This is a genomic window from Rhizobium freirei PRF 81, from assembly GCF_000359745.1.
In the GTDB taxonomy this organism is placed as follows: Bacteria; Pseudomonadota; Alphaproteobacteria; order Rhizobiales; family Rhizobiaceae; genus Rhizobium; species Rhizobium freirei.
This window is the reverse complement of sequence record NZ_AQHN01000006.1, coordinates 1-110,060: the sequence shown is the minus strand read 5'-3', so window position 1 is coordinate 110,060 and position 110,060 is coordinate 1. Positions and strand designations below refer to the sequence as shown.

General features: G+C 61.3%; 116 protein-coding genes, 1 tRNA gene and 1 pseudogene (1 of these 118 running past the window's edge). 69 read left to right on the top strand and 49 right to left on the bottom strand.

Annotation, left to right across the window (positions count from 1 at the left end; genetic code table 11):
* Positions 1–1,256 carry the 5' portion of an MFS transporter gene (locus tag RHSP_RS02655; protein ID WP_037149265.1) on the bottom strand. The gene continues 28 nt to the left of window position 1, outside the view, so only the first 1,256 of its 1,284 coding nucleotides appear in the window; it begins with the start codon at positions 1,254–1,256; its stop codon lies beyond the left edge, outside the window.
* Between the two features lie 98 nt (positions 1,257–1,354).
* Between RHSP_RS02655 and RHSP_RS02650 the strand changes: the two genes are divergently transcribed.
* Positions 1,355–2,230, top strand: a complete 876-nt coding sequence (locus RHSP_RS02650; protein WP_004108335.1) for a LysR family transcriptional regulator — start codon at positions 1,355–1,357, stop codon at positions 2,228–2,230.
* 42 nt (positions 2,231–2,272) lie between these two features.
* Here RHSP_RS02650 and RHSP_RS02645 read toward each other — a convergent pair whose 3' ends face one another.
* Positions 2,273–3,184, bottom strand: a complete 912-nt coding sequence (locus RHSP_RS02645; protein ID WP_004108333.1) for a LysR family transcriptional regulator — start codon at positions 3,182–3,184, stop codon at positions 2,273–2,275.
* Positions 3,185–3,303: 119 nt separating this feature from the next.
* On the opposite strand from RHSP_RS02645, the gene RHSP_RS02640 reads away from it, so the two are divergent.
* Positions 3,304–4,068, top strand: a complete 765-nt coding sequence (locus tag RHSP_RS02640) for an SDR family oxidoreductase (protein ID WP_004108331.1) — start codon at positions 3,304–3,306, stop codon at positions 4,066–4,068.
* A 144-nt stretch (positions 4,069–4,212) separates the two neighbouring features.
* Here the strand turns inward: RHSP_RS02640 and RHSP_RS02635 are convergent, their stop codons facing one another.
* Positions 4,213–4,659, bottom strand: a complete 447-nt coding sequence (locus tag RHSP_RS02635; protein WP_200863237.1) for a nuclear transport factor 2 family protein — start codon at positions 4,657–4,659, stop codon at positions 4,213–4,215.
* 214 nt (positions 4,660–4,873) lie between these two features.
* Between RHSP_RS02635 and coaBC the strand changes: the two genes are divergently transcribed.
* Positions 4,874–6,085 (top strand): bifunctional phosphopantothenoylcysteine decarboxylase/phosphopantothenate--cysteine ligase CoaBC, encoded by a 1,212-nt coding sequence (gene coaBC / locus RHSP_RS02630; protein WP_004108327.1) that lies wholly within the window; start codon positions 4,874–4,876, stop codon positions 6,083–6,085.
* Here the strand turns inward: coaBC and RHSP_RS02625 are convergent.
* On the bottom strand, positions 6,072–6,887 hold the full coding sequence (locus tag RHSP_RS02625) for a class II glutamine amidotransferase (RefSeq protein WP_004108324.1): 816 nt from the start codon (positions 6,885–6,887) through the stop codon (positions 6,072–6,074). The two genes, coaBC and RHSP_RS02625, sit on opposite strands and share 14 nt — an antisense overlap.
* Positions 6,888–7,440: 553 nt before the next feature.
* Between RHSP_RS02625 and otsB the strand changes: the two genes are divergently transcribed.
* Both otsB and otsA read left to right on the top strand, forming a co-directional pair.
* On the top strand, positions 7,441–8,235 hold the full coding sequence (otsB, locus tag RHSP_RS02620; RefSeq protein ID WP_004108322.1) for a trehalose-phosphatase: 795 nt from the start codon (positions 7,441–7,443) through the stop codon (positions 8,233–8,235).
* 112 nt (positions 8,236–8,347) lie between these two features.
* Positions 8,348–9,724 (top strand): alpha,alpha-trehalose-phosphate synthase (UDP-forming), encoded by a 1,377-nt coding sequence (gene otsA, locus RHSP_RS02615; protein WP_037149202.1) that lies wholly within the window; start codon positions 8,348–8,350, stop codon positions 9,722–9,724.
* Here the strand turns inward: otsA and RHSP_RS02610 are convergent.
* Positions 9,711–10,634 (bottom strand): choline sulfate utilization transcriptional regulator, encoded by a 924-nt coding sequence (locus RHSP_RS02610; protein WP_004108314.1) that lies wholly within the window; start codon positions 10,632–10,634, stop codon positions 9,711–9,713. The two genes, otsA and RHSP_RS02610, sit on opposite strands and share 14 nt — an antisense overlap.
* A gap of 99 nt (positions 10,635–10,733) precedes the next feature.
* Between RHSP_RS02610 and RHSP_RS02605 the strand changes: the two genes are divergently transcribed.
* From RHSP_RS02605 to RHSP_RS02595, 3 genes are all read left to right on the top strand, one after another.
* Positions 10,734–11,681 carry a choline ABC transporter substrate-binding protein gene (locus tag RHSP_RS02605; RefSeq protein ID WP_037149200.1) on the top strand — a complete coding sequence of 316 codons (948 nt, stop codon included), beginning with the start codon at positions 10,734–10,736 and terminating at the stop codon, positions 11,679–11,681.
* A gap of 20 nt (positions 11,682–11,701) precedes the next feature.
* Positions 11,702–13,216 carry a choline-sulfatase gene (gene betC, locus RHSP_RS02600; protein WP_037149196.1) on the top strand — a complete coding sequence of 505 codons (1,515 nt, stop codon included), beginning with the start codon at positions 11,702–11,704 and terminating at the stop codon, positions 13,214–13,216.
* A 63-nt stretch (positions 13,217–13,279) separates the two neighbouring features.
* Positions 13,280–13,489, top strand: coding sequence for a TOBE domain-containing protein (locus tag RHSP_RS02595; protein ID WP_004108310.1), 210 nt, complete (start codon positions 13,280–13,282; stop codon positions 13,487–13,489).
* Positions 13,490–13,543: 54 nt separating this feature from the next.
* Here RHSP_RS02595 and tsaA read toward each other — a convergent pair whose 3' ends face one another.
* The 3 genes from tsaA to RHSP_RS02580 form a co-directional block, all read right to left on the bottom strand.
* Complete coding sequence (gene tsaA, locus RHSP_RS02590) at positions 13,544–14,074, bottom strand: tRNA (N6-threonylcarbamoyladenosine(37)-N6)-methyltransferase TrmO (RefSeq protein WP_004108308.1); 531 nt, start codon at positions 14,072–14,074, stop codon at positions 13,544–13,546.
* A gap of 25 nt (positions 14,075–14,099) precedes the next feature.
* A complete protein-coding gene (locus tag RHSP_RS02585) occupies positions 14,100–15,125 on the bottom strand; it encodes an iron ABC transporter substrate-binding protein (RefSeq protein ID WP_004108307.1) in 1,026 nt (341 codons plus the stop codon).
* 113 nt (positions 15,126–15,238) lie between these two features.
* On the bottom strand, positions 15,239–16,822 hold the full coding sequence (locus tag RHSP_RS02580; RefSeq protein ID WP_004108305.1) for a peptide chain release factor 3: 1,584 nt from the start codon (positions 16,820–16,822) through the stop codon (positions 15,239–15,241).
* 91 nt (positions 16,823–16,913) lie between these two features.
* Here RHSP_RS02580 and dut point away from each other — a divergent pair, with 91 nt between their 5' ends.
* Complete coding sequence (dut, locus tag RHSP_RS02575; RefSeq protein WP_004108302.1) at positions 16,914–17,384, top strand: dUTP diphosphatase; 471 nt, start codon at positions 16,914–16,916, stop codon at positions 17,382–17,384.
* A gap of 10 nt (positions 17,385–17,394) precedes the next feature.
* Here the strand turns inward: dut and RHSP_RS02570 are convergent, their stop codons facing one another.
* Positions 17,395–17,859 carry an Lrp/AsnC family transcriptional regulator gene (locus RHSP_RS02570; RefSeq protein WP_004108291.1) on the bottom strand — a complete coding sequence of 155 codons (465 nt, stop codon included), beginning with the start codon at positions 17,857–17,859 and terminating at the stop codon, positions 17,395–17,397.
* Positions 17,860–17,967: 108 nt separating this feature from the next.
* Between RHSP_RS02570 and RHSP_RS02565 the strand changes: the two genes are divergently transcribed.
* Positions 17,968–18,882, top strand: a complete 915-nt coding sequence (locus RHSP_RS02565; protein ID WP_037149190.1) for a DMT family transporter — start codon at positions 17,968–17,970, stop codon at positions 18,880–18,882.
* A complete protein-coding gene (locus tag RHSP_RS02560; protein ID WP_004108289.1) occupies positions 18,879–19,181 on the top strand; it encodes an NIPSNAP family protein in 303 nt (100 codons plus the stop codon). Before RHSP_RS02565 ends, RHSP_RS02560 begins: the two co-directional genes overlap by 4 nt.
* 3 nt (positions 19,182–19,184) lie before the next feature.
* Here the strand turns inward: RHSP_RS02560 and RHSP_RS02555 are convergent, their stop codons facing one another.
* From RHSP_RS02555 to RHSP_RS02545, 3 genes are read right to left on the bottom strand one after another with little or no spacing between them, the layout of a single operon-like run.
* Complete coding sequence (locus tag RHSP_RS02555) at positions 19,185–19,820, bottom strand: hypothetical protein (RefSeq protein ID WP_037149187.1); 636 nt, start codon at positions 19,818–19,820, stop codon at positions 19,185–19,187.
* Positions 19,820–20,452, bottom strand: coding sequence for a LysE family translocator (locus RHSP_RS02550; RefSeq protein WP_004108283.1), 633 nt, complete (start codon positions 20,450–20,452; stop codon positions 19,820–19,822). The genes RHSP_RS02555 and RHSP_RS02550 overlap by 1 nt, the downstream gene beginning before the upstream one ends.
* A 25-nt stretch (positions 20,453–20,477) precedes the next feature.
* On the bottom strand, positions 20,478–21,035 hold the full coding sequence (locus tag RHSP_RS02545; protein ID WP_004108280.1) for a cysteine hydrolase family protein: 558 nt from the start codon (positions 21,033–21,035) through the stop codon (positions 20,478–20,480).
* Between the two features lie 128 nt (positions 21,036–21,163).
* Here RHSP_RS02545 and RHSP_RS02540 point away from each other — a divergent pair.
* Both RHSP_RS02540 and cysK read left to right on the top strand, forming a co-directional pair.
* A pseudogene (locus RHSP_RS02540) lies at positions 21,164–21,599 on the top strand (LysE family translocator).
* A 134-nt stretch (positions 21,600–21,733) separates the two neighbouring features.
* Positions 21,734–22,702: a cysteine synthase A gene (gene cysK / locus RHSP_RS02535; RefSeq protein WP_004108276.1), complete on the top strand. Its 969-nt coding sequence runs from the start codon at positions 21,734–21,736 to the stop codon at positions 22,700–22,702.
* 98 nt (positions 22,703–22,800) lie between these two features.
* Here the strand turns inward: cysK and RHSP_RS02530 are convergent, their stop codons facing one another.
* The 6 genes from RHSP_RS02530 to rsmI form a co-directional block, all read right to left on the bottom strand.
* Complete coding sequence (locus RHSP_RS02530; RefSeq protein ID WP_004108275.1) at positions 22,801–24,333, bottom strand: YifB family Mg chelatase-like AAA ATPase; 1,533 nt, start codon at positions 24,331–24,333, stop codon at positions 22,801–22,803.
* 194 nt (positions 24,334–24,527) lie between these two features.
* Entirely contained in the window at positions 24,528–25,475 is a 948-nt protein-coding gene (gene gshB / locus RHSP_RS02525; RefSeq protein WP_004108273.1) for a glutathione synthase, read from the bottom strand.
* Between the two features lie 109 nt (positions 25,476–25,584).
* On the bottom strand, positions 25,585–26,088 hold the full coding sequence (locus RHSP_RS02520) for a cupin domain-containing protein (protein ID WP_004108270.1): 504 nt from the start codon (positions 26,086–26,088) through the stop codon (positions 25,585–25,587).
* Positions 26,089–26,186: 98 nt separating this feature from the next.
* A complete protein-coding gene (locus RHSP_RS02515) occupies positions 26,187–27,182 on the bottom strand; it encodes an exonuclease/endonuclease/phosphatase family protein (protein WP_004108267.1) in 996 nt (331 codons plus the stop codon).
* 102 nt (positions 27,183–27,284) lie between these two features.
* Positions 27,285–27,665 (bottom strand): YraN family protein, encoded by a 381-nt coding sequence (locus RHSP_RS02510; RefSeq protein ID WP_004108263.1) that lies wholly within the window; start codon positions 27,663–27,665, stop codon positions 27,285–27,287.
* Positions 27,658–28,566: a 16S rRNA (cytidine(1402)-2'-O)-methyltransferase gene (rsmI, locus tag RHSP_RS02505; protein ID WP_037149183.1), complete on the bottom strand. Its 909-nt coding sequence runs from the start codon at positions 28,564–28,566 to the stop codon at positions 27,658–27,660. Before rsmI ends, RHSP_RS02510 begins: the two co-directional genes overlap by 8 nt.
* 252 nt (positions 28,567–28,818) lie before the next feature.
* Here rsmI and dnaN point away from each other — a divergent pair, with 252 nt between their 5' ends.
* The 7 genes from dnaN to RHSP_RS35055 all read left to right on the top strand — a co-directional run bounded on the left by dnaN (position 28,819) and on the right by RHSP_RS35055 (position 33,944).
* The gene (gene dnaN / locus RHSP_RS02500; RefSeq protein ID WP_037149254.1) at positions 28,819–29,937 is read left to right on the top strand and encodes a DNA polymerase III subunit beta; all 1,119 of its coding nucleotides are present in this window, start codon (positions 28,819–28,821) and stop codon (positions 29,935–29,937) included.
* 269 nt (positions 29,938–30,206) lie between these two features.
* On the top strand, positions 30,207–30,800 hold the full coding sequence (gene pmtA / locus RHSP_RS02495; protein WP_004108253.1) for a phospholipid N-methyltransferase PmtA: 594 nt from the start codon (positions 30,207–30,209) through the stop codon (positions 30,798–30,800).
* 8 nt (positions 30,801–30,808) lie between these two features.
* The gene (locus RHSP_RS02490; RefSeq protein ID WP_037149180.1) at positions 30,809–31,396 is read left to right on the top strand and encodes a histidine phosphatase family protein; all 588 of its coding nucleotides are present in this window, start codon (positions 30,809–30,811) and stop codon (positions 31,394–31,396) included.
* Position 31,397: 1 nt separating this feature from the next.
* Entirely contained in the window at positions 31,398–32,090 is a 693-nt protein-coding gene (gene pyrF, locus RHSP_RS02485; RefSeq protein ID WP_037149177.1) for an orotidine-5'-phosphate decarboxylase, read from the top strand.
* 27 nt (positions 32,091–32,117) lie between these two features.
* Complete coding sequence (locus RHSP_RS02480) at positions 32,118–32,405, top strand: DUF1330 domain-containing protein (protein WP_037149173.1); 288 nt, start codon at positions 32,118–32,120, stop codon at positions 32,403–32,405.
* 111 nt (positions 32,406–32,516) lie between these two features.
* Positions 32,517–33,497 carry a complex I NDUFA9 subunit family protein gene (locus RHSP_RS02475; protein WP_004108248.1) on the top strand — a complete coding sequence of 327 codons (981 nt, stop codon included), beginning with the start codon at positions 32,517–32,519 and terminating at the stop codon, positions 33,495–33,497.
* 285 nt (positions 33,498–33,782) lie between these two features.
* Positions 33,783–33,944 (top strand): hypothetical protein, encoded by a 162-nt coding sequence (locus tag RHSP_RS35055; protein ID WP_037149170.1) that lies wholly within the window; start codon positions 33,783–33,785, stop codon positions 33,942–33,944.
* Between the two features lie 69 nt (positions 33,945–34,013).
* Here the strand turns inward: RHSP_RS35055 and RHSP_RS02465 are convergent, their stop codons facing one another.
* Positions 34,014–34,811: an undecaprenyl-diphosphate phosphatase gene (locus tag RHSP_RS02465; protein WP_004108247.1), complete on the bottom strand. Its 798-nt coding sequence runs from the start codon at positions 34,809–34,811 to the stop codon at positions 34,014–34,016.
* A gap of 149 nt (positions 34,812–34,960) precedes the next feature.
* Between RHSP_RS02465 and RHSP_RS02460 the strand changes: the two genes are divergently transcribed.
* The 10 genes from RHSP_RS02460 to RHSP_RS02420 all read left to right on the top strand — a co-directional run bounded on the left by RHSP_RS02460 (position 34,961) and on the right by RHSP_RS02420 (position 45,585).
* Positions 34,961–35,653: a glutathione S-transferase family protein gene (locus RHSP_RS02460; RefSeq protein ID WP_004108245.1), complete on the top strand. Its 693-nt coding sequence runs from the start codon at positions 34,961–34,963 to the stop codon at positions 35,651–35,653.
* Between the two features lie 114 nt (positions 35,654–35,767).
* Positions 35,768–36,925, top strand: coding sequence for a tRNA epoxyqueuosine(34) reductase QueG (gene queG, locus RHSP_RS02455; protein WP_004108243.1), 1,158 nt, complete (start codon positions 35,768–35,770; stop codon positions 36,923–36,925).
* On the top strand, positions 36,925–37,797 hold the full coding sequence (locus RHSP_RS02450) for an SDR family oxidoreductase (protein ID WP_004108240.1): 873 nt from the start codon (positions 36,925–36,927) through the stop codon (positions 37,795–37,797). Before queG ends, RHSP_RS02450 begins: the two co-directional genes overlap by 1 nt.
* Positions 37,798–38,192: 395 nt before the next feature.
* A complete protein-coding gene (locus RHSP_RS02445) occupies positions 38,193–38,561 on the top strand; it encodes a septal ring lytic transglycosylase RlpA family protein (protein ID WP_037149165.1) in 369 nt (122 codons plus the stop codon).
* Positions 38,562–38,768: 207 nt separating this feature from the next.
* Positions 38,769–40,058 (top strand): RsmB/NOP family class I SAM-dependent RNA methyltransferase, encoded by a 1,290-nt coding sequence (locus RHSP_RS02440; RefSeq protein ID WP_037149162.1) that lies wholly within the window; start codon positions 38,769–38,771, stop codon positions 40,056–40,058.
* Between the two features lie 66 nt (positions 40,059–40,124).
* Positions 40,125–40,268, top strand: a complete 144-nt coding sequence (locus tag RHSP_RS34480) for a hypothetical protein (RefSeq protein ID WP_157385287.1) — start codon at positions 40,125–40,127, stop codon at positions 40,266–40,268.
* Positions 40,269–40,380: 112 nt separating this feature from the next.
* Entirely contained in the window at positions 40,381–41,667 is a 1,287-nt protein-coding gene (locus RHSP_RS02435) for an imelysin family protein (protein WP_037149158.1), read from the top strand.
* Between the two features lie 43 nt (positions 41,668–41,710).
* A complete protein-coding gene (locus tag RHSP_RS02430; RefSeq protein WP_004108232.1) occupies positions 41,711–43,270 on the top strand; it encodes a di-heme oxidoreductase family protein in 1,560 nt (519 codons plus the stop codon).
* Complete coding sequence (locus RHSP_RS02425; protein ID WP_004108230.1) at positions 43,270–44,379, top strand: imelysin family protein; 1,110 nt, start codon at positions 43,270–43,272, stop codon at positions 44,377–44,379. Before RHSP_RS02430 ends, RHSP_RS02425 begins: the two co-directional genes overlap by 1 nt.
* A gap of 114 nt (positions 44,380–44,493) precedes the next feature.
* On the top strand, positions 44,494–45,585 hold the full coding sequence (locus tag RHSP_RS02420; protein ID WP_037149155.1) for a DUF1513 domain-containing protein: 1,092 nt from the start codon (positions 44,494–44,496) through the stop codon (positions 45,583–45,585).
* Between the two features lie 100 nt (positions 45,586–45,685).
* Here RHSP_RS02420 and RHSP_RS02415 read toward each other — a convergent pair whose 3' ends face one another.
* Positions 45,686–46,759 carry a DUF2252 family protein gene (locus tag RHSP_RS02415; protein ID WP_004108226.1) on the bottom strand — a complete coding sequence of 358 codons (1,074 nt, stop codon included), beginning with the start codon at positions 46,757–46,759 and terminating at the stop codon, positions 45,686–45,688.
* Between the two features lie 124 nt (positions 46,760–46,883).
* Here RHSP_RS02415 and RHSP_RS02410 point away from each other — a divergent pair, with 124 nt between their 5' ends.
* The 4 genes from RHSP_RS02410 (at position 46,884) to guaA (ending at position 50,175) form a co-directional block, all read left to right on the top strand.
* Positions 46,884–47,252 (top strand): nuclear transport factor 2 family protein, encoded by a 369-nt coding sequence (locus RHSP_RS02410; RefSeq protein WP_037149250.1) that lies wholly within the window; start codon positions 46,884–46,886, stop codon positions 47,250–47,252.
* A 111-nt stretch (positions 47,253–47,363) separates the two neighbouring features.
* Positions 47,364–47,813: a PaaI family thioesterase gene (locus tag RHSP_RS02405; RefSeq protein ID WP_037149247.1), complete on the top strand. Its 450-nt coding sequence runs from the start codon at positions 47,364–47,366 to the stop codon at positions 47,811–47,813.
* Positions 47,810–48,451, top strand: a complete 642-nt coding sequence (locus RHSP_RS02400) for a 5'-methylthioadenosine/S-adenosylhomocysteine nucleosidase (RefSeq protein WP_004108216.1) — start codon at positions 47,810–47,812, stop codon at positions 48,449–48,451. Before RHSP_RS02405 ends, RHSP_RS02400 begins: the two co-directional genes overlap by 4 nt.
* A 161-nt stretch (positions 48,452–48,612) precedes the next feature.
* A complete protein-coding gene (guaA, locus tag RHSP_RS02395; RefSeq protein WP_037149152.1) occupies positions 48,613–50,175 on the top strand; it encodes a glutamine-hydrolyzing GMP synthase in 1,563 nt (520 codons plus the stop codon).
* Positions 50,176–50,349: 174 nt separating this feature from the next.
* Here guaA and RHSP_RS02390 read toward each other — a convergent pair whose 3' ends face one another.
* A complete protein-coding gene (locus RHSP_RS02390) occupies positions 50,350–51,288 on the bottom strand; it encodes a LysR family transcriptional regulator (protein WP_004108202.1) in 939 nt (312 codons plus the stop codon).
* A gap of 138 nt (positions 51,289–51,426) precedes the next feature.
* On the opposite strand from RHSP_RS02390, the gene RHSP_RS02385 reads away from it, so the two are divergent.
* The 3 genes from RHSP_RS02385 to RHSP_RS02375 all read left to right on the top strand — a co-directional run bounded on the left by RHSP_RS02385 (position 51,427) and on the right by RHSP_RS02375 (position 53,007).
* A complete protein-coding gene (locus RHSP_RS02385) occupies positions 51,427–51,768 on the top strand; it encodes a P-loop NTPase family protein (RefSeq protein ID WP_004108187.1) in 342 nt (113 codons plus the stop codon).
* 48 nt (positions 51,769–51,816) lie between these two features.
* The gene (locus tag RHSP_RS02380) at positions 51,817–52,320 is read left to right on the top strand and encodes a hypothetical protein (RefSeq protein ID WP_004108184.1); all 504 of its coding nucleotides are present in this window, start codon (positions 51,817–51,819) and stop codon (positions 52,318–52,320) included.
* Between the two features lie 135 nt (positions 52,321–52,455).
* Positions 52,456–53,007 carry a GNAT family N-acetyltransferase gene (locus RHSP_RS02375; RefSeq protein WP_004108182.1) on the top strand — a complete coding sequence of 184 codons (552 nt, stop codon included), beginning with the start codon at positions 52,456–52,458 and terminating at the stop codon, positions 53,005–53,007.
* A gap of 35 nt (positions 53,008–53,042) precedes the next feature.
* Here RHSP_RS02375 and RHSP_RS02370 read toward each other — a convergent pair whose 3' ends face one another.
* Complete coding sequence (locus RHSP_RS02370; RefSeq protein WP_004108179.1) at positions 53,043–53,606, bottom strand: methylated-DNA--[protein]-cysteine S-methyltransferase; 564 nt, start codon at positions 53,604–53,606, stop codon at positions 53,043–53,045.
* 139 nt (positions 53,607–53,745) lie between these two features.
* A complete protein-coding gene (locus RHSP_RS34475) occupies positions 53,746–53,883 on the bottom strand; it encodes a hypothetical protein (RefSeq protein ID WP_157385286.1) in 138 nt (45 codons plus the stop codon).
* Positions 53,884–54,106: 223 nt separating this feature from the next.
* On the opposite strand from RHSP_RS34475, the gene RHSP_RS02365 reads away from it, so the two are divergent.
* Positions 54,107–54,730 carry a 2'-5' RNA ligase family protein gene (locus RHSP_RS02365; protein WP_037149149.1) on the top strand — a complete coding sequence of 208 codons (624 nt, stop codon included), beginning with the start codon at positions 54,107–54,109 and terminating at the stop codon, positions 54,728–54,730.
* A gap of 9 nt (positions 54,731–54,739) precedes the next feature.
* On the opposite strand, the gene RHSP_RS02360 is transcribed toward RHSP_RS02365, so the two are convergent.
* Positions 54,740–56,380 carry a SulP family inorganic anion transporter gene (locus RHSP_RS02360; protein WP_004108173.1) on the bottom strand — a complete coding sequence of 547 codons (1,641 nt, stop codon included), beginning with the start codon at positions 56,378–56,380 and terminating at the stop codon, positions 54,740–54,742.
* Between the two features lie 90 nt (positions 56,381–56,470).
* A complete protein-coding gene (locus tag RHSP_RS02355) occupies positions 56,471–57,352 on the bottom strand; it encodes a LysR family transcriptional regulator (protein WP_037149238.1) in 882 nt (293 codons plus the stop codon).
* 91 nt (positions 57,353–57,443) lie between these two features.
* On the opposite strand from RHSP_RS02355, the gene RHSP_RS02350 reads away from it, so the two are divergent.
* The 3 genes from RHSP_RS02350 (at position 57,444) to RHSP_RS02340 (ending at position 61,021) form a co-directional block, all read left to right on the top strand.
* Positions 57,444–58,418 (top strand): quinone oxidoreductase family protein, encoded by a 975-nt coding sequence (locus RHSP_RS02350; RefSeq protein WP_037149146.1) that lies wholly within the window; start codon positions 57,444–57,446, stop codon positions 58,416–58,418.
* 264 nt (positions 58,419–58,682) lie between these two features.
* Positions 58,683–59,864 carry an MFS transporter gene (locus RHSP_RS02345; protein ID WP_004108166.1) on the top strand — a complete coding sequence of 394 codons (1,182 nt, stop codon included), beginning with the start codon at positions 58,683–58,685 and terminating at the stop codon, positions 59,862–59,864.
* Positions 59,865–59,959: 95 nt separating this feature from the next.
* Positions 59,960–61,021, top strand: a complete 1,062-nt coding sequence (locus RHSP_RS02340; RefSeq protein ID WP_004108163.1) for a M14 family metallopeptidase — start codon at positions 59,960–59,962, stop codon at positions 61,019–61,021.
* 5 nt (positions 61,022–61,026) lie between these two features.
* Here RHSP_RS02340 and RHSP_RS34470 read toward each other — a convergent pair whose 3' ends face one another.
* Together RHSP_RS34470 and RHSP_RS02335 are read right to left on the bottom strand one after the other, a co-directional pair.
* Positions 61,027–61,188 carry a hypothetical protein gene (locus tag RHSP_RS34470; RefSeq protein ID WP_167332640.1) on the bottom strand — a complete coding sequence of 54 codons (162 nt, stop codon included), beginning with the start codon at positions 61,186–61,188 and terminating at the stop codon, positions 61,027–61,029.
* 122 nt (positions 61,189–61,310) lie between these two features.
* Positions 61,311–61,832 (bottom strand): MarR family winged helix-turn-helix transcriptional regulator, encoded by a 522-nt coding sequence (locus RHSP_RS02335; RefSeq protein ID WP_037149144.1) that lies wholly within the window; start codon positions 61,830–61,832, stop codon positions 61,311–61,313.
* A gap of 154 nt (positions 61,833–61,986) precedes the next feature.
* Here RHSP_RS02335 and RHSP_RS02330 point away from each other — a divergent pair, with 154 nt between their 5' ends.
* The 5 genes from RHSP_RS02330 (at position 61,987) to RHSP_RS02310 (ending at position 64,889) form a co-directional block, all read left to right on the top strand.
* Positions 61,987–62,337 (top strand): ArsC family reductase, encoded by a 351-nt coding sequence (locus tag RHSP_RS02330; RefSeq protein WP_004108158.1) that lies wholly within the window; start codon positions 61,987–61,989, stop codon positions 62,335–62,337.
* A 49-nt stretch (positions 62,338–62,386) separates the two neighbouring features.
* Positions 62,387–62,812 carry a putative toxin-antitoxin system toxin component, PIN family gene (locus tag RHSP_RS02325; RefSeq protein ID WP_037149140.1) on the top strand — a complete coding sequence of 142 codons (426 nt, stop codon included), beginning with the start codon at positions 62,387–62,389 and terminating at the stop codon, positions 62,810–62,812.
* A 1-nt stretch (position 62,813) separates the two neighbouring features.
* Entirely contained in the window at positions 62,814–63,041 is a 228-nt protein-coding gene (locus RHSP_RS02320; RefSeq protein WP_004108155.1) for a toxin-antitoxin system HicB family antitoxin, read from the top strand.
* Between the two features lie 27 nt (positions 63,042–63,068).
* Entirely contained in the window at positions 63,069–63,542 is a 474-nt protein-coding gene (gene ybaK, locus RHSP_RS02315) for a Cys-tRNA(Pro) deacylase (protein WP_004108153.1), read from the top strand.
* Between the two features lie 93 nt (positions 63,543–63,635).
* The gene (locus tag RHSP_RS02310; protein WP_004108150.1) at positions 63,636–64,889 is read left to right on the top strand and encodes an aminopeptidase; all 1,254 of its coding nucleotides are present in this window, start codon (positions 63,636–63,638) and stop codon (positions 64,887–64,889) included.
* 61 nt (positions 64,890–64,950) lie between these two features.
* Here RHSP_RS02310 and RHSP_RS02305 read toward each other — a convergent pair whose 3' ends face one another.
* The 3 genes from RHSP_RS02305 to xseA all read right to left on the bottom strand — a co-directional run bounded on the left by RHSP_RS02305 (position 64,951) and on the right by xseA (position 67,799).
* Positions 64,951–65,373 carry a VOC family protein gene (locus tag RHSP_RS02305; protein WP_004108148.1) on the bottom strand — a complete coding sequence of 141 codons (423 nt, stop codon included), beginning with the start codon at positions 65,371–65,373 and terminating at the stop codon, positions 64,951–64,953.
* Between the two features lie 216 nt (positions 65,374–65,589).
* Entirely contained in the window at positions 65,590–66,183 is a 594-nt protein-coding gene (locus RHSP_RS02300; RefSeq protein ID WP_004108146.1) for an NAD(P)H-dependent oxidoreductase, read from the bottom strand.
* Entirely contained in the window at positions 66,183–67,799 is a 1,617-nt protein-coding gene (gene xseA, locus RHSP_RS02295) for an exodeoxyribonuclease VII large subunit (RefSeq protein WP_004108144.1), read from the bottom strand. The genes RHSP_RS02300 and xseA overlap by 1 nt, the downstream gene beginning before the upstream one ends.
* A 238-nt stretch (positions 67,800–68,037) precedes the next feature.
* Between xseA and RHSP_RS02290 the strand changes: the two genes are divergently transcribed.
* A complete protein-coding gene (locus RHSP_RS02290) occupies positions 68,038–68,268 on the top strand; it encodes a hypothetical protein (protein WP_004108141.1) in 231 nt (76 codons plus the stop codon).
* A gap of 103 nt (positions 68,269–68,371) precedes the next feature.
* Here RHSP_RS02290 and RHSP_RS02285 read toward each other — a convergent pair whose 3' ends face one another.
* Complete coding sequence (locus RHSP_RS02285; RefSeq protein ID WP_004108139.1) at positions 68,372–70,195, bottom strand: hypothetical protein; 1,824 nt, start codon at positions 70,193–70,195, stop codon at positions 68,372–68,374.
* Positions 70,196–70,433: 238 nt separating this feature from the next.
* Here RHSP_RS02285 and RHSP_RS02280 point away from each other — a divergent pair, with 238 nt between their 5' ends.
* Together RHSP_RS02280 and RHSP_RS02275 are read left to right on the top strand one after the other, a co-directional pair.
* Positions 70,434–71,447 carry a glycosyltransferase gene (locus tag RHSP_RS02280; protein ID WP_037149135.1) on the top strand — a complete coding sequence of 338 codons (1,014 nt, stop codon included), beginning with the start codon at positions 70,434–70,436 and terminating at the stop codon, positions 71,445–71,447.
* Positions 71,444–71,830 carry a GtrA family protein gene (locus tag RHSP_RS02275; protein ID WP_004108135.1) on the top strand — a complete coding sequence of 129 codons (387 nt, stop codon included), beginning with the start codon at positions 71,444–71,446 and terminating at the stop codon, positions 71,828–71,830. The genes RHSP_RS02280 and RHSP_RS02275 overlap by 4 nt, the downstream gene beginning before the upstream one ends.
* 66 nt (positions 71,831–71,896) lie before the next feature.
* Here the strand turns inward: RHSP_RS02275 and RHSP_RS02270 are convergent, their stop codons facing one another.
* Complete coding sequence (locus RHSP_RS02270; RefSeq protein WP_037149132.1) at positions 71,897–72,883, bottom strand: Gfo/Idh/MocA family protein; 987 nt, start codon at positions 72,881–72,883, stop codon at positions 71,897–71,899.
* 317 nt (positions 72,884–73,200) lie between these two features.
* Here RHSP_RS02270 and RHSP_RS02265 point away from each other — a divergent pair, with 317 nt between their 5' ends.
* The 4 genes from RHSP_RS02265 to RHSP_RS02250 all read left to right on the top strand — a co-directional run bounded on the left by RHSP_RS02265 (position 73,201) and on the right by RHSP_RS02250 (position 76,281).
* Positions 73,201–73,770: an isochorismatase family protein gene (locus RHSP_RS02265; protein WP_004108131.1), complete on the top strand. Its 570-nt coding sequence runs from the start codon at positions 73,201–73,203 to the stop codon at positions 73,768–73,770.
* On the top strand, positions 73,767–74,765 hold the full coding sequence (locus tag RHSP_RS02260; protein ID WP_004108105.1) for a GlxA family transcriptional regulator: 999 nt from the start codon (positions 73,767–73,769) through the stop codon (positions 74,763–74,765). Before RHSP_RS02265 ends, RHSP_RS02260 begins: the two co-directional genes overlap by 4 nt.
* A 106-nt stretch (positions 74,766–74,871) precedes the next feature.
* Complete coding sequence (locus RHSP_RS02255; RefSeq protein WP_004108102.1) at positions 74,872–75,822, top strand: aldo/keto reductase; 951 nt, start codon at positions 74,872–74,874, stop codon at positions 75,820–75,822.
* A 15-nt stretch (positions 75,823–75,837) separates the two neighbouring features.
* Positions 75,838–76,281, top strand: coding sequence for a GNAT family N-acetyltransferase (locus RHSP_RS02250; RefSeq protein WP_004108100.1), 444 nt, complete (start codon positions 75,838–75,840; stop codon positions 76,279–76,281).
* On the opposite strand, the gene RHSP_RS02245 is transcribed toward RHSP_RS02250, so the two are convergent.
* Both RHSP_RS02245 and RHSP_RS02240 read right to left on the bottom strand, forming a co-directional pair.
* Positions 76,271–76,888, bottom strand: a complete 618-nt coding sequence (locus tag RHSP_RS02245) for a hypothetical protein (protein ID WP_037149128.1) — start codon at positions 76,886–76,888, stop codon at positions 76,271–76,273. The two genes, RHSP_RS02250 and RHSP_RS02245, sit on opposite strands and share 11 nt — an antisense overlap.
* Before the next feature lie 143 nt (positions 76,889–77,031).
* Positions 77,032–77,925, bottom strand: a complete 894-nt coding sequence (locus RHSP_RS02240; protein ID WP_004108096.1) for a LysR family transcriptional regulator — start codon at positions 77,923–77,925, stop codon at positions 77,032–77,034.
* Positions 77,926–78,055: 130 nt separating this feature from the next.
* On the opposite strand from RHSP_RS02240, the gene RHSP_RS02235 reads away from it, so the two are divergent.
* From RHSP_RS02235 to RHSP_RS02220, 4 genes are all read left to right on the top strand, one after another.
* Positions 78,056–79,051 (top strand): aldo/keto reductase, encoded by a 996-nt coding sequence (locus tag RHSP_RS02235; protein WP_004108094.1) that lies wholly within the window; start codon positions 78,056–78,058, stop codon positions 79,049–79,051.
* Positions 79,052–79,304: 253 nt separating this feature from the next.
* Positions 79,305–84,821: an alpha-2-macroglobulin family protein gene (locus RHSP_RS02230; protein ID WP_004108092.1), complete on the top strand. Its 5,517-nt coding sequence runs from the start codon at positions 79,305–79,307 to the stop codon at positions 84,819–84,821.
* 8 nt (positions 84,822–84,829) lie between these two features.
* Entirely contained in the window at positions 84,830–86,917 is a 2,088-nt protein-coding gene (pbpC, locus tag RHSP_RS02225; RefSeq protein ID WP_004108090.1) for a penicillin-binding protein 1C, read from the top strand.
* A 93-nt stretch (positions 86,918–87,010) separates the two neighbouring features.
* Complete coding sequence (locus tag RHSP_RS02220; protein WP_004108088.1) at positions 87,011–87,370, top strand: nuclear transport factor 2 family protein; 360 nt, start codon at positions 87,011–87,013, stop codon at positions 87,368–87,370.
* A gap of 278 nt (positions 87,371–87,648) precedes the next feature.
* On the opposite strand, the gene pheT is transcribed toward RHSP_RS02220, so the two are convergent.
* From pheT to infC, 5 genes are all read right to left on the bottom strand, one after another.
* Positions 87,649–90,072: a phenylalanine--tRNA ligase subunit beta gene (pheT, locus tag RHSP_RS02215; protein ID WP_004108085.1), complete on the bottom strand. Its 2,424-nt coding sequence runs from the start codon at positions 90,070–90,072 to the stop codon at positions 87,649–87,651.
* 16 nt (positions 90,073–90,088) lie between these two features.
* On the bottom strand, positions 90,089–91,171 hold the full coding sequence (pheS, locus tag RHSP_RS02210) for a phenylalanine--tRNA ligase subunit alpha (protein ID WP_004108082.1): 1,083 nt from the start codon (positions 91,169–91,171) through the stop codon (positions 90,089–90,091).
* 439 nt (positions 91,172–91,610) lie between these two features.
* The gene (gene rplT, locus RHSP_RS02205; RefSeq protein ID WP_004108079.1) at positions 91,611–92,015 is read right to left on the bottom strand and encodes a 50S ribosomal protein L20; all 405 of its coding nucleotides are present in this window, start codon (positions 92,013–92,015) and stop codon (positions 91,611–91,613) included.
* A 37-nt stretch (positions 92,016–92,052) separates the two neighbouring features.
* Positions 92,053–92,256, bottom strand: a complete 204-nt coding sequence (gene rpmI / locus RHSP_RS02200) for a 50S ribosomal protein L35 (RefSeq protein WP_004108077.1) — start codon at positions 92,254–92,256, stop codon at positions 92,053–92,055.
* A gap of 321 nt (positions 92,257–92,577) precedes the next feature.
* Positions 92,578–93,114, bottom strand: a complete 537-nt coding sequence (infC, locus tag RHSP_RS02195) for a translation initiation factor IF-3 (protein WP_037149235.1) — start codon at positions 93,112–93,114, stop codon at positions 92,578–92,580.
* Positions 93,115–93,392: 278 nt separating this feature from the next.
* On the opposite strand from infC, the gene RHSP_RS02190 reads away from it, so the two are divergent.
* Both RHSP_RS02190 and RHSP_RS02185 read left to right on the top strand, forming a co-directional pair.
* Positions 93,393–94,205, top strand: coding sequence for an alpha/beta hydrolase (locus RHSP_RS02190; protein WP_004108071.1), 813 nt, complete (start codon positions 93,393–93,395; stop codon positions 94,203–94,205).
* A 237-nt stretch (positions 94,206–94,442) separates the two neighbouring features.
* The gene (locus RHSP_RS02185; protein ID WP_004108070.1) at positions 94,443–95,042 is read left to right on the top strand and encodes a transglutaminase-like cysteine peptidase; all 600 of its coding nucleotides are present in this window, start codon (positions 94,443–94,445) and stop codon (positions 95,040–95,042) included.
* 231 nt (positions 95,043–95,273) lie between these two features.
* Here the strand turns inward: RHSP_RS02185 and mbfA are convergent, their stop codons facing one another.
* Positions 95,274–96,257: an iron exporter MbfA gene (gene mbfA, locus RHSP_RS02180; protein ID WP_037149121.1), complete on the bottom strand. Its 984-nt coding sequence runs from the start codon at positions 96,255–96,257 to the stop codon at positions 95,274–95,276.
* Positions 96,258–96,515: 258 nt separating this feature from the next.
* Here mbfA and RHSP_RS02175 point away from each other — a divergent pair, with 258 nt between their 5' ends.
* Together RHSP_RS02175 and RHSP_RS02170 are read left to right on the top strand one after the other, a co-directional pair.
* Positions 96,516–96,983 (top strand): group III truncated hemoglobin, encoded by a 468-nt coding sequence (locus tag RHSP_RS02175; protein ID WP_004108068.1) that lies wholly within the window; start codon positions 96,516–96,518, stop codon positions 96,981–96,983.
* Between the two features lie 364 nt (positions 96,984–97,347).
* A complete protein-coding gene (locus RHSP_RS02170) occupies positions 97,348–98,049 on the top strand; it encodes a CDP-diacylglycerol diphosphatase (RefSeq protein WP_240535345.1) in 702 nt (233 codons plus the stop codon).
* Positions 98,050–98,148: 99 nt separating this feature from the next.
* Here RHSP_RS02170 and RHSP_RS02165 read toward each other — a convergent pair whose 3' ends face one another.
* Positions 98,149–99,063 carry an EamA family transporter gene (locus RHSP_RS02165; protein ID WP_004108064.1) on the bottom strand — a complete coding sequence of 305 codons (915 nt, stop codon included), beginning with the start codon at positions 99,061–99,063 and terminating at the stop codon, positions 98,149–98,151.
* A gap of 97 nt (positions 99,064–99,160) precedes the next feature.
* Positions 99,161–100,186, bottom strand: coding sequence for a histone deacetylase family protein (locus RHSP_RS02160; RefSeq protein ID WP_004108057.1), 1,026 nt, complete (start codon positions 100,184–100,186; stop codon positions 99,161–99,163).
* A 256-nt stretch (positions 100,187–100,442) separates the two neighbouring features.
* On the opposite strand from RHSP_RS02160, the gene RHSP_RS02155 reads away from it, so the two are divergent.
* Positions 100,443–100,718 carry an HAD-IA family hydrolase gene (locus RHSP_RS02155; protein ID WP_004108055.1) on the top strand — a complete coding sequence of 92 codons (276 nt, stop codon included), beginning with the start codon at positions 100,443–100,445 and terminating at the stop codon, positions 100,716–100,718.
* Here RHSP_RS02155 and RHSP_RS02150 read toward each other — a convergent pair.
* From RHSP_RS02150 to RHSP_RS02140, 3 genes are all read right to left on the bottom strand, one after another.
* Positions 100,706–101,221, bottom strand: coding sequence for a hypothetical protein (locus RHSP_RS02150; protein WP_037149117.1), 516 nt, complete (start codon positions 101,219–101,221; stop codon positions 100,706–100,708). The two genes, RHSP_RS02155 and RHSP_RS02150, sit on opposite strands and share 13 nt — an antisense overlap.
* A 132-nt stretch (positions 101,222–101,353) precedes the next feature.
* Positions 101,354–101,875, bottom strand: coding sequence for a GNAT family N-acetyltransferase (locus RHSP_RS02145; protein WP_004108051.1), 522 nt, complete (start codon positions 101,873–101,875; stop codon positions 101,354–101,356).
* Between the two features lie 19 nt (positions 101,876–101,894).
* Complete coding sequence (locus RHSP_RS02140) at positions 101,895–102,467, bottom strand: helix-turn-helix domain-containing protein (RefSeq protein WP_004108049.1); 573 nt, start codon at positions 102,465–102,467, stop codon at positions 101,895–101,897.
* Between the two features lie 171 nt (positions 102,468–102,638).
* Here RHSP_RS02140 and lepA point away from each other — a divergent pair, with 171 nt between their 5' ends.
* The 3 genes from lepA to RHSP_RS02125 are packed head-to-tail and all read left to right on the top strand — an operon-like array spanning position 102,639 to position 105,060.
* Positions 102,639–104,471 (top strand): translation elongation factor 4, encoded by a 1,833-nt coding sequence (gene lepA / locus RHSP_RS02135; protein WP_004108046.1) that lies wholly within the window; start codon positions 102,639–102,641, stop codon positions 104,469–104,471.
* Positions 104,472–104,530: 59 nt separating this feature from the next.
* Positions 104,531–104,761, top strand: coding sequence for a type II toxin-antitoxin system CcdA family antitoxin (locus RHSP_RS02130; protein ID WP_004108044.1), 231 nt, complete (start codon positions 104,531–104,533; stop codon positions 104,759–104,761).
* Positions 104,761–105,060 (top strand): CcdB family protein, encoded by a 300-nt coding sequence (locus RHSP_RS02125; RefSeq protein WP_004108042.1) that lies wholly within the window; start codon positions 104,761–104,763, stop codon positions 105,058–105,060. Before RHSP_RS02130 ends, RHSP_RS02125 begins: the two co-directional genes overlap by 1 nt.
* Positions 105,061–105,062: 2 nt before the next feature.
* On the opposite strand, the gene RHSP_RS02120 is transcribed toward RHSP_RS02125, so the two are convergent.
* A complete protein-coding gene (locus RHSP_RS02120) occupies positions 105,063–105,518 on the bottom strand; it encodes a GFA family protein (protein ID WP_004108040.1) in 456 nt (151 codons plus the stop codon).
* A gap of 95 nt (positions 105,519–105,613) precedes the next feature.
* The gene (locus RHSP_RS02115; RefSeq protein WP_004108038.1) at positions 105,614–106,348 is read right to left on the bottom strand and encodes a type 1 glutamine amidotransferase; all 735 of its coding nucleotides are present in this window, start codon (positions 106,346–106,348) and stop codon (positions 105,614–105,616) included.
* 223 nt (positions 106,349–106,571) lie between these two features.
* On the opposite strand from RHSP_RS02115, the gene RHSP_RS02110 reads away from it, so the two are divergent.
* On the top strand, positions 106,572–106,865 hold the full coding sequence (locus RHSP_RS02110; RefSeq protein WP_004108029.1) for an Rdx family protein: 294 nt from the start codon (positions 106,572–106,574) through the stop codon (positions 106,863–106,865).
* A 27-nt stretch (positions 106,866–106,892) separates the two neighbouring features.
* On the opposite strand, the gene RHSP_RS02105 is transcribed toward RHSP_RS02110, so the two are convergent.
* A complete protein-coding gene (locus RHSP_RS02105; protein ID WP_004108027.1) occupies positions 106,893–107,321 on the bottom strand; it encodes a BA14K family protein in 429 nt (142 codons plus the stop codon).
* A gap of 190 nt (positions 107,322–107,511) precedes the next feature.
* Here RHSP_RS02105 and RHSP_RS02100 point away from each other — a divergent pair, with 190 nt between their 5' ends.
* From RHSP_RS02100 to RHSP_RS35820, 3 genes are all read left to right on the top strand, one after another.
* Positions 107,512–108,933: a phosphomannomutase gene (locus RHSP_RS02100; RefSeq protein ID WP_200863236.1), complete on the top strand. Its 1,422-nt coding sequence runs from the start codon at positions 107,512–107,514 to the stop codon at positions 108,931–108,933.
* 92 nt (positions 108,934–109,025) lie between these two features.
* Positions 109,026–109,110: transfer RNA gene (locus tag RHSP_RS02095), tRNA-Leu, on the top strand.
* A gap of 273 nt (positions 109,111–109,383) precedes the next feature.
* On the top strand, positions 109,384–109,512 hold the full coding sequence (locus tag RHSP_RS35820; protein WP_276307794.1) for a hypothetical protein: 129 nt from the start codon (positions 109,384–109,386) through the stop codon (positions 109,510–109,512).
* 265 nt (positions 109,513–109,777) lie between these two features.
* Here the strand turns inward: RHSP_RS35820 and RHSP_RS35370 are convergent.
* Positions 109,778–110,060, bottom strand: a 283-nt coding sequence (locus tag RHSP_RS35370) for a hypothetical protein (RefSeq protein ID WP_210161677.1), incomplete at its 5' end; no start/stop codon positions are given.

Sequence of the window (110,060 nt, the reverse complement as noted above, 5' to 3'; positions counted from 1 at the left end):
AGAGCGCTGACGAGACATAGTGCCAGCATGACGAGGATGAAGGCAATGACGGCATTCCAGCCATCGGCGAGCCAGAAATAGCCGCCCACAGAACCCGCAATGCTGGAGCCCAGATAATAGGCGAGCAGATAGAGCGAGGAGGCGTGCCCCTTGAAGCTGCGGGCAAGCCGTCCGACCAGCGCACTGGCGGCGGAGTGGGTCACGAAGAAGCCGATCGTCACCAGCACGATGCCAAGAATGATCAGCGGCAGGGAGCTGGAAAGCGTCACCGCAGCACCGAGCGCTGCGATCAGCACGCCAATCGGCAGCACGATGAAATGGCCGATGCGATCACCAAGGAGACCCGCGGCCCAGGAGGCGACGATGCCGAAGAGATAGGCGGTGAAGATCAGGCCAAGCTCAGACTGGCTGATGTCATAAGGCGCGGCAACGAGGCGGAAGCCGGCATAGTTATAGACCGTGACGAAGGAGCCCATGGCGAGGAAGCCGATGGCAAAGAGCAGAGGCAAGGCCGCATTGCCGAAATGGCCGCCCCAGGCCTTTATATGAAAGGCGGCGTCGAAGCCCTTGCGCGGGGTAAAGTTGCGCGACGGCGGCAGCAGATAGAGAAAGCCGATGGCGGCGATCAGGCCAAGAATGCCGACGGCGGCGAGCGCCGGCCGCCAGCTCAGGAATTCGGCGATCGTTCCCGTCACCACGCGTCCGGCCATGCCGCCGAAGGCGTTGCCGGCGATGTAGAGGCCCATAGCGCCGCCAAGACCACGCGGCTCGATCTCTTCGGCCAGATAGGTCATGGCGACCGCTGGTACGCCGCCCAGGAGGAAACCTTCAAGGGCGCGAACGGCGAGCAGCATATGCCAGCTCGGCGATGCCGCGCAGACGAGCGTACAGATGGCGGCACCCAGCAGCGAGATGAACATCAGGCTGCGGCGGCCGAGGCTTTCGGAAACGGCAGCAGCGCCGAAGATCGCAAAGGCCAGGAAGCCGGTCGAAAGCGACAGCGATAGCGAGCTTGCAGCCGGCGTAACACCGAAATCCTCGGAGAAGATCGGCATCAGCGGCTGCACGCAATAGAGCAGCGAAAAGGTGGCGAAACCGGAGAGAAAGAGCGCGATGGTCGCGCGGCGGAAGACGGGCGTGCCCCGCGTCAGGAATTGGCGGGACTCGGTCGGTGGTTCGCTCTTGACGAGCGTCAGTTCGGGGCGGGAGGGGATTTCGGAAGCTGTGGTTTGCTGCTTGCTGGCGGCGCGAAACATGATGGGCACCTGATCTTTCTTGCTCACAAATCTAGTCAGGTCAGCCTCATTAGTCCAATATATGACACAGGCGATCTCAATATGTTTTGGAGATAGCGATGGAACTGCGTCATATCCGCTATTTTCTGGCGCTCGCGGAAGCGGGAAATTTCACGCGCGCCGCCGCCACTCTCGGCATCGGCCAGCCGCCGCTCAGCCAGCAGATCCGGGATCTGGAGAACGAGGTGGGAGCGCAACTGTTCCACCGTGTACCCCACGGCGCGGAGTTGACGGCAGCAGGCGAGGCCTTTCTGGCCGAAGCGAAAATGGCCGTCGATGCGGCGGAAAAGGCAAGGCTCGCCGCCCAACGCGCCAATCGCGGCGAAATCGGCCGCCTGTCGCTCGGCTTCACCGCCTCCTCCGCCTTCAACACCATAGTCACGTCAACCATCCGCGAGTTTCGCGGTCACTGGCCGGACGTGCGGCTGTCACTGACGGAGATGAATAGCAAGGCACTGATGGAACGGCTGATGCGCGGCGAGATCGACGCAGCCTTCATTCGTCCTGGCCTGGAAGACCCGCGGGATGTGCGACTGAAACGCTTTGCCGACGAGCCTATGCTGATCGCGCTGCCGGCGCATCACCCGCTGGCGAAGAAGGAGCGCTTGCCGATCGCCGCACTGGCCGGCGAGCCTTTCATTCTCTTTCCGCGCACCGTGGGGCTCAGCCTCTATGACGATATCGTTGGGGCTTGCCGCGAAGCGGGCTTCGAGCTCGTAGTGATGCAGGAGGCCCCGCAGATCCCCTCCGTCGTCAATCTCGTTGCCGCCAACCTCGGTGTTTCCATCGTTCCGGCTTCGATCGCACAAATCAAGCTCGACGGCGTCGCCTATCGGCCGATCGATGGGCCGCCGGTCGTGGCGCGGCTCGGCCTTGCCAGCCTCAAGGCGCAGCGATCGCCTGTCATTGCCAATCTGATGAGCCTGATTGCTTGATCAGGCGTTTTGAGAATCCGGACGCAAAACCGCTTCGCACTTTTATTGGAATTGCTCCAGCTCCCAATAGGGAGGATCGCCGAACGCCTTCTTCAGATGGTCGGCGATCGCCCGGAGCTTTGCCGAGGGATTGCGTCCTTCGGGATGGGCCAGGAAGATGAATTCCGGCTCTGGCCGGTAGCCGACATCGATCTCGACGAGCCGCCCTTCTCGAACCGAGGGTCCCGCGATGAAGGCTGGCAGCAGAGCAATTCCCAGCCCGGCAATGGCTGCATCGTGAAGGACATCGCCATTGTTGACGCCCAATGCCAGCTTCCCGCGGATGGCGACAGCACCATCCGGCCCCTGGAAACGCCAGTCGGCCACACCACGATTGGTGTAGAAAATACCGCGATGATCCTCGAGATCGGCGAGCGAGGCAGGCGTGCCGTGGCGGCCGAGATAATCCGGTGACGCCACAAGAAGACGGCGGCTGCGGGCGAGCTTCCATGCAACGAGGCGCGAGTCGGCAATCAAGCCATGGCGAATGATCGCGTCATAGCCATCCGATGCGGCATCGACCCGGCGGTCGTCGAGATCGAGCGTCAGCTCGATTTCCGGATGCTCTGCCAGAAACGGATAGAGAGCCGGGCCAAGATGCATGCGGCCGAAGGTGACGGGTGCTGCGATGCGCAGCGGTCCCATCAGCGTGCCGCGCCGCTCGGCGAGATCAGCCGCAGCCTCGCGGACCTCCTGTGCAATGCGGGTAGCGCGTTGCAGAAAGGCGGCGCCATCCTCCGTCAGGGTCAGCTTACGGGTCGTGCGGTGAAGCAACGTCGCCCCCAATGCCTTCTCCATTTCCGACAGGCGCTCGCTGACCACGGATTTCGACAGGCGCAGGCGTCGCGCCGCCTCGCTGATCGAGCCAGCCTCGGCTACAGTCACGAACGTCACGATCCCGTCGATCTTCAGCATCGTTCGGAAACTCCGAATTCGAATTCCTCTTTCTGCAGACTAATCCGAACGATCGGAAAATGCCATCTTCCTCGTATCGGACAAACCGAAAGACACATCCTCACACAGGAGATGGAACAATGAACCGCTTGAATGGAAAAGTCGCAATCGTAACCGGCGCGAGCTCCGGCATCGGCCGCGTCACGGCAAAGCTCTTCGCCGCCGAAGGCGCCAAGGTTGTCGTCGGCGCTCGCCGGATCGCAGAACTGGAAAGCCTCGCCGCTGAGATCAAAGCCGCCGGCGGAGAAGCAGCCGTATTGGCCGGCGACGTACGCTCGGAAGACTACCACAAGGCGCTGGTCGCGCTTGCGGTCGAGCGCTACGGCAAGCTCGATATCGCCTTCAACAATGCCGGCACGCTCGGCGAAGCCGGTCCCAGCACCGAGGTTTCAGAGGCAGGCTTTACCGAAGCGCTGGCGATCAACCTCACCGCGTCGTTCCTGGCCGCCAAGCATCAGATAGGCGAAATGATCAAGCACGGCGGCGGCTCCGTGATTTTCACGTCGACCTTTGTCGGCCATACCGTCAGCTTCCCGGGCGTTGCCGCCTATGCCGCCAGCAAGTCCGGCCTGATCGGCTTGACGCAGACGCTGGCCGCTGAATTTGGCCCGCAGAATGTGCGCGTCAATGCCGTACTGCCGGGCGCTGTCGATACCGATATGTATCGGGACATGAACGATACGGCCGAAAAGCAGACTTTCATCACCAATCTGCATGCGCTGAAGCGCGTCGCCGGCCCCGAAGAGATTGCTCGCTCGGTCCTCTACCTCGCCTCCGATGACGCAAGCTTCGTCAGCGGTACGGCTTCGCTGGTCGACGGCGGCCTTTCGATCACGCGTACCTGACCGAGCATTTTTTGCCGACGCAATTATCGAGCCGGCAGCTTCGGAACATGGATATGATCTCGCAACATAGGAAATTGTTGCGGGATCATGTCGCTTGAATGCTTTGAATGAGCCGCGGATTCTATTCCCTTGCGGCCCTTCCACTCAGAACATCGTATTATTGTTCTTCGACGTCTCGGGGATCGGCTGCACCGAGTCCCAATGTTCCTGGATCTTATTGTCCTCGACACGGAAGATATCGACGATGGCGCTGCCGCGATCGCCCGGGTGGCGTACGGCGTGAACGCGCAGAATCACATAATCGCCATCGACCAGCACGCGCTTGATCTCGCTCTTCGACTGCGGCTCATTCTTCTTCAGATAGTCCAAGAAACCGCGCAGGCCTTCGGGACCGTCGGCGGCCATCGGATTGTGTTGGATATATTTGCCAAGATATTTGGAAGCCGCGTCGAAGTCTTTGTCGTTCAGCGCCTTCTGGTAGAAATCCAGAACGATCTCCTTGTTCTTCTGCTCTTGCGGTGAATAGGCGCGTTCGGCAAAAGCAGGCATGGCGGCGGCCATGAGTGGCAGGGCGATGACAGCGACTTTCATGAGTTTCAAGGCGTTGCTCCTTCGATCGTTAACATATTCAATGTTGTCGAGACGGAGCGCTCTCGCAAATGACAAGGGTGTGATCCCGACGTGATCATCTGCCGGAAATGGCGAGAAAGAATGGCCTACAACCGCGATGAGAGAATGCCGCGATTGCCTATGACACACCAAAGGCTTAGGCTTACGAGCAAAAGAACAGGCGACGGGTTCAGGCATGGTTCTCGCAGGAAAGCGCATCCTTCTTATCATCTCCGGCGGGATCGCGGCCTATAAGAGCCTCGATCTTATTCGCCGGCTGCGCGAGCGCGGCGCGAGCGTCCGGCCCGTCATGACCGCAGGCGCGCAGCAGTTCATCACGCCGCTTGCCGTCGGCGCTTTGGCTGCCGACCACGTCTTCACCGATCTGTTTTCACGAGAGGATGAACAGGATGTCGGCCATATCAGGCTGGCGCGCGACTGCGACCTCGTGCTGATCGCCCCGGCAACCGCCGACCTGCTTGCCAAGATGGCGAATGGGCTGGCGGACGATCTCGCCTCGACCATAATGCTTGCCACGGACCGGCCGGTTCTGGCGGCACCTGCCATGAACCCGAAGATGTGGGCGCATCCGGCAACCAGGCGCAATGTCGAAACGCTGCGTGGTGATGGCATCGCCTTCGTCGGCCCGATGACGGGAGAAATGGCCGAAAGCGGCGAGGCCGGCGCTGGCCGGATGGCGGAACCGCTCGATATCGTCGCGGCGGTCGAGAGACGGCTGGATAACGGCGCCAAGCCGCTTGCGGGCAAAAAGGCGATCGTCACCTCCGGGCCGACGCATGAGCCGATCGACCCCGTGCGCTACATCGCCAACCGCTCGTCCGGCCGGCAGGGCCATGCGATCGCGGCAGCCCTCGCAGCGCTCGGTGCCGATGTCACCCTCGTTTCCGGCCCGGTCTCGATACCCGATCCGGCCGGCCTCAATGTCATCCATGTCGAGCGGGCGGAAGAAATGCGTGATGCCGTGCTCGCAGCCCTTCCCGCCGATATTGCCGTGATGGTGGCGGCTGTCGCGGACTGGAGGGTCGCTTCGGCCTCCGACCAGAAGATCAAGAAGCATCCGGGCGAATCGATCCCGACGCTGGCGCTTACGGAAAATCCCGACATATTGAAAACGGTCGGCCACCATACGCAGCGGCCAAAACTCGTCATCGGCTTTGCCGCCGAAACTCAGGATGTCGAGAGCAATGCCCGCGCGAAGCTGGAGCGCAAGGGCGCGGACTTCATCGTCGCCAACGACGTCTCACCCTCCACCGGCATCATGGGCGGCACGCGAAATCGCGTAAAGATCATCAGCCATGACGGCGTCGAGCAATGGCCAGATCTCGACAAGGATGAGGTGGCGACACGGCTTGCGGCCCTGATCGCCGGGACGATCATGCAGAGATAGCGGCTGGCGTCAGTGTTTCGTCAGTGGCGCGCTGTTGCGGCTGAAAGGGCGTCACATGGACCCCTGTATCGTCGATAAGCACGGCACTGCCATCGGGAATTTCGCGCCAAGCGTCGATGTCGTCGTTCAGCGGTTCCGACACGAGGCAGTATCCTGAGCCGACAGGCGACGCATAAAGCGTCGGCGCCTTGCGGTCGGTCGCATAGCGTATGGCATAGAGCGACTTGCCATCGGAAAATGCGGCGGTGAACCGCACCAGCACCGAGCCGGTCAGATGCAGCGAAAGCCCCTCGACGAAGCCTATGGTTTCGGCCACCGCCGCAATCGGATTGGCAGCCATGCCGAATTGCATCGCGAGCAGGAAGAGCAGCTCGGAATCGGTCGTGCCGCTGCGGGCATGGAACAGCCGGTCGTCGAGCATGGCTTCCATCGAACGCCGCAGGCGGTCGAAATTGGAAATCTGGCCATTGTGCTGGAACGACCAGTTCTCGAAGACGAAGGGATGACAATTGTCTCGGCGCGTGCCGCCGCCGGTGGCCGCGCGGACGTGGGCGAGGAAGAGCGGCGAACGGATCTGCCGCGCCAGGCTCTTGAGATTGCAATCGGACCATGCGGGCAGGATATCGCGGTAGCGCCCAGGCTCCGGCCGATCGCCGTACCAGGCGATGCCGAAGCCGTCACCGTTGGTGGCCGTCTTGGCGCGTGTGGCGCAATGGGATTGTTCGATCAGGGAGTGGGCAGGCGAAGACACCAGCTCCTCCAGATAGAGGTGGTCTCCACGATAGGCTGCCCAGCGACACATGCGTCTTTCACTCCAATTCCCGCTGCATTCCTAGTCTCGCGGGAGAATGGCAAATCTTGGACGATTGTTTATGCGGAATGGGTAATAAAGTCTTAATTTTCCATACCGTGATTTCCAAGATGACAGATATTTGACGCTTCGTCCGATCACATTTCGCATCGCAACATTTTCTTCGTGAAGCCCGCTGCAACAGGGCTTTTGCCGCGGATGCGGCGACGGGCGATATTTCGATGCGACAAGACGCGTGAAGCTCCAGGACATTGCCCCCCTTGCATCGGCTCGAATTTGAGCTACGTTTAGCGGGTCTGAAACGTAACGAAAGGAAGGTGATCCAATGTCTAGTGGGATTTCGGTCTTGGTATCTGGCATGGAAATGGTCGTGAACGTTGCGAGGCAGCCCTCGCTCTGATCAACACCTTCCCGAAGCGTTCGCCGCTTCAGGCCAGTTAAGGGCCAAAGCTCATGGGGGGTCGCTTAAGGCGGCCCCTTTTGATTTTCTACCCTTCGTTTTTTTTGCCTTGCCAAATGGGAAGAGCGCCTTAGCTAATCCCGCATGTCTTCTCAGGAACAGCCCGGACGGGGCGAAGCCGAACAGAGGCCGCTGAAAGAGCCGGCCCTTACCGCACTCTCATTGCATCCGCAGGATTGGGCACTGTTCCTCGATATCGACGGAACCCTGCTCGACCTCGCCGAAAGACCGGAAGAGATCATCGTTCCGGACTATCTGCCCGGCACGCTCCATGCACTCTCCCGCCAGCTCGGCGGCGCTCTGGCACTGGTGACGGGCCGCGCCATCGAATTCGTCGATCCGCTCTTTGCCCCTTTCCGCTTTCCCGTTGCTGGCCTGCACGGCGCGGAGAGGCGCGACGCGGGTGGAAGGCTGCGGCGCGCGCATATTCCGCCCGCCTTCCAGGAAATGAAGCAGATCATCCAGCGCCAAGCCATGGCCTGGCCCGGCGCCATCGTCGAGGACAAGGGGGCAGCTGTCGCGGTTCATTTTCGGCATGCGCCCGGAAGCGAAGCCGAGATCGGCGAAGCCATGCAGCGCCATCTGGAGGAAGCCGGTCCCGACTGGAACCTGCAGCGCGGCAAGATGGTGATCGAAATCTGCCCTGCTCACGCAAGCAAAGGGCATGCCGTCGAGGCGTTTCTGGCCGAAGCGCCCTTCGAGGGACGCCGCCCGATCACGATCGGCGACGACGTGACCGACGAAACGATGTTTGCCGCCGCAAACCGTCTCGGCGGCCAGTCCGTGCGCATCGGCGAAGCCGATGAAAAAACGCTGGCCCGCGCATCCATTGGCTCGCCTGCGCGTTTAAGAGATGTGCTGGGAACGCTCGTCAAGTAGCCCGTCGATCACTTCGGCAGCCTCCAGCTTGATATTTTCTCGCAACTCCGAACGGAAAACCGCTGCGCACTTTTCCTGGACTTGCTTCAGCCATCTCGAAAGGAAGAATTCGTTGAGTCGTCTCATTGTCGTTTCCAATCGTGTTTCCGTGCCTGATCACAAGGGCGCCGCAGCCGCCGGCGGCCTTGCCGTAGCGCTGCAAGCTGCCCTTGCCGAGCGCGGCGGCATCTGGATGGGCTGGTCGGGCAAATCGAGCGGCGACGCCGAACCCGAGCCGCTGCAAATAACGCAGGACGGCAATATCACCTATGCGCTCACCGATCTGACCCAGACCGATGTCGAGGAATATTATCAGGGCTTTGCCAATCGCGTGCTCTGGCCGATCTGCCACTACAGGCTCGATCTTGCCGAATATGCCCGCAAGGAAATGACGGGCTATTTCCGCGTCAACCGCTTTTTCGCCCACCGGCTTGCACCATTGATCGAGCCCGACGACATCATCTGGGTGCACGACTATCATCTCATTCCGCTCGCAGCGGAACTGCGGCAGATGGGATTGAAGAACCGCATCGGCTTCTTCCTGCACATTCCCTGGCCGCCGGCAGATGTGGCGCTGGCCATGCCGGTGCATGAGGAGATCATGCGGGGCCTTTCCTCCTACGACCTGCTCGGCTTTCAGACGGCCTACGATCTCGAGAATTTCGCGGGCTGCCTGAAGCGCGAAGGCATGGGCATCGAGAAAAGCCCCGGCCATTTCAGCGCGCATGGCCATGATTTTCGCGGCGGCGCCTATTCGATCGGTATCGAGACGGCAGGCTTTGCCGCCTTCGCCCGCAAAGCCGCGTCGCACAGCATGGTACAGAAGGTACGGAAAAGCATCGAAGGCCGCGATCTGATCCTCGGCGTCGACCGGCTCGATTACTCCAAGGGCATCACGCAGCGCATCGACGCCTTCGAGCGTTTCATTACCAACAATCCCGCGCACCAGCGCAGCGTCACCTATCTGCAGATCACCCCGAAGTCGCGCTCCGAAGTGCCGGAATATGAGGCAATGCAGCATGCCGTTGCCGAGCAGGCCGGGCGGGTGAACGGCGCGATCGGCACGGTGGACTGGGTTCCCATCCGCTATATCAACCGCTCGATCAGCCGCCCGATCCTGGCTGGCCTCTACCGGCTCGCGAAAATCGGGCTCGTGACGCCATTACGCGATGGCATGAATCTCGTCGCCAAGGAATATGTCGCGGCACAGGATCCGGAAAATCCCGGCGTGCTGGTGCTCTCCCGATTTGCGGGTGCTGCGCGCGAGCTCAAAAGCGCCCTGCTGGTCAACCCCTATGATGTCGACGGCACGGCAAATGCGATGGCGCGCGGCATCAACATGCCGCTGGAAGAACGGCAGGAGCGATGGCGCGGCATGATGGACCACCTGCTCAAGAATGACGTATCGCACTGGTGCGAGACGTTTCTGGCCGATCTCACATCGGAATAGCTCGCGATTGCCCAGCGGCGGCTTCGGCGAGCAGCCATTGCGCCAGTTGCTCGGCATGCGGGTTCGGCTCCAATGGCGGCAGCAGCCAATAGCCACGCTCCGGCGCTTCCAGCATCGGGCCTGCCGTTACCAGCGTCCGGGCTGTCAGCAGGGAATCGACGAGCCCCATCCAGCCAATCGCCACACCCTGCTCGCTGAGTGCTGCCTGCACGACCAGCGAATAGGTATTGAAGCGCAGGTCGCCGCGACCGGCGTAAGCGTCCCGGGCGATGCCGAAGGCGGAAAGATAGCTTTCCCAGTCGAACCACAGAGACGGCATCTCCGAATCGAGATGGACCAGCGTGGTGCCGGCGAGTTGCGAGGGATCGGTGAACGGGCCATGGCGCTCCTCAAAACCCCTGGTGCAGATCGGAACGACCTTCTCCGGCAGGAGCAGCGTCGCTGCCGGGCCGAACTCGCTGCGCGTGCCGAAGAACACGGAGATATCGCCGCTCTCCGGCGCGCCGCGATCCAGCCGCTGAGTGGCGACGATCTGGATATCCACCTCCGGGTGAAGAAGCCGGAATGCATGCATGCGGGGGATCAGCCAGAGGGCAGAAAAGGCATAGTCCGTCCGCAGACGAACGGATGGACGCTCCGCCTCGACGCGGAAGCTGCGCACGAGATTGTCTACGCCGCCGACCGCCTTCTCCACGATCTCGAACAGGCGCTGGCCCTCTGGTGAGAGCTCGACGCCGCGATGCTGGCGGCGAAACAGCGCAACGCCCATCTGCTCCTCGATGCGGCGGATCTGATAGCTGACGGCGGGCTGTGTCAGACCGAGAGCAGCGGCGGCGGCAGAGAGGCTGCCGGAGCGCCCCACCTCCAGAAAGATCCGCAGCCAGCCAAGATCGACAAGACGTTCAGCCATAAAATTTCCTTTTGGCACCTATTGAAAAATGCCTGCTTCACAGCGGGAACTCTAGTGATGTTCAATAAAATAATCCAATAACAAGAGGGAACCATCGTCATGCGCATGTCTGCAACGGGTCGGCTGGCCGCCGGCGCTCTTCTTTCCGTCCTCTCTTTTGCCGGCATCGCCCGGGCCGATGGCGACAGCTGCAAGACAATCTACCTGTCGGACCCCGGCTGGACGGATATCACCTCGACCAACGGCGTGACCGGCGTGCTGTTGACCGCCCTCGGCTACGAGCCTGACATCAAGACGCTTTCCGTGCCGATCGGCTATCAGGCGATGAAGACAGGCGAAATCGATGTCTTTCTCGGCAACTGGATGCCGGCGCAAAAGGCCTTCGTCGACGATCTCAACAAGGCGAAGGCTGCGGAAGTGCTGAACCGCAATCTCCAGGGCGCGAAGTTCACGCTGGCCGTCCCGACCTATGCCGCCGACAAGGGCATCAAGGATTTTTCCGATCTTCAGAAGCACGCCGACGATTTCGGCCGCAAGATCTACGGCATCGAGCCGGGTGCCCCTGCAAACGCCAATATCCAGAAGATGATCGATGCCAACGACTTTGGCCTCAAGGGCTGGGAACTCGTCGAATCGAGCGAGCAGGCCATGCTGTCGCAGGTGGAGCGCGCCTCCAAGGACAAGCAGGCGATCGTCTTCCTCGCCTGGGCGCCGCATCCGATGAATGAGCGCTTCAAGCTCGCCTATCTCTCCGGCGGCGATGCCTATTTCGGCGCGAATTTCGGCGGGGCCGAAGTCTATACGCTGGCGCGCACCGGCTGGTCGGCGCAATGCCCGAACGCCGCCAAGCTCTTCCATAACCTGACCTTCGACATCGGCATGGAAAACTCGCTGATGGGCTCGATCCTCGGTGGCGAGAGCTCCAAGGAGGCGGCGACCGCTTGGCTGAAGGCGCATCCGGATGCCTTGACGCCCTGGCTTGCCGGCGTCACCACTATCGATGGCAAGTCCGGCCTCGATGCCGTCAAAGCCGCCATCGGCCTCTAATTTCCTGGAAAGATGCGAACATGTCCCGTCCGAATATCCTCATCCTCATGGTCGATCAGTTCAACGGGACATTCTTTCCCGACGGTCCGGCCGAGTTCCTGCATGCGCCGGTCCTGAAGGCTCTCGCGAGGCGCTCCGTGCGCTTTGCCAACAGCTACACCGCAAGCCCGCTCTGCGCGCCGGCGCGGGCCTCCTTCATGTCCGGGCAGCTGCCGAGCCGCACTCGCGTCTACGACAATGCCGCCGAATTCTGTTCGGATATTCCGACCTTCGCCCATCACCTGCGCGCCGCCGGCTATCAGACGGCGCTCTCGGGCAAGATGCATTTCGTCGGTCCGGACCAGATGCACGGCTTCGAGGAGCGGCTGACGACAGATATCTATCCCGCCGATTTCGGCTGGACACCGGACTACACCAAGCCCGGCGAGCGCATCGACTGGTGGTATCACAATCTCGGCTCGGTGACCGGCGCGGGCACAGCCGAGATCACCAATCAGATGGAATACGACGACGAGGTCGCATATCACGCGACCCGCAAACTCTACGATCTCTCGCGCGGTCATGACGAGCGGCCCTGGTGCCTGACCGTCAGCTTCACGCATCCGCATGACCCTTACGTCGCGCGCCGCCGCTTCTGGGACCTCTATGAAGATTGCCCGGCGCTCGACCCTGAAGTCGGCGAAATTCCCTTCGATGAGCAGGATCAGCACTCGCAGCGGCTGATGAAAGCGTGCGATCACGCCGCCTTCGACATCACGCCGGAGCAGATTCGCCGGGCGCGGCGCGGCTATTTCGCCAATATCTCCTATGTCGACGAGAAGATCGGCGAGATTTTGGAGACGCTCGAGCGCGGCCGCATGGCCGACAACACCATCATCCTTTTCGTCTCCGACCATGGCGACATGCTCGGCGAGCGTGGCCTATGGTTCAAGATGAACTTTTTCGAAGGCTCCGCCCGCGTGCCGCTGATGATCGCAGCCCCCGGCTGGCAGCCGAAGCGGATCGACCAGCCGGTTTCGACGCTGGACGTGACGCCGACGCTGGCAGCGCTTGCCGGCATCGATATCGCATCACTGCGTCGCTGGACCGATGGCGAGGACCTGACACCGCTGGCTCTCAACACCGGAAGCCGCAGCCCGGTGCCGATGGAATATGCCGCGGAAGGCTCCGAAGCGCCGCTCGTGGCCTTACGCGACGGCCGCTACAAGCTGACCCTTTGCGAGAAGGATCCCCCGATGCTCTTCGACATCGAGGCCGACCCGAAGGAGTTGACCAATCTGGCCGATGACCCGACCCATGCCGAAACGCTGAAGCGGCTGACGGCACGGGCGATGGCGCGCTGGAACCTTGAGAGCTTCGACGCCGCAGTGCGTGAGAGCCAGGCGCGGCGATGGGTGGTCTACACCGCCCTGCGCAATGGCGCCTATTATCCGTGGGACTATCAGCCGCTGCAGAAGGCCTCGGAGCGCTACATGCGCAACCACATGGATCTCAACGTGCTTGAGGAAAACCAGCGCTTTCCGCGCGGCGAATAGGAATTCGGTGGCTCGTCGCCAGGGAGGACGATATGGTCGCGCCGGTCATAAGGGAGAATATCCATGAAAATCAGTGCGAGAAACCGCCTCAAGGGCAAAGTCGTCGAAATCACCAAGGGTGCGACCACGGCGCATGTCCGCATCGATATCGGCAACGGCTCGATCGTCACCTCCTCGATCACCAACGAGGCAGTGGACGAGCTGGGCCTGACGGTCGGCGCCTCGGCCTACGCCGTCATCAAGGCATCCGACGTCATGGTCGCCGTCGACTGAAGCAATTCCAGGAAAAATGCGTAGCGGTTTTCCACCCGGGACTGCGTGAACAGTCTAGGCGTCCCGCTTCTGGCAGTAATGCGCCGTCTCGCTGTCGCCGGTCTGGAAATCTCCGGGCTGCGGCGGCGCGATCGGCTTGAACAGCGTGCGATCCGGCTTCAGATCGAGCAAGGGCGTACCATCAAGGCAATCGAGGCCACGCACCAGCAGGACGGCGCCCTTGACCGCTTCCAGCTTGACGATGGATGTGCCGATGGGATTGGGCCGAACGGGGGAGCGCAGCGAGAAGGTGCCGTGCACCTTGCCGCTATTGGCCGGGCTCTGCAGTACGAGGTCCCGCCGGGACCGATCCAGCCAATAGAGAATTTCCAGCCGCTCGAAGGCTTCCACGCCCTGCAGCGCCGGCACCCAGGGTTCGAAGATGACGATCCGGCAAATCGGCCCGTCATGCCGCCCCTGACGCGGCGTTTCCATGCGCGATGTCCAGGGCGTGGAGATGCGGCCGATGAAGGTGAGACCGGCATCCAAGGCTGCGGGCGGCTCGACGGCCACTTCGTTTTCGCGAATCTCGTTCTCACGAACCATAAGCCGCCTCCCTCTTCGGTGCCGGTTACTTCACGCCCTTCAGCAGCGTCGCCACCTGATCAGCCGTCAGATCGACCTGATAGAACAGCTTGTAGAATTCCTTCACGTCGCCGGCAAAATCGCTGCGGAAGAGCTTCGGATAAAGCAGCTTCTCCAGCCAGCGCACGCCGATGAGCCGGTTGACGCCGGGCGGTGAGTCGAACCAGCCGAAAGGCAGTGACGGCGGCACGAAGATCTTACCGTCCTTGACGGCCTTGATCGCAGCCCATTGCGGATCGCTCTTTGCCGTGGCGGCGAAATTCGCGTCATCCGCGATGATAATATCCGGATTCCAGCCGACGACCTGCTGCGACGTCACCTTGGTCAGGCCGCCTTTGCCAGCGGCGGCGGCAACGTTCATCGTGCCGACGACGTCGAGGATCTCAAGATTGATCGAGCCGGAAAGCCCCGTCTCCAGACCATCCGCACCGCGGCCATAATAGACGCGCGGTCGCGGATCATTCGGCAGCGTCGCCAGCTTGTCGTTCAGATCCTTGATCTCGGAATCGGCATAATCGGCAAGCTTGTTGCCACGATCCTCGACGCCGATCAGCGCGCCGACGTCGCGCAGCGTGTCAGCGGTACGGGCAAAGCTGCCGTCGATGAGAACATAGGGAATGCCCGTCTCGAGCTGCACCTTGTCGGCCAGAGCCTTATAGGTGGGATCGACCGTGCCCGCATCGAGAATGATATCCGGCTTGGCATCCTTTACAGCCTGCGCGTCGATCGTGCCGCTCTTGCCCGTCACAGGCCCAATGGTGGGCAGAGTGCGCACCGACTGCACCAGATAGGTTTTCGCGGCCTCGTCGGGCGCATGAACCCAGCCCGCCAGCTTTTCCGGCGCCAGCACGTAGACCAGCACTGCTGCCGGAGGCCCGGCGACGACAATGCGGTTGATCTTGTCCGGCACCGACACCGTGCGTCCGGCCGCATCGGTGATGATTCGCGCTTCGGCTGCGACCGGCAACAAGCCGGCGAGCGCCAGAGCAAGAACCGCAAGAATTTTCATCATGAAAGCTGCCCGTTCTGATCGATAGGATCCTCCGGGCCGGCACTATGGCATAGCGCTATAGGGGATGGAACATCGCCAAGGCACTATTCCAAAATGAAACGCATCCCAACCGATCACGCCGCCTTGACGGCGTGATATTCCTTGATTGCGGCCATTTTGATAGCCGGATAACGTTCCGCCTCGTAGCGCAGCGAGAAGCCGTCCTGGGCAAGGAAGACCGGATCGCCATCGAGGTCGCGGGCAATATCGCCGCGGCGTGCCGTGACGAACTTTTCGAGATCGGCGGACTGATCGGCCGAGATCCAGCGGCAGACGGAGAAGCGCGACATTTCGAAGGAAACCGGCAGGCCGTATTCGGCCATCAACCGCTCCTTCAAGACGTCGAGCTGCAGGGCGCCGACAACGCCGACGATGGCCGGAGAACCGTCTTCCGGCGAGAAGAGCTGCACGACGCCTTCTTCCGCCATCTGCTGCAGCGCTTCCTTGAGCTTCTTCGCTTTCATCGCGTCTTCGAGACGCACGCGACGCAGGATTTCCGGCGAGAAGTTCGGCACGCCCTGGAAGACGAGGGATTCGCCCTCCGTCAGCGTATCGCCGATGCGAAGCGTGCCGTGGTTCGGAATACCGACGACGTCGCCGGCATAGGCGGTGTCGGCAAGCTGGCGCTGCGAGGCGAAAAAAAATTGCGGCGCGGTGAGGCCAAGCTGCTTGCCGGTGCGCGACAGCCGCGCCTTCATGCCCCGTTCCAGTCTGCCCGAGCAAATGCGCGCAAACGCGATGCGGTCGCGATGGTTCGGATCCATGTTGGCCTGGATCTTGAAGACAAAGGCCGTCATCTTGTCGTCGGTCGCCTGCACTGTCCTGATGTCGGCGACCTGGTCGCGCGGGGGTGGCGCGAAATCGCCGAGCGCGTTGATGAGATCGCGGACGCCGAAATTGCGCAGCGCCGAGCCGAAGAAGACCGGCGTCATATGGCCTTCCAGGAAGGATTCCCGGTCGAAGGGGCGGCAGGCTTCGATCGCGAGCTCCGTCTCGTCGATAAAGGCCTGGCGCTCGTTTTCCGGCAGCCTGCCGGCAACCGCTTGCGGACCGTTCACGCGCGTCGCCTCAACCTCGGTGTCGGAGCCGCGCACGGTGTTGGCGGCCAGATGATAGGAGCCGCAGAAGGTCTTGGAGCGGCCGATCGGCCAGGTGACCGGGGCAGTGTCCAGCGCCAGCTTCTCTTCCACTTCATCGAGGATTTCGAAGGGATCGCGGCTTTCGCGGTCCATCTTGTTGATGAAGGTGATGATCGGGATATCGCGCATGCGGCAGACTTCGAACAGCTTCAGCGTCCGCGGCTCGATACCCTTGGCGGCGTCGATGACCATGACGGCGGCGTCGACGGCCGTCAGCGTGCGATAGGTATCGTCGGCGAAGTCTTCGTGGCCGGGCGTATCGAGAATGTTGAAGACATTGCCTTCATATTCGAAGGTCATGACCGAGGTGACGACCGAGATGCCGCGTTCGCGCTCGATCTTCATCCAGTCGGAGCGCGTCTGCATGCGATCCTTCTTCGCCTTGACTTCGCCGGCAAGCTGAATAGCGCCGCCGAACAGCAGCAATTTTTCGGTGAGCGTCGTCTTGCCCGCGTCCGGGTGGGCGATAATAGCAAATGTACGGCGGCGGGAAACCGCCTCGGCGAGACTTTCGGCCATGCTTGTGAATCCTGTGAATTGCGGCCGTATCTAGCGACTCAAAGCCCTAAATGCAATTGACCTCAGGCGTTCGAGCGCAAACTAATACGCCATGACCATTCACACCGACACCCGACCCGCCCTGAACCTCATCCGCCTGCCGCATGGCGAAGGCCTTGAGCTGCCAACTTACGAGACCAGGGGTGCTGCCGGCATGGACCTGCGCGCTGCGGTCGACGATGGCGCAACGCTAACGATCCTTCCCGGCAAACGGGACCTCGTTCCCACCGGCTTAATCTTCGAGGTTCCCGATGGCTACGAGGCGCAGATCCGTCCGCGTTCCGGCCTTGCCCTCAAGCACGGCATCACCTGCCTGAACACGCCCGGCACGATCGACAGCGACTATCGCGGCGAAGTGAAGGTGCTGCTGATCAACCTCGGCGAGGAGCCGTTCGAGATCACCCGCGGCATGCGTATCGCGCAGATGGTCATTGCCCCTTCGATCCAGGCTCGTATCTTCGAGACCGCGGAAGCAAGCGAGACCAGGCGCGGCGCCGGCGGCTTCGGCTCGACCGGCGTGTGACTGCAAAGCTCTAACGCGAAAGCGGCGGCAACCGGCGCTTGACGGGTGTCGCCTTGATCATTGACGTATTCGTCTCCGCCCTCTCGGTGATCTTATCCAATATACCATCGAGCTCGCCCATGGAGCGCACCACCAGCCGCCCGATGAAGCAATCGTCGCCGGTGACCTTGTCGCATTCGATGAATTCCGGCGTCTCCTGGATGATCCGCTCGACGACGTGAAGCTGACCAGGCAGCGGCCTGATACGAACGATCGCTTGCAGCGGATAGCCGATCGCCTCGGGCGCGATATCGACCGTAAAGCCTGAGATGACGCCGCGCTCTTCCAGCCGGCGCAGCCGCTCTGCCGCGCTTGGCGACGACAGGCCGGCCACTTCCGCCAGTTCCTTCAGCGATATCCTGGCATTGCGCGCCAGCGCCTCGAGCATTCGCTGATCGATCTCATCGAGACCCAAAGAGGCGTTAGGTATAGCCATGTCAAAACCTCATTTAATTAGGTTATGAATTCGCGCTGCCTCATTTAATCTATATTACCGACACTCGCACGGCAATATGATTGGCTTTGTCAGATGGGAGATAAGGCCATGAACGAGATAAGACACGGCACGATAGAAATGACGGCGGCAATGCTGATTTCGGGCACGATCGGCTGGTTCGTGCTGATGTCCGGCCAGGCGGTGACCGACGTCGTCTTCTGGCGCTGCTCCTTCGGTGCGCTGACGCTGCTCGCCATCTGCGCTGCCATGGGCCTGCTACGCCCCGGCATCCTGAATTTCAAGATTTTTGCGATCGCAGTGGGCGGCGGCATCGCCATCGTCCTCAACTGGCTGCTGCTATTCGCCGCCTATTCGCACGCCTCCATTTCCATCGCCACGACCGTCTACAACACGCAGCCCTTCATGCTGCTAGGGCTCGGCGCGCTGTTCCTCGGTGAGCGGATCACCTTCACCAAGCTCTTCTGGCTCGCCCTCGCCTTTGCCGGCATGGCTATTATCGTCGAAGGCAAGCCGACAGAAACCGCGGGCTCGGGCGGCTATGCGATCGGCATCCTGCTTTCGCTGGGTGCGGCTTTCTTCTACGCGCTGGCGGCGATCGCCGCCAAATGGCTGAAGGGCACGCCGCCGCACCTGATTGCGCTGATCCAGGTTTCGACGGGCATCCTGATGCTTGCGCCCTTCACCAATTTTTCCGCCGCTCCGCAGAATGCCGGCGGATGGTCGATCCTCGTCACCATGGGTATCGTGCATACCGGCGTGATGTATGTGCTGCTCTATGGCGCCATCCAGAAGCTGCCGACGCATCTGACCGGCGCGCTGTCCTTCATCTATCCGATCGCCGCCATCGTGGTTGATCGCCTCGCCTTCGGCCATGTGCTCGGCCTCGGACAGATCGCCGGCGCGATCATCATTCTCGGCGCTGCGGCGGGCATGAATCTCGGCTGGACGATCCCCCTGCCCTGGCATAGAAACGGCCATCTTTCCAAGAGGACAGCCGAATGATCACCTGTTACCTGCGCTATGTCATCGACCCTTACAAGCTTGCCGAGTTCGAGCATTATGCGAAGCTCTGGATCCCGCTGGTCAATCGGCTCGGCGGCACGCATCACGGCTACTTCCTGCCGCATGAAGGCGCCAACAACATCGCATTGGCGCTTTTCAGCTTTCCGAGCCTTGCTGCCTATGAAGACTATCGGAAGCAGATGGCCGAAGATGCGGAATGCCGCGCTGCCTTCGCCTATGGCGAGGAAACGCGCTGCATCGTCAGCTACGAGCGCAGCTTCATGCGGCCTGTTTTCTGAGACCTATTTAGCCGGAGTCGGACAGGTTTCGGGGCGGCCATTGAGGCCTTCCGCCATCTTATCGAAGGTCGCGCCCAGCCCGGCCTTGCCACCGCCGATGCGCAGCACATAAAGGCTGTCGAAATCCTCTCCCGGCCATTTCGGCACCGCGTCGTCATCGCCGCCATTATCGCTCAGAAGCTGCCGGGCGAGCTTGACGATCTGCTTGTGCTCCCAGGCAACGAAGACCAGCTTGCCGGCGTAGGCAGGCTTTTCCAGCTCGGTTTTCAGATCATCGATATCGTCATAGCCGAAGCTGGTATCGACAGGCATGCCGAGCGCAATTGCGGTCGGCTCGATGGTCGCGAGCGGGCGGATGTAATCGTAGGAAATCCCGACATCCCTCTTCCGCTTGGACGGGTTCGGCGCGAAGATGGCCGCAGGCTTGCCGAAGAGCTTCGTCAGCACCGATGGCAGCGCCAGCGCCCGGTTGAGTCCCTGGCAGCTGAGCTGGCCAAGACCCGCTTCCGGCTTTTCGCCATGGCGCATAAGGACGATTGTCCTGGTGCCAGTCTCCGCAGCCGAAACAATTGGCGAGGAACTCAAAACCGATGCGAGCGTCAGAAGGCCGGCGGCGAGTGGTAGCGAAAGTTTCCGCATCAGCGCTGCGCCTCGAGAGCCATGCGGAGGGCGAGCCCGGCCAGCACGGTGCCCATCAGCCAGCGCTGAACCAGCGCGAAGGACGGGCGGCGCACGAAGAACTGCGCGACGGAGCCCGCCGTCAGCGCGAAGATGGCGTTGAAGGTCAGACTGACGGCGATATGGATGAAGCCGAAAATGACGGATTGCGCAAAGACGCTGCCGGCGGCCGGATCGATGAACTGCGGCAGCAGCGAAAGATAGAGCACAGCAACCTTCGGATTGAGCAGGCTGGTGACCAGCCCCATGGAGAAGAGCCGGCGCTTGCTATCCTTTGGCAGCTCACGCACCTGAAAGGCGGAACGGCCACCGGGCTTCAGTGCATTCCAGGCCAGCCAGGCAAGATAGGCGGCACCCGCCAGCCGCAACGCGTCATAGGCGAAGGGTACTGCGAGGACAAAGGCGGTGATGCCGAGGGCAGCGGAGAGCATGTAGAAGACGAAGCCGCAGGCGACGCCGCCGAGCGAGATCAGCCCGGCCGCAGGACCCTGTGAGATCGATCGCGATACCAGATAGATCATGTTCGGCCCGGGTGTCAGTACCATGCCCAGAGCGATCAGGGCAAAGGCGATCATGCTGGTGAGATGCGGCATAGAACCTCCAAGCCGGAAAGGGGTGTCAAAAGAGAATTTCGGCAGATGCGATCGGCTTGATTTCATGCGGCCCGGCATCGAAACCGTCAAGCACCATGTTGTGATGCTCGATGATCGTTTCGAAGTTCAGCTTGCCCATATCGGCCGTGGTATGGCCATCGGAGATCAGCGAAACGTCGAACCCGAGCGAGACGGCGCGGCGCGCTGTCGTGTCGACACAGAATTGCGTCATGCAGCCGCCGATGAAAAGGCGGGTGATACCGCGGGCGCGCAGCTTCGCCTCGAGATCGGTTTCGAAGAAGGAATCGCAGCTCGCTTTGTGCACGACGACATCGCCGGCCTCGGGCGCGATTTCCCGGCGCAGCTGCCAGCCTTCGCTGCGCTTTGCCAGGCGGTGCCCCGCCGTGCCGTCATGCTGGACGATGAAAGCAGGAATGCCGGCGGCGCGTGCGTTGCGTTTCAGCGTCGCAAGCTTGGTGACGACCGTCTCCAGCGCGGCATCAATGACCGACTGACGATCCGGCGTGCCAAGGCCGGTCAGGATGGAATTCTGTAGATCGATCAGGAGCAATGCAGAAGACATGATATCCTTGGGCAAAGCGGTTTCGACGCACCTTAACCCCTTGGTAATATGTTCGCAGCGCCGGCGCAATCGCCTGAAAACGCAAAGGTGGTGCGGAAGAGACACCACCATCTGTGGGGGAAATCCTCATGACGCTCGCGGCTCTGCCCGCCTATTGCGACGCGCTCTTCATCACAGCCGCATTCCGGTCCGGGCGTTACGGCGATCGTGGCACGTGCGCTGGGCTCCGGCTTCTGCGAGACCTTCTTCATCGGCCTCGTGCTCGGCGAGGTCACGTCCTTTCTCTCGGGCCTGCCGGTGACGCTCGGCAATCCGAAGGCCATGCTCTTCCACATTGCGCTGGCGCCGACACTGATCGACATCAACCATATCGGCCCGCGCGAGTATGCCATATTGCTGGCAGCAACCTTCGTCGTACGGCTGATCGTTCTCGTGCCCTATATGTTGCTTGCCTCGCGAGCCCGCACCTTTCTCAAGAAGCCGAGAGCTCTGCGGATCTTGAACAGGGTCGCCGCCAGCATTCTTACCGGCACGGCTGCATTCATTGCCGCCCGCGCCGCCTGAAAAAACATTCTCTGAAAGAGACAGCGAAGAGACTCTTTTCTCATGGGCAACAGGCGGCGAGCGCGTGCGCACTCTGGTTTCCGCTAGCGTTTGATCCTATTGTCACCCCATAATTCACACAGAGGGAGATACCCATGTCCGACACCCGCAAACCAGGCCGCGGCCGCGTTTATGCCTCGATCACCGAGACCATCGGCGATACCCCGATCATTCGTCTCGACAAACTGGCAAAGGAAAAGGGCGTCAAGGCCAACCTCCTGGCAAAGCTTGAATTTTTCAATCCCATCGCTTCCGTGAAGGACCGTATCGGCGTCGCGATGATCGAAAGCCTGGAAGCCCAGGGCAAGATCGCCCCCGGCAGGACCGTGCTGATCGAGCCGACTTCGGGCAATACCGGTATCGCGCTTGCCTTCGCCGCCGCTGCCAAAGGCTACAAGCTCATCCTGACCATGCCGGAAACCATGTCGGTCGAGCGCCGCAAAATGCTGGCGCTGCTCGGCGCCGAGCTGGTGCTGACCGAAGGCCCGAAGGGCATGAAGGGCGCGATCGCCAAGGCCGAAGAACTGGCCTCGACCCTGCCGGATGCCATCATCCCGCAGCAGTTCGAAAATCCGGCCAATCCGGAAATCCATCGCAAGACGACGGCCGAAGAAATCTGGAACGACACCGAGGGCAAGGTCGATATTTTCGTCTCCGGTATCGGCACCGGCGGCACGATCACCGGCGTCGGCCAGGTGCTGAAGGCCCGCAAATCCGACGTCAAGGTCATTGCGGTCGAGCCGGCTGATTCGCCCGTTCTTTCCGGCGGCAATCCCGGCCCGCACAAGATCCAGGGCATCGGCGCCGGTTTCGCGCCGAAGATCCTCGACACGCATGTCTACGACGAGGTGGTCACCGTCACCAACGACGAGGCGTTCCAGCAGGCGCGGCTGGTCGCAAAGCTCGAAGGCGTGCCGGTCGGCATTTCCTCGGGTGCTGCGCTGACGGCGGCCATCAAGGTCGGCCAGCGCCCCGAAAACGAAGGCAAGACCATCGTCGTCATCATTCCCTCCTTCGCCGAACGCTATCTGTCGACGGCGCTGTTCGAAGGGCTTGGCGGCTGAGAGCTGGCCCCATCGGTTTGATTGGAAAGGGGTGCTGCGGCGCCCCTTTTTATTCAGGGGAGGTGGAGACGACCAGACGCTACCTGAGCCCCGAATTTTCAGGCATGCGCAGCCAACCTCTCCCCGGCAATGCGATAGGAAATGGCCTCCGCCAGATGGATGCGCCCCACCGTCGGCTTATCGTCGAGGTCGGCAAGAGTGCGTGCGACCTTGAGGATGCGATGATAGCCGCGTGCAGAGAATTTCATCTTCTCGGCAGCGTCGCGCAGCAATTGCAGGCCTGCGGCATCGGGCTCGGCGATGGTTTCTATCATGGCGGTCGAACAGCGGGCATTCGTGGTAATCTCCTTCGCGCCCGCCCTTTCGAAACGTTCCTGCTGCCGCTCGCGAGCGCGGGCGACGCGAAGCGCGACATCGGCGCTCTTTTCCGCTGTCGTCGGCCGGATCAGGTCGGCGGCGGATACGGCGGGTACGTCAATGCGGATGTCGATGCGATCCAGCAGCGGACCGGAAATGCGGCCCTGATAATCGGAAGCGCAGCGTGGTCCCCGTGCGCAGGTGTGCCCCGGTTCCCCGGCCATGCCGCAGCGGCACGGATTCATTGCCGCCACGAGCTGGATACCGGCCGGATAGGCGACACGGTGGTTTGCTCTCGCAATAACGCACTCGCCAGTTTCCAGCGGCTGGCGCAGCGCATCGAGCGCCTGCGGCGAAAACTCCGGCAACTCATCGAGGAAAAGAATGCCGTGATGGGCGAGCGACGCCTCACCCGGTCTGGCACGCAGCCCGCCGCCGACAAGGGCTGCCATGGTGGCGGAGTGATGCGGCGCGCGATAGGGCCGTCGATCGGAGAGCTTGCCACCGGAAAGTTGGCCGGCGATCGAATGGATCATCGACACCTCCAGCAGCTCATTCGTCGACAGTGGCGGCAGGATCGACGGCAGACGCGAGGCGAGCATCGACTTGCCGGAGCCGGGAGGTCCGACGAAAAGCAGGTTATGCCCGCCGGCCGCCGCCACCTCCAAGGCGCGCTTGGCGCTTTCCTGCCCCTTGATATCAGCGAGATCGGGCAGATTGGCAGCGCTGGCACGGACTGATGGTTCCGGTCGCGTCAGCACCTGCGTGCCGCGGAAATGATTGGCGAGCGCAATCAGGCTGCGCGGCGCCAGAATGTCGACCTCCTTGCCGGCCCAGGCGGCTTCAGGCCCGCTTTCGGCAGGGCATATCAGCCCCTTGCCCATGGCGTTGGCGGCGATTGCCGCCGGTAGCGCGCCGGCAACGGGCGCTATCGTGCCGTCGAGGTTGAGTTCGCCGATGACCGTGTAAGAAGACAGGGCATCGGCGGGGATCGCGCCGAGCGCCGCCATCAGACCGAGCGCGATGGCCAGATCGAAGTGGCTGCCCTCCTTGGGCAGATCCGCCGGCGCGAGATTGACCGTGACCTTCTTCGGCGGCAGTGCCAAGCCGGAGGCGTGGAGCGCAGCCTGGACCCGTTCACGGCTTTCCGCCACGGCTTTGTCGGGCAGGCCAACGATATGCATCAGCACCTTGCCGGGCGCGATCATCACCTGCACTTCGACGGGTACGCCTTCAATGCCCTGAAACGCCACCGTACTGACGCGCGCCACCATGCCCTATCCCCTGTCACAGAACGCGTTTGCCGCTACCTGCCTCGATCAACAAACTTCGGGTTGCAATCTGGCACAAGACGAGGAATGAAACAAGAACAATAAACGAACAAAAGCCTCTCTCAGTCATGCCGAAATCATCGACATGGCTGAGTGCACATTATTGTCTAGCTGGAAAGCATGGTAGGAACTGCCGATCAGGCCCGCTTGGCTTCGATCGCATCCCAAAGCAGGCTGGCGATATCGGCGCCGCCGAAGCGCTTCACTTCCCGCAGACCCGTCGGCGACGTGACGTTGATCTCGGTCATGTAGTCGCCGATGACGTCGATGCCGACGAGCAGGAAGCCGCGTTCCCTCAGGGCCGGTCCGATGCGGGCGCAGATTTCCTGTTCGCGCGCCGTGAGTTCCGTGGCTTCGGCACGGCCGCCGACATGCATGTTGGAGCGGGCATCATGCTCGGCCGGCACGCGATTGATCGCGCCGACGGCCTCGCCATCGACGAGCAGGATGCGCTTGTCGCCCTTGCGCACGTCGGGCAGATATTGCTGGGCAATGAAGGGTTCGCGGAAAAGCTGACCGAACATTTCAAGTAGGGACGAGAGATTGCGGTCGTCGCGCGTCGAATGGAAGACGCCGGCGCCGCCATTGCCGTAGAGCGGCTTCAGGATGATATCGCCCATCTCCTCACGGAAGCGGCGGATTTCGCTGGGATCGCGGGTGATCAGCGTCTTCGGCATGAGATCGGCAAATTCGGTGACGAAGATCTTTTCCGGCGAGTTGCGCACCCAGGCCGGATCGTTGACGACAAGCGTCTTCGGGTGGATACGCTCGAGCAGATGCGTCGAGGTGATATAGGCCATGTCGAATGGCGGGTCCTGGCGCAGCAGCACGACGTCCATGGTCGAAAGATCGACGCGCTCAGGCTCGCCGAGCTCGAAGTGATCGCCCTTGACGTCGCGCAGGATCATCGGCTCGACGGAGGCATAGACCTTGCCGTCGCGCATGCTCAGCCGCTCGGGCGTGTAATGGAAGAGCTTGTAGCCGCGGTTCTGCGCCTCGAGGCTCATGGCGAAGGTCGAGTCGCCCGCAATGTTGATGCCCCGGACATGGTCCATCTGGACCGCAACATTCTTGATACCAGCCATAATCAGCCCTCGCTCGAATTTGCGGACAGATGTAGGTCGGCCCGCCTCCAAACGCAACGGCTATTCAAGGGCTTCCGGCAAGGACATCTTCAGTCAAGGCTGGCCGCATTCAGGCGGCAAGGCCCTGAGCGCCGCCCTGCCGGACAAGATTGCGCAGGCGATAAGCCATGGTCAAAGGCTTCGGGAACGGCTTGCGGCAGAAGGCGACCTTGCGCAGGTAGCGGTCGATGCGCCATGTCGCCCAGGTGCCGCCGGCGAAATAGGCGACATCGCCGGCACTCAGCGTGCGCTCGACGCCGTCTTCCGTGGTAACGTGCACCTCGCCCTCAAGGATCATCACCGTTTCGTCCCAGCCGAAATACCAGCGAAATTCGCCGGCGGTGCAATCCCACAGCGCCGTGACGGCAGCGTCGTCCTGCCCGCGCGAATGCTCGGCGATGCGGGCCACGGGATCGCCCGACAGAATCCACGATCGTTCGATCGGCGACGGTTTCATTTCCATTTCGCTGCTGGCGCCGGCCACGAAGTTTTTCGACTGCGGCAAGGCAACGACGACAGGAACGGCACGCGCGGCAAAGGCCGCCATGCTCGCCAACACCATTTTCAAGACCATACAAACCCCCAAATTTCCATGCGCGTCTACCATCTCATCGCATGAAAGGGGTAACGGCGCGGTTCATGAAACCGAGAGCATTTTAACGATTGCAAATATCAGGCAGAAAAACCTTCGATTGTGCAAACGATCATGTCATGATCGGAAAGCGGCTTGCCCTCGGCGTTGAGCGAAGAGACAAGATGGCTTTCGCCGATCTTCAGGCCGCGGGTGATGAACCAGTCGAGCTTCATGGCTCGATCGGGAAAGCGGGTGATGAGGCTCGGGCGCGTGCTCGTTTGATCCAGCGGTCCGCCATGGCATTCGAAGCCGCGGCTCTCGGCCATGGCGAAAAGCGTATCGGTCGAGAAATCGCCGCCGGTGTGGTTGCCGGTGTTGAGATCGCCGCCGATCAGGATCGGCAGGCCCGGCGCGAAGGCCTCGACCGCATCGATCAGCGCCGCCAGCTGCCGCTCGCGATAGGCAGCGGTTGCGACACTTTCCAGATGGACCGAAACGGCGACGAAGGGACCGGCCTCGGTCTCGACGACGGCGCCGACGGCGCAGCGATCGCCGATGCGCGGCTGCTCATTGCTGTTGTTGAACCAGACGGCCTCGCCCGGCAGGCGGATCATGAAGGCATCCTTCAGGGCAACGGAGGCCATCAGCGCATTGCCGTGGAAGCCCTTTTCGTTGAAATCGTCCCGGCAGTAGGCGCGCTCGATCTCCGAACCGAGGCTGAGCTCCAGGAACTCGACGCCATAGGCATAGTTCATGCCGAGCTCGGCGGCGATAACGGCTGTGGGGTCGCGCTGTTCGGTGCGGGCCATGCCCTCGTCCATTTCCGACAGCAGGATAAGCGGCGCCCCGGTTGCCCGCAGCTTGGCCGCGCTTTCCTCGGGAAACAGGCAGCGCTCCATATTCCAGGCAGCGACCGTAAACGGGAAAGATAACGCCTCGATCGTCGCTTCAGCCCCGCCGACACGCACCGTATTCAGGCAGGCGAGCGATGAGAGCTTCTCGGCATGGATGGCCGGGGTCTTTTCGAGCGAAATGAAGCTCCTGCGCTCTTCCTGCGAGGGAATGGTAAAGGCGGAAACGGTGTTGCGGATCATAATTGGGCCTGTCGAAACGAGAATATGAGCGCCGGCGGAAAAATCGCGAGTGCTGGTCGCCCGGCAATAGGCTGATTTTGTGACGGTCCTGTAACGCCTTGCTCAAAACGCATCGGGAAAATGCTGCGGCCAGCGGCCGGGCAGCATGGCGACGATGTCATAGCGCTGCGAAAGACGGGCGAAATCCGGCTGCCGGGCAAGCCATAGATCGCTCGCGGCACGGATGCGCCTCTGCGAGGAGAAGGAAACGGCGTCGACCGCCTCCTGCGCATCCCGTCGCGATTTGACTTCCACGAAGACGGCGAGATCACCCTTGCGGGCGACGATATCGATTTCGCCGAGCTTGGTACGGTGGCGAATGGCGAGAATGCGATAGCCCTTGAGCATCAGGAAAACGGCGGCGAGATATTCGGCGACATGGCCGCGCCGCCAGGCCTTTTGCCGTTTCAGCCTTTCACCCGGCTCAGCCCCCTTGTCAGGCATGGCGCTCCTTCATGTCGAGCAGGCGCTGGTAGAGCTCCTTGCGCGGCAGGCCGGTGAGGCGTGCAGCTTCGGCCGCTGCCTTTGCCGTCGGCATCGTTCCTGCAAGATCGGCCAGAATGGCATCAACGTCGGCTTCGGCGGTCACGCTTTCCGCCGGCGGACCGACGAGCAGCACGATCTCGCCTTTCACATTATCCACTGCCTCATAGTGAGCGGCGAGTTCTGAAAGCGTGCCGCGACGAAACTCCTCGAAGGTCTTCGTCAGCTCGCGGCAGACGGCGCCTGTGCGCTCGCCGCCCAGCACGTCGGCCGCCGCGGCAAGCGTGGCGGCGATGCGATGCGGCGATTCAAAGAAGATGAGGGTTGCGGGTATACCGGCAAGCTCGGCCAGCCTGTCACGCCGGCCCTTATCCTTGGCCGGCAGGAAACCGGCAAAAAAGAAGGCATCGTTGGGCAGGCCGGAGCCGACGAGGGCTGCGAGCGGCGCCGAGGCGCCGGGAATGGGGACGACCTTGTAACCCGCCTCGATCGCCTGCGTTGCCAGCCGGTAGCCGGGATCGGAGACGAGCGGCGTGCCGGCATCCGACACCAGTGCAACAGAGCGGCCGGCCGCCAGCGCTTGCAGCAGCCGCGGGCCTGCCTCATCGGCATTGTGCTCGTGATAGGCATAGGGCTTGTTCTGGATGCCATAGCGATCGAGAAGGACACGGGTGACGCGGGTATCCTCACACGCCAGCACATCCGCACCGGCCAGCGTCTCCAGCGCCCGCAGCGTGATGTCGCCGAGATTGCCGATCGGCGTCGCGACGAGATAGAGCGCCGGTTCCAGGGGACGGGCCGGAATCTGGTTATTGTGCAGGCGGAAACTGCGCGCTCCGCCGCTTGCTTGGTCTTCGTTCATGCCGGTCCTGAATTCGCCTCGGATTTATCGTCTTTATGGGCGAGGCGCAGGCGGACGGCAAGAGCAGTGCAATTCCTGTGGAGCATTGTCGACGAAATGTCGAATTGGCGCTTGGCAATTGATCCATGCCTCTTGCATTCGGATGGAGAAGTCTGCCAAGTTGCCTGTCCAATCTTTCGGGCCTCGTCCGAAAACATGTCGCTCGGGCGCCTCGGGCTGCCCGGCAAGTCACGGTCGAAAGCGGTAGCATCCATGCGTATTACAATTGAGCGGTCGAACCTCCTGAAGTCGCTGAACCACGTGCATCGCGTGGTCGAGCGTCGCAATACGATCCCGATCCTGTCCAACGTGCTGCTGAAGGCCGAAGGCACGAGCCTCGACATGAAGGCGACCGACCTCGACCTCGAAATCACCGAGGCAACGCCAGCCAATGTCGAGCAGCCCGGCGCCACCACGGTTCCCGCGCATCTGCTCTACGACATCGTGCGCAAGCTGTCCGACGGATCGGAAGTCCTTCTTGCGACCAATGCCGACGGCAGCTCGATGACGGTTGCCTCCGGCCGTTCGAAATTCTCGCTGCAATGCCTGCCGGAATCCGATTTCCCGGATCTCACGGCCGGCAGCTTCAGCCACTCCTTCAAGCTGAAGGCCGCCGATCTGAAGATGCTGATCGACCGGACGCAGTTTGCGATCTCCACTGAAGAGACCCGTTATTACCTCAACGGCATCTTCTTCCACACGATCGAAAGCGGCGGCGACCTGAAGCTCCGCGCCGTTGCGACGGACGGCCATCGCCTGGCCCGCGCCGATGTCAGCGCCCCTTCGGGCTCCGAAGGCATGCCCGGCATCATCATCCCGCGCAAGACGGTCGGCGAACTGCAGAAGCTGGTGGACACGCCGGATACGATCGTGACCGTCGAAGTGTCCGACGCCAAAATCCGCCTGACGATCGGCTCGATCGTCATGACGTCGAAGCTGATCGACGGCACCTTCCCGGACTATCAGCGCGTCATCCCAGCCAACAACGACAAGGAAATGCGGGTCGATTGCCAGACCTTCGCCCAGGCCGTCGACCGCGTATCGACAATTTCGTCGGAGCGCGGCCGCGCCGTGAAGCTGGCTCTGTCGGACGGCCAGCTGCTGCTGACGGTCAACAATCCGGATTCGGGAAGTGCGACCGAAGAAGTCGCCGTCGGCTATGAGATGGATCCGATGGAAATCGGCTTCAACGCCAAGTACCTGCTCGACATCACCGCGCAGCTTTCCGGCGATGCGGCGGTGTTCCTGCTTGCCGATGCCGGCTCGCCGACGCTCATTCGCGACACCGCCGGCGACGACGCGCTCTATGTGCTGATGCCGATGCGCGTCTAGAGCCTGATACCGAAAAGTGTGAGCGGTTTTCGGACGACATCATGCTCTACTTTTTTGATTCAAGAGCCGGATGATTTTGGGTCGAACAGACCTAAAATCATCCGGCTCTGGCGAAACCAAAGCGCCCTTTCATGCGTTTCTACAACGTGAGGGCGCTTTTATTTGGTCCTTTTCGGATTGCGACATTTTCTCTTGTTATTGCGTCATCGCATTGCAAGATTTTAGAGAAACGGTATGTAAGTCGCGACCGTAACATCTAGGGGGGAAGCATGACGCTGCGTCTTAAGGAACGGCTTGGCAAGAAATTCGACGAGGAGATCCGTTTCTTCAAAGGCATGATGCAGGGGCCGAAGACGGTCGGTTCGATCGCTCCGACCTCGTCGATAACGGCCCGCAAGATGGCGAGCATCATCAACACGGAATCCGGCCTGCCCGTACTGGAGCTCGGGCCGGGAACGGGCGCCATCACCAAGGCTATCCTGGCGCGTGGCGTCGAACCGGAAAACCTCGTCGCCATCGAATACTCGACCGATTTCTACAATCACCTCGTCAAGCTTTATCCCAGCGTCCACTTCATTAATGGCGACGCCTTCGATCTCGACAAGACGCTCGGCGTGCTGCGTGGCCAGACCTTCGATTCCGTCGTGTCGGGCATTCCTCTCCTTAATTTCCCGATGAAGGCGCGTGTGGCGCTGCTGGAAAGCCTGCTGGACCGCATGCCGCCCGGCCGGCCGGTCGTTCAGATTTCCTACGGGCCGGTTTCGCCGATCATCGCGCGGCCGGATCGCTACCACATCCGCCATTTCGATTTCATCGTCCGCAACATTCCGCCGGCCCAGCTCTGGGTCTACAGCCGCGGCTGAGGCGATCCATGTACGCACTTTATATTACGCATCCGCAGGTGCGGATCGACGCTGACATTCCTGTGCCGGAATGGGGGCTTTCCGAGGTTGGTGCGGCGAGAGCACGGGTGGCGGCAACCCGTTCGTGGGCGCATCAGCTTGGCCTGATCGTCTCGAGCGGCGAACGCAAGGCGATAGAAACGGCCGAAATCCTGGCTGCGACAAGCGGCGCCCCGATCGAAATCATCGAGGCCACGCATGAAAACGATCGCAGCGCCACGGGTTTTCTGCCACCGCCGGAGTTTGAGAAAGCCGCCGACTGGTTCTTCGCCAATCCGTACGAGAGCTTCAAAGGCTGGGAACGTGCGATCGACGCGCAGACAAGGATCGTCTCCAATGTCGAGGCCGTTCTTGCCCGACATGATCCGCGGGTGCCGATCGCCTTCGTCGGCCATGGCGGTGTCGGCACACTGTTGAAATGCCATCTCGAGGGAAAGCCGATCGCGCGGCAAGGCGACCAGCCGCCAGGCGGCGGCAATCTTTTCTGTTTCGATCTTGCGAAGCGCACGATCTCGTGCGACTGGACACCCATGGAAGACTGGATGGGATGGGCTTGAGATGACCGCACGCGACCGCTTGATCGTTGGACTGGATGTTCCAAACCTTCAGGAGGCCGAAAAAGTGGTCGGCGCGCTCGGCGACGATATCCTCTACTACAAGATCGGCTATCAGCTCGCCTTTGCCGGCGGCCTTGAGTTTGCACGCGACCTTGCCGCCGACGGCAAGAAGATCTTCCTCGACATGAAGCTGCTCGACATCGACAACACGGTGGCCTCCGGGGTGGAGAACATCGTCAAGATGGGCATGTCGATGCTGACGCTGCACGCCTATCCGAAAGCGATGAAGGCGGCCGTCGAGGCCGCCAAGGGGTCTGACCTGTGCCTGCTCGGCGTCACCGTTCTGACATCGATGGACGAGGAAGACCTGATCGCCGCCGGCTATGAATATGATCCGCATACGCTGGTGCTGCGCCGTGCCGAACAGGCGCATCTCGCCGGCATGGGCGGTATCGTCTGTTCGGCGGAAGAGTCTGCCGCGGTCCGCAAGATCATTGGACCCGATATGGCGCTGGTCACCCCCGGCATCCGTCCGGCCGGCAGCGACAAGGGCGACCAGAAGCGGGTGATGACCCCGGCCGCCGCCATCAAGGCCGGATCGAGCCATCTGGTCGTCGCCCGGCCGATCGTCAAGGCAGCCGATCCGAAGGAGGCCGCCCGCGCCATCCTCGCCGAGATGGACGCCGCGCTCTGAGATACCGAAACAAGCAGGGAGGAAGATATGGCAAAGGGATATTGGATCGCGCGCGTGGATGTCCGCGACGTCGAGCGCTACAAGGACTATGTCGCCGCCGCCAAGCCGGCCTTCGAAAAGTACGGCGCGAATTTCCTTGCCCGCGGCGGTGCGTTCACGCCGCTTGAGGGACAGGCACGCGGCCGCAACGTGGTGATCGAGTTTCCGTCGCTGCAACACGCCGTCGATTGCTACAACTCGCCGGAATACCAGATCGCCGCCAAAATCCGTCAGCAGGTGGCGGACGCTGAAATGGTCGTCGTCGAGGGGGTCTAAACCCTTCGAAACGCGACGCTGCAATGCAGCGCGATAGCACTTCACCTCAGCGCTCGGATCGGCTAAGACGAAACCAGATAAGCCCAATCAAAGCCTTTCGAGGAGCCTGCCATGACCCTGTCCAACCTCCCGCCGCTCGTGACCGTGTTCGGAGGATCAGGCTTCATCGGGCGGCATGTCGTGCGTGCGCTTGCAAAGCGCGGATATCGCATCCGTGTCGCCGTGCGCCGCCCCGACCTTGCCGGTTTTTTGCAGCCGCTCGGCAATCTCGGCCAGATTTCGATCGTTCAGGCTAACGTGCGCTATCGCAATTCCATCGACCGTGCCGTCGAAGGCGCGCAGCATGTCGTCAACTGCGTCGGCATCCTCGCCGCAAGCGGCCGCAACACCTTCGAAGCCGTACAGGAATTCGGTGCCAAGGCCATCGCGGAAGCAGCGCGCGGCGTCGGCGCTTCGCTGACGCATATTTCGGCGCTCGGTGCCGACGCCAGCTCGGCTTCGGCCTATGCACGCACCAAGGCTCGCGCCGAAGCAGCCGTTCTGTCGATCAAGCCGGACGCTGTCATCCTGCGCCCCTCGATCGTCTTCGGACCGGAAGACGAGTTCTTCAACAAGTTCGCCGACATGTCCCGCACGGCGCCGTTCCTGCCGCTGATCGGCGGCGGCAAGACGAAGTTCCAGCCCGTTTACGTCGAGGATATCGCCGAAACCGTTGCCCGCAGCGTCGACGGCAAGCTGAAGGCCGGCACGACCTATGAGCTCGGCGGCCCGGAAGTGCTGTCCTTCCGCGACTGTCTCGAGACCACGCTTTCGGTCATCAGCCGCAAGAAGACGCTCGTCTCCATCCCCTTCGGCCTGGCTTCGCTGATCGGCTCGATCGCTTCGCTGGTGCCGCTCATCAAGCCGCCGATCACCGCCGATCAGGTGACGCTGCTGAAGAGCGACAACGTCGTTTCCAAGCAGGCGGAAGCGGAAGGACGCACGCTGACAGGAATCGGCCTGCTGCCGACGCTTCTCGTCTCGGTGCTGCCGTCCTATCTCGTGCGTTATCGCCCGCAGGGTCAGTTCACCGGCTCGGGCAAAGCGGCCTGACGATTCGGAAATTCATGAAATTCAAGCGCCCCGCGGTCTCCCCGGGCGGCGTTTTTATTGCCTGAAAAAGCAGAAATCGGGCGGTTCAGGCTTGCTGGAGCCCCGTGATGCACAGCTTAGCGTTGCCTAAAAGACGCAGTGCGGAAATAGTCGCATTAACGTCAAATTTAATATGAAGATTTATTGCTATTGCTCACTTCACTGACTAACACAGCCGCGCGTCGCGAGCTTGCATAACGAACCGTTCGTGGCGCGCTTCACACTTCTGCGGAAAGGCATTTTTCGATGGGCAAGTCTATCGCGCTTTTGTTTGCGTGCGCGGCACTGGTGATTCTCGCAGGCTCTTTCGTCGCCCGCGGCAGCATCGCTTCGGTGAAGGGCGAATGTGCGCCGGCCTACGGCGTCGACCCCTGTACGACGGGCTCAATCAACGCCTCCTCGAATTGACAGGCATGAAAAAGGCCGGTTCCCACCGGCCTTATCTGTCTCCGGGATTGCGGTAGCGGACGGGCTGCATCAGCCGAAATAGAGTCCGATCAATCCGACCGTGCCGACGGCGATACGCCACCATGCGAAAGGAGCGTAGCCGCGGCGGGAGACAAAATCGAGCAACGCCCGGACGACGAATAGCGCCGATATGAAGGCGGTGACGAAACCGATGACGATCAGCAGGCCTTGGTCCGTGCTCAGATCGTGACGGCTCTTCCAGAGATCCAGTGCAAAAGCGCCCGCCATGGTGGGCATGGCGAGGAAGAAGGAAAACTCGGCGGCCGAACGCTTGTCGGCACCGAGCAACAGCGCTCCGACGATGGTGGAGCCCGAACGCGACGTTCCCGGAATCATGGCCAGGCACTGAAAAAAGCCGATCTTGATCGCCATCGGCCAGGAGAACTCGTAGGCGCTGTTATATTTGGGCTTGAACTTGATCCTGTCGACAACGAGCAGGACGATGCCGCCGAGGATTAGTGAAATACAGACGACCTTCGGCGAGTCGAACAGCACGGTCTTGATGAAATCATGGGCAAGCGCGCCGATGACGGCGGCCGGCAGAAAGCTGAAGAGGACGGCCAAGACGAAATGGCGGGCCTTGACGCTGACGGGCAGCGCCTTGGCGATCTGGACGAGCCGGTTGAAATAGACGAGCAGGATCGCGAGGATTGCACCGAGCTGGATGAGAACGTCGAAAGTAGCGGCTTCCTTGAAGCCGAGGAAATGTCCGAGCAATATCAAATGTCCGGTGGAGGAGACCGGAATGAACTCCGTAAGCCCCTCCACAAGGCCTAAAACCAGCGCGATAATAATTTGTTCAGCCATATCGTGTCCTTTGTCAAACGGCAGGGCGGCCCGATTCGCTTGTGCAAACTAGGCCAAGATCCTATAGCTTCAACCGATGACAAATGACTAGGGCCGCAGAATCGCGACCTAAAAACTCCGTAGCACCAATCAGAAACACCCGAGTAGCAATGCCGACGCTTTATCATCACCCCATGTCATCTTCATCACGGTTCGTCCGGCTGATCCTGACCGAATACGGCTATCAGACGGAATTGATCGACGAGCAGACATGGGAAAAGCGCCGCGATTTCCTGGCGCTCAACCCGGCCGGAACCCTGCCCGTCTATGTCGATGACAGTATGCGGGCACTCTGTGGCGCAACCGTCATTTCCGAATATCTCGACGAGACGCACGGCGTCTTGAAGCGGGATCGCCGGCTTCTGGCCGAAGACCCGTTCCAGCGCGCCGAAATTCGCCGGCTGACGGAATGGTTCATGCAGAAGATGGAGCAGGACGTTACGCGGCCGCTGACGCGCGAACGCGTCTTCAAGCTGCAGATGACCGCCGAACAGGGCGGCGGCGCGCCTGATTCCAAGGTGATGCGGATGGCGCGCGGCAATATCCGCCAGCATATGAAGTATCTGTCCTGGCTGGCCGGCTCCCGGCAGTGGCTCGCGGGCGACCGGCTGAGCTATGCCGATCTTGCGGCGGCGGCCTCGATTTCCGTGCTAGACTATCTCGGAGAGATCGACTGGACGGAGTCCCCGATCGCCAAGGAATGGTATCAGCGCCTGAAGTCGCGCCCGTCCTTCCGGCCGATCCTGGCGGAACGCGTGCGCGGTGTCACTCCGGTTTCGCACTACGCCGATCTGGATTTCTAGAGTATTTTCGTTTTGAGCGGAGTTGCGGAAATGCTTCGTCTTTTTGTTTTCTCGCAAATCCGGACGCAAAACCGCTGCGCACTTTTGCTGGAATTGCTCTAACGAGGGCTCGTCATGCCCGAGGATCGTGAAACGGAAAGAGCCAACAAGCGACGAAGCGCGCTGACCGCCTTCCTGCGCGAAGAGGCACGCGCTCAGGGCTTCGATCTCTGCCGCATCACCCGCCCGGACGCCATTCCCGAGGCTGCCGTCAGGCTCGGCCAGTTTCTTGACAAGGGCCACCACGGCACCATGGGCTGGATGGAAGAAACGCGTGACCGGCGGGCCGATCCGCGCGTGCTCTGGAGCGAGACGCGTTCCATTGCCGTTTTCGGCCTCAATTACGGCCCCGACGAAGATCCGCGCGGCATTCTGGACAAGAGAGACAAGGCGGCGATCTCCGTCTATGCGCAGAACCGCGATTATCACGATATCATCAAGGGACGGCTGAAAGAGATCGCCACACGCTTTGCGGCACGCTCGAAAGAGGACGTCAAGGTCTTCGTCGATACCGCGCCGGTCATGGAGAAACCGCTCGCCGGTGCCGCCGGCCTCGGCTGGCAGGGCAAGCATACCAATCTCGTCAGCCGCGCCTTCGGATCCTGGCTGTTCCTCGGCTCGATGTTCACCACGGCCGATCTCGAGCCGGACCAGCCTGAAGTCGACCATTGCGGTTCCTGCCGGGCCTGTCTCGACATCTGCCCGACATCAGCCTTTCCGGCCCCCTATCAGCTCGATGCCCGCCGCTGCATCTCCTATCTGACCATCGAGCACAAGGGGCCGATCGATCCGGAGCTCAGGCCGATGATCGGCAATCGCATCTACGGCTGCGACGACTGTCTTGCCGTCTGCCCCTGGAACAAGTTCGCCAGCGCCGCCTCGGAAATGAAGCTGGTTGCGCGGGACGATCTCAAGGAGCCATCTATCGCCTTTCTGCTCGATCTCGACGATCCGACCTTCCGCACTTTCTTCAGCGGCTCACCGGTGAAGCGTATCGGCCGGGACCGGTTTATCCGCAATGTCCTCATCGCCGCCGGCAACTCCCGCGAACGCTCTCTTACAGAGAAGTGTCGCGAATTGGCTGAAGATCCATCGCCTGTCGTGCGGGGAATGGCCGTCTGGGCACTATCGCAGCTGATGACGGCTGGCGAGTTCCGAGCATTTGCGGCACAAAGGCATGGCGAAGCGGACGAAGAGGTTCGCGCGGAATGGAAACTGGCAGGGGTGTTGTGATGCATGTGATGATTTTCGGTTGCGGCTATTCGGGAACGGCCATCGCCAAGGCTTTCGCCGGATCCGGCATTCGCGTCACCGGCACGACCCGTTCCGCCGAGAAGGCTGCATTGCTGGCGGAGGAAGGCGTCGAAGCCTTCGTCTTCGACGGCAAGACGCTCGATCCCGCTCTGGCCGAGGCAATTCAGTCCGCGACGCATCTGGTGCAATCGATCGCACCGGGAAAAGCGGGCGATCCGCTGCTGCGGCTGGCGCAGCTCAATCTCAAGGCGCTGATGCCGAAGCTGCAATGGATCTGCTACCTTTCGACCGTCGGCGTCTATGGCGACCACAAGGGCGCCTGGGTCAGCGAGCAGACCGCGCTGCATCCGGTCGCGGATCGCTCCGTCGAGCGGGTCGAGGCGGAAGACGGCTGGCTGCGCGCCGGCATCAGGCTCGATCTTCCTGTCGCCGTCCTCAGGCTTGCCGGCATTTACGGTCCGGGGCGAAACGCGTTCTGCAATCTGGAAAAAGGCACAGCGCGGCGGCTCATCAAGGCAAACCAGGTTTTCAACCGCATCCGCGTCGAAGACATCGGCGCCTGCGCCCGCTTCCTGTCCGACCGCGGCCTTGGCGGTATATATAATGTGACCGATGACGAGCCCGCACCGCCGCAGGACGTGATCGTGGAAGCGGCCCGCCTCATGGGCGTCGAGCCGCCGCCCGAACAGCCCTTCGAAACGGCGGAACTGACGCCGATGGCGCGCTCCTTCTATGGCGAGAACAAGCGTGTTTCGAACGCGAAGTTGCGCGCGCTCGGCTTTGCCTTCCACTACCCAGAGTATCGCATGTCACTCGCGGAACTATGGTCTTCAGGGCGGTGGCGCGGCTGAAAAGGGGTTTCGCCACCAAGCGAAATCGCATGAAAATTCCTACTTGGCCGCCCAGCCTAGTTCAATTTTCCCCGCAATTATGGTTAATGGCCTCTAAAATTGCACAAATGCGGCAACGATTATGGCAAAGCCGCAAAATTATTTTTCCAAAATTCGTGATCTCCGGCATTGTGGCATGGCCTCCGGAAAAATCGTTCCACTTTTAACTGATTTTGTTGGGTTTTTTCCATAACCGAGCAAATCCATTGAATAGTCACAGTATTTGTCATGATTCACAATTGTTACAGTCTGTAACATTCCGTGATCAGTAGTGGCACTTTTTCGCCATTTTTGGCCGGATTTAAGCCCCGCCGCCTACGCAAGGCGCAAGTTCAATAACTTGAGGGAAAAACGGTTTGAAGAAAATCGCACGTTCTTTGGCGATCGCCGCAACTATATCCGCCTCCTTTTCTGTCGTTTCGACACCGGCATTTGCATCCGCTGGCTGCGGAGGCGCTTCATGGTACGGAGGAAGCTCCAAGACTGCTTCCGGGGAACGTATGAGTTCCAGAAATCTTACTGCCGCCCATCGCTCGCTTGCTTTCGGCACGCGTCTGAGGGTCACCAACAAGCATAATGGTCGCAGCGTCGTCGTTCGCATCAACGACCGCGGACCCTTCATTCACGGGCGCGTTCTCGATCTCTCCCGTGCCGCCGCTCAGAACATCGGCATGGTCGCCTCCGGAACGGCCAAGGTCTGCTACGAAGTCGTCGCATCGAAGTAATCGCCGATCGCCGCAAAGGCCCGGCAAATCGGCATGACGCTTGCTCTCTCGGTCAATCGCGGCTACCACGCGATTGAGACATCTCAACAATCTGCCGCCATGTGCAATATTCGAGCGGATTGGTGAGGTGTCCGCAGTTTTGACAGGGCGCAGATCTCCCGATGAGCCGACCAGGCTCCGGGCCATGCGCAAGCAGGAGAGCAGTGAATGCGTCTGGGCGGCCGATTGCAGGGGGCCATCGAAGTTCTTGCCGATATAGAAACGCGCAAGCGACCGGTGGCTGACGCCCTGAAGGATTGGGGCCTTGCCCATCGCTTCGCCGGTTCCGGCGACAGGGCCGCGATCGGCAATATCGTCTACGACGCACTGCGCATGCGACTTTCCCATGCCTGGCTGATGGAAGACGACAGCCCCTCGGCATTGGCCCATGCCGTACTCTTTCGCCAGTGGGGCCTTACGCCCGAGGCTCTCGCCGCAGAACTCGACGGCGACAAATTCGCGCCCGAGGCACCGGGCGCCGAGACGCTGGCTGCCTTTACGTCCCGCAAGCTCGAAAACGCGCCCCTTCATATCCAGGGCGACATCCCGGAATGGGTCGAACCCTCCTTCCAGCGCGCATTCGGTGACAGCTGGCTTTCCGAAGCGCAGGCTCTTTCCGAACGTCCGACGCTCGACCTTCGCGCAAACTCGCTGAAGGCCGACCGCGCCAAGGTCGTGAAGGCGCTGGAGCGTGCAGGCGCGCAGGCATCGAAGATTGCCCGTTGCGGCATCCGCATTCCAGCCGGCGAAGGCGCATCCCGCCTGCCGAACGTCACCGCAGAACTTTCCTTCCAGAAGGGCTGGTTCGAGGTTCAGGACGAAGGCTCGCAGATCGTCGCCGATCTCGTCCTGCCCGAAGAGGGCGATCAGGTGCTCGACTATTGCGCCGGCGGCGGCGGCAAGACGCTTGCCATGTCGGCCGCCATGCATAACAAGGGTCAGGTTCACGCCTATGACAGCGACCGGCGGCGGCTGGCGCCGATCATCGAGCGGCTGAAGCGGGCTGGAACCCGTAATGTCCAGGTCCATGATGAGCGCAGCGGTCTGCTTTCCCTGCGCGGCAAGTTCGACAAGGTTCTGGTCGATGCGCCATGCACCGGCACGGGCACCTGGCGGCGGCGACCCGATACGAAGTGGCGGCTGACGCAGAAGAATCTCGACGAGCGCACCAGCCAGCAGCAGGAAGCCCTGGCGCAGGCTGGCGAGTTCGTCCGCCCAGGCGGCTCGCTGCTCTATGTGACCTGCTCGGTCCTGCCGGACGAGAACGAAGCGCAGGTGAACCGCTTTGCCGCGCAAAATCCTGACTTCGAGGTGGTGGAAACCCTGAGCTCTTGGGAAAAGCTGTTCGGCAAGGAAGCGCCGCAGCCGCTCTCCTCGGACGGCAAGACCATCACGCTGACGCCTGCCTCCACGGATACCGACGGCTTCTTTTTCTGCCGCTTGCAGCGCAAGGGATGAATTGAAATCCATCCGCGCTCGATGAATTGCAGCCGAGGCGGAATGAGATGAGACGGCGCGGCGGCGATGACCTTTGCGCTGTCGAGCACGACCATCGTGGCCAGCGTTCACGCCTATGGATGCTATCCCAATGTTGCAGGCGGCATGGCTGGCCGGCATCGCCGCTTTTTTCCCTGCAAATCCATTCTTTGGCAGCGCCTGAACCAATGAAGACCCGCCTTAAAACAATTCCAAACTAGAGTGTTTGACACAAGTTTATTTTTCATACATGACACAAATTACCAGGTTTTGACGGCGTCCCCCGCCGTCACAGGAGAGGAATATGAAACTGAAGATCAATATTGGCGCCGCGCTTGCGGCGGTCCTCGCCACGACTGCCGTATCCGACTTGCCGGCCTTCGCAGCCGCTCCGGAGCCCGCTGCCGTCCTCAAGCATTATACGGAACTGGCGCATGCCAAATATCAGGACGCGCTGACCACGGCGCAGGCGCTCGACAAGGCGATCGACGCCTTGCTTGCCAACCCCAGCGACAAGACGCTGAAGGCAGCGCGTGCCGCCTGGATCAAGGCTCGCGTTCCCTATGCGCAGACGGAAGTCTATCGTTTTGGTAATCCGATCGTTGATGATTGGGAAGGCCAAGTGAATTCCTGGCCGCTGGACGAAGGCCTGATCGACTATGTCGATGCTTCCTACGGCACCGAGAGCGACGAAAACTCGCTTTACGTCGCCAATGTCATCGCCAACAAGACGATCAAGATCAACGGCAAGGATGTCGACGCTTCGCATCTGACGCCGGAATTCCTGTCGGGCACGCTGCACAAGGCCGGCGGCGTCGAGGCCAATGTCGCGGTCGGCTATCACGCCATCGAATTCCTGCTCTGGGGCCAGGACCTGCACGGCACCGGACCGGGTGCCGGCGAACGCCCGGCCACCGACTATGATCTGAAGAATTGCACGCATGGCAATTGCGATCGTCGTGCCGAGTATCTGCGCTCCGCTTCGACGCTGCTCGTCGCCAACTTCAAGGACATGGCGGAGAAGTGGGCGCCGGACGGCGAAGCCACCAAGAACGTCCAGGCCGATCCGAAGGCTGGCCTCACCACCATCCTGACCGGCATGGGCTCGCTCTCCTACGGCGAACTTGCGGGCGAGCGCATGAAGCTCGGCCTGCTGCTGCACGATCCGGAAGAAGAGCAGGATTGCTTCTCCGACAATACCTACAACGAGCACAATGGCGACGCCATCGGCATCGCGTCTGCCTATAACGGCAATTACACGCGCGTCGACGGCACCAAGATGGAGGGCCCGTCGCTGCACGATCTGGTCAAGGCCAAGGATCCGGCGCTCGACAAGGAAATGGAAGCCAAGCTCGACGCCACCCTCGAAGCCATGAAGGCGCTGGTGCATCGCGGCGAGACGGTCGAGAAATACGACCAGATGATCGGCGAAGGCAACAAGGAAGGCAACGCCACCGTGCAGAAGGCGATCGACGGCCTGCTCGACCAGACGAAGAGCATCCAGCGGGTCATCGCCGCTCTCGATCTCGGCACCATCAAGCTTGAAGGTTCGGCGAGCCTGGACAATCCTAACACCGTCTTCAAGAAGTAATGAGGGAGGTGGCAGCGCGGCTAGCGCTGCCACCTCGACGCCCATGACAAGCATCCAGGCCAACCGCGCCCTCCTGCCCGCCCTCGCTGCGGGTTTTCTGGTTTTCTCCATCACCCTGGCTGCGGCCGGCATTCTGGACTTTCCGGCCACGCGGACCGACCTCTCAGCCGAGCAGCTGAAAAGAGTACGCGACGTGACCCGCGCGACCGAGGATTTCTCCAAAGCCGAGCCCTATGAGGCGATGCAGGGCGGCGCGCTGACCTCGATCGATCTTGTCACCCGCGATATCTTCTCCAAGCCTTCGGCCAATCTCAGTCTGGAGCGCGGACAGGATTTCCATCTCGGCAATGCCCTCTTCCGCAAGCTGTGGGTTTCCGCGCCCTCCTCCACGCAGGCCTCCGACGGGCTCGGACCGCTGTTCAACGCCCGCTCCTGCCAGAGCTGCCACCTCCGCGACGGCCGCGGACACGGGCTCGAGGCGATGGGAACCGATGCCACATCCCTGGTGTTGAGGCTGGCACGACCGGCGGCAACTCCAGAAGAAGAACAGGCAGCCAAGGATTTCCGCGCGCTCAACTTTCCGGATTCGACCTATGGCGCGCAGTTGCAGGATCTGGCCGTGCCCGGCCTAGCAGCTGAAGGCAAGGTGACGGTCGCCTACACCGAGGAGGCCGTGATACTTGCCGGTGGCGAGACCGTGACGTTGCGCAAGCCGCATTATGGCATGACCGATCTAGCCTATGGGCCGATGGATCCCACCACCACGCTTTCGCCGCGCATCGCGCCGCCGATGATCGGTCTCGGCCTGATCGAGGCCATTCCGGAAGCCGATATTCTTGCCAATGCCGACCCGGACGGCAAGAACGGCGACGGTGTTCATGGCAAGGCCGCGATCGTCCGCGATCATCGTACCGGGCAACTCGCGCTCGGCCGTTTCGGCTGGAAGGCGCAGAATGCGACGGTGCGTGATCAGGCGGCCGACGCCTTTTCCGTCGATATCGGCATTTCGACGCCGGACCGCCCGAACCCCTATGGCGACTGCACGGTGAAGGAGTCGCGCTGCCTGGCCATGCCGAACGGCGTGCAGAAGCGCCTCGGCGATACCGAGGCGCCCGATCCGGTCCTTCCGCTCGTCACCTTCTACTCCGAAAATCTCGCCGTGCCCGCCCGCCGCAAGGCCAGCTTCCCCGACGTGCTGCATGGCAAGGAAATGTTCTATCGCTCCGGCTGCGCTGCCTGCCACACGCCGAAATTCGTGACGCGCGACGGCATCAAGGGCAGCGACGGCAAGGGTTCTCCGCAGGCCTTCCAGCTGATCTGGCCCTATTCCGATTTCCTGCTGCACGATATGGGCGACGGCCTTTCCGACGGGCAGCAGGTTGGCGTGGCATCGGGTCGCGATTGGCGCACGCCGCCGCTCTGGGGTATAGGCCTCACGCAAACGGTGAGCGGACAGCAGGCCTATCTGCATGACGGCCGCGCCCGCACATTGACCGAAGCCATCCTCTGGCACGGAGGGGAGGCTGAAAAAGCCCGCAATGCATTCGCCGAGCTTTCAAAGGACGATCGGCAAGCCCTCATCAACTTTCTGGAGTCTCTCTGATGCGCCCCTGGAAACGTCTCGCCGCCAGCCTTCTCCTCACCGTTGCGGCTTTGCCTGTCCATGCAGAGGATAAGACGGCCACTGGCGCCGGCCTGAACGAGGCGGCAGTGCCGGCCACCTTGCAGAAGGCGGTGGACGACGTCATTCGGCCTGGCTACCGCGCCATGCATGACTCCGCCTCGAAATTGACTGCCGCGATGAAGGCACTTTGCGCCGATCCCTCCACTGCCAGGCTGGCAAGCGCCAAGTCGGCCTTCGGCGACACAGTGAAGAGCTGGTCGCGCATCGAGATCGTCGACACGGGACCTATCATCGAGAAGAACCGTTTCGAGCACATCCTGTTTTATCCCGACCGCAAGGGCGTCGGCCTCAAGCAGGTGCAGGCATTGATCGCCAAGGCGGATGAGCAGGACACGACCGTCGAGGGCGTTGCCGGCAAGAGCGTGGCGCTGATGAGCATGACGGCGCTGGAATACGTGCTCGACGGCAACGGCTCGGAGGTGCTCGCCACCGAAAAGCAGAACTTCCGTTGCCGCTATGGTGCAGCCGTCGCCGGCAATATCGAAAGCACCACCAAGGAGATCGCCGACGAATGGGACGCCCCGGAGGGAGTGCAGAAATCTTGGAAATTCCCCAGCAAGGATAGCAGTGATTTCACGGACAACAAGGAAGCGGTCACGGCACTGCTCGGCGTCCTCGTGCATGGCGCGGTCAAAATCCGCGACCAGCGACTGGAAAGCTTCTACAAGGGCGATCCGGCATCAGCGCGGCCGAAAATGGCGGTCTACTGGCGCTCCGGCAATACCTGGACCTCTTTCACCGGCAATATCGAGGGTCTCAAGACGCTCTGGGAAAAGGCCGACATGGCGAGCTTGCTGCCATCAGACAAGCGTGATGTCGCCGCCAAGATCGACAGGCTGCTGAACGAACTTGCGACAACGGCGCCAACGATCAATCCGGATATCGAAGCGGCCGTCGGCAAGGACACGGACCGCGCCAAGATCGACAGGCTGCTTTCCGTCAGCCGCGATCTCGCCAAGGGCTTCAGCGACGAGTATGGCGGCGCCATCGGGCTCTCGGCAGGCTTCTCCTTCGCGGACGGAGACTAGTACATGATGCCGAAAAGTGTTTGCCGTTTTCGGGCGACATCATGTTCTACTTCCTCGATTTTAGAGCGGATGATTTTAGGTCGAACAGACCTAAAATCATCCGACTCCGGGCGCATGCGCAGCGGCCTCATCGATCGGAGAGCCTTCGTCAAGGCAGCGGGGCTGACCTTCCTCGCGGCGCTCAAGCCCGGTGCCTTGATGGCGCTGGAGCGTGCCGACGCGGTCTACGCCTCCGGCATCCGCGCCGCCGACGGCTCCTTTGCCGTGGCGACGGTAACCGAACAGGGCCGCATCGTCGATCAGGTCGCGCTGCCCGCCCGCGCTCATGGCATGGCCTTTTCGAAGGCGACCGGCAAGACCGTCGCCTTCGCCCGCCGGCCGGGCACCTATGCGATGGTCTTCGACCCTTGGAACAAGGCCGAGCCGATCGTCATATCAGCCAAAGAGGGCCGGCATTTCTATGGTCACGGCACGTTTTCGCCTGACGGTAGGCTGCTCTACGCCAGCGAGAACGACTTCGACAACAATCGCGGCATTATCGGGCTCTATGACGGCGGCAACCGCTTTGCCCGCATCGGCGAATACGAGACCTATGGCGTCGGCCCGCACGACATGACCGTCTCGGACGACGGCAGGCTCCTCATCGTCGCCAATGGCGGCATCGAGACGCATCCGGATTTCGGCCGCACCAAGCTCAATCGCGACCATATGGAACCGTCGCTGACGTTGATCGACGCTGCGAGCGGCCGGCTGATCGAGAAACATACGCTTCCGCCGCAATATGCCCAGGTCTCGACCCGTCACGTCGATATCGATGCCAGCGGCCGGGTCTGGTTTGCCTGCCAGTATGAAGGTCATCGCAACGACCTGCCGCCGCTGGTCGGCCACTTCGCGCGGGGCGAGGATCTGACCTTCGTCACGCTGCCCAACGACACGACCCGCGCACTCGGCAACTATGTCGGCGCCATCGCCGTCAATCGCGCCGAAAACCTCGTCGGTGTCACATCGCCGATCAAGGGTACATCGGTGATGCTGGATGCGAAGACCGGTAGGGTGCTGAAGGTAGAAAGCATCGCCGATGCGGCCGGCATCGCGCCGGCCAGTCATGGGTTTGCCGTATCGTCCTATGATGGGAATTTTCTGGGCGAGCACAGCGATGTCGCCTGGGACCAGCATATCGTGCGGATCAAGCGGCCTGCGGCTTGATGGGCGTGGGAATTCCACCAAGCACGGAAGTGAACTACGTTTGCTCTACTTCCGTCACCCCTCCGCGAACTCGCAACTTAGATTTTGTCTGAACACCTCATCACTGCCTGGCAAATTCCGCCCGCTCCGCCGTGACCGCTACAGCCGCCGCCTTGGCGGCCGTGCGCAGCCAATCCGTACCGCGTTCATCGAGATCGGCAAGAATGCCTGGAACGAGCGAAGCATCGTTGGCATGGCAATTGGCGATTTCGAAGCCCATCAGATCCAGCATATCCGGCGACAGCAACACCTGCGCATCGCCGTCGACCTCGATCTTGCGGCTGTTGGGTGACAGGCGGCGCACCAGCAAGCCTCCGTCCACTTGATAACGCGGGTCGGGCGAACGTGCCCGTCCGCCGGCGATGATCCCGGTGCGGATCACCTTGTCCGAAGGATCGTGCCTGAGCGACCAGCCGGATTGCAGCAAGGCCTTGACCTCGCGCAGTACAGGCCCGCCGCGCCATTCGGCATAGGCAACGAAGCGCGGCCGTCCGAGGCTGCCGGTGCCGGCGAGGCGCGGCTTGGGTTCGAATACGGTCGCAGGACCAGGCAAAGCCTTGCTCAGCGCTTCGAGATAGCGATTTGCAATCGGGCCGTTTGCCGGCGGCAGGCTGCGATATTTTTCCCAGAAAGCCTTGCGCTCGGCATTGGGCAGCAGCACAGCCTTGCGCAGCCATTTGTAATCGCGTTCGAGAATGACAGGAGACGGCGCGCGCAAGCCGCGGCGATAGCCTGCGACGATGCTATCGGCAACAGTGCGTGGCGTCGGGCCATCCTCGCTGCGCGCCAGGATGGCGCTCACTGCAAGACGCACGAGATCGAGCGCATAGGGCATGACGGCCGCCTCGTCGAAGTCGTTCGCGCCCCAGACGAGTCGCCCCTCCTCGTCACGCCATGTGCCGAAATTCTCCAGATGCGTATCACCGATAGACAGTAGCTGCGGCGCGCCCTTGAGGTCGGGACAGATGTCGAGGATCGTTTCGGCCCAGCGCCAATAGGTTCCGCGCAGGAAGGAGAAGCCGTCGACCCTCATCAGCTTGTGCTTCTTCTCCAGACCAGCCTCTACCAGATCGGCGCCGAGCTGTGCCCGCAGCCATGTCTCGTAGGCGATCACCGATTGCCGGATCGTCGTCATTCGCGCACCTCGTCATGAATTCCCTCACTCGAATAGCATGGCGCGGCCGTTGAGAAAATTCGAGGCGAGCGATAGACGCTTGATAGGCTTATTTTCCACCGCCAATCCGGACCTCGCAAACGATATGAATCAACCGAACTCCGACGTGACATTGCCCGTGCAAATGCAACTGGAGGCCTATAATGCCAAGGATATCGACGCCTTCATGCAATGGTGGGCGGACGACTGCGAATATTATCAGTTCCCATCCACTCTGCTCGCCAAGGGAGCCCTGGAAATCCGGGATCGTCATGTCGCCCGCTTCCGCGAACCCAATCTCTTCGGCAAGCTGATCTCGCGCATGGCGGTCGGAAATCTGGTCATCGATCAGGAAATCGTCATTCGCAATTTTCCCGAGGGACGCGGCGAGGTGGACGTGATCTGCATTTACGAGATCGAAAACGGCAAGATCGCTAAAGCCTGGTTCAAGATCGGGACGCCGCGTCTGGATTAGCCGAGAGAGAAACGGATTGCAAAGCCCGCCGCGGCACCGTCGATTCCCTCCGGATAACCCTTGTCCAAACGGCCGCTCCATGCCAATTTCGCACCCGCGAAAGGGGACGGTATGACAGGGGCAGACAGCAGCGACTTTCGGACGCGTATCAGAACGAGCTTCGACCGGCAGGCAGCAATGGCGACGATCGGCGCGGAACTGACACGCGTGGAGCACGGCACGGTCGAGATCGAGCTGCCGTTCGACATGAAGCTGACGCAGCAACATGGCATCCTGCACGCCGGCATCATCGCTGCCGCTCTGGATTCGGCCTGCGGCTTTGCCGCCTACAGCGTCATCGATCCCTCCGCATCGATCCTCACGATCGAATTCAAGATCAATCTGATGTCGCCGGGGCGCGGCGAGCGCTTCCTGTTTCGGGGCGATGTCACCAAGCCGGGCACGACGATCATCGTCGCCGACGGCCGTGCCTATGCGATCGGCGACGGGCCGGCCAAGCTGATTGCCTCGATGACGGGAACCATGATGGTCATCCGGGGCAGAGAGGGAATTAGCGGATGAAATTCGAATTGAAGCGCGTCTCAGGCAAATCGATCCTGTTCGTCATGGCGGCCGAGGCCGAATACGGGCCTTTCCTGCGCTCGCGCATCGATCCGCTGATGACGGGCGTCGGCCCCGTCGAGGCGGCGATCGCGCTCACTCGCGCTTTCGCCCAGCTCGAAGCTGAGGACGACCTCCCCGATCTTGTGGTTTCGCTCGGCTCGGCCGGCTCAGCCAGACTGGAGCAGACGGAAGTCTATCAGGTCACCTCCGTCTCCTATCGCGACATGGATGCCTCGCCGCTAGGCTTCGAGAGAGGCCGTACGCCTTTCCTCGATCTGCCGGCCACCATCGAACTGCCGCTGCGCATTCCCACTATTGCCGAAGCCAGCCTTTCCACCGGCGGCAATATCGTCTCCGGCACGGAGGCCTATGAGCGCATCGGTACGGACATGGTCGACATGGAAACCTTCGCGGTGCTGCGCGCCTGCCAGATCTACAGCCTGCCGCTGATCGGCCTGCGCGGCATTTCCGACGGCAAGGTCGAGCTACAGCGCATTTCCGACTGGACGGAGTATCTGCATGTGATCGACCGCAAACTCTCCTATGCCGTCGACGGACTGTTTACGGCGCTGGAAGACGGGGTATTCTGGTTCTGACAGACCGGAAACCACCGGGGCAATTCCAGGAAAAGCGTGCAGCGGTTTTCCGTCCGGAGTTGCCTACAGAGAAAGAGAGTAAGGACAATCGGGACAATAAAATCGGCCCTCGCGTGATTTGCCCGATTGCCAGGGAAAGCGCTTTTCATTAAAGGCTCGCCATGACCCAGACAGCACATCCAGACACCGTTCTCATCGTCGATTTTGGCAGCCAGGTGACGCAGCTCATCGCAAGGCGTGTGCGCGAAGCAGGCGTCTACTGCGAAATCGTTCCCTTCCAATCCGCCGAAGCCGGCTTCAAGCGGCTGCAGCCGAAGGCCGTGATCCTCTCCGGCAGCCCGGCCTCGACCGTGGACGAAGGCTCGCCGCGGGCGCCGCAGATCATCTTCGACAGCGGTATCCCTGTCTTCGGCATCTGCTACGGCCAGCAGACCATGTGCATGCAGCTCGGCGGCAAGGTCGAGAGCGGCCACCATCGCGAATTCGGCCGCGCCTTCCTGGAAGTCGACAAGGATTGCCCCCTCTTCGAAGGCCTCTGGTCGAACGGTTCGCGCCATCAGGTGTGGATGAGCCATGGCGACCGCGTGACCGCGCTGCCGGAAGGCTTCGAAGTGGTTGCCACATCCTCGAACGCGCCCTACGCCTTCATCGCCGACGAGAAGCGCAAATATTACGGCGTACAGTTCCATCCGGAGGTCGTGCATACGCCCGACGGCGCCAAGCTGATCGGCAACTTCATTCACAACATCGCCGGGATCAAGGGCGACTGGTCGATGTCAGCCTATCGCGCCAAGGCGGTGCAGGCGATCCGCGATCAGGTCGGCGACAAGCGCGTCATCTGCGCGCTTTCCGGCGGCGTCGATTCCTCCGTTGCAGCCCTTCTGATCCACGAGGCGGTCGGCGACCAGCTGACCTGCATCCTCGTCGACCACGGTCTGATGCGAAAGGACGAGGCGGCAAACGTCGTCGCCATGTTCCGCGAACACTACAATCTGCATCTCCTGCATGTCGACGCTTCCGACCGCTTCATCGGCGAGCTGGAGGGTGTCAGCGACCCCGAGACCAAGCGCAAGATCATCGGCCGGCTCTTCATCGAGACTTTCGAAGAGGAAGCCAAGAAGCTTGGCGGCGCCGATTTCCTCGGCCAGGGCACGCTCTATCCCGACGTCATCGAGAGCGTTTCCTTCACCGGTGGCCCCTCGGTCACCATCAAGTCGCATCACAATGTCGGCGGCCTGCCGGAGCGCATGAAGATGCAGCTCGTCGAGCCGCTGCGCGAACTCTTCAAGGACGAGGTGCGCGCGCTCGGCAAGGAACTCGGCCTGCCCGACAGCTTCATCGGCCGTCACCCCTTCCCCGGCCCCGGCCTTGCTATTCGCTGCCCGGGCGGCATCACCCGCGAGAAGCTGGAGATACTGCGCGAAGCCGACGCCATCTACCTCGACGAAATCCGCAAAGCCGGCCTCTACGACGCCATCTGGCAGGCCTTCGCCGTGCTGCTGCCGGTCCAGACTGTCGGCGTCATGGGCGATGGCCGCACCTACGAATTCGTCTGTGCGCTGCGCGCCGTCACCTCAGTCGACGGCATGACCGCGGATTTCTATCACTACGACATGGAATTCCTCGGCCGCGCTGCGACCCGCATCATCAACGAAGTCCGCGGCATCAACCGCGTGGTCTACGACGTCACGTCGAAGCCGCCCGGCACGATCGAGTGGGAGTGATCGGACGTACCGCGGAGTAAAATGAGGATACAACAGCTTATGATAGGCGATGTTGTATCCTCGATAGCAGTCGGCCGGTTTCACTTCGGGATTTGCCTACCGGAGCGATTTCAAATTATTGAAGTCTGTGCGGCCCTAGATCAGCGCGTCTTCGCGCCGCAAAAGCGTTCATCATCACTGTGAATTTGGGCCTTGTCGGCCGTGCCCGAGGCGGCTCTTGGCGTGATCGATGAAAGCGCGCAGTTTGGGCATCATCTGCCGGTAGCCGGGATAGTAGAGAAATACGCCGGGAGCCACGGGCGCAAACGGTTCCAGCATTCGTATGAGTTTCCCCGCCTTCACCGCATCGGCGGCGATCGGCTCGGGCACTTGCGCAAGACCCACTCCCTCGACGGCCGCCCTCAGCACCGTGGGAATGTCGTTGGCGATAAGGGGTCCGGAAACGACGACTTCGACTGCCTCCCTGCCGTTGACGAAGGACCATGGCGCGATCGACCCGTTCGAGCGGCGCAGGCGCAGGCAGGCATGCCCGCGCAGATCGTCGATGGCTTCCGGCCGCTGTCGCCGTCGCAGATATTCGGGGCTGCCGACGACGGCCAACGGCAACGACGGCGTTAAACGTACCGCAATCATATCGGCTTCGATGAACTGGCCGAGCCGAATGCCGGCATCAAATCCTTCGGCGGCGATATCGACCAGATCCGCGTTTGCCGCAATCTCCACCTCCACATCGGGATAAGCTTGGCAGAAGGATGCGATCAGCGGCTCGAGCAGGATCGGCACGACGGATGGGGGGACCGTGAGACGCAGCAGCCCGGCAGGCCGCTGCCCGAGATCACGCGCGACCTCGCTTGCGGCGACAAGCTCCTCGAAAGCGGGTTTTGCGCGCGCGTAAAATCGTTCGCCGGCTTCGCTGAGGCCGACGCTGCGTGTGGTGCGAATGAAAAGCGCGGAGCCGACCCGCGCCTCGAGTGCGCGTACGGCTTGGCTGATCGCCGATGGCGTCACCCCGAGTTCCGCGGCCGCTTTGCGAAAGCTGCGATGCTGAGCAACGCTCAGGAACGCCTCCACGCCGTCCAGCGCACCTTGCCTGATTGTGAAGTTCCGCTTCATAGCTCGGCAACATTATAGCGAATAGTCCATCGCGGGAAGCAGCCATATATTTGAGTTGTAAATCAGGACGTCGCCGAAACGAGACCGTGAAGACGATCTGCAGCCTCTTCCTGGCCCACTCTCACAGGAGCTGCTTCCATGACCCATCCAACCCCTGCCCAGGCACAGGCCGTCTCGCCCGCAACCACCGGGGTAATGATCATCCTTACCGTGAAGGCGGGCGTCACACGCGAACAAGTCATGACCGTCATGCCCGCTGAAATCCAGCAGACGGTACTGCTCTATCTCAGCGGGAAGATTCGAGAATGGTATTCGCGAGGCGACGGGCGCGGAGCCATCTTCATACTGGATTCCAGGGATGTCGCCGAGGCGCAGGCAATCATGGAGGATCTGCCCTTAGCCAGGCAAAATCTCATGGACCACGAATACATCACAATCGGCCCACTTTTGCCGCTCCGCCTGCTCATGGCCAATCCCTGAGCACCCGCAGATATCGAAACATATCCACAAACATAGAGGAATCCGAGCATGCCACAGGACTTCAATCTGCCATTCGTTCTCAGCGTTGCCGGCGCCTTCCTGACAAGTTCGGTGGTGGCTTACGTCTATGTCTGGCCAGCGGTTCGTGAAATGCCGCGTTATGAGGCGCTGAGACTTCTCGCGGCTTTCCACGCGTTCAGGTTCCTGGGGATGAACTTTCTGGTATCCGGATTCGTATCTTCGGAGTTGAGTTCAGATTTCGCCTATCAGGTCGGATGGGGTGATCTCATCGCAGCTGTCCTCGCGCTGGTTTCAATGGCCGCACTTTCTTGGCGGTGGCCGATCGCGGTTCCGATTGTCTGGATATTCAATATCTGGGGAACAATGGATCTTCTGAACGCCTATTACATGGGCGTAACGAGGATCGGAAATCCCGGCCTCTTTGGCGCCGGCGTTTATATACCTGCGCTTTACGTGCCATTGCTGCTCGTCAACCATGGTCTCGCCTTCAGAATTCTGTGGCGGAAGAGAGCATTGGAACAACCGGCATAACGCGGCGGTAGGACCGCGATCCGGCCACCACGCCTTGCGGGATTTCGTGTATGAATAAAAATAACCCGAAGGGCGCAAGGTCTAGCGGGACGCCTGCAGCAGATTTCCCGACGCCAGACCCAAAAAGTGACCTTCATGGAACCGACACTCTCGCCGCCGCGACTGGAAACCGAACGGCTTATCTTGACGGGGCATACGGTCGATGACTTCGAGCCGCTTGCCGGCATGTGGAGCGACCCCCTGGTCGTGAAGCATATTCTCGGCAATGTCGTCTCTACCTCCAGGGAGTCATGGATGCGGATGCTGTCCTATCATGGCCTCTGGCCGCTTCTCGGGCATGGCTACTGGGCAGTCCGCGAGAAGTCTTCCGGTCGCTATGTCGGCGATCTCGGCTTTGCCGATTTTCATCGTGTGATGGAGCCACCGATCAAGGGCATTCCGGAGGCCGGATGGGCATTGGCGGCTTGGGCGCACGGCAAGGGTTTTGCTACGGAAGCTCTGGCCGCGGCCACTTCCTGGCTCGACGAACGGCCGCAATATGACCGGAGCGTCTGCCTGATCTCACCCGATAATGCGGCATCGATCCGCGTTGCCGAAAAGGCGGGCTATCGCGATCCGAAGCCGATCCGCTTGAACGACAAGGATACGCTGTTGTTTTCGCGCGCGCGCCGGGCAACGGAAAAATAGGGCGAGCGGACGCCCCCCCTTGCCCGCTCGATCGCCTAGAACGCCAGCGACTGCTGGACAGGCTTCGGTGGCGCCAGTTGGACGCCTTCCAGCTCGAGCATGTGCGCCTTGGCATTGGAGCCGCCGGGCGCGGAAAAGCCGCCGATCTTGCCGCCGGCTGCCAGAACGCGATGGCAGGGAATGATCAGCGCCACCGGGTTCTTCGCCATGGCCTGCCCGACATCGCGCGCTGCTTCCGGCCCCGCGCCAAGCTGCTTGGCCAGGGTTCCATAGGTCGTGGTGTGACCCCATCCGACCTGCCGGGCGGCATCGTAGATCTGCTTGAAGAATGCATCCTGTTCGCCAAGATCGAGCGTGACGCCCGAGAAGTCGATTTCCTCGCCAGCGAAATAGCGCTTCACCTTGGCAACGACATCCGCGACGTCAGGCGTCGGCGTGCCGGCTTGCGGGTTCGACAGGCGGCGCAGAAGCAGGCGCTCGGTCGCCGCCGCATCCTTCGTCGGCAATTGAAAGCGAATGACGCCGATATCGCTCCACGCGATGCCGCAGAAGCCGCCGGCGGTTTCGAAGATCAGGTAATTCTGCCTTGTCGCATTCATGACGAAAGCTCCTGTGTTTCCACTTGTCCTGAAAATCGTCCTCGAGACGGTCGAATTCAACCCGTTTCTTGCGACGAACGAGAATTCTCACCGTTTTGACGACGGTGGAGCGACGCTGAGATAACCGTCGGCGCAGATATCAATATCCGCCGCCGGTCGGAGGAGCGTTCAGCGTCATGCCACCGCCGGAATTGCGCTCGCCGGAAGTGGTGCAAGACGCAAGAGCAAAGCCGATGAGAGCGAGAAAAAGAACCGCAAAGACAGATCTGGTGAACATGGCCGTCATTCCTTGTTGGTGAGAATGGGCATGAAAGCCCGGGTTTGGAATGAACAGGCTAAGCCGGCGTTTTATTCGATCGCTTTTTGGCGGCACAGATGAGACGAGAGGCACAGCTATATCCAATGTTCTTGTTTTGTTCTTGATTTAGCAATTGCTTTATTCTATCATCCAGCGATCTAAAAACAGGAGGAGGCAAGGCGACAAGGCTTTGAGCTATCCTATGAAGAACAATGGGCAACTCTCGCTCAATCTGGGAGGCGGATCGCGCAGCCGAACACCACCCTCACTTGATCAAGAACCTTTCAACGGACTCTATTTTGCTATTCTGCCAGACCCGGAGATCGCAGCGCGCAGTTTTGAACTAGCTGGGATCTTTCGCCGCCAATACGGCTTTTCAACAAAGCCGCGGCGCAAGGATCTTTTCCATATCACTCTCTATCAAATGAAGATCGATCCGGCCCGCGAGTTGCCCGAGGACGTGGCGTTTGCGGCGATGGAGGCCGCGTCGATGATTAGACGACAGTCGTTTCAGGTCTCGTTCGATCAGGCTGTGAGCTTTGGCAATACCGACAATCGGCCCCTCGTCCTATGGAATAAAAATGGAAACATGGAGCTGAAAGCGCTCCATCGCGAACTGGATGAAGCCGTCGAGCTTACGGGCTTCAAGAGAGGCCGTGAAAAGCAGGTCGAGCCGCATATGACGTTGCTTTATCGAGGGCACCTCATTCCGGATATCTTGCTCGATGAACCCGTTTCGTGGACCGCGCGCGATTTCGTGCTGATCAATAGTCTGTACGGCAAGGCGACACATGATCACCTTTGCTATTGGACGCTTCGCGACTGAACCCCACGCTCAAGCCTTCGGCTGATTGCCATCTGCCATCACCGCCGTCACGGCGTCATCAACGCTGAAGCTGCAGCGGTTGCCGACGTCCGGAACGCCAGCGAGGACCATGAGATCGCGCACGCGGTCATGCGCGCGGGCGAACTGGACGCGCAGACCGGTGCGCTGCATGGCTTTGTCGAATTCCATCAGTGCGTCCATGGCCGTGCTGTCGATATCGGAACTCTCTTCCAGGCTGAGAATGATAGCCCGCAAGCCTGCCTCGCGTCGGCTGCCCGACATTATCGCGCCGAAGATCGTATCGGCATTGCCGAAAAACAGGGTTTCGCCTGGGCGCCAGATGACAATGCCCGGCATTTCGGACGCATCGCCATGGCGACTGACATCAACAAAATTGTGGCTGCCGCCAAGCCGCCCAAGACGGGCGACATAGGGCGATGCCAGGCGATGCATCATGGCGGCCAGCGAGAGCGCGATCGCCAGCAGCATGCCGTTGAGCACGCCGAACGCCAGCACGCCAACAGCGGCGCCCAGCGCCACGTAGAAATCGCGATGCAGGCGGCGCAGGCGCAGGATAGGGCTCGGATCGAGTGCATGGGTCAGGGCGGCGATCACTACCGCGGCCAGCACCGGCTCCGGCAGAAGCGCCACCAGCGGCCCGGCGCAGGCAATCAGGATAGCAAGACCGATAGCGGCGAAAACGGTGGTTGCCCGCGTCTTCGCACCGGCCGCCTCGCTGGCGAATCCGGCGGAAAAGCCCGCGCCGACCGGCATGCCCTGGACAAGGGCGCTCGCGATATTCGCCGCGCCGAGCGCACCGAGTTCGCGATTGACCTCCAGCGTCTCGCCGTAGCGCAACGCCAAGGCCCGCATCGTGCCCCAGGATTCGGCAAAGAGGATAAGCACGAGCGGCACGGTAAACTGCGCCAACCGTGAATAGGCCGTCCAGTCGGCATCCGGCAGCGACGGCCATTGCGGCAGGATCTCGATGGTGCCGACCAGCTTGACGCCGTGCGCCTCAAGGCCGAACAGGTAGGAAGCGAGGATGCCCGCGACCAGCACGAGGAAGGCACCGGGAATGCCCGGCATACGTTTGAGCAGCAACAATGCCGCCAGCGCCGCGATGCCGACGGCGACGCTGATCGGATTCCATTGCAGGACAGCGCCGAACAGGGCGGCCGCGTAGGTCAGAATGTTGGAGCCCTGCACCGGCACGCCGACCAGGATCGGCAGCTGATGCAGAATGATGGTAATCGCCAGCCCCAGCGCGAAACCGCGCAGCACGGGCCGCGAGATGAAGCCGGTGATGCCGCCGAGGCGCAGCGCACCGGCAACAACGAAAAGAATGCCGGCCAGCGCCACCGCGACCGTCGCCAGCCCGGCCTTGATCGTGGCATCGCCCGGCACCACTGCCAATGTTGCGGCGAGAATAGCGGCGGATGAGGATGTCGGTGAGATGATGGCGAAGCGGCTGCGGCCGAATATGGCATAGATGAGACAACCGGCAATGCCCGCGAGAATGGCCCGATGCGGCGGCAGCCCGGCAATGCCTGCGTAAGCCACCGCTTCCGGCAGCATCAGCCCGGCAACCGATATGCCGGCAACCAGATCTGCCTTGTCCACCACGACCCAACTGCCCAGTTTCGTCATCGATCACCGACCGTAAGTATGGCCCATCCACCTATGGATAGAGATTCGCCGTCACGCTGCAACAAGAAAATAAGCCCTGAAAACCGCACCTTAGGAAGCTGCATCGGCAACGTCGCGCAAGGGGCAGCTTCGACCGATGATGTCGGTGACAAAATCCATCACTGCGCGGATGGCTGGCGAGCGCCGGAGATCCGGATAGGTGACGAGCCAGAGATCACGCGTGGGCGATGGGATCGCCACCGGCAGGCGCACCAACCCCGCCTCGCCATCACCCAGAAAGGCCGGAAGCGCCACGACGCCGAGCCCGGCGCGAGCAGCCTCGAGCTGACCGAAGACATCGGTGGCGCGAAAGACGATTGGGCGGCCTTCCAGCAGACTGCGCAGCCAGGTCTGCTGCGTCAGATATTCCAGCCCGATATCGTAACCGATGAAGGCCCAATCCTTCTCCGGCATCTGCGCGACCGCCGGAATGGCGTAAAGGCCGAAGCGCATGACGCCGATGCGCCGCACCAATAGATCGCTCTCCTCCGGCCGCGTCATGCGCACGGCGATATCCGCCTCGCCCTGATTGAGCGCGGCGCGGCGGGTGACGCCTGCTATCGTGAGGGTGATATCCGGGTGCTTGCTGCGGAACAGTGCCGCTTTCGGAGCGAGAAGATGGGCGGCGACCGACGGCGGCGCACTGATCTTGACGGCAGCGGAAAGGCCGGCGACAGCGCTCTTCGAGTAGCGTCTGATCGCCTCGACATTTTCCTCCATGCCGGCCACCAGCTCGGCGATGGCGCGGCCGTCGGCCGTCAAAGGCGAAGTCCGCGGCCGTCGGTCTATGAGGCGCAAATCCAGCGACCGCTCCAGTGAAGCAATGCGCCGGCCGACCGTTGCGTGGTCGACGCCGAGCTCCCGGGCTGCCGCCGAGAGCGAGCCCGCTCGCGCCAGGGCGGCAAAATGAAGAAGATCCTGCCAATCGATCATCAGTGCATTATTGCACAGATATGGTGAGTTCATACCGAATTTATTCAAGTCGGGGTTTATGGTCAAAGATCTCCCGAAAGGAGACTTCTGCATGCCCCTAGCGATTGCCATTACCGGCCCCGGCGGACCCGAGGCCATGAAAGCCGTCGATCTCCCCGCCACCGAACCAGGCCCCGGCCAAGCCCGGATCCGCCAAAGCATCTCTGGCGTCAATTTCGTCGACATCTATTTTCGTTCCGGCCTCTACCCGCTGCCGCCGGGTCAGAGCGTCCTCGGCTTCGAGGGTGCCGGCGTCGTCGAGGCGCTCGGCTCCGACGTTAGCGAGCTGGAGGTCGGCGACCGTGTCGCCTATGTCGGCCATCCGCTCGGCAGCTATGCCGAGGTGCGCACGCTGTCTGCCAGCCGGCTGGTGAAACTGCCCGACGGCGTCAGCGAGCGGGTCGCCGGCAGCACGATGCTGCGCGGGCTTACCGCCCATATGGTGCTGCAAAAGGTCTATCCGCTGAAATCGGGTGAATGGGTTCTGGTACATGCGGCAGCCGGCGGTGTCGGCCAGCTCGTCACGCGCCTTGCCAAACGCCTCGGCGCCAACGTCATCGCCACGGTCGGCTCCGAAACCAAGGCCGGCTTCGCCTACGAGGCCGGCGCGGACGTGGTTCTGCTGCACACGTCGGACGACTGGGTAGAGGAAACCCGCCGCGTCGCCGATGGTCGCGGCGTGCATCTGGCCGTCGACGGGATCGGCGGAACGATGCTGTCGCGGACGCTCGCCACCGTACGCCCCTTCGGCATGGTCGCGAGCCTCGGCCAGGCGGCCGGTCCTATACCCCCGGTCGAAATCGGGGAATTGACCGCACCCCGCGCTATCGGCCTGTCGCGCCCAAGCGTGTTGACCTATGCAAACGATCCGGAGCTATACCGCCGGGGCACCGCGGCCCTGATGGAGCACCTGCAGGCCGGGTTGATCAATCCGATCGGCGCCGAATATGAGCTGAAGGATGCAGCGCGGGCTCATGCGGATCTCGAAGCCGGTCGCACGACGGCCAGCGTCGTCTTGACGATGTAGAGTTCATGCGGGCGGGGGCTGCCCATTGGCCCCGCCCGCATCACAGATTTTTTGGGGCTCGACGCACATTATCGGCATGCCGTCAACGGATTTTGCTGCAAGGCAGCAATTCGTTGACCTCAGCTGCATTTGCCTGATACGCGTTGTTCATGGCGACGCGCGGCCATTCGGTTATCGCCGCCATATCTACGCGATACGAAATCTCGACCTTTCGTGGCAAACAGTTTGGGCATCGCTCCTGCCGGTGCCTGCAGGCGATATCCCGTGAACACAGCCTCCCAGACCATCAGGTTCAACTCGACCCTGGCTCTCGTTTCCATCGTTGCACTGACATTCTTCGGCTACATAGCCATCGGCCTTCCGCTCGCCGTGCTGCCGACCTATGTCGACAGCGGCCTCGGCTTCGGCGTCATCTGGGCAGGCATCGCCGTCAGCACGCAATACGTGGCAACCATCATCAGCCGCGCCCATGTGGGCCGCCTCTGCGATCAATACGGGCCGCGCCGCTCGGTGCTTCTCGGCTTCCTCGCCTACGGGCTTTCGGGCATGCTGACGATCGCCTCCACCTTTACGGTTCACGTCCCGACGGCAAGCCTAGCTTTCCTCCTTGCAGGGCGACTGGCGCTTGGGATCGGCGAAAGCTGGGTCAGTACCGCGGCGATCACCTGGGCGATCGGCCTGATGGGATCGCGCGAGACCGTTCGCATCATCTCCTGGAACGGCATCGCCACTTACGGCGGCATCGCGCTGGCCGCTCCCTTCGGCGCCTGGCTGCAGGGGCAATATGGCTTCGCTTCCATAGGTGTGGTCACGATCCTCCTCGCCATCGCCGGGCTGATGCTGGCGCAAACCCGGCCGCCCGTGCCAGGCGTGAAGGAAAAGGGTATCGGCACTGGCCAGGTGCTAAGCCGCGTCGCGCCTTTCGGCGTAGCGCTAGCCCTCGCCTCCAGCGGTTTCGGCGTGGTCATGGCCTTTGTCGCCCTGTTCTTCCATAGCCGCGGCTGGGAGGGCGCTTCCTTCGCGCTCAGCGTCTTCGGTCTCGCCTTCATGGGCGTTCGCCTTGGCCTTGCGCAAGCCGTTGCCCGGTTCGGCGGTCTGCCGCTGGTGCGCATTTCACTCGTCGTCGAGGTGATCGGCCTAGCATTGTTGGCACTTGCGCCCTCGCCGACAGTCGCCATCATCGGCGCAGCCCTTGCCGGCGCCGGTTTCGCACCGGTGTTCCCGGCGCTTGGCAATGAGGCGATGGTGCGCATCCCGCCGCAGAACCGCGGCGTCGCACTTGGGCTCTATTCGATCTTTCTCGACGTCTCGCTCGGCGCAACCGGTCCTATCGCCGGCATCGCCGCCGATCATCTCGGCTATGCCGCCCCCTTCTCGCTCGGCGTCGGCGCCGTGCTGCTCAGCCTTCTCCTAAGCCTCGGTCTGCGAAGACATCGCGGCCCCTGACCGGCTGCTCCATGCGGTCAAACGGCTGCAATTGTTGCGGAAGACAGCGATGGCTTGATATGGGTCTCCGATCATCATCATGAGGAGGCCCTTACGTGGATATCACCGAAATCGTCATCGAGGGCGATACTCCAGGCATTGCGTGGCGGCTGCCGGTTCTGCATTTCGCCGGCAAGGATGCCAGTGCGCCGAAGATCTACATCCAGGCTGCACTTCATGCCGGCGAGCTGCCGGGGACGGCGCTCGTCCACTTCCTCTGCGAGAGACTGCGGCAGGCGGAGACCGAAGGCGCCATCCTGAGCGATATCGTCGTGGTGCCGCATGCCAATCCGATCGGGGCGGCGCAATCGCATTTCGGCGAGATGCAAGGCCGCTTCGATCTGGGATCGCGCACCAATTTCAACCGCGATTTTCCGCTGATTTCGCTCCGCGACCGCTCTCTCCTGACCGAAAATCTCGAGCGCTATTCCGCCGTCGACCGGCTGAAGCGTCAGCTGATCCATATGGCGCTCGGTGCCGATCTGGTCATCGATCTCCATTGCGACGACGAATCCCTGCAATATGCCTATATCGACGAGGCCTTCTGGCCTGAGGCCTCCGATCTTGCGGCCGCCTTGAAAATGGATGCCGTGCTGCTTTCGGATGGAGAAAGCTCGGCTTTCGAGGAAGCCGTGAGCTTCGCCTGGAAATACGAAGTGCCAGGCGAGAAGAAGGTAAAGTTGCCGGGCAAGCTGTCGGTGACGGTCGAATTGCGCGGCACGCGCGACGTCTATGCCGAGATGGCGAAGCAAGACGCGGAGGGGCTTTGGCGGTTTCTCGCGGCGCGCGGCGCCGTGCGCGGCGACAGCGTTCATCTCCCAGCTTTTGCCGGGCCGGCAGTTCCACTCGACAACGTCGAGATAATCCGCGCTCCCCAGGCCGGCGCGGTGCTTTTCCATCGCAATATCGGCGAACGCGTTGCACAAGGCGATATGCTAGCGACGATCATCACCGCACCCGGCATGCCGGATGGAACCATCGAGGTCCGTGCGCCGCAGGCCGGCCTCATCGTGACCCGCGTTTCGGACCGGCTCGTGCGCAGGCGCGGCGATCTGATGAAGATCGGCTCCGACAAGCCAAGCTCTGTCGCCCGTAAGCCCGGCACGCTGGAAGACTGACGTGGTTAGCGGCGGTCGATCACCTTGCAGCGCAAGGTAAAGGCGATCGCCGCCGCTTCCCGAAGAAGAGTGCCGAGGCGGCGGGTATGATCCAGTGCGCCGACAAATGCGGCGCGCACCCCGCCCGGTAGCCGGGCAAGAATCCAACGATTTTCCACTAAGGTCATGCCTCCGATCGAAGCGATGCAGGCGGTGTTCAGACCATCAAGAGGCGCAAGTTATGCGCCTTAAAATACATGTATGCATAATGCACATATATTCAAAGCCTGTCAAGGCTGCCCCTTTGAGGTTAGGACATGAAGGCGATGGGGCAGCGATCCTGATCGCAGACACCCTGATCGCAAACGCGGCAGACCACATCCTGATCGTCGCCGAGGTCGACCAAAGCCGGCAGCAACTTCTCCACCAGACGGCCGAGTTGCTCGGTCTCTTCCGGTTTCAGCACTTTGAAGGCTCGGTCGATGACGGCACGGCGAGCGGCAAGGCTCTTGCCAAACAGTGTCCGCCCGGCCTCGGTCAGCTGCAGCGAGCGGGCGCGCTTGTCCCCCTCGACGCCGCCGGCGCGCAGCACGAGATCGGACGCCGCCAGCTGATCGACGAGGCGTACGGTGGCCGAATGGGAGAGCGAGATCATTCGGCGCAAGGTCTCTATCGTCAACCCAGGCTCGGTGCCAATCTGAACGATCGCCGCAATCGCACTCGGGCCAAGGCCGGTTTCATCAACAAAGGCCTTCTCCATCTTGTCGACCAGAGCAAGGCTCATGGCGCCAAAAAGGTTCTCCAGCCGCAATATTTCCTGGTCTCTCGCCATGCTCCAACCCGCGCGATAAATATGCACGCCGCATATTTACAGGGTTATTGGCGGCAACTGCAACGGATGAGAGAACCGCTTCGCCGTCTGGCCGCCTTTTACCCGGCTTTACTCGCATGCTATGCGCTATCGAACAGCAAGAGACGGATTCGCCATGACGATCACCATTTACGGCATCAAGAACTGCGACACGATGAAGAAGGCCCGGACCTGGCTCGAGGACCACGGCATCGCCTATGATTTCCACGATTACAAGGCGGTTGGCATCGACCGGGATCATCTGGAGCGCTGGACCCAGGAAGCCGGTTGGGAAGTCGTGCTCAACCGCGCCGGCACGACTTTCAAGGCCCTGCCGGAAGCGGATCGCACCGACCTTTCGAAGGACAAGGCCATTCAGCTGATGCTGTCGCAGCCTTCGATGATCAAGCGTCCGGTCCTGGAGGCAGGCGACAAGTTGCTCATTGGTTTCAAGCCCGATATTTATACGAGCTTCTTCGAGGCTTAATCGGCCGCCACATCTTTGAAAGTGACAGCATATATGCTATCATTTTCTCATGAAGGTTGTCATTGACGCGAACGTTTTCGTTTCTGCGATCATGAACGCCGATGGGGCGCCACGACGGGTCATCCGCCTTTGTCTAGAAGAGCGCCTAGTTCCATTGATCAGCAACGCCTTGTTTGCCGAATACGAGGATGTTTGCGGAAGAGATGCCCTTTTCGATAATCGATTCATCTCAAAAGAAGAGCGCACCGCGCTCCTCGATGCGTTTCTTTCAAGCTGCCTGTGGATTCCCATATATTACTTGTGGCGCCCAAACTTGCGCGACGAAGGAGACAATCATTTGATCGAACTCGCGGTCGGTGGCGGCGCTTCGGCGCTGATAACGGCAAACAAGAAAGATTTCGCCCAAGCTGAATTGCTATTTCGGCAACTGGAAATTCATGCAGCAGGTGAGTTCCTTATTCGGAGGAAGCTTTGACATGAGCACGCTGACAATTCGCCTTCCAAACGATCAGCACGAACGGCTGAAGGCTCTTGCCGCCGCTCGCGGGACAAGTCTCAACAAGCTTTTCGAAGAACTGACCACAAAAGCACTTACCGAGTTCGACGCCGAGACAAGGTTTCGGCTCAGGGCGGCCAGGGGCGACAAAGATCGTGCTCTGGACATTCTCGAAAAGCTCGATCGCGTTCATTCCCAACGCGGATAAAGCCGCACGCCTGGAAATATTGCTCCCATGTCAAAGACTACCCGCGCGACGCAAGTGCTGAGCCAGGCGAAAGTTGCCTTCACCGTGCATGCCTATGACTACGACCCGAATGCGGAACGCGTCGGCCTGCAGGCGGCGGAGGCGCTCGGCGAAGAGCCGCATCGCGTCCTGAAGACGCTGATGGCCGAGGTGGATGGCAAGCCGGTCTGCGCTGTCGTGCCCTCCGACCACGAAGTCAGCATGAAGAAGCTCGCCGCGGCCTTCGGCGGCAAATCCGCCAGCATGATGAAGCCTGCCGATGCCGAGCGCCTGACGGGCTATCATGTCGGCGGCATCAGCCCCTTCGGCCAGAAGAAGCTCGTGCCGACTGCGATCGAGGCTCAGGCGATGACCGAGACCTATGTCTATATCAATGGCGGCCAGCGCGGGCTGCAGGTGAAGCTCAGCCCGCAGGACGCCTTGACCGCTCTCCGGGCCAAAGCGGCGCCGCTGATCGCCTGACGATCTTCAGGATCGGACAAAGCGTCTTCAATTTCGCCGCAAACCGGTCTAAGTCTTCAGACCATCTTCGATATCAGCCAAGCAGGTTTTGCCATGACATCAGCCTCCCCCAACCATCATCCCGTCGATCACGCCAAGCTGGAAAAGCTCGCGGAAGTGGCCGTAAAGGTTGGGTTGCAGCTGCAGGCAGGTCAGGATCTGCTGATGACGGCGCCGGTTGCCGCGATGCCGCTGGTGCGGCTGATCACGCGCGAAGCCTACAAGGCCGGCGCCGGGCTCGTCTCCACCTTCTATTCCGACGAAGAGACCACGCTCGCCCGCTACGAATACGGCCATGATGCCAGCTTCGACCGCGCCGCAAACTGGCTCTATGAGGGCATGGCGAAGGCCTTCTCCAGCAACACGGCGCGGCTCGCGATTTCCGGCGACAATCCGATGCTGCTGTCCAGCCAGGACCCGAACAAGGTGGCGCGCGCCAATCGCGCCAACTCGGCCGCCTACAAGCCGGCTCTGGAAAAGATCTCGAATTTCGACACCAACTGGAACATCGTCTCCTATCCGAACCCGTCATGGGCGAAGCTGGTCTTCCCGAACGATCCGGAAGCGATCGCGGTCGCCAAGCTGGCAAAGGCAATCTTCTCGGCTTCGCGCGTCGATGTCGAAGACCCGATCGCGGCATGGGCGGAACACAACGCCAATCTGCACCAGCGCTCGGCCTGGATGAACGGCAAGCGCTTCGCCGCCCTGCATTTCCAGGGACCGGGCACCAACCTGACGGTCGGGCTTGCGGACGGCCATGAATGGCATGGCGGCTCTTCCACCGCCAAAAACGGCATCACCTGCAACCCGAATATCCCGACGGAAGAGGTCTTCACCACGCCGCATGCGCTACGCGTCGAAGGCCATGTTTCCTCCACGAAGCCGCTCTCGCATCAGGGCACGCTGATCGACAATATCCAGGTGCGCTTCGAGGATGGCCGCATCGTCGAGGCCAAGGCGACGCGTGGCGAGGAAGTGCTGAACAAGGTGCTCGACACCGATGAGGGCGCGCGCCGGCTCGGCGAAGTGGCGCTGGTGCCGCATTCCTCGCCGATTTCGGCGAGCGGCATCCTGTTCTACAACACGCTATTCGACGAAAATGCCTCCTGCCACATCGCGCTCGGCCAATGCTATTCCAAGTGCTTCATCGACGGAGCGTCGCTTAGCCAGGAGCAGATCAAAGCGCAGGGCGGCAATTCCAGCCTGATTCACATCGACTGGATGATCGGCTCCGACAAGGTCGACATCGACGGCATCAATGCCGATGGCTCGCGCGTGCCGGTCATGCGCAAGGGCGAATGGGCCTAAGCCGTAACTGGTGGCAATCTCGGAGAAGGGAAAGCGGGCTATGAGCCCGCTTTTTTTGCTTTTAGATGCCGAACGTCACCAGGCCGTTTTCATCGATCGGCCAGAAGGGATTCCAGGCGATTTCCCAGGCATGATCGTCGGGATCGGCGACATAGCCGCGGAAACCGCCATGCGGAGGCGCATCAACCTTGCGAAGCACGCTCCCGCCCGCCAGCACCAGCTGATCCATGACGGTGTCGACATCCTCACGCGTCGCAACATTATGCGCCAACGAAAAGGCGCCGGGCGTTTTCAGGCCTGATCGGCACATATCCTGCTCCAGCGACGGGAGCTTGAAGGTGCCGAGGACGAAGCCGTTCATCTGGTAGAAGACGATCTCCTCATTCTCGAAGACAGGCGTCCAGCCGAACCCTTCCACATAGAAGCGTTTGGACCGATCGAGATCGAGAACACCGATGGTGATAACGGAAATCTGCTGCTGCATAACCAAGTCCTTTCGTTCGCCCGCGGGATTGCGACACGTTGAAGGTCTTGGGCCGCTACCGAAGTAGTGGAAGGACCCGCACAAAGCGGGGGTTGGGCCAACCGCACCAACCTAACCTGTTTCAGACGATGCAAGCTTCTCAGATCTGGAAAGCGGAATCAAGATGGCCGCCATGACGCTCATCCACTGGGCATCACAATGGTGCGTCTCGAGTCCCTATCGGATATTGGCCAGCACATTCCTGATGCGGGCAAGATGCGCCTTGCGCCCGGCATCGGTAACGCGGTCCATGTCATGGAGCGCCAGCATACGGAAATTCAACCGCTTGGCGCAGAAGGCGGCGATGCCGCGCTTCAGGAGGCGCCGCACCGGATTGCCCATGTAGAGATGCACGATCCACCAGGGCGAACCGGTGGTCGTCAGAGCCCAGAACAGGCGGATATTGGTGAGCTTGGGCACGATGCGACCGCCGGCCGGATCATGGGTGAAGGCAACGCCCGGCGCAAAGGCGCGATCGAAGAAGCCCTTGAGGATGGCGGGAAAATTGAACCACCACTGCGGAAAGACCAGGATCAACCCTTCGGCCGCGCGTAACCGCGCGACGATATCGTCGACGCCTGACGTATCATAGGGATGATTGAAATAGCCGCCTCGCTCGGCCTGCGACAGGCGAGGATCGAAGCCCTCGCGATAGAGATCAAGCAGATCGACCTCGTGGCCGCCGGCGGCAAGCGTGTCCTGGGCAGCCTTTGCCATAGCCGCAGCGAAGCTATCTTCCAAAGGATGGGCCAGGACCAGCAGAATGCGCATCAGAAAAGGCTTCCCTGTTTGGGCGGAGCGGCGGGCTCTACCGGCTTGGCAGCGCGCCTCTTCGAAGGCGATGCGCCTGATGACGGCGTGGACGAAGACGGCGGAGTGGCATCGTCGCCCGTGACAGCACCGATGCGACCGTCAGCAAATTCGATCGAGATGGCAGTGCCCGTCGAAAGTGCTGCTGCCAGCGAAACCGGGCGGTCGTTCTCGTCACGTACGACGGCATAACCGCGCTTCAGCACGTTCTTGTAGGAGAGCGACTGCAGGATACGCTCCTGCGCCGTAAGCTCGCTACGCGCTCGGGTCAGCTGATGGCGGATGGCCGTATCGGCGTGACGGACGAGATTGCCGAGACGATCGCGCGCGCGGCCGGTCTGTGCTTCGAGGCGCGAGGGCAGCGTGGCGAAGACGGCATCGGCACGTTCGATGCGGGCACGCGAACGGTCGAGCATGCGCTCGATGGTGCGCTCGGCACGGATCATCCGCTCATTGAGCTGCTGGCGGCGCTCGGCGATCCGGTTCGACAGGATATCCGGCCGCAGCTGCGAGGCGGTGCGCTCGAAGGAGCGGCGCTTGTTCAGCGTGTTCAACTCAAGTCCGCGGCCAAGACCGGCGGCCGCCTCATCGAAACGACGGCGCGGCAAAGCAAGGATCTGATCGAGCGAAGGCAGGGCCCGCAGCAACGCGCGCACCGCCTGCCGCCGCTGATCCATCTGTCTGCCCACTCCGCCCTGCAAGCGAGCGGCAAGGCTTGCAAGCTGTGCCTCAAGCTCCGCTTTGACGGGCACGGCCATTTCAGCGGCGCCCGTCGGCGTCGGAGCTCGCACATCGGCGGCATAGTCGATCAAGGTCCAGTCGGTCTCATGGCCGACGGCAGAGATCAGCGGGATCTCGCTCGCGGCAGCAGCACGGACGACAGCCTCGTCGTTGAAACTCCAGAGGTCCTCGAGGCTGCCGCCGCCGCGGGCGACGATCAGCACGTCCGGACGCGGGATCGGGCCGCCGGGCGCGAATTCGTTGAAGCCGCGGATGGCGTTGGCCACCTCGTCGCCGGAGCCCTCCCCCTGCACCTTGACCGGCCAGACCAGCACATGCACAGGGAAGCGATCGGAGATGCGGTGCAGGATATCGCGGATAACGGCACCGGTCGGCGAGGTAACCACGCCGATCACCTTTGGCATGAAAGGGAGCCTGCGCTTGCGCTCGGCATCGAACAGGCCTTCGGCACCGAGCTTGCGCTTGCGCTCCTCCAGGAGTGCCATCAAGGCGCCCGCGCCGGCCGGCTCCAGGCTCTCGATGACGATCTGGTATTTTGACGAGCCGGGAAAGGTCGTCACCTTGCCGGTCGCGATGACTTCCATCCCCTCTTCGGGGCGGAATTTAAGCTTGGAAAACGTGCCTTTCCAAATCACCGCATCGATGCGGGAGCGGTCGTCCTTCAGCGAGAAATAGGCATGGCCCGAGGAATGCGGCCCGCGATAGCCGGAGATTTCGCCGCGCACGCGCACCTGATCGAACGCATTCTCGACGGTGCGCTTGATCGATCCGGACAATTCCGAAACGGAATATTCCGTCAGGTTCGAAGGCGAATCATTCTCAAAAAAGCTGCTCATATCCTCCTTCTACCCGATGTCGCGGTAAATGCGGAGCCTGGTGCATACCCCTTAAGTCTGAATCGATCCAAGGAACGGATTGTGTGCATATTTAAGGTACTGCCACCTCGTTTGCATGTCCCATAAAGGGCGCGGAGCTTATCGTTTCATCAAGCGTTAACCCTACGGACAAAGCCTTTCTTAGCCATCCGCGCGTAAAACTGTGCAAACTGGTTCTTGGTAAAGAGGATATGGAGCGATGATATTCGCGACCGCCACGATCATCGGAATTGCCGCCGGCTTGCAGCGCTCGACGATCGGCGCGCTGCTCGGCGTGGCTCTGGTGAGCATCGCCTTCATGGCGGCGGTCGTCCTGTCCGCCGCTCCGCCATCGCTGACGACGCTGTTCATCGCGCTTGGCGGCTACAACCTCGGCTTCATCGGCTATCTCGTGACTGTCGATATGATGGAACACGGCCGCCGCGCCTAGAGCAAATCCAGGAAAAATGCGGAGCGGTTTTCCGTCCGGAATTGCGTGAAAACAAACAGATAGAGCGGCTCAAAGATTCCATGAAAAGCTGAACCGCTCCAGATTATTCCTGCGGCTTGAAACGGAAGAATTGAACTTCAGGCTTGGTCGATGCGGCAATGGGCTCCAGATAGGTGGGCACACGGCCGGCGCTGAGCTGGGCGTAGAATCCCTGCGGGCTCCGCTCGGACAGGAGCTCCACCTGGGGATCGCCCTTGCAGAAGGCGACCAGCGTCACATGCGAATCCCGCAGAAGCGTTTCCGCCTGCTGCGGCTGGGCAAGGCCGATATTCAATTCGGCCAGCATCCCGCCCGGGTCGCGATGATAAGGTCCGGAGAGGACCCGGTGCGGTGTGAAGCGCAGAATCGGCGCTCCCATGTTGGATGCAGCCGCCACGACGCCGGGCTCCAGGCCGGCGATCGGCGCCAGCGCCTCCTTCGATATGCAATCTGTCGTTTCCTCTGCCTTGGCAGGCGAGGCCATGGAGCGATTGGCGATAACCCCGCCGCCGACGGCCCATACCGCCGGTACAGAGACCAATGCCGTGACCACATAGAAGAAGGCCGCCTTGATATTCTTCGTGTCAGCTGCCGAAACCCGGCGCAGCTCGGCGATCAGAAGCGCCAGCGGCGGGATCGCCAACAAAGTGGCGAATTCCGCGCCGCGCACCTGCACGAGCGTGATGATCCAATTGACGGCAATCAAGGCCATAAGGACCGCATGGAGGCGGGTCCGATCACCCCGCAGCATACGAAACGAGCAGACGACCATCGCTATGAAGCTCGTCGCGTAGAATGCGCCAAGCATATCCGGCTGCGTGCGCGCGATCGAGAAGATCGACTGCGCCTCCGTCACTCTACTGAGCCAAAGATCGACCAGCATGGGGTCCAGATCGGCAAGCGGATTGCGCAGGCATTGCGGTGCGATCGCGACTGTCGTCGCGAAGACGAGCGCACCATTGGCGGCCAACACGAGCATACGCCAGGGTCGAGGCAAGTGGCTGGCAAAGACTGCAGACAGCAGCAATCCGACGCAGCCGGCACTGGTGATGGCGTAGAAGCCGAGCGAAAGATTGTCGCAGGTGACCATCGAATAGAAGCGCGGCGGCACCAGCGAAAAGAATGCGGCACTGACGGCAACCGCAAGCGTCAGGGCGAAGGCCTTTGCAGCCGGGGCGAACGGCGTGCCGTCCCAAGCCCATAGACAGGCGACGGCCACGCAAACGACAGCTACGAATGGCGTCGTTTCCGCGCCGATTCCGAGCTGGATGGCAAGCGCGACCGCGGCGATGGCGAAATTGCGGGGCTTGTGGCTTTCATCGACCAGCATGGCGACGGTCAAAGCCACAAGGCAGAGCTGGACGTTGTCATGATCGATGGATCCCGGCACGAAACGCGGCGAGAGCAATACGAAAAACGCCGTCAGGATCAGCGAGAAATGCATGCCTTCGACACCGGCCATGCGGCGACCTGCTAGGCCCATGAAAAACATCAGCGGCAGGATGAGCATGAGCGGCCAGACGGTCAGCGCCGCCGCCTCCGCGCCCTCTGGCGCGAAAAACATTCGGAAAAAGAGAATGAGGCTCGCAATCGGCAGATCAATAAAGCGCGACCAGTGCATCAGCGTCCCGCCATCGAGGCCGAGGCGGTATTGCATCATGTCGAACCAGCCCTGACCGGCGAGGAGGTCACGCACCTCCACAAGACGGAGAACGTCGTCATTGTCGGGGCCGACATAGTCTGTGACGTGGCGATGAAAGACAAGCTGCGCGACAATGATGACGGCAGTATAGATGAGTGCGACGAAGACGGGGAGCGACCGGCGCAATGGTGCCTTCTTCTCTGTCGTTCCGACTGCCTCGGACGACAGTGCCAGCGTCTGCGTCATACAGATAAACCCCGTATTTGAAAGATATTCGGGAGAACAAGGTAACGCCTGCCCATCAAAAAAAAGTAAAGCGCGCGTCGACGGCGGTATTCATCACGATAATGTTTTCTCAGGCGCGATTTCCGGCCATTTTTCCCTCGCAACCATAGGGTCTTATTAACAGCCGGCGCGATAAGCTCTCGTCCGGATCGTCCATCGGGCCTCCACTTGATTTCATGCGTAGGAACCGGCCAAGACCATGTGGAATGAGAAGCTGAACATCGCCGTCCTGCTGCCCTGCTACAACGAAGCTGCAACGATCGGCGAGGTCGTGCGCGGTTTCCGCAAGGCTCTGCCGCAAGCCAGCATCTATGTCTATGACAACAATTCCACCGACGGCACGGCGCTGCACGCCATGCTCGCCGGCGCGACCGTCGTGCGCGAACGCCGGCAGGGCAAGGGGCATGTGGTACGACGCATGTTCGCCGACATCGAAGCCGATATCTATCTTATGGCCGATGGCGACGGCACCTATGCGCCCGAGGATGGAGAAGAGCTGATCCGCACGCTTTTGACCGAAGGCTCCGACATGGTCGTCGGCACCCGCCGCAACGTGCACAACGATGCCGGCCGCCAGGGCCACGCCTTCGGCAACCGTATCTTCAACTGGCTCTATCGCAGTATCTTCAGTGCGGATTTCACCGACATCTTCTCCGGCTACCGCGCCTTTTCGCGCCGTTTCGTCAAGAGCTTCCCGGCCGTTTCGGGCGGCTTCGAGATCGAGACGGAAATGTCGGTTCACGCCTCGCGGCTGAAACTGCCCGTCAGCGAACTGGAACTCGACTATGGCCGGCGGCCGGAAGGCTCGCATTCGAAGCTTTCCACCTTCCGTGACGGCTGGAAGATCCTCCGGATGTTCGCGATGCTGATGAAAGAAACGCGGCCTTTCGCCTTCTTCGGCATCCTGGGCGTCATTGCCATGGAAATGAGCATCGGCTTCTCGATCCCAGTCTTTGTGGAATATTTCGAAACCGGGCTGGTGACGCGCCTGCCGAGCTGGATCCTCTCCGTGGCCCTGACCATGATTGCCTGCATGCTGTTCACGGCCGGCTTGATCCTCGACTCGGTCGCACGCGCCCGCGCCGAACAGCTGCGTATCCATTATATGAGCCTGGCCAAGCCGTCGTCGCGCGAGGTTGGCGATGACCGTACGGTCTACATGGCCGAGCTCGAAAAGCCCGCAAGCCGGAAGAAAAGGGCGAAGGCTGCATGAAGAAGCTCTTTCGCTTCCTGATCGCCGGCGGCGTCGGCTTCGCGGTCGATGCCGGCGTGTTGCATCTCCTGCTTTGGTTCACGCCCTTTGGCCCCTTCGTCGGCCGGGCCATCTCGATCCCGAGCGCGCTGCTCGCCACCTGGGTGCTCAACCGCAACTTCACCTTCGGCCGCTCCGACCGGTCGCTGGCCGCGGAAGGTTTCCGCTATGGTTCGGTCGGGTTGACTTCGGCGCTGCTGAACTATGCGCTCTTCAGCTCGCTTTTGATGACCGAACCGTCGCTGCGGCCGATCATCGCCCTGACGCTGGCTTCGGCGGCGGCAACTGCGTTCAGCTTCTTCGGCTATTCACGCTTCGTCTTCCGCCACCGGCAAAATCCCTAAAGTAAACCCGGGAAATGTGCACAGCGGCTTTCCGTTTGGAGCTGCCTAATGAGATGGGGAAGCCGGTCAGACCGGCTCCCAGCCATCCTTTTCGCTGGCGCGGTAGATGGCGTCGATGACCTTCTGGTTGAGCTTCGAGCTTTCGAGCGGCACGATTTCCGCGCCCTTGCCGAGGGCGGCGGATGCGAAGGCTTCCGCCTCGCGTCTGTACTGGCGGCTGTCAGGGAAGCGGAAGATCTGCGATTCCGAGTGGTTGCGATTGGTCAGTTCCAATTCTTCCGCGCCATAGCGATCGGCATTGAAGGGCGACTTCACCTCGACGAAGCCTTCCGTGCCGTGGAAGACCATGACCTGACGATTGGCCATCTGCGTCGAGATGTAGAAGCTAAGCTCGAAGTCGCCGAAATCGGCCTTGATGCTGGAATAGATGTCGGTGCCGAATTCCGGATCGCGCTCCGTTACCGCCTGAATGCGCAGGGGTTCGCGGCCGGTGACGAAACGGGTGCTGATTGTCGGATAGATGCCGATATCGGGCAGGCCGCCGCCGCCAAGAGCGGGGATATTGCGCATATTGCCAGCATCGCGGTTGAAATAGGTGAAGGCGCCCTGGATATGGCGCAGGCGGCCGATGGCGCCATCGGCGAGCAACGAGCGGACTTTCCGCCAGACCGGCGCATAGGCGACCATATAGGCTTCCATCACCAGCACCTTGTTGCGATCACGGGCGGCAATCAGGCTGTCGATTTCATCCGCCTTGAGCGCGATCGGCTTTTCGCAAAGCACATGCTTGCCGGCGTCCGCCGCCTTGATGGTCCATTCGACATGCTGAGAGGTCGGCAGGGGAATATAGACGGCGTCGATGGTGTCGGAGGCGAGCATCTCCTCATAGGAGCCGAAGGCATGCGGCACGGAAAAGCGGTCCGCCATCTGCCGGGCGCGATCAAAATCGCGGCTGGCGATTGCGGTGACGACGCAATTTTCCGCATCCTGAATGGCGGGGACGACCAGATCGCGGCCGATCTTCGCCGTCGACAGAATTCCGAAACGCAGCATGCTCTCTCTCCTGAAGCATCATCCCGAACAGACGGCAGCATGGCGACGATCGCGACATGGCCCTTGCGGCGGGATCCTTTGTGAACGCGGTGGACAAAGCGAAACAACGGTCATTCCGCTCCGGACGAAACCGGCGCCAACCTTATTCGGCCATTTCTGAAGGCGCAACGCCCGAGAGGAGCCTGCGCGCGTGAAGGCGGCGCACATGGCTCGTCGCGCTATGTCCGTATTTGTCCCCTTTCTGTCTGCCAGATGGCTTTCGAAGCTTTCCTACGTTGCCTAGTCTCGGCTATCCTTCAAGCACAGGAGATACGAAAATGTCCCATGCCGATACCGCACTGCTCGTCATCGATGTTCAGGAATCCTTTCGCCAGCGCCCTTATTGGCGTGCCGACGACCTGCCTGCCTTCACGAGCCGCCTGCAGGCGCTGATCGACGGAGCCAAGGCGAAAGGCATTCCCGTCGTCCAGATTTTCCATGTTGCGGACGAAGACGCGCATTTCAGCCTGAAGAGCGGCTATGTGCGCAAGCTCGACGAAATCTCGCTGGAGGCCGATGCGGTGTTTCACAAGCGCCGTCATTCGGCGCTCGTCGGCTCCGGCCTCGATGTCTGGCTGGTAGCAAACGGCATTCGCAAGGTGATCGTCTCCGGCATCCGCACCGAGCAGTGCTGCGAAACGACCACCCGGCACGCGTCCGACCTCGGCTATGAGGTCGACTACGTCACGGAGGCGACGCTGACCTTCCCGATGACGCATGCGTCGGGCACGGTCTTCAGCGCCGACGATATCAAGAAGCGCAGCGAGCTGGTGCTGTCGGGCCGTTTCGCCCGCATCGCAACGGTCGAGGAAGCGCTTGCCGATACATCGATCCGGAGTGCCGCATGACCCAAAGCGGCCGGCGCCTCCATCGGCGGATCATTCCCGTTTACGTGCTTCTGCCGCCCTATACGCTGCTGATGGACGTGGCCGGGCCGGTGGAGGTGCTGCGCCGCGCCAATATCGAACAGGAGGACGTCCTGTTCGATTATCGCTTCGTCGCCGCCCAACCATCGCAGACGACCTCGGTCGGGCTGATGTTGGCCGAACTCAAGCCCTTGCCGGATCACATTCCCGATGGCGCCTATGTCATTCTGTCCGGCAGCGTCACGCCGCCTGACGATACCGAAGATATCGAACCGGAACTAGCCACGCTTGCCGCCTGGCTGAAACGCGCGATCCGTCCGGGCATCACCCTCGTCACCATCTGTTCCGGAGCGGTGCTTGCGGCCCGGGCCGGCCTGATGGACGGCTATGCCTGCACCACGCATGCCGCCTGCCTCGACGAGGTCCGGGAACATGCGCCGACTGCAAGGGTTCTCGACAACCGGCTCTATGTCGAGGATCGGGATCGCTATTCGAGCGCCGGCATCACGACGGGCACCGATCTGATGCTGCACCTCGCCTCCAAGCTGACCTCGCCGATGACGGCGCTGACCATTGCCCGGCACATGGTCGTTTACATGCGACGGACCGGCGCCGAGCCGCAGCTTTCGCCCTGGCTTAGCGGCCGCAACCATGTGCACCCCGCCATCCATCGCGTTCAGGATGCGATCATGGCCGATCCGGCCCACAGCTGGTCGCTTTCCGAGCTTGCCGGCATCGGCGCGATGAGCGCACGCCACATTTCGCGGCTGTTTCAGGAGCATGCCGGCCTGTCGGTGACGGCCTATGTCAATCTGATGCGGGTCACCCTGGCCCGCGACGTGCTCGCCAATTCCAGGCTGGACATGGAGAGCGTGGCGGAAAAATCCGGCTTCGCCTCGCCGCGGCACATGCGGCGCGTCTGGTCGAAATACAACGCGCTGCCGCCCAGCCACTATCGGCGCTCGACGGTCGAATAAAGAAATCGTTAGTAGAATTTCGCCGCTTGCGGCGTTAGCCTTGCCTTGTCCCTCCCTTCCGGCGCCTGTTCGCCGGTACGCCCCTCAAGTGATCTGGAGAAACATCATGGACATGCGCAAGCTTGGACGAACCGATCTGTTTGTCGCCCCCATTGTTTTCGGCGGCAACGTCTTCGGCTGGACGGCCGACGAGAAAACCTCCTACGCACTGCTCGACGCCTTCTTCGACGCGGGCTTCAACACCATCGACACGGCCGATGTCTATTCCAGCTGGGTTCCCGGCAACAAGGGCGGCGATTCCGAGGAGATCATCGGCAAATGGCTGAAGCAGGGCCGCGTTTCGCGCGACAAGGCCATCATCATCACCAAGGTCGGATCGGAGATGGGTCCGGGCAAGAAGGGGCTCAAGGCCGATTATATCATCGAGGCGGCGGAAGCCTCGCTGAAGCGGCTGCAGACCGATCACATCGACCTTTATCTGTCGCACTGGCCGGACCCGGAAACGCCACACGAGGAATCGCTTGCCGCTTATGCCAAGCTGAAGGAGCAGGGCAAGATCCGCCATGTCGGCTGCTCGAACCTCGATGCGACGCAGCTCCAGGCTTCGCTCGATGCCGCCGCCAAGGCCGGCCTGCCACGCTACGACGTGCTGCAGCCGGAATATAACCTTTATGCCCGCGACAGCTTCGAGGGAGCGCTGGCAGACCTCTGCGTCAGCCAAGAGATCGGCGTCATCACCTATTTCAGCCTCGCCGCCGGCTTCCTGACCGGCAAGTACCGCAGCAAGGCAGATACCGAGGGACGGGCGCGCGAGGGCCGGGTTTCAGCCTATCTCGACGACAAGGGCCTGCGCATCCTTGCCGCACTCGACAAGGTCTCGGCCGAAACCGGCGCGAAGCCCGCCGAGATCGCGCTTGCATGGCTGCTGCGCAAGCGCGGCGTCACGGCTCCGATCGCCAGCGCAACTAGCCTCAGCCAGCTCGACGCGCTAATCAATTCGGCGAAGCTTTCGCTTTCCGACGATGCCATGCGCCTGCTCGATGCAGCCGGCGAATAAGAGAGACAGCCCCCGATGACCGTCACGATCCGAGACGCCAGACCTGAAGACGAAGTCCGCTGGCGTACTCTGTGGGAGGGCTACCTCGCCTTCTACCGCGTCACCATCGCGCCCGAGATCACCGATGCGACCTGGCGCCGGGTCTTCGATCCGGCGTCGGCTATCTTCATGCGCGTGGCCGAGGCCGACGGCGAGGTGAAGGGTTTTACCCTTTGCATTACACATGAGGGCACATGGACGCTCGCTCCCGACTGTTATCTGGAAGACCTGTTCGTCGATGAAAGCGCCAGGGGCCACGGCGTCGGCCGGGCGCTTCTGGACGATCTCGTCACGCTCTGCAAGAAGAACGGCTGGGGCCGCCTCTACTGGCATACGGAAGAAACCAACGCGACGGCCCGCGAGCTCTACGACACCTATGTCGAGAGCGACGGGCATATCCGCTACCGCATCAATTTCTGAGTTTGGGAAAGCCCTCGTAGTAAGCGGAATGATCGCCTTCCCAATTAGCCATGCCCGGTTTGGTCAGCATACCGCGCGGGTTGACGTAACTCTGGATAGTCCGCATCGGCCGCTCGTGCCACTGGATGTTGAAAGCCCATAGCTTCGGGAAGAAGCAGAGCGATGCATAGGGCAGATGATCGTGAATCCACCAGGCGAGCTTCTGCCAATCGCCCTCATGGCTATTGTGGTCAATCAGCCAGGGTACGACGATGCAGACGGCCGCGCCCATGCAGCCATCGAGATCGCGCATATCCCAGATGTGGTGCGCGGCAGTGTGAGGATTGGTCGAGCAGTTCAGCCCATTCTTGTTGCCGAAAGCGTTGACCTCGGGCGAGCGGTAGCCAGAGCGGATATGTAGCCGGCCAAAGGTCGCCTCCAGCGGCTCCAGCAATTCCTCGCAAAGCCTGCGGCCCGTTTCGATCGCCAGATCGGGATCCTCCGGAATATTGGGGATGCGATGGAAATCTGATATTTCCGAATGCAGGAAATCGCGGAAGAAGAAATTCTTTGAAAGTCTGACACGGCCGAGATCCTCAAGCCCCTTCATCGACCCCGGTTTTTTCATTGCTGCAATCCCCTTCCTGAAACTATCCGACAGTCGAGACGAGTTATGGCATCGCCACAACCCGATTTCTGTCAGCAGTCGCAAATTGCTTTGTTTACGCGATTTCGGACGGAAAACCGCTGCACACTTTTCCTGAAATCGCTCTAAAGCCCTGTATATTTGAAGAAATCGATGAAGGCTCTGAGCGCCGGGCGCATCTGGCGGCGGCTCGGATAGTAGATGCAGAAGCCCGGATAGGGTGGACACCAATCCTCGAGCACGCGGATGAGCTTGCCCTCGGCCAGCTCCTGCTGCACGCGAATATCGAACAGATAGGCAAGGCCGGCGCCATTGACGGCGGCCAGAACCCCAAGCCGATCCTCGATGACGATCAGAGGCCCATCGATGGCAACGACCAGCTCGCGGCCATCCTTCTCGAACTCCCAGCGATAGAGCGAGCCATCGGTGAACCGCCGCTTGATGCAGCGATGATGGACGAGATCGCGGGGATGCAGCGGCTTCGGATGCTTCTCGAAATAGGCCGGGGAGCCGGCAATGACGGTGCGGATGTCAGGCGAGATTTTCACCGCGATCATGTCGCCTTCGATGCTCTCCGCCAGCCGGATGCCGGCATCGTAGCCTTCCTTGACGATATTGCTGAAGCCATCCTCGTTGGCGATCTCCAGCGTGATGTCCGGGTAGGTATTGAGGAAATCGCCAAGCCGCGGCGCCATCAGGAGATCCGAAGCAAAGCGCGGGGCGGTGATGCGCAGCGTACCGGCGGGGCGGCCACGGGTCGCGAGCGTATCCTCCAGTGCGATATCGATTTCCTCCAGAGCCGGCGCAAGCCGCTGGAGCAGCGCCTGCCCTTCCTCGGTCGGGAGCACGCTGCGCGTCGTGCGGGCAAGCAGCCGCACGCCAAGGCTTTCTTCAAGGCTGGAAACGGCATGGCTCACTGCAGACGGGGCGATCGCCAGTTCCTTACCGGCAGCGCGGAAGCTGCGATGGGCGGCGACGGCGGCAAAAACGGCGAGTTGGGAGAGCTGTGTCCTGTTCATTGATCTATATTATAGAACAGCCTGTAAGGATTTGCATGGATTTTCATTCATTATGCGGAACCCTAACTTGAGCTCGTAGGCAGCGGACATAAGCCCCCGCCGCTCCCATAAGGCTCAAGAGGAATAGACCATGAAAACCCGCAGGCTTGGTAAGGATCTCACCGTTTCCGCCGTTGGACTCGGCTGCATGGGCATGAGCTTCGCTTATGGCTCGGCCGACGAGGCCGAATCCGTCGAGACGCTCCGTCGCGCCGTCGATCTCGGCGTCACCTTCTTCGACACCGCTGAAGTCTATGGCCCTTTCACCAACGAGGAGCTGCTCGGCCGCACGCTGAAGCCGGTTCGTGACCGCGTGGTCATCGCCACCAAATTCGGCTTCAAGCTCGATCACACGAAAAGCGGGCCGGCCGCCATGGTCGGCGTCGATAGCCGGCCCGAACATGTCAGGCAAGTCGCCGAAGCCTCCCTGAAACGGCTCGGCACCAATGTCATCGACCTCTTCTACCAGCATCGCGTCGATCCGAACGTGCCGATCGAAGACACGGTCGGCGCCATGGCGGAGCTGGTGAGAGAGGGAAAGGTGCGGGCGCTCGGCCTCTCCGAAGCCGGCTCCTCAACCATCCGCCGTGCCCACGCGGTGCATCCGATCGCTGCCGTGCAGAGCGAATATTCGCTCTGGAGCCGCGATCCGGAGGAGGACGTGCTTGCCACGTGTCGCGAACTCGGCATCGGTTTCGTGCCCTATAGCCCGCTCGGCCGCGGCTTCCTGACGGGTGCGATCCAAAAGACCGACGATCTTGCCACCGACGATTTCCGCCGGTCGCTGCCACGCTTCCAGAGCGAGAACTTCGATGCCAACGCGGCTCTGGTCGCCAGGTTGCAATCACTTGCCGAGGAAAAGTGCGTCACGGCGGCACAACTGGCGCTCGCATGGGTGCTGCATCAGGGAGACGACATCGTGCCCATCCCCGGCGCCCGCAAGCTGCATCATCTCGAGCAGAATGCGGCAGCTGCCGCTATCGTGCTTTCGCCGCAGGAAGTGAAGGAACTTAGCGACATCATCACGCCCGAGAACGTCGCCGGCAAGCGGTATAGCGATACCTCCCTCGCCATGACGAATATATGACAATTGCGGCACTGCCATCGGCTGAACGAAGACACCGACCATCAAGGCCGGTGTCATTTTGGGACTGAAAAGAAAAGTGAAGTGCTCCCAAGGGGTAGCGGAATATGCGGATCGTTGATTTGCAGGTTCTTTCAAGCTCCTAGAAAGATCGTCATAGGCGTAAATCTTTACCATCTCTCCACGCTCGGTTGACAAACGATCCCGAAATTTGAAGATTGCCGCCATCAAAAACGGGGCAGCGTTGGGAGGACTTATGTCTAAGCGCGCGTTTATCGGCTTCTCTGCTTTTCTTCTCGCCACTTTCGCATCTCTGAGCCCTTCGGCCGCGGCTGACGTCAAGCGCCAGGTGGTCACCACGAAGGATGGCGATTACTTCGGCTTCGATCTGCGCACCGAGCAGAATGTGACACTGGACCAATGCTCCGCGTCCTGCATCGGCGACAAGTCCTGCAAGGCCTTCACCTACAATCCCAAGGTGAAATGGTGCTTCATGAAGTCCGATTTCAACCAGCTCAACAACTTCCCTGGCGCGATCGCCGGCAAGATCGTCGAGACGGCTGCGGTCACGGAACCGGATATCGGCGCTGCCCCCGCCCTTCCCTTCCTGTCGGACGATTTCGTCAAAAGCGCGCGCGATGCCAAAAGCACGCTGACGCTCGGCAGCGAGTTGAAAGGTCAAGGCGTCGAAAGCCTGATCGCGCTCGGCCGCATCGAGCTGACCTCCGGCAACGTCAACAATGCCCTCAACGCATTCCAGGGCGCACTTTCGCTCAGCCCCGACAACGGCGACCTGTGGGTCGAAATGGCGCGCGCCGCCAATACCGTTACGAATGACACGTCCCTCGCCACCAGGGCGGCTTATGCGGCGCTCAACGGCTACCAGCTCACCCGCATGACGAGCAGCCGCGCCGATGCCCTCGCCGTTCTCGCCGAGGCGCTCAAGAACGCGCAGAACTATCGTCCGGCGCTCAGCGCCTACAAGGCGAGCCTCAATCTCGTCAGCTCCGCCGCTGTCCAGGCAGCCTACAACGATCTCCTGGCTCGCCAGGGCTTCCGCGTCACCGGCAACACGCTCGACAACGACAACGCTTCGCCACGCGCCTGCGTGCAGTTCTCCGAAAAGCTGGTGAAGAGCGGCGTCGACTACACGCCTTTCGTCACCCTCAACGGCGCCGCACCCAAGGGCGTCGACGCCAAGGGCAACCAGATCTGCGTCGAGGGCCTGGAATTCGGCCAGCACTACCGCATTTCGCTGCGCGCCGGCCTGCCCTCCTCCGTGGATGAAAACCTTGCCTCCCAGGTTAATGTCGACGTCTACGTCAAGGATCGCACGGCTTCGCTGCGCTTCACCGGCGACAATTTCGTACTGCCTTCGACGGCACGGCGCGGCATTCCGATCGTTTCCGTCAATGCCACGACGGCCAATCTCAAGCTCTATCGCGTCGGCGACCGCAACATCGCGCAGCTGCTCAACGGCTCGCAGTTCCTGACGCAGATGGACAACTACAGCGCCCAGACCATCCAGGACACCAATGGCGAACTGGTCTGGCAGGGCTCCATCGAAATCAAGCAGGAGCTCAACAAGGATGTCGCGACCAGCTTCCCGGTCGACGAGGCGCTGCCGAAGCGCAAGCCCGGCGTCTATGTGCTGACGGCGGTTGCGCCCAACAGCGGCCACGAATGGGATCCGCAGGCAACGCAATGGTTCGTGGTTTCCGACATCGGCGTCACCACCTATGCCGGCACCGACGGGCTGAATGTCTTCGCCCGCTCGCTCGGCAGCGCCAAGCCGCTTGCAGGCGTGCAGCTGCAGCTGCTTGCCAAGAACAATGAAATCCTCGGCACCGCAAAGACCGATGACAAGGGCCGCGCCACCTTCAGCGCTGGCCTGATGCGCGGCACGGCGGGCATGACGCCGGCCGTCATCACCGCCCAGAACGGCGATCAGGATTACGTCTTCCTCGACATGACCCGCGCCGGCTTCGATCTTTCCGACCGCGGCGTTGCCGGCAGAACCGCGCCCGGCGCCATCGACCTTCTGACCTGGACGGAACGCGGCATCTACCGCGCCGGCGAAACGGTGCATGCCTCGGCTCTTGCCCGCGACGTCAGCTCGACGGCGGTCGAAAAGCTGCCGCTCACCTTCGTCTTCCTGCGCCCCGATGGCGTCGAGGACCGCCGCATCGTCACCGACGGCGGCAAGCTCGGCGGCTATAATGTCGACCTGCCGCTGCAGCAGACTTCGATGCGCGGCACCTGGACGATGAATATCTATACCGATCCGAAGGGCTCCTCCATCGGCTCGCAGACCTTCATCGTCGACGACTTCGTGCCGGATCGCATCGAATTCGACATGAAGAGCGATGCCAAGGAAATCGAAGTCGGCCAGCCGACGCCTGTCAATGTCGATGGGCGCTATCTCTATGGCGCTCCGGCGGCCGGCCTCAACCTCGAAGGCGAAGTGACGCTGAAGCCGACGCGCCAGAGCGACACCTACAAGGGCTATCTGTTCGGTCTCGCCGACGAAGGCGCCGGCAAGGCAAATGCAAACAATGACGACGACGACAGCAGCGGCGACAGCAAGGCCGAGAGCACGCAGGTGCCGCTCGAAGACCTGCAGGCGCTGGACGAAAACGGCAAGACCACCTTCAACGTCACCATCAACGATACGCCTTCGACCACGCAGCTCCTGAACGCCAACATCACCGTGCGCATGCAGGAAGCCGGCGGCCGCGCCGTCGAGCGTTCACTGACGCTGCCCGTCAAGGCGGATGGGCCGCGCATCGGCATCAAACCGGAATTCGACGGCGATCTCGGCGAGAATGCCATCGGCAACTTCCACGTCATCGCTGTCGATGCCAACGGTCAGAAGCAGGCCATGCAGGGCCTGACCTGGAAGCTGCTGAGCGTCGAGCGCAATTATCAATGGTATCGCGACGGCAATAGCTGGAAATACGAGCCGATCATGTCCACCAAGCAGGTGGCGGTCGGCACGGTGAACGCCACGACGGACGGCGCGGCAATTTCCATGCCCGTCACCTGGGGTCGCTACCGGCTGGAAGTTTCCACCGCCGATGCCAACGGTCCGGAATCGAGCATCGAATTCAATGCCGGCTGGTATGTCGCCTCCACGTCGACGGAAACGCCGGATGCGCTGGAGATCGCGCTCGACAAGGCAAGCTACCATGTCGGCGACACCGCCAAGCTGAAAGTGACCTCGCGCTATGCCGGCCAGCTGATGGTGACGGCAGGCTCCGAGACACTGATTTCGGTCACCAGTGCCGATATCGGCGCCACGGGCGGCGAGGTCGATATCCCGGTCACAGCCGATTGGGGCGCCGGCACCTATCTGACCGCCACCCTCTTCCGCCCCGGCGAAGCGCAGGAAAGCCGCATGCCGATGCGCGCCATCGGCATCAAATGGGCGCTGGTCGATCCGGGCGAGCGCAAGCTGCAGATCAAGCTCGACGCGCCGCAGAAGACCTTGCCGCGTCAACCGTTGACCATCGGCGTGCAGGTATCGGGCGCCGGCACCAATGAAGACGCTTACGTCACGGTTGCCGCCGTCGATGTCGGCATCCTCAACCTGACGCGCTACCAGCCGCCGGCTCCGGACGAGTGGTATTACGGCCAGCGCCAGCTCGGCCTTGAAATCCGCGATATCTACGGTCGCCTCATCGACGGCTCGCTCGGCGCGACCGGCAAGCTGCGCACCGGCGGCGACGGCGGACAGGCGGCATTGCAGGCAAGCCCGCCGAAGGAAAAGCTCGTCGCCTTCTTCTCCGGCCCGATCAAGCTGGATGCCAGCGGCAAGGCGAGTGTCAGCTTCGATATCCCGCAGTTCAACGGCACGGCGCGGCTGATGGCCGTGGCCTGGTCGAAAGCCGGCGTCGGACATGCGACGCAGGACGCGATTATCCGCGATCCGGTCGTCGTCACCGCCAGCCTGCCGAAATTCCTCGCACCTGGAGACAAGGCCAACCTGCGGCTCGATGTCGCCAACACCGACTCACCCGCCGGCGAGTACACGCTCGCGGTCACGGGCAACAGTGCCGTGAGCGTGGATGCCAATGCCGCGCAGCAGAAGATCAACCTGCAGGCCGGCGGCAAATACAACATCACCCTGCCGCTCACCGGCGGTCAGCCCGGCGACGGCACGGTTTCGATCAAGCTGTCGAATGCTTCAGGCATGTCGCTCGATCAGTCGGTCGACCTCCCCGTCCGTCCGGCGCAGCTGCCGCTCACCGAACGGCGTCTCATCGCGCTGGCGCCCGGCAAGAGCCTGACCGTCAATTCAGAACTTCTCGCCGACAGCGTGCTGCCCGGCGCTTCGGTCAGCGTCAATGTCAGCCGCTCCAGCGCCTTCGACGTGCCGGCGCTGCTGATGAGCCTCAGCCGCTATCCCTATGGCTGCGCCGAACAGACGGCGAGCAGCGCGCTGCCGCTGCTCTATTTCAGCGACATGGCGATCAAGAACGGCCTTGCGGACGATACCGAAATCCGCAAGCGCGTGCAGGACGCCATCTATCGCGAAATGTCCTACCAATCCTCGACCGGCAGCTTCGGTCTCTGGGGCCCGGGCTCGGGCGATCTCTGGCTCGACGCCTATGTGACCGACTTCCTGACCCGTGCACGCGAGCAGAAGTACAATGTGCCGGATCAGGCCATGGTGCAGGCGCTGGAAAACCTCCAGAACGCGCTGAGCGCCAATACCAACGTCAAGGACAATGGCAACGAGATCGCCTATGCGCTCTACGTGCTGGCACGCAACAAGAAGGCGTCGATCAGCGACCTGCGCTACTATGCCGACACGATGCTGGACGACTTCCCGACACCGCTGTCCAAGGCGCATCTGGCCGCGGCTCTGGCGCTCTACGGGGATGCACAGCGCTCGCGCAACATCTTCGTCGATGCCCTGCAGATGTCGCAGAAGGCGGCTGTCACCAAGGTCAGCTTCGCCCGCTCGGACTACGGTTCGTCGCTGCGCGACGGCGCCGCCGTGCTGGCGCTTGCCGCCGAAAGCCGTCCCGTGCCGCCGATCATTCCTGATCTCGCCAGCGTCGTCGCCAAGGATTGGCAGAGCCGGAAATATACCAGCACCCAGGAACAGACCTGGATGCTGCTTGCCGCCCGCGCCCTGCAGAACGGCGATGACGGCCTGACGCTCGACGTCAACGGTGCTGCCCATACCGGCACCTACATGGCACAAATGTCGGGCGATGCCCTGATGGGCCATCCGTTGACCATCACCAACACGACGCGCCAGCCGCTGTCTGCGGCCGTCACCACGGTCGCCGCTCCGGCTGCGCCACTGCCGGCCGGCGGCAACGGCTTCAAGATCGAGCGCAAGTACTACACGCTCGATGGCGAAGAGGCGAATGTCAGCCAGGCGCAGCAGAACGAGCGCTATGTCGTCGTGCTGCACGTCATCGGCAACAATGACTGGCAGCAGCGCCTTCTGGTGACCGATCTGCTGCCGGCCGGCTTCGAAATCGACAATCCGAGCATCGTCAGCAGCGCCCAGCTGTCGAATTTCGACTGGCTGAGCGACGTGCAGCCCGCCCATGTCGAATTCCGCTACGATCGCTTCGTCGCCGCCTTCGACCAGACCGACGGCGCGAACCGCGACCTGAGCTTCGCCTATGTCGTGCGCGCCGTGACACCGGGCGTCTACGACCATCCGGCCGCAAGCGTCGAGGACATGTATCGTCCGCAGTTCTCGGCCCGCACGGCGATGGGCCGCATGGAGGTGCTGGCCGCCCAGCAGTAAGTGCAGCGATGAAGGCACGATGGAAGATTGCGATTGGTGTTGGAGCCACTGCCTTGACGGCGGTGGCTCTGGTCTTCGGCCTGATGGCTGCGGACCGAGCCTTTCCGCCGCCACTGGACAATGCCCGCATCGTCTCGGCCGAGGTGCTCGATGCCAATGGCGATCTCTTGCGCGCCTTCGCCACGCCGGAGGGGCGCTGGCGGCTGAAGACAGACGTTGCCGATGTCGATCCGCAATATCTGCGCATGCTGGTCGCCTATGAGGACCGGCGCTTCTACGATCACCACGGCGTCGATCCGATAGCGATCGGCCGCGCCTTCGTGCAGCTCGTGACGCATGGCCGCATCGTCTCGGGCGGTTCGACGCTCTCCATGCAGGTGGCGCGCCTGATCGAGCCGCGCAGCGAGCGGTCGGTAACGGCAAAGCTCTTGCAGATTGTCCGTGCTATCCAGATCGAGCGCCGGCTCAGCAAGGAACAGATCCTAGATCTCTACCTGACACACGCGCCCTATGGCGGCAATCTGGAGGGCGTGCGCGCGGCAAGCCTTGCTTACTTCGGCAAGGAGCCACGCCATCTGAGTGTGGCGCAATCGGCCCTTCTCGTCGCTCTACCGCAGTTGCCGGAAAAACGCCGGCCGGACAGAAACCTTGCAACCGCGCAGGCTGCCCGCCATCGCGTGCTCGAGCGCGCCGCCGTGGCCACCATCATTGGCGAGGGGGAAGCGGAGCGGGCCGCCCTGACGCCCATCCCGGCCGACCGGCGGCAACTGCCGGCTTTTGCAGCGCATCTTGCCGAACTGGCTCTCAAGAAACAGCCCGGCGTCATCCAGCATCGAACCACTCTGCGGCGCAATGTGCAGCAGGGGCTGGAAGCAGTCGCCGATGCGGCTGCAAAGCGGCTCGGGCCGAAAGTGTCGGTGGCCATGATCATGGCCGATGCCAGGACCGGCGAGATCATCGGCGAGGTCGGCTCGGCCAATTATTTCGATTCCAGCCGCTCGGGCTGGGTCGACATGACTCGTGTGCTGCGCTCGCCCGGCTCGACGCTGAAGCCTTTCATCTATGGGCTGGCTTTCGAGCAGGGCTATGTCGCGCAGGAAACGATCATCGAGGATCGCCCCGCCGATTTCTACGGCTATCGTCCGCGCAATTTCGATATGAGCTACCAGGGCGATGTGACCGTGCGCCAGGCACTGCAGCTGTCGCTCAACGTACCGGCCGTGCGCCTGCTGGACGCTGTCGGGCCGACGAGGCTGCTGGTGCGCTTCCGCCGCGCCGAGGTGAAGCCGAAGCTGCCGCCGAACGAAGCGCCGGGCCTCGCCATCGGCCTTGGTGGCGTCGGCGTCACCCTCAAGGACCTCGTGCAGCTCTATGCCGGGCTTGCCAATCGCGGCAAGGCGATGCGGATCGGCGACGGCGTTCAGGACGAGCCGGGGCCGATCGAAGGCGAGCCGCTGATGGAGCCGGTCGCGGTCTGGAACATCACCGACATTCTCTCCGACATCATCGCGCCGCGCGGCAGCAAGCAGCTCGGCATCGCCTACAAGACCGGCACCAGCTACGGCAATCGCGACGCGTGGTCGATCGGCTATGACGGCGCGCATGTGCTTGGCGTCTGGGTCGGTCGGCCGGATAACGGCGCCGTGCCGGGGCTGGCGGGCTATATTTCGGCGGCACCCATCCTGTTCGAAGCCTTCGCCAAATCGGGCGTCGCCATTACCTCCTTCCCTCCGCCTCCCATGGGCGCGGTGCGCATCGCCGCAACCGAGCTGCCCATCAGCCAGCGCCGCTTCTCCGTGACCGCCGCCGGGCTGCTGGCCGCGTCGAGCCGCGAGCCGGCGCCGCAGATCGTCTATCCGCCCGAAGGCGCGCGCGTCGATCTCGGGGCAGGCAGCGGCGCCGATCAGATCGCGCCGCTGGCGCTGAAGCTGCAGGGCGGGCGGGCGCCATTCCGATGGCTGGCCAATGGCAAGCCGCTGCCGGAACTTTCGCGCCGCCGCACCAACCAGTGGACGCCCGATGGCGCCGGCTATTCCACGCTGACCGTCATCGATGCGGCCGGCCGCGCCGCCAGCGTGCGGGTTTTCGTCGAGTAAGAGCCGTCACATCATTGCGATCACGCCGTCGCATTTTTGTCAGCCGGTATCGTCTATGTTATCTTAGACATAACTCAAACGAGGAATGGCGAGATGTCGGAAGAGCAGGCAATCCGCGCGGTTGTTCACCTCTATGTCGATGGTATGGCATTCGCGAATGAGCCGGCATTGCGCAAGGCACTGCATCCGCGAGCTGATATCATCGGTAATTATCAGGGCGCGGTCGAATGGATGACGCGGGATGAATTCATCACCGCGATCGTGGAGGAAGGCAGCGCCCCGCCCGGCACAATACCCTTCATGGAGATCGAACTGATCGACATCGAAGGCGATGCCGCCTGCGTCAAGGTCGTCGACGAATTCGCCGGCATGAAGTTTTCAGATTATCTGTCATTGGTGAAGATCGGAGGACGATGGAGCATCGTCAACAAGGTCTATCATCTGCATCGGTAGATGATGCCTATCACGAAACCGACAATTGTGCGTGCCGAGGGTCTGATACCCCCCTCTGTCCCTATCGGGACATCTCCCCCACAAGGGGGGAGATTGGTAACTCGTGGAACCCGCTCGCCCCAAGCAAATATCGAGTCCGCAGAGACTGCAGCTTATTGTTTCGCCCCAGATAAGCGGCGAACTCCCAACGATCTCCCCCCTTATGGGGGAGATGTCCCGATAGTGACAGAGGGGGGTCTCGCAACATCGGCAAGCGCAAATGCCGCCGATAAGACGACTTACCCTCTCAACATCCCGCCCGTCGACTTCGTGACGTTGGCGACGATCTTCTGCGTCAGCGCCTCGAAATCCTCGTCGGTGAGCGTGCGATCGGCCGGCTGGATCTGTACCTCGATCGCAATCGACTTCTTGCCTTCGCCGAGCGATGCGCCCTCGAAAATGTCGAAGACGTTGACGCCGGTTACCAGCTTGCGGTCGGCACCGGCGGCGGCGCGGACGATGGCGCCGGCTTCCACCGACTTGTCGACCACGAAGGCGAAGTCGCGCTTGACGGCCTGGAAGGGAGAAAGTTCCAGCGCCGGCTTGGTGCGGGTCGCCTTCTTCTTCGGTTCGGGCATGGCATCGACATAGACTTCGAAGCCGGCGAGCGCGCCTGACACGTCGAGCGCTTCCAGCGTCTTCGGATGGAATTCGCCGAAATAGCCGAGCACGACCTTCGGACCCATCTTGATGGTGCCGGAACGACCGGGATGATACCAGGCGGGACCGCCCTGCTCGATCTGGATATTGCCCATCGGCAGGCCGCAGGCTTCGAGCACCGCCAACGCATCGGCCTTGGCGTCAAAGACGTCGACCGGCTTGCCGCCACCCTTGGCGGCGTTCGACCACATGCGGCCGGCGCCGGTGAGCGTTGCCGTGCCACGGCGGATGCCGCCGGCTACGCGACGCTGGCCTTCGGGCGTGTCGTTTTCATAGGTGCCGGAGACTTCGAAGATCGCCACATCGCCATAGCCCTTGTCAGCATTGCGTTGCACGGCCGACAGCAGGCCCGGCAGCAACGAGGGACGCATGTCGGACATGTCGGCGGCGATCGGATTGGCGAGCTTCAGCGCGTTGGAGCCGCCGCCGAAGAGCTTGGCCTGATCTTCGGAGATGAAGGACCAGGTGACGGCTTCCAGCATGCCGCGCGAGGCAAGCGCACGCTTGGCAGTGCGCGTGCGGATCTGCAGCGTCGTCAGGATCTTGCCGTTGACGGCGCCATGGCTGGTAAGCGGCTGCGGCTTGATGTTGTCGACGCCGTGGATGCGCATGATCTCTTCGACGAGATCGGCCTTGCCGTCGACATCCGGACGCCAGGAGGGAACGGCGACCGAGATACGCTCGCCCGAACCGGAAACCGAGAAGCCGAGCTTCGTCAGGATGGATTTGCTTTCGTCAGCCGAGACTTCGAGGCCGGTCAGGCGCTTGACTTCCGACAGCGGGAAATCGACGACCTTGGCGTCATAGCCCTTGTAGCCTTCGACGCGGGCCTTGGCAGCCGTGCCACCGCAGCAAGCCAGCACCAGTTCCGTGGTGCGCTCGAGGCCGGGCACCATATATTCCGGATCGGCGCCGCGCTCGAAACGATAGCGCGCATCGGTGATGATGCCGAGGCTGCGGCCGCTCTTGGCGATGTTCATCGGATCCCAGAGTGCGGACTCGATCAGCACATCCGTGGTGTTCTCGTCGCAGCCTGAGTGTTCGCCGCCCATGATGCCGCCGATCGACTCGACGCCATCGTCATCGGAAATGACGACATTGCTCGGGTTGAGCTTGTACTCGCGCTCGTCCAGCGCCAGCACGATTTCGCCGTCCTTGGCGCGACGCACGACCAGATTGCCCTTGACCTTGGCGGCGTCGAAGACGTGCATCGGCCGACCCTGGTCGAAGGTCATGTAGTTGGTGATGTCGACCAGCGCGCTGATCGGGCGCAGACCGATGGCGAGCAGACGCTGCTGCATCCACTTCGGGCTCGGGCCGTTCTTGACGCCGCGCACGAGGCGAAGCGCAAAGCCGGGGCAGAGCCGCTCGTCATCCAGCTCGATCTTCAGCCCGGTCGGCGTATCACCGTCGACAGCGAAGGTTGGCGTCAGGCGCGGCTTCAACGTGCCGAGGCCGGATGCGGCAAGATCGCGGGCGATGCCGTAGACGCCGGTGCAGTCCGGGCGGTTCGGCGTCAGGTTGATCTCGATCATCGGATCGTCGAGGCCGGCATAGGCGGCAAAGCTCGTGCCGACAGGCGCATCTTCAGGCAAGTCGATGATGCCGTCATGGCTGTCGGAGATTTCCAGCTCCTTTTCCGAGCACATCATGCCGCGGCTCTCGACGCCGCGGATGTTGCCGATGGCAAGCGTCACGTCGATGCCGGGAACATAGGTGCCGGGCGCCGCGAAGGCGCCGACGAGGCCGGCGCGGGCATTCGGCGCGCCGCAGACGACCTGAACGGGCGCGCCGCTGCCGGTGTCGACCATCAGCACCTTCAGGCGATCGGCCTGCGGATGCTTTTCGGCCGAGAGAACCTTGGCGATGACGAAGGGCTTGAACGCGGCCTTGTCGTCGACCTCTTCCACTTCCAGCCCGATCATCGTCAGGCGTGCGCAGATCTCGTCGAGCGTGGCGTCGGTTTGCAGGTGCTCTTTCAGCCAGGAGAGTGTGAATTTCATGTGCTTTATCCCTTCCTTACGCGCTCAGACCGCCGAACAGGGTCGGCATATCGAGCGGGCGGAAGCCATAGTGGTTCATCCAGCGGACATCGGCGTTGAAGAAGTCGCGCAGGTCGGGCATGCCGTATTTCAGCATGGCAATGCGGTCGAGGCCCATGCCCCAGGCAAAGCCCTGATATTCGTCCGGATCGAGGCCGCCGTGGCGCAGCACATTCGGATGCACCATGCCGCAGCCGAGGATTTCCATCCAGTCGGTGCCCTCGCCGAACTTGACGATCGGGCCGGAGCGGTCGCACTGGATATCGACCTCGAAGGACGGTTCCGTGAACGGGAAGAACGACGGGCGGAAGCGCATCGTCACATTGTCGACCTCGAAGAAGGTCTTGCAGAATTCTTCCAGCACCCAGCGGATGTTGCCGACATTGGCCGTCTTGTCGATGACGAGGCCTTCGACCTGATGGAACATCGGCGAATGCGTGGCGTCGCTATCCTGACGGTAGGTCTTGCCGGGAATGATGATGCGGATCGGCGGCTTTTGCGCTTCCATGGTGCGCACCTGCACCGGCGAGGTGTGCGTGCGCAGCACCTTGCGCTCACCCTTTTCGTCCGGCTGGAAGAAGAAGGTGTCGTGCATCTCGCGCGCCGGGTGCCCTTCCGGGAAGTTCAGCGCCGTGAAGTTATAATAGTCGGTCTCGACATCGGGACCTTCGGCGATCGAGAAGCCCATGTCGCCGAAGATGGCGGTGATTTCGTCGACGATCTGGCTAATGGGATGGATGCGGCCGCGTTCGGCCGGCGAAGAGCGGACCGGCAGGCTGACATCAACGGTCTCTGCCTTCAGCTTCGCATCGATCGCGGCATCGCGCAGCGCGCCCTTACGGGCATTGATCGCGTCGGTGACGGAATTCTTGAGAGCGTTGATCGCCGCGCCGCGTGTCTGCCGCTCTTCCGGCGACATCGCGCCCAGCGTCTTCAGCAGTTCCGAAACCGAGCCCTTCTTGCCGAGCGCGGCGACCCTTACGGCTTCGATCGACTGCTCGTCGGTTGCCGCGGCCACCTCGGCCATGAGTTGGGTTTCGAGTGTTACGAGTTCCGTCATCTGATCCTGCCTTGCGGGCGGCGGGCATGGAACGCCGCTCATTCCGCGGAATAATGGATGAACGCCCACATCAGACAGCTTGTGGCAACGATGAGGCGCTGCAGATCACTATCCATGTGCAAGCGGCCAATCAACCTGGCAAATGACAAAAACACGCCGAGAATGCGGTCCCTAGAGGCGGATGATTTTAGATCTGTTCGATCTAAAATCTGAATCCGCTCTAGAATCAAAGAAGTAGAGCGTGATGTCGTCCGAAAACCGACTACACTTTTCGGCATCACGCTCTAGCATCTTTCGCCCGATGCGCGACTGTTTTTCGAGTTTCGCCCGACAAGACAGCCTGACACGATGGAATGCATATGCTGCAAAACACAAAACCCGCGCCGGTTTCGCCAGCGCGGGTTTCATAATGAATTTACGAAAGACGTGCGAGGCAGCGTTAGTTAACGGCTGCTTCGAACTCGTTCTTCGTGCCGGCTTCCTTGAGGTACTCAAGTGCCTTCTTCGAAGCAGCAACGAGCGCACCGAAAGCTTCCGACTCATGGATCGCCATGTCGGAAAGAACCTTGCGGTCAACTTCGATGCCAGCCTTGGTCAGGCCGTCGATGAAGCGGCCGTAGGTCAGGCCGTGTTCGCGGACGGCAGCGTTGATACGCTGGATCCAGAGGGCGCGGAAGTTGCGCTTGTTAACCTTGCGGTCGCGATAAGCGTACTGCTTGGAACGATCGACAGCGGCCTTGGCTGTGCGGATGGTGTTCTTGCGGCGGCCATAGAAGCCCTTGGCTGCCTTCAGAACCTTCTTGTGCTTGGCGTGGGCGGTAACGCCTCTTTTTACGCGTGCCATTTCATGATCTCCTTAGTCTATAGCGTTACGAATAGTCTTAGAGACCGTTCGGCAAGTAGTTCTTGACAACCTTACGGCCATCCGGTTCTGCGAGAACCATGGTGCCGCGGGCGTCGCGAATGAACTTGTTGGTACGCTTGATCATGCCGTGGCGCTTGCCAGCAGCGGCGGCCTTGACCTTGCCGGTCGCGGTGATCTTGAACCGCTTCTTGGCAGAGGACTTCGTCTTCATCTTGGGCATTTTGCTACTCCTTCGATGCTTCCTGGCGTGCTTTTCTAAAAAGCCCTTCCTACAGGTCCGGACAGGCCGGGCTGCAAAAGGTGCCGGAGCGTTTGTTGTTGAACGGCGGATCCGGTGACGAACCGCCCCGCCAGCATTCTGAACTGCCACGGCATGCCCTGCCGGTCAGTTCGGACGCGCGCTTATAACCGCAGTTGCCTGGAAGTGCAACGGGCCGGGCGCACGATTCTTTGCAGATCGATGACAGGCGGCGGCAGGGCAGCCGAAAAGGAAAAAGCCGCCCATGGGACGGCTCCGGCCTCTCTTACATCGACCTGCGCCTCACTTCGGCGCAAGCACCATCATCATCTGGCGGCCTTCGAGCTTGGGCTCGGCTTCCACTTTGGCGATCTCGAGCGTGTCTTCCTTGACCTGCTGGAGAAGCTTCATGCCGAGTTCCTGGTGGGCCATTTCGCGGCCACGGAACTTCAAGGTCACCTTCACCTTGTCGCCTTCTTCGAAGAAACGGCCGATCGCCTTCATCTTCACCTCATAGTCATGGGTGTCGATGTTCGGGCGCATCTTGATTTCTTTGACTTCGACAATCTTCTGCTTCTTGCGCGCCTCGGCGGCCTTCTTCTGGTTGGCGTATTTCAGCTTGCCCAGATCGAGGATCTTGCACACAGGCGGTTCAGCATTAGGGGAAATCTCTACCAGATCGAGACCGGCCTCCTCTGCCATTCTCAATGCCTGGTCGGTTGGGACGATGCCCATATTCTGGCCGTCAGCTGCGATCAGCTGAACTTTGGGAATGCGAATTTCCCTGTTGGAACGTGGCCCGTCCTTTACGGGCGCATCGGTTTTAAAGGGTCTGCGAATGGTCGTATTCTCCACGAATTGTTTCGGATTGCTGCAGCCTCTCGCTCCCCGTCGGCGCAACTGACGGAAATGTCGTAAAAGCTGTGTTGAAGTCAATAGCATGACATCAGGAAAAAAGCACCTCCCGCATGTCAACTAGCTGTCATAGAGACGCGAGATGCGCGAAGGACACAGTATCATTGCCAAATAACGCCAAAGCTCTCCGCGGGGAATCGAGGATTTTTCGGGCCAGCGCCACGCGAATCTGCTCTATAGAGCAAAAATCCGGGAGTTTCTTGATGTCCGAAGCAGCTACAGCCACCCAGCCGACCTTCATTTCCGTTGGCACGGGCGACGGCGAGCGCCAGATTGCCATCCTCGAGCGCGCCGCCGGCAAGGGCGCGAAAAATGTCAGCTTCGTATGGCTATCCGGCTATCGATCGGACATGAGCGGCACCAAGGCGGCGGAATTGGATGCGCTGGCGGAACGGCTTGGCCTCGGCTGCGTCCGCTTCGACTATTCCGGCCACGGACAATCCGGCGGCAAGTTCACCAACGGCACGATCTCGCGCTGGCTGGACGAGGCGCTCGCCGTCATCGACCATACCAACCCGAAGAAGATCGTCCTCGTCGGCTCCTCGATGGGCGGCTGGATTGCGCTCAGGGTCATTCAGGAGCTGCGCAAGCGCAAGAAGGTCCCGGCAATCGCCGGTCTCGTCCTGATCGCGCCCGCACCCGATTTCACCGTCGATCTCATCGAGCCAAACCTCTCCGACGTCGAGCGGCGCTCACTGGCGGAACGCGGCTATTTCGAAGAACCTTCGGAATACAGCCCCGAGCCGAACATCTTCACCCGCGCCCTGATCGAGGACGGCCGCGCCAACCGCGTGCTGACAGGCATCATCGAGACCGGCTGCCCCGTGCACATCCTGCAGGGCATGGAAGACGCGGACGTGCCGTTTGCGCATTCGTTAAAGCTGGTCGAGCATCTGCCGGCCGACGACGTGGTGTTAACACTTGTGCGCGACGGCGATCATCGCCTGTCGCGGCCGCAGGATCTGGAGCGCATAGTGGCCGCTGCAGAGGCTCTTGCGCTTCATAATACGCCGTAAAAACAATTAGATATCCTTGAGAGGGATGGCCTGCGGAGCCTCTTCGCCGGGCATTTGTTTCGCGTGTCCCCATCATCCAAGGAGGCACGGGAATATGGCAGCCAGCCTGTCGATTGTGCCAAAATTAACCATATGAGAGGGTTGCGACGTTAACACTTAAGTAACGATTGACTTGCCTCGCCCCCGTACATTAACAATTTGTTAACAAATGCAGGGACGATACAAGGAATAGTGGGCGTGCGTATTAAGGGCGTATTGGTTGCCTTCGCTGCTATGATTGCGATGTCTTCGGCGGCAATGCCGGCGTCTCAACAGAGCGTATCGATGACGGTCGGCAACGTCACTTCCCAGCCTATCGGGCACTATGATTTTTGCCAGAGGCATACCGACGAATGCGGCCCGGTCCGCAATGTCGGCCCCGTCGACATGAACGCCGCCGCCTGGGCGCTGATCAACCAGGTTAACCTGCGCGTCAACAAGACCATCCGTCCGGCAACGGACATGGAAGTCTACGGCCAGGAAGAATATTGGGAATATCCGAAAACCGCCGGCGATTGCGAAGATTTCGCCCTGCTGAAGCGCAGGCTGCTGATGCAGAGCGGCATTTCCGCCTCCAACCTCTTGATGACGGTCGTGCGCAAGCCGGATGGCGAAGGCCATGCGGTGCTGACGCTGCGCACCAAGCAGGGCGACTATATCCTCGACAACCTCGAGGACGAGATCAAGCTCTGGTCGAAGACCCCCTATTCCTATCTGAAGCGCCAGGCGAGCTTCAACACGGGGCGTTGGGTCACCATCGAGAACGGCAACGACGTTCTGGTCGGCGCCGTCAAGTAAGCAGGAACCACGCGCTTCATGCGGGAAGGCCGGCCCCACAGACCGGCCTTTCGTTTTTCCTCATGTGGCAAGATCGGTTCTCATGCGCGGATGAGGGCAAATTGGCCGTCACCACAATGGTCAATGGTTCTCATGGCCCCTGCTGGCTTGCCTTGACGTGCTGCTTGCCGCTAGCTCCGCTGAAGCGTTCCCAAATTCAACATTTCGTCAATGGGAAGCCTCAGCCGAGCATCAGACGTTGCCGATCAGAATGCCGGCGCCGAGCACCAGCGAGCCGCCGAGGACAACCTGGAATGCAGCGCGCAGGAACGGTGTCTCCATATATTTGTTCTGGATGAAGGCGATCGCCCAAAGCTCGAAGAAGACGATGACGGCGGCGGTGATCGTTGCCGTCCAGAAGTGCGGGATGAGATAAGGCAGGGCGTGACCGAGGCCACCAAGCGCGGTCATGATGCCGCAGGCAAGGCCGCGCTTGATCGGCGAGCCGCGTCCGGAAATCTTGCCGTCGTCATGCGCCGCTTCGGTGAAACCCATGGAGATGCCGGCGCCGACCGAGGCCGACAGGCCGACGAGAAAGGTCTGCCAGGTTTGCTGCGTGGCGAAGGCGGCGGCAAAGATCGGCGCCAAGGTTGAGACGGAACCATCCATCAGGCCGGCAAGGCCAGGTTGCACATAGGTCAGAACGAACTGGCGACGAGCCTGTGCATCCTCTTCGTGCTTGACCGTCTCCGGCGTGTGCTTGTCCCCCAGCAGGCGGGCAATATCCTCGTGCCCCTGTTCGGCCAGCGCCAGATCGCCGAGAAGCTGGCGTGTGGAGGCATCCGAAACCTGCTTGGCCGCTTCGACATAGAAATGATAGGCCTGCTGCTCCATCGCCTCGGCTTCCTCGCGGATGGAGTCCAGGGACAGATTCTTGCGCAGCCAATCCGGCTTGCGCTCGTAAAAGCCGCGCACATGCTCACGCCGGATCAGCGGGATGCGGTCGCCGAAGCGGCGCTGATGCATATCGATCAGCGTCTTGCGATGGGTATCCTCGACTTCGGCCATATCTTCGAAAACCTTGGCGGACTCGGGATAGTTCGGGCGCAGGATATCGGCATAGGCGAGATAGATGCGCGAATCGTCCTCCTCCGCCGCGATGGCAATTGCCAGAATCTCCTGCTCGGAGAGGGAGGTAAAGGGGCGTTTCGACGGACGGAACAAGCCAAGCAACATCAGAGCAACCTCATATTTTAGAATTATTCTAATTTTAAAAGGGGTCATTGCGCGGGTCAAGCGCGGAAGCGCTGTCAAAAGGAGAAATCGCGCTGGATAATTCGCGGCCATCGCCAAAGAGGCCCGCGGATAGAAAGAGGCTTTTGACAGATTGCCGCAACATCTCCATGACGTCTTGGCTATGCCGGCAAATTACATACATAACGAGAAATGGAAGCTGGCTGCTGCGATCTCTCGTCCGAGCGCCTGGAGAACACTATGGAACAGGAACTACGAGCCCGCGCGGCTCATCTCGTCGGCATTCGCGAGAAGGCCGAGGCGGAAATGGCCATTATGGGCATTGATGCCACTTTCATCGACAGGCTGGTCGAGACTTTCTATGGGCGCGTTCAGGCGCATCCCCGGCTCGGACCGGTATTCGATGGACAACTTGCCGGGCGTTGGCCGGACCATATGGAAAAGATGAAGCGCTTCTGGTCGTCGGTCGCCTTCAAGAACGGCGCCTATGGCGGCAAGCCGGTGCAGGCGCATCTCGGCGTCAAGGGCATGGCGGCCGACCTCTTTCCGGAATGGCTGGCACTTTTTTCCCAGACGCTTGCAGATATCGCACCTTCCGAGCAGGCCAAGGATTGGTTCATGGCAACAGCCGAACGCATCGCCAAAAGCCTGACGCTCTCGCTCTTCTACAATCCGGCGCTCGACGATCCCGCGAGGAAGACGGTTTGACGCATATCGGGAGAGCATGCAGAATTTGATGGCAGATACCATCAACCACGGGAGTGGCGTTCACGACAGCTTTGCACCATGACCGGTCAGCCGGTGTCACAAATTCAATGTTTCCCGTTTTGGCGGGCTCTCGCTTTGGCAGACAAAGAGTCCGGACAATATCTGTATCCGGCGGCCGCAATGGAAATCTCCGTCGAATTCTCGGAGAAGGTGGTTCTTCCAAGTCTATCGCAAGCCATTTAAGGTAAGCTATCATGAAAGCCTGGTCTTCGGATATGAATGGATCGTCAGCAAAAATTCGAAATCACACATGAAGCACCGTCCTGCCGTTCTCTCCATTTCTCTGGTTGTTGCAGTCATCATCATGAGCTCGTTCGTCAGCCGCTCCGCCCTGGGGCTGGTCGTTAGAGCTTGCGAGATCAACTCAAGTTTGACCGGATCGCCGTATCCGTGCCTCAAAGTCGTTCAGACGCAGGATCCATTGTCGTCCTACGCCGTTCTTCGCGAGCCCACCGACAAAGAGCGAACGATTTTTGCGCCGCTGGCCGACGTGCCGGGTATCGAAGACCCTCGCCTTCTGGCGGCGGGAGCGCCGAACTATTTTGGCGCAGCGTGGAAAGAGCAATCAGCGATCGGCCGGCGCGCATGGAAGGTTTCGCCGCAGGATTTTGCGCTAGCGATAAATGCCGCCAGTTGGCGCACGCAAGATCGGCTTCATATCCACATGGGATGCGAGACGCCTCGCTTTCGCGCTCTGCTGAAGACCCATGCGACAGAGATTGGAAGCGGCGGATTCACAAAATTGAAGACCAGCGCCGGTTGGTGGGCGATATTCCAGACGGCCGATGACCTCTCAGATTTGAACCCGTTGAAGGTTGTCGCAGACGGTGTTGAGGGAGCCCGCACGAATATGGAAAACGTGGTTGTTGGCGTCTTTGGCTCCACATTGCCGGACGGCCAGCGCGGTTTCTACATTCTGGCGAGAATAAACGGAGCAAACAAATCCCGGGGATCGGCAGAGGATATGATCGATCCCAAGTGCACACTGGAAGATGCGGCACGATAGGGGCGAGCGATCATTTCGGGTTCGATTTCGTCAGGTGGATACGCGCAGCCCCGCAAACGCAAAACCCGCTGATCTGACGGCAAACCAACCCGCCGCCAATCAGTCTTTCGCGGCGAAAACCGTTGCCCCGATGCTGGCGGAAACGACAAGCGCCGTGCCGAACATCTGCGACGGCGTCATCGGCTGCGACAGGATGACAAAGCCGGCAAGGGCGCCGATGGCGGGCTCGAGGCTCATGAGGATGCCGAAGGATGAGGTCGGCATGCGCCTGAGCGCCACCATTTCCAGCACATAGGGCAGCAGCGGAACGAGCAGCGCCAAGCCGGCGATTTCAAGCAGTCCAAAGGCCGTCATATTCGGGACGGCGGAAGCGAAGCCGAAGGGGGTCGAAACCACCGCCGCGACCAGCAGCGACATGGAAAGCCCTTCGAGGCCCTGAAAGGCATTGCCGACCTTCTTCGTGAGCAGAATGTAGCAGGCCCATCCCGCGCCTGCGCCGATAGCATAGAGGATGCCAGGCAGATTGCCGACCCAGGCCTCGCCATCATAGGCCAGCAGCAGCACGCCGATGGCGGCGAAGAGCGGCCAGAGAAGCTGGCGGCTGAGGCCAAAGCCGAGGGTCGCGACCAGCAGAGGCCCGAGGAATTCGATGGCGACGGCAAGACCCAAAGGAATGCGCGCGATCGCTGAGAAGAAGGACATCGTCATCAGCGCCGATACGGTGCCGAGCGGCAACACGCCGAGCCACTGCGAGCGGCTGTAGCTCATGATCTTCGGGCGGACGACGATTGCCAAGGCGACGGAGGCGAAGAGGAGCCGCAGCCAGGTCGCACCGACCGGTCCATAGGCGTTGATGATCGGAGCCGACAGGGCCGAGCCGAACTGGATGCAGGACATGGACATCACGCACATCAGCACGCCGGCGGCAATGCCGCCGGTCGACGGCGCAACATCCGGATGCGGCATCAGCACCGCGCCGCCATCCGTGCCACTCTCGATAAGCTTCTGATCCATGACCTCTCCTATTGGGCGAGGGTTTTAGAGGCCTGGTCTTACAGTGACAAATTCAAACTTTTCATGCTGCAATAAGGTGCTTTGATGCAAGAACCTCTCAGGCTTCGAGGCCTCTCAGCACATTGGCAACGTTCAGGCCAATCTCGGGCACGCCGTAACCGCCCTCCATGCAGACGAGCACGGGCAATCCCGCGGCTGCGATGCGCTCGCCCATGCGGATGAAATCCTGCGAGGTCAACATGAAGAAGGAGATCGGATCGCGCTCGAACGTATCGACGCCGAGCGAGAGGACGATCGCCTCCGCGCCGAAGGCCTTGATGCGGGCCAGCGCATCGTCGAGCGCCGCCGCCCATACATCCCATGGCGTGCCGCGCGGCATGGGGTAATTGCGGTTGGCACCCAGGCCATCGCCCTCGCCTTCTTCGTCGGCATGGCCGAGGAAATAGGGAAAGGCATGGATCGGATCGCCATGCAGCGAGGCGGTGAAGACATCGCTCCGCCGATAGAATATGTCCTGCGTGCCGTTGCCGTGATGGAAATCGACATCGAGCACGGCAACCTTGGCGGCGCCATGGTCGCGCAGCCGCTGCGCCGCAACGCCGGCATTGTTGATAAAGCAATAGCCGCCGAACAGATCGATGCCGGCATGATGGCCGGGCGGGCGGCACAGCGCGAAGGCAAAACGATTGCCTGATTGCAGCCAATCGGCGCCGGTCAAGGCGCAGCGCATGGAAGCGAGCGCCGCCTCATAGGACCCCTTGGTAATGGAGGTATCGGCGGCATTGGCATAATGGCCGATCATGCCGACGATATTTTCCGGCACGCGCTGGCTGGTGCGCCTGACGGGAAAGGAATTGGAGATAGCCTCGCCCTTAAAGCCGGCTGCGACCCAGCGCTCCCAGACCACGCCGAGGAAATCGAGATAGGCGGGATCATGCACCTTGCGCGCCGTTTCCAGCCCATAGGCGTCAGGCGCCGCGACATCGGTAAAGCCGGCCTCCTTGACGGCGGCGAGGATCCATTCGGCGCGGAAGGGTGCTTCGAAGGGCGTGACCAGCTGGCCATCATGCAGCTCGGTCCTGGCATCCCTGAGCTTGTGATCTTCCGAGTAAATCACCCGCATATTCGCCTCCTCCGTTATCTTGCCGACGCAAAGGCTTACATGGATCGCGGCAAGGAAAAAAGACCGAGATGCGGACTTGAACGCCTCGGATACCCCCCTCTGTCGCTATCGCGACATCTCCCCCACTAGGGGGGGGAGATCGTTGGGAGTTTGCTGCAGCTCTTAACAACTCGATGGTCTACAGTTTCTGCTGATGCAATGTTGATTTGAGGCAGATCGGTGCGGCAGGTGACCAATCTCCCCCCTTGTGGGGGAGATGTCACGAAGTGACAGAGGGGGTAAACACACAAATTCCAAAGGAGGCGCATCGCTCACTCACCTTGCCGCCTTCGGCCATCAGAAGCCCGCGGCAGAATTCTTCCGGCTAGCGACGGAGCACATTGGGCTCGCAGCCGGCGAGATCGGCTTCATCGACGACGTCGAGGCCAATATCGAGGCCGCGCGGCAATTCGGCTGGAAGGCGATGCAGTGGACCTCGGGCTCCAAATTGCGGGATGCTATTGCTGCATTTTCGCATCGTCAGTCGGAATAGGTAAGGACGGCAATCTGTTCGTTGGGCAGCACAATGAGTTGAACGTTCGAGCGAGTTGTAAAGAAGCCATCGGCGCGACTGGCACTATCCTCGACCATCCGCATCCGTCTGGCTCCAAATCCGGCACAAGACATTGATCCCGTCACAGGGCCATCACCAAACCACTCACTGGGAACCGGAGTTGGTTGCCATTCAGTATAAGCGTAGCGATACTTGTCGTTCCGAGAGTTGCCTCTCCCCTGGCGCGCTTCACTGAAGAACTTGATACCCTGGTTTTGGATCTTCTGTACCGTATCCAACGTCAGCTGAAAGACCACGGCACCGCATGCCTCCGGCCGGATTGGTAAGATGATATTGGACCAACCGGCGTCGCTGCCCCAAGTAACGTTGTTTGTTGTCTTAAGCACACTTGGCAGAGCCTTTCTGTAAAAGCTCGCAACGCGGTCCTGATAGACGCAATAGGCCAGGACAAACGACAGAACGACGATGCCAAGTACTCGCATTCGCATCGTCTAAACACTCTGCCACATAATGGATCGCACTAGCTCTGAAAACGGTCACGTGATGCATATCATAAATTGAGAGAAATCACAGAGATACAATTTACTTGTGCAACCGTGACTTTCAAACCCTCCTCAAGCTGCGATACGCTTATAGAAAATGGTCGTGTCGCAAAGGCCGCCCTCGGGCCACATGGCGTAGTCCGGCACGACGCCGACGCGCTGCCAGCCGAGGCGCGGATAGATCGCTTCCGCATCGCTCCCGGTTGCCGTATCGAGTACCAGCAAGGTCTTGCCGATGCGGGCCGCTTCGCGCTCCGCTGCCGCCATCAAGAGACGGGCAAGCCCCTTGCCTCGCGCGGCGCTGTGCACCAGCAGCTTCTTGAGGTCGCCGCGATGCGGCTGGTTCGGCATCTGTGCAACGCCCACCTGCACCGTTCCGACGACCCGACCCTCGATTACAGCGGCAAAAAGCAATGTCGCGCCGCTTTCGACGCTATCGGCCACACCCTGCCAATAAGGCAAGGCGTCAGCTGTTCCGTAAGGCTGCATGAAGCCAACGGAAGCGCCGCCATTGACGCAATCGGCAAGCACGGCGCAAAGCTCGGAAAGCATCTCGCGAGCGTCGGCAGGGGAGAGAAGACGAATGTCCGGCATGAAAAGGTCCTTGGGATTGTTATGAACGGCCGCGATCGAGGATGACGCTGTAGCGCGCCGACACCTCGCCGGGATTATGGAAGGCGTGGCCATCGCCGACGCCCATGAAGAGACAATCGCCAGGCATCAGGCGATGGGCGAGGTCGCGATGCGTCACCTCCATCTCGCCCTCGAACAGCCAGACATGCTGGGTCATGCCGGCGCTTGCCGTATTCGGCGGGAAGATGACACGCGCGCCGGCGGGGAAGATGACCTCGACGACATCGACCTTCGATTCCGTCCCCGGCGGCGAGACGGCGCGTCTGACATAGCCGGTTCCCGGATCCCGCCAGATCGCCTGCTGCTCGCGGCGGGCAAGCGGCGACACTTCCTCGTCCTCCTCGGCAAAGAAGGCCGAAAGCGAAAGGCCGAGCGCCGCGCAGAGCCGCGACAGCAGCGAGGCCGTCGGGCTCGCCTCCGCCCGCTCGATGCGCGAGATCATGGCTCGGCTGACCGCCGAGGCATTGGCAAGCTCATCCAGCGTCAGGCCGCGAGCGATGCGCAGCTCCTTGATGCGTACACCGATCGCCAGATCCAGATCGTCATCCGCCATTATCAATGTCCCGCGCTTCGAAATTCTACTATAAGAGAAATACACGTTCTCATGATAGAATCAAGCGCGCATCGACACTCGGCGCCGTCGGGTCGGAAAAGGCTAACGTAACGTGAAGATAGCCGCCAAAACCCCGCTTTTCCGCTTTGCGGCGCGGGGCGGCGCTGCTATATGGCGCGCATGAGCACCAATTCGACCACTCCGCTTTCGCATATCCGCAACTTCTCGATCGTGGCCCATATCGACCACGGCAAATCGACGCTGGCCGACCGCCTGATCCAGACGACGGGCGGCCTTGCCGAACGCGAGATGTCGGAGCAGGTGTTGGACAATATGGAGATCGAGCGCGAGCGCGGCATCACCATCAAGGCCCAGACGGTGCGCCTGCACTACAAGGCCAACAATGGCGAGACCTACATCCTCAACCTGATCGACACGCCCGGCCACGTCGACTTCGCCTATGAAGTCTCGCGCTCGCTGTCGGCCTGCGAGGGATCGTTGCTGGTGGTCGATGCGTCGCAGGGCGTCGAGGCGCAGACGCTTGCCAACGTCTATCAGGCGATCGACAACAATCACGAGCTCGTCACCGTCCTCAACAAGATCGACCTGCCGGCGGCCGAACCCGACCGGATCAAGGAGCAGATCGAGGAAGTGATCGGCATCGACGCCTCCGACGCCGTACTGATTTCGGCCAAGACCGGCCTCGGCATTCCCGACGTGCTGGAAGCCATCGTCAACAAGCTGCCGGCGCCGAAGAGCGCGGGCGGCGAAAAGGCGCCCTTGAAGGCGCTGCTGGTCGACAGCTGGTACGACACCTATCTCGGCGTCATGGTTCTCGTGCGCATCATCGACGGCACGCTGACCAAGGGCCAGACCATCCGCATGATGGGTACGGATGCGAAGTATCAGATCGAGCGCGTCGGCGTTCTCACGCCGAAGATGGTCGCCGTCGACAGCCTCGGCCCTGGCGAAATCGGCTTCATCACCGCCTCGATCAAGGAAGTGGCCGACACCCGCGTCGGCGATACCATCACCGAGGACAAGCGCCCGACCGCCGAGCCGCTGCCGGGCTTCAAGCCGGCGCAGCCTGTGGTGTTCTGCGGCCTCTTCCCGGTCGATGCCGCCGATTTCGAAGACCTGCGCTCGGCCATGGGCAAGCTGCGCCTCAACGATGCAAGCTTCTCCTTCGAGATGGAATCGTCTGCCGCTCTCGGCTTCGGCTTCCGCTGCGGCTTCCTCGGCCTCTTGCACCTGGAAATCATCCAGGAGCGCCTCGAGCGCGAATTCAATCTCGATCTGATCGCGACGGCTCCCTCGGTCGTCTATCAGCTGACCATGACCGACGGCACCGAGATCGAGCTGCACAACCCGGCCGACATGCCCGACGTCGTCAAGATTTCCGAATTCCGCGAGCCGTGGATCAAGGCGACGATCCTGACGCCGGACGACTATCTCGGCTCGATCCTAAAACTCTGCCAGGACCGTCGCGGCATCCAGACCGAGCTGACCTATGTCGGCAACCGCGCGATGATCACCTACGATCTGCCGCTCAACGAAGTCGTCTTCGACTTTTACGACCGGCTGAAGTCGATCTCCAAGGGCTATGCCTCTTTCGACTACAGCCTGACCGACTATCGCGAGAGCGATCTCGTCAAGATGTCGATCCTCGTCAATGCCGAGCCGGTGGATGCGCTCTCCATGCTGGTGCACCGCTCGGCTGCCGAAAAGCGCGGCCGCGTCATGTGCGAGAAGCTGAAGGATCTGATCCCGCAGCACATGTTCCAGATCCCGATCCAGGCCGCGATCGGCGGGCGCATCATCGCCCGCGAGACGGTGAAGGCGCTGCGCAAGGACGTGACCGCCAAGTGCTACGGCGGTGACGCCACCCGCAAGCGCAAGCTGCTCGACAAGCAGAAGGAAGGCAAGAAGCGCATGCGGCAGTTCGGCAAGGTGGAAATCCCGCAGGAAGCCTTTATCGCCGCGCTGAAGATGGGGGATGAGTGAGGCTCTTAGCAAAGTCAAATTATGCGCATATAGTTTGCGCATAATTTGAGGAACGCCTCATGACTCAGACGACGCGAAAAGCCGCGAATTTATCTCTCGACCAGCAGCTCGTTGCAGATGCACGCGAGTTGAAAATCAATATCTCACGCGCGGCCGAAGATGGCATAACCCGCGCCATCAAAGCTGAGCGCGAGCGACTGTGGCTTCTGGAAAATGCCGAGGCAATCGAACAAGCAAATGCCTATGTTGAAAAACATGGTCTGCCATTTGGAAAATATCGGCAGTTCTAATGGCAAGATTCCATGTCTATGGCGTTAAGCAGAACCGAGCTCTCGCATTGGATCTTCAGTCAGACTTGTTAGCAGGACTCGGCACGCGGATGATGGCGCCACTGCTTCCTGGAGAGGATGTGTCGATGCCAATAGCAAGACTCAATCCGCAGTTTACGATCAACGGCAAGCCATACGTCATGGCAACGCAATTCATGGCAGCAATCCCACTCATCGAAATCGGGGAGTTGATCACCGATCTGAGTTCGCACGGCGATCGGATTACCGTCGCGACCGACTTTCTTTTCCAGGGTTTCTAACCTTAATTCCCTGCCATATATTCCCCGATCAAGCCTTCATATTCATCCATCGCCGGCAGCGCGGCATAGCTGTGCTTGGCCGGGGTGGTGACCCATGGCAGCTTTTCGCTCGTCCAGGTTTCCATGAAGGGCGTGAACCAGCTGACGTCGTTGAGCATCGTGGCGCGGATATTGACGAACCAGTCAACGCCTTCCAGCTTCGTGAACAGCCAGCTCATGCAATGCGGGCAGAAATAGTGATGGATGGCATCGCCGTGCAGGCCGCCGATGACGGGCTCGCCCTCCGTCACCTCGAAGCCGTCGGAGGGGATGGCTGCGCTCAGCGAATAGGGGCCAGCGGTCATGCGCTGGCAGCCTGTGCAGTGGCAGGCCATGGTCAGCAAGGGCTTGGCGCTGATCTTCAGCCGCACCTGCCCGCAACGGCAGCTGCCCTCGCAGGGTAGTTCCAGCGTGCTCATGATAACGTCTCCTCTCATGTTCCAAGACCAGCGACGCGCAGCATCTCGCCATCAAGCTCCGCCAGCCTTTGCCTCTTTGGCAGCCTATCCGGTTCTCAAGCCTCTGCGGCCTGAAGAAGCTCCGCCTGCGTCCTTATGGTCTTCACCCAGGCACGTGCGATGGCAAGGCCGGCCGTTTCCGCCGCGGCCGCATGGCGGGTAACGAGCTCCGGATATTTCTCCAGCCAGCCCGGTTCCTTGCGCTCGATCGTTTCCTCGAATTCGCCGCGCCAGCGGTCAACCACGGCGGCGTTCGCCTCGAAATGGAACTGCGTGCCATAGGTGGCACGGCCGATGCGGAAGGCCTGGTTGCGCGTCACGCCATTGGCTGCGAGGCGGGTGGCGCCCGCCGGCAAAGAAAACGTATCGGAATGCCATTGGAAGATGGTGAATTCGGCGCCGACATCGGCCAACAGCGGATCCGTCCTGCCTTCGTCGGTCAGGCCGATGGTCTTCCAGCCGAATTCATGGGCTGTACCCAGAAGGTTTTCCGCCTCATAGGCGCGCGCCAGGATCTGGCTGCCGAGGCAGATGCCGAGCACCGCCTTGTCCTCGCCCTCGAAACGGCGCATCAGCCGCGCCAGCTCGGGCAGATAAGGGTGGGTGTCATCGTCGCGCGCGCTCTGCTCGCCGCCGAGCACGACCAGCGCATCGTAGGACTTCGCATCCTTGGGCAGCGCGCCATCGCTCCACGGGCGGAACCACTCGATCTGCGTCTCAGCCTCTTCGAGCGCGATGCCGAGAGCACCGAGCGGTGTGTTCTTCATATTCTCGATGATGGCGACGCGCATTCCGATAATCCCCAACTGAAGTCCAACCGGAGATGAGCATGTGGGGAGCCAACAGGCAAGGGGTCAGACGGGTGCAAGGTTCCAAGGATTCGCTAAACCGCTCCGGCCGCCTGCTTTCGCGCTGTTGCGCGCGGAAAGCGACCAAGCGTTTTGCGCGAAATTGCTCGGGCTTGCAGGCGGATAAACTTGAGCATAAATGTCATCAAACAGCAAGGACATGACCATGAGCGACAAGCCCCGGATCACCATTCTCTACTGCACCCAATGCAACTGGCTGCTGCGCTCCGGCTGGATGGCGCAGGAGCTGCTGCAGACCTTCACCGACAGTCTCGGCGAAGTGGCGCTGATACCGGGCACCGGCGGGGTCTTCGAAATCCGCATCGATGGCGAGCTGCTGTGGGAGCGCAAGCGCGACGGCGGCTTTCCCGGACCGAAGGAGCTGAAGCAGCGGGTCAGAGATATCATCGACCCGGAACGCGATCTCGGCCATACCGATCGCGCATCGCTGGAAAGCTAAGCGCCGGAACGTCTGCTCGCCACAGCGTCAATCGAAAGGCGAGTGGCACTCCTTGAAGCCGTGATTGATCGTCGAATAGAGGTTGGTGCCAGCATTATACGTCCGGTAGCGCTCGGCACACCACATCTCATGCCGCGTGCGCTGCTGGGCCGGCGAAGGATAAACCTCTCTCGGCGGCGTATAGGTTTCGCGCGGCTGGATCACGATACGCGGACTGTCGTAATTGTTCACGCCTCCATTGTAGGGCGGCGTGATGGGAAGCGGCTGGCCGGGCCGGGTGTAGAACTGCCGCTCGCCGAACCCGAAGCAGCCGCGAGAATCGCAAATGACGGAATTCGTGCTGGGCGGCGAAATGACGATCCTCGGCGGATCCGAGGCTGCGACGGCAAGGCCTGCTTGCGCGGAAAGGGCGAAGCCAAAGGCGCAACCGAGCGTGGCTCTGCGAAAAACAGCCATGAGAAACTCCTCTGCCTGATATTGCGACCCAAACATCGCCGCCGCGGCTTCGCTACACCTTATTTGGGGTCACGACACCGATAAAACCAGTCTTGCCGCAGCTGGAAGCCTCGACCCACGACGAGTTGATCATAGCCGGCGCTTGCTCCATAACAGCGCAATCATTTCGGGGAGATTGCCTGTGAGCAGCTTGAAATTCGGCACCAGCGGCCTTCGCGGCCTGTCCGTCGACCTTACCGGGCGGGCATCCGCTCTCTATGCAACGGCCTTCGCCAACCATCTGCTGAAGAGCGGCCGCGCCAAAGCGGGCGATCTCGTTCTCGTCGGCCGCGACTTTCGCGAATCGAGCCCGGCGATCTCGGCTACCTGCATCGGTGCGCTAAAGCGAGCCGGCCTGACGCCGATCGATTGCGGCACATTGCCGACGCCGGCGCTGGCACTTTACGGACTGACGCACAAGGCGGCCTCCCTGATGATCACCGGCTCGCATATCCCCGCCGATCGCAACGGCATCAAATTCTACCGGCCGGATGGCGAGATCGACAAGCAGGACGAACTGGCGATCAGCGCCGAGGCAAACGCGATTGTTGATACTCTTCTCGACGAAACGCCTGACCACGCCGAAAATCGCACGGCTGAGACAGAGGCGCTCTTCCTGGAGCGCAACAAGGGTCTGCTGCCCGCCGGCAGCCTCACAGGCCTTAGCGTCGGCGTCTACCAGCACAGCACCGTGGCGCGCGATCTCTTCGGCCAGGTGCTTGCCCATTACGGCGCCCGCGTGGTGCCGCTCGGCCGCTCCGAGGGCTTCATTCCGGTCGATACCGAAGCAGTCTCGGCCGAAACCATACGTCTCATGAAAGGCTGGGCACCGGAGCATGGGCTGGACGCCATCGTTTCGGCCGATGGCGATGGCGATCGGCCGCTGGTCACGGATGAAACCGGCGAGCCGCTACGCGGCGATCTGCTCGGCCTCATCGCCGCAAACTTTCTCGGCGCCGCCGTGGTGGTGACGCCTGTCACCTCCAATTCCGGCATCGAAGCCGCAGGCTCCTACGCCGTCACCCGCACCCGCGTCGGCTCGCCCTATGTGATCGCCGGCATGGACGAGGCCGTTGCTGCGGGCAAGGCCAATGTCATGGGCTTCGAGGCCAATGGCGGCACGCTGACGGCGAGCCGCTTCACCGTCGAGGGCAAGCCCTTCGAGCCGCTGCCGACGCGCGACTGCTTCCTGCCGATTCTGGCGACGCTCTATGCCGCGGCGAAGGCCAAAAAGCCGCTTTCGGCCGTGGCCGGTAGCTACCACCTGCCTTTTGCTGCCGCGGACCGCCTGGAGAATTTCCCGGTCGAAACCAGCGCAGCGCTGATGGCTCATCTGCGCGCCTCTGACGTCAATCTCGCTGATTTCCTCAAGCCCGTCGCGGCCGTCGCATCGAAGAGTGACGTCGACGGGCTCAGGGTCACGCTTGTGGATAACCGAATCATTCATTTCCGCCCTTCCGGCAATGCGCCGGAAATGCGCTGCTATGTGGAAGCGGCCGGCGAAAGCGAGGCAAAGGCCCTGCTGGAACAAGGACTTGACCTGATCAGGGCATGGGCTGCCGCCCGGGTTTGACCCGGGCTTCAACCGCTTTTTTCACAATTGCCACGAAAACTTCAAAAACCCTGTTGACACCGGACGGCCACCCCCTTACATGCGTGTCCGTCGCCCAGATGGCGGAATTGGTAGACGCGCAGGTTTCAGGTACCTGTGCCGCGAGGCGTGGAGGTTCGAGTCCTCTTCTGGGCACCATTTCCTTTCTTGAGAAACATGGATTTCTCAATCATTTCAAAACATAGCAGATCTATATGATGTGCGCTCCGGCTTGCCGGAGGTGCGTTCGGCGCCGGTTTGAAACATGCTGGCAGCCGCTTCGCTGACCTGCACGATCGGCAGCAGTCAGCGGCATGCTGGTCGATCTAGCTCATCGCCGGCCCATCGGCACTTCCCGCTTTCAAGCTCTATTGGACTGTTGACTGCGCAAGAAGAGGTCGACCTAATGGGGGAAACCTTGAGGGAGTTCGGATGAACCACAAACGCGACTGGTACGATCTGATCGTCGGCGACGGCAACGTCAACGAAGGCCTCGGAAGGATGATGGGTTTCATCCTTGCCGTCATTGTGATTCTCTCGCTGATCTTCTGGATGATCTGAGCGTACTTGACCCGAACGTATTCTCGCCTCTCCATCCGATCCCTCTGCCCTCATTTCGGCGAGCGCCTGCCATGCCCCCCGCTTTGTGCAAACCTCCCTCCCGCTGGGGGCGCTACCTCTTGCGCGCCCAGCTGGTTAACCTTTGAGGCAGGGAGGGAAAGACGAATAAGGGGAACAACAAAATGAACCACGTCTGCAACCTGCTCTGGCTTGCCTTCAGCGTCGCTCTTCTCTTTGCCGCTTTGAACCGACGGCTGGTCGGGGATTACATCAGCATGTGGTATCTGCTTGTCATCACAGCCATGGCCGTGATGGCCTGGGCTGGCTTATTCCCGACCGACATGGCGACACTGCGGGCGGGATAGCTTGACGAAGCGTTCATAATACAGCCTGCCAGCAATCGCACACCCCTGCCCGGCTCAAAAGAGCCGCCGAAATCTCCTTCGGCGGCCGAGAGCATAATCAGATGCAGGATCGCGGCGATCGTGCCGGCTTCCTGCAGGTATTCCGGACGGAAAACCGCTGCGCACTTTCCCTGGAAACGCTCT

Excerpts from the sequence above, each read along its gene's own strand:
- RHSP_RS02650 (WP_004108335.1), top strand. The coding sequence starts at position 1,355 with ATGGAACTGCGTCATATCCGCTATTTTCTGGCGCTCGCGGAAGCGGGA.
- RHSP_RS02645 (WP_004108333.1), bottom strand. The coding sequence starts at position 3,184 with ATGCTGAAGATCGACGGGATCGTGACGTTCGTGACTGTAGCCGAGGCT.
- RHSP_RS02640 (WP_004108331.1), top strand. The coding sequence starts at position 3,304 with ATGAACCGCTTGAATGGAAAAGTCGCAATCGTAACCGGCGCGAGCTCC.
- RHSP_RS02635 (WP_200863237.1), bottom strand. The coding sequence starts at position 4,659 with ATGAAAGTCGCTGTCATCGCCCTGCCACTCATGGCCGCCGCCATGCCT.
- coaBC (WP_004108327.1), top strand. The coding sequence starts at position 4,874 with ATGGTTCTCGCAGGAAAGCGCATCCTTCTTATCATCTCCGGCGGGATC.
- RHSP_RS02625 (WP_004108324.1), bottom strand. The coding sequence starts at position 6,887 with ATGTGTCGCTGGGCAGCCTATCGTGGAGACCACCTCTATCTGGAGGAG.
- otsB (WP_004108322.1), top strand. The coding sequence starts at position 7,441 with ATGTCTTCTCAGGAACAGCCCGGACGGGGCGAAGCCGAACAGAGGCCG.
- RHSP_RS02610 (WP_004108314.1), bottom strand. The coding sequence starts at position 10,634 with ATGGCTGAACGTCTTGTCGATCTTGGCTGGCTGCGGATCTTTCTGGAG.
- RHSP_RS02605 (WP_037149200.1), top strand. The coding sequence starts at position 10,734 with ATGCGCATGTCTGCAACGGGTCGGCTGGCCGCCGGCGCTCTTCTTTCC.
- betC (WP_037149196.1), top strand. The coding sequence starts at position 11,702 with ATGTCCCGTCCGAATATCCTCATCCTCATGGTCGATCAGTTCAACGGG.
- RHSP_RS02595 (WP_004108310.1), top strand. The coding sequence starts at position 13,280 with ATGAAAATCAGTGCGAGAAACCGCCTCAAGGGCAAAGTCGTCGAAATC.
- tsaA (WP_004108308.1), bottom strand. The coding sequence starts at position 14,074 with ATGGTTCGTGAGAACGAGATTCGCGAAAACGAAGTGGCCGTCGAGCCG.
- RHSP_RS02585 (WP_004108307.1), bottom strand. The coding sequence starts at position 15,125 with ATGATGAAAATTCTTGCGGTTCTTGCTCTGGCGCTCGCCGGCTTGTTG.
- RHSP_RS02580 (WP_004108305.1), bottom strand. The coding sequence starts at position 16,822 with ATGGCCGAAAGTCTCGCCGAGGCGGTTTCCCGCCGCCGTACATTTGCT.
- dut (WP_004108302.1), top strand. The coding sequence starts at position 16,914 with ATGACCATTCACACCGACACCCGACCCGCCCTGAACCTCATCCGCCTG.
- RHSP_RS02570 (WP_004108291.1), bottom strand. The coding sequence starts at position 17,859 with ATGGCTATACCTAACGCCTCTTTGGGTCTCGATGAGATCGATCAGCGA.
- RHSP_RS02565 (WP_037149190.1), top strand. The coding sequence starts at position 17,968 with ATGAACGAGATAAGACACGGCACGATAGAAATGACGGCGGCAATGCTG.
- RHSP_RS02560 (WP_004108289.1), top strand. The coding sequence starts at position 18,879 with ATGATCACCTGTTACCTGCGCTATGTCATCGACCCTTACAAGCTTGCC.
- RHSP_RS02555 (WP_037149187.1), bottom strand. The coding sequence starts at position 19,820 with ATGCGGAAACTTTCGCTACCACTCGCCGCCGGCCTTCTGACGCTCGCA.
- RHSP_RS02550 (WP_004108283.1), bottom strand. The coding sequence starts at position 20,452 with ATGCCGCATCTCACCAGCATGATCGCCTTTGCCCTGATCGCTCTGGGC.
- RHSP_RS02545 (WP_004108280.1), bottom strand. The coding sequence starts at position 21,035 with ATGTCTTCTGCATTGCTCCTGATCGATCTACAGAATTCCATCCTGACC.
- cysK (WP_004108276.1), top strand. The coding sequence starts at position 21,734 with ATGTCCGACACCCGCAAACCAGGCCGCGGCCGCGTTTATGCCTCGATC.
- RHSP_RS02530 (WP_004108275.1), bottom strand. The coding sequence starts at position 24,333 with ATGGTGGCGCGCGTCAGTACGGTGGCGTTTCAGGGCATTGAAGGCGTA.
- gshB (WP_004108273.1), bottom strand. The coding sequence starts at position 25,475 with ATGGCTGGTATCAAGAATGTTGCGGTCCAGATGGACCATGTCCGGGGC.
- RHSP_RS02520 (WP_004108270.1), bottom strand. The coding sequence starts at position 26,088 with ATGGTCTTGAAAATGGTGTTGGCGAGCATGGCGGCCTTTGCCGCGCGT.
- RHSP_RS02515 (WP_004108267.1), bottom strand. The coding sequence starts at position 27,182 with ATGATCCGCAACACCGTTTCCGCCTTTACCATTCCCTCGCAGGAAGAG.
- RHSP_RS02510 (WP_004108263.1), bottom strand. The coding sequence starts at position 27,665 with ATGCCTGACAAGGGGGCTGAGCCGGGTGAAAGGCTGAAACGGCAAAAG.
- rsmI (WP_037149183.1), bottom strand. The coding sequence starts at position 28,566 with ATGAACGAAGACCAAGCAAGCGGCGGAGCGCGCAGTTTCCGCCTGCAC.
- dnaN (WP_037149254.1), top strand. The coding sequence starts at position 28,819 with ATGCGTATTACAATTGAGCGGTCGAACCTCCTGAAGTCGCTGAACCAC.
- pmtA (WP_004108253.1), top strand. The coding sequence starts at position 30,207 with ATGACGCTGCGTCTTAAGGAACGGCTTGGCAAGAAATTCGACGAGGAG.
- RHSP_RS02490 (WP_037149180.1), top strand. The coding sequence starts at position 30,809 with ATGTACGCACTTTATATTACGCATCCGCAGGTGCGGATCGACGCTGAC.
- pyrF (WP_037149177.1), top strand. The coding sequence starts at position 31,398 with ATGACCGCACGCGACCGCTTGATCGTTGGACTGGATGTTCCAAACCTT.
- RHSP_RS02480 (WP_037149173.1), top strand. The coding sequence starts at position 32,118 with ATGGCAAAGGGATATTGGATCGCGCGCGTGGATGTCCGCGACGTCGAG.
- RHSP_RS02475 (WP_004108248.1), top strand. The coding sequence starts at position 32,517 with ATGACCCTGTCCAACCTCCCGCCGCTCGTGACCGTGTTCGGAGGATCA.
- RHSP_RS35055 (WP_037149170.1), top strand. The coding sequence starts at position 33,783 with ATGGGCAAGTCTATCGCGCTTTTGTTTGCGTGCGCGGCACTGGTGATT.
- RHSP_RS02465 (WP_004108247.1), bottom strand. The coding sequence starts at position 34,811 with ATGGCTGAACAAATTATTATCGCGCTGGTTTTAGGCCTTGTGGAGGGG.
- RHSP_RS02460 (WP_004108245.1), top strand. The coding sequence starts at position 34,961 with ATGCCGACGCTTTATCATCACCCCATGTCATCTTCATCACGGTTCGTC.
- queG (WP_004108243.1), top strand. The coding sequence starts at position 35,768 with ATGCCCGAGGATCGTGAAACGGAAAGAGCCAACAAGCGACGAAGCGCG.
- RHSP_RS02450 (WP_004108240.1), top strand. The coding sequence starts at position 36,925 with ATGCATGTGATGATTTTCGGTTGCGGCTATTCGGGAACGGCCATCGCC.
- RHSP_RS02440 (WP_037149162.1), top strand. The coding sequence starts at position 38,769 with ATGCGTCTGGGCGGCCGATTGCAGGGGGCCATCGAAGTTCTTGCCGAT.
- RHSP_RS34480 (WP_157385287.1), top strand. The coding sequence starts at position 40,125 with ATGACCTTTGCGCTGTCGAGCACGACCATCGTGGCCAGCGTTCACGCC.
- RHSP_RS02435 (WP_037149158.1), top strand. The coding sequence starts at position 40,381 with ATGAAACTGAAGATCAATATTGGCGCCGCGCTTGCGGCGGTCCTCGCC.
- RHSP_RS02430 (WP_004108232.1), top strand. The coding sequence starts at position 41,711 with ATGACAAGCATCCAGGCCAACCGCGCCCTCCTGCCCGCCCTCGCTGCG.
- RHSP_RS02425 (WP_004108230.1), top strand. The coding sequence starts at position 43,270 with ATGCGCCCCTGGAAACGTCTCGCCGCCAGCCTTCTCCTCACCGTTGCG.
- RHSP_RS02420 (WP_037149155.1), top strand. The coding sequence starts at position 44,494 with ATGCGCAGCGGCCTCATCGATCGGAGAGCCTTCGTCAAGGCAGCGGGG.
- RHSP_RS02415 (WP_004108226.1), bottom strand. The coding sequence starts at position 46,759 with ATGACGACGATCCGGCAATCGGTGATCGCCTACGAGACATGGCTGCGG.
- RHSP_RS02410 (WP_037149250.1), top strand. The coding sequence starts at position 46,884 with ATGAATCAACCGAACTCCGACGTGACATTGCCCGTGCAAATGCAACTG.
- RHSP_RS02405 (WP_037149247.1), top strand. The coding sequence starts at position 47,364 with ATGACAGGGGCAGACAGCAGCGACTTTCGGACGCGTATCAGAACGAGC.
- RHSP_RS02400 (WP_004108216.1), top strand. The coding sequence starts at position 47,810 with ATGAAATTCGAATTGAAGCGCGTCTCAGGCAAATCGATCCTGTTCGTC.
- guaA (WP_037149152.1), top strand. The coding sequence starts at position 48,613 with ATGACCCAGACAGCACATCCAGACACCGTTCTCATCGTCGATTTTGGC.
- RHSP_RS02390 (WP_004108202.1), bottom strand. The coding sequence starts at position 51,288 with ATGAAGCGGAACTTCACAATCAGGCAAGGTGCGCTGGACGGCGTGGAG.
- RHSP_RS02385 (WP_004108187.1), top strand. The coding sequence starts at position 51,427 with ATGACCCATCCAACCCCTGCCCAGGCACAGGCCGTCTCGCCCGCAACC.
- RHSP_RS02380 (WP_004108184.1), top strand. The coding sequence starts at position 51,817 with ATGCCACAGGACTTCAATCTGCCATTCGTTCTCAGCGTTGCCGGCGCC.
- RHSP_RS02375 (WP_004108182.1), top strand. The coding sequence starts at position 52,456 with ATGGAACCGACACTCTCGCCGCCGCGACTGGAAACCGAACGGCTTATC.
- RHSP_RS02370 (WP_004108179.1), bottom strand. The coding sequence starts at position 53,606 with ATGAATGCGACAAGGCAGAATTACCTGATCTTCGAAACCGCCGGCGGC.
- RHSP_RS34475 (WP_157385286.1), bottom strand. The coding sequence starts at position 53,883 with ATGTTCACCAGATCTGTCTTTGCGGTTCTTTTTCTCGCTCTCATCGGC.
- RHSP_RS02365 (WP_037149149.1), top strand. The coding sequence starts at position 54,107 with ATGAAGAACAATGGGCAACTCTCGCTCAATCTGGGAGGCGGATCGCGC.
- RHSP_RS02360 (WP_004108173.1), bottom strand. The coding sequence starts at position 56,380 with ATGACGAAACTGGGCAGTTGGGTCGTGGTGGACAAGGCAGATCTGGTT.
- RHSP_RS02355 (WP_037149238.1), bottom strand. The coding sequence starts at position 57,352 with ATGATCGATTGGCAGGATCTTCTTCATTTTGCCGCCCTGGCGCGAGCG.
- RHSP_RS02350 (WP_037149146.1), top strand. The coding sequence starts at position 57,444 with ATGCCCCTAGCGATTGCCATTACCGGCCCCGGCGGACCCGAGGCCATG.
- RHSP_RS34470 (WP_167332640.1), bottom strand. The coding sequence starts at position 61,188 with ATGACCTTAGTGGAAAATCGTTGGATTCTTGCCCGGCTACCGGGCGGG.
- RHSP_RS02335 (WP_037149144.1), bottom strand. The coding sequence starts at position 61,832 with ATGGCGAGAGACCAGGAAATATTGCGGCTGGAGAACCTTTTTGGCGCC.
- RHSP_RS02330 (WP_004108158.1), top strand. The coding sequence starts at position 61,987 with ATGACGATCACCATTTACGGCATCAAGAACTGCGACACGATGAAGAAG.
- RHSP_RS02325 (WP_037149140.1), top strand. The coding sequence starts at position 62,387 with ATGAAGGTTGTCATTGACGCGAACGTTTTCGTTTCTGCGATCATGAAC.
- RHSP_RS02320 (WP_004108155.1), top strand. The coding sequence starts at position 62,814 with ATGAGCACGCTGACAATTCGCCTTCCAAACGATCAGCACGAACGGCTG.
- ybaK (WP_004108153.1), top strand. The coding sequence starts at position 63,069 with ATGTCAAAGACTACCCGCGCGACGCAAGTGCTGAGCCAGGCGAAAGTT.
- RHSP_RS02310 (WP_004108150.1), top strand. The coding sequence starts at position 63,636 with ATGACATCAGCCTCCCCCAACCATCATCCCGTCGATCACGCCAAGCTG.
- RHSP_RS02305 (WP_004108148.1), bottom strand. The coding sequence starts at position 65,373 with ATGCAGCAGCAGATTTCCGTTATCACCATCGGTGTTCTCGATCTCGAT.
- RHSP_RS02300 (WP_004108146.1), bottom strand. The coding sequence starts at position 66,183 with ATGCGCATTCTGCTGGTCCTGGCCCATCCTTTGGAAGATAGCTTCGCT.
- xseA (WP_004108144.1), bottom strand. The coding sequence starts at position 67,799 with ATGAGCAGCTTTTTTGAGAATGATTCGCCTTCGAACCTGACGGAATAT.
- RHSP_RS02290 (WP_004108141.1), top strand. The coding sequence starts at position 68,038 with ATGATATTCGCGACCGCCACGATCATCGGAATTGCCGCCGGCTTGCAG.
- RHSP_RS02285 (WP_004108139.1), bottom strand. The coding sequence starts at position 70,195 with ATGACGCAGACGCTGGCACTGTCGTCCGAGGCAGTCGGAACGACAGAG.
- RHSP_RS02280 (WP_037149135.1), top strand. The coding sequence starts at position 70,434 with ATGTGGAATGAGAAGCTGAACATCGCCGTCCTGCTGCCCTGCTACAAC.
- RHSP_RS02275 (WP_004108135.1), top strand. The coding sequence starts at position 71,444 with ATGAAGAAGCTCTTTCGCTTCCTGATCGCCGGCGGCGTCGGCTTCGCG.
- RHSP_RS02270 (WP_037149132.1), bottom strand. The coding sequence starts at position 72,883 with ATGCTGCGTTTCGGAATTCTGTCGACGGCGAAGATCGGCCGCGATCTG.
- RHSP_RS02265 (WP_004108131.1), top strand. The coding sequence starts at position 73,201 with ATGTCCCATGCCGATACCGCACTGCTCGTCATCGATGTTCAGGAATCC.
- RHSP_RS02260 (WP_004108105.1), top strand. The coding sequence starts at position 73,767 with ATGACCCAAAGCGGCCGGCGCCTCCATCGGCGGATCATTCCCGTTTAC.
- RHSP_RS02255 (WP_004108102.1), top strand. The coding sequence starts at position 74,872 with ATGGACATGCGCAAGCTTGGACGAACCGATCTGTTTGTCGCCCCCATT.
- RHSP_RS02250 (WP_004108100.1), top strand. The coding sequence starts at position 75,838 with ATGACCGTCACGATCCGAGACGCCAGACCTGAAGACGAAGTCCGCTGG.
- RHSP_RS02245 (WP_037149128.1), bottom strand. The coding sequence starts at position 76,888 with ATGAAAAAACCGGGGTCGATGAAGGGGCTTGAGGATCTCGGCCGTGTC.
- RHSP_RS02240 (WP_004108096.1), bottom strand. The coding sequence starts at position 77,925 with ATGAACAGGACACAGCTCTCCCAACTCGCCGTTTTTGCCGCCGTCGCC.
- RHSP_RS02235 (WP_004108094.1), top strand. The coding sequence starts at position 78,056 with ATGAAAACCCGCAGGCTTGGTAAGGATCTCACCGTTTCCGCCGTTGGA.
- RHSP_RS02230 (WP_004108092.1), top strand. The coding sequence starts at position 79,305 with ATGTCTAAGCGCGCGTTTATCGGCTTCTCTGCTTTTCTTCTCGCCACT.
- pbpC (WP_004108090.1), top strand. The coding sequence starts at position 84,830 with ATGAAGGCACGATGGAAGATTGCGATTGGTGTTGGAGCCACTGCCTTG.
- RHSP_RS02220 (WP_004108088.1), top strand. The coding sequence starts at position 87,011 with ATGTCGGAAGAGCAGGCAATCCGCGCGGTTGTTCACCTCTATGTCGAT.
- pheT (WP_004108085.1), bottom strand. The coding sequence starts at position 90,072 with ATGAAATTCACACTCTCCTGGCTGAAAGAGCACCTGCAAACCGACGCC.
- pheS (WP_004108082.1), bottom strand. The coding sequence starts at position 91,171 with ATGACGGAACTCGTAACACTCGAAACCCAACTCATGGCCGAGGTGGCC.
- rplT (WP_004108079.1), bottom strand. The coding sequence starts at position 92,015 with ATGGCACGCGTAAAAAGAGGCGTTACCGCCCACGCCAAGCACAAGAAG.
- rpmI (WP_004108077.1), bottom strand. The coding sequence starts at position 92,256 with ATGCCCAAGATGAAGACGAAGTCCTCTGCCAAGAAGCGGTTCAAGATC.
- RHSP_RS02190 (WP_004108071.1), top strand. The coding sequence starts at position 93,393 with ATGTCCGAAGCAGCTACAGCCACCCAGCCGACCTTCATTTCCGTTGGC.
- mbfA (WP_037149121.1), bottom strand. The coding sequence starts at position 96,257 with ATGTTGCTTGGCTTGTTCCGTCCGTCGAAACGCCCCTTTACCTCCCTC.
- RHSP_RS02175 (WP_004108068.1), top strand. The coding sequence starts at position 96,516 with ATGGAACAGGAACTACGAGCCCGCGCGGCTCATCTCGTCGGCATTCGC.
- RHSP_RS02170 (WP_240535345.1), top strand. The coding sequence starts at position 97,348 with ATGAGCTCGTTCGTCAGCCGCTCCGCCCTGGGGCTGGTCGTTAGAGCT.
- RHSP_RS02165 (WP_004108064.1), bottom strand. The coding sequence starts at position 99,063 with ATGGATCAGAAGCTTATCGAGAGTGGCACGGATGGCGGCGCGGTGCTG.
- RHSP_RS02160 (WP_004108057.1), bottom strand. The coding sequence starts at position 100,186 with ATGCGGGTGATTTACTCGGAAGATCACAAGCTCAGGGATGCCAGGACC.
- RHSP_RS02155 (WP_004108055.1), top strand. The coding sequence starts at position 100,443 with ATGTCACGAAGTGACAGAGGGGGTAAACACACAAATTCCAAAGGAGGC.
- RHSP_RS02150 (WP_037149117.1), bottom strand. The coding sequence starts at position 101,221 with ATGCGAGTACTTGGCATCGTCGTTCTGTCGTTTGTCCTGGCCTATTGC.
- RHSP_RS02145 (WP_004108051.1), bottom strand. The coding sequence starts at position 101,875 with ATGCCGGACATTCGTCTTCTCTCCCCTGCCGACGCTCGCGAGATGCTT.
- RHSP_RS02140 (WP_004108049.1), bottom strand. The coding sequence starts at position 102,467 with ATGGCGGATGACGATCTGGATCTGGCGATCGGTGTACGCATCAAGGAG.
- lepA (WP_004108046.1), top strand. The coding sequence starts at position 102,639 with ATGGCGCGCATGAGCACCAATTCGACCACTCCGCTTTCGCATATCCGC.
- RHSP_RS02130 (WP_004108044.1), top strand. The coding sequence starts at position 104,531 with ATGACTCAGACGACGCGAAAAGCCGCGAATTTATCTCTCGACCAGCAG.
- RHSP_RS02125 (WP_004108042.1), top strand. The coding sequence starts at position 104,761 with ATGGCAAGATTCCATGTCTATGGCGTTAAGCAGAACCGAGCTCTCGCA.
- RHSP_RS02120 (WP_004108040.1), bottom strand. The coding sequence starts at position 105,518 with ATGAGCACGCTGGAACTACCCTGCGAGGGCAGCTGCCGTTGCGGGCAG.
- RHSP_RS02115 (WP_004108038.1), bottom strand. The coding sequence starts at position 106,348 with ATGCGCGTCGCCATCATCGAGAATATGAAGAACACACCGCTCGGTGCT.
- RHSP_RS02110 (WP_004108029.1), top strand. The coding sequence starts at position 106,572 with ATGAGCGACAAGCCCCGGATCACCATTCTCTACTGCACCCAATGCAAC.
- RHSP_RS02105 (WP_004108027.1), bottom strand. The coding sequence starts at position 107,321 with ATGGCTGTTTTTCGCAGAGCCACGCTCGGTTGCGCCTTTGGCTTCGCC.
- RHSP_RS35820 (WP_276307794.1), top strand. The coding sequence starts at position 109,384 with ATGAACCACAAACGCGACTGGTACGATCTGATCGTCGGCGACGGCAAC.